This is a genomic window from Novosphingobium mississippiense, from assembly GCF_044029535.1.
GTDB lineage: Bacteria > Pseudomonadota > Alphaproteobacteria > Sphingomonadales > Sphingomonadaceae > Novosphingobium.
On sequence record NZ_CP147001.1, the window covers coordinates 60,172 to 173,225 of the forward strand.

General features: G+C 63.8%; 108 protein-coding genes, 1 tRNA gene and 1 pseudogene (2 of these 110 only partly in view). 62 read left to right on the forward strand and 48 right to left on the reverse strand.

The window, feature by feature from the left end:
- A protein-coding gene (locus WBP06_RS00255) for an amidohydrolase family protein (protein ID WP_395330676.1) crosses the window boundary here: on the forward strand, positions 1-269 show its final stretch. It extends 1,000 nt beyond the left edge of the window; the window shows 269 of its 1,269 coding nt (coding positions 1,001-1,269); its start codon lies off the left edge, out of view; the stop codon is at positions 267-269.
- Between the two features lie 114 nt (positions 270-383).
- Here WBP06_RS00255 and WBP06_RS00260 read toward each other — a convergent pair whose 3' ends face one another.
- The 10 genes from WBP06_RS00260 to WBP06_RS00305 all read right to left on the reverse strand — a co-directional run bounded on the left by WBP06_RS00260 (position 384) and on the right by WBP06_RS00305 (position 9,609).
- Positions 384-2,030, reverse strand: coding sequence for a family 43 glycosylhydrolase (locus WBP06_RS00260; RefSeq protein ID WP_395330678.1), 1,647 nt, complete (start codon positions 2,028-2,030; stop codon positions 384-386).
- Between the two features lie 90 nt (positions 2,031-2,120).
- Positions 2,121-3,026, reverse strand: a complete 906-nt coding sequence (locus tag WBP06_RS00265; protein WP_395330680.1) for a DUF2268 domain-containing putative Zn-dependent protease — start codon at positions 3,024-3,026, stop codon at positions 2,121-2,123.
- Positions 3,027-3,334: 308 nt separating this feature from the next.
- A complete protein-coding gene (locus WBP06_RS00270) occupies positions 3,335-4,171 on the reverse strand; it encodes an alpha/beta fold hydrolase (protein ID WP_395330682.1) in 837 nt (278 codons plus the stop codon).
- A gap of 195 nt (positions 4,172-4,366) precedes the next feature.
- Entirely contained in the window at positions 4,367-4,768 is a 402-nt protein-coding gene (locus WBP06_RS00275; RefSeq protein ID WP_395333960.1) for a DUF1489 family protein, read from the reverse strand.
- A 98-nt stretch (positions 4,769-4,866) separates the two neighbouring features.
- The gene (locus WBP06_RS00280) at positions 4,867-5,889 is read right to left on the reverse strand and encodes a zinc-dependent alcohol dehydrogenase (protein ID WP_395330684.1); all 1,023 of its coding nucleotides are present in this window, start codon (positions 5,887-5,889) and stop codon (positions 4,867-4,869) included.
- 261 nt (positions 5,890-6,150) lie between these two features.
- Entirely contained in the window at positions 6,151-7,113 is a 963-nt protein-coding gene (locus WBP06_RS00285; protein ID WP_395330686.1) for a right-handed parallel beta-helix repeat-containing protein, read from the reverse strand.
- 91 nt (positions 7,114-7,204) lie between these two features.
- Positions 7,205-8,170 carry an alpha/beta hydrolase gene (locus WBP06_RS00290; RefSeq protein ID WP_395330688.1) on the reverse strand — a complete coding sequence of 322 codons (966 nt, stop codon included), beginning with the start codon at positions 8,168-8,170 and terminating at the stop codon, positions 7,205-7,207.
- A gap of 4 nt (positions 8,171-8,174) precedes the next feature.
- On the reverse strand, positions 8,175-8,459 hold the full coding sequence (locus tag WBP06_RS00295; RefSeq protein ID WP_395330690.1) for a hypothetical protein: 285 nt from the start codon (positions 8,457-8,459) through the stop codon (positions 8,175-8,177).
- Positions 8,456-8,665 carry a toxin-antitoxin system HicB family antitoxin gene (locus WBP06_RS00300; RefSeq protein WP_395330692.1) on the reverse strand — a complete coding sequence of 70 codons (210 nt, stop codon included), beginning with the start codon at positions 8,663-8,665 and terminating at the stop codon, positions 8,456-8,458. The genes WBP06_RS00295 and WBP06_RS00300 overlap by 4 nt, the downstream gene beginning before the upstream one ends.
- Positions 8,666-8,697: 32 nt before the next feature.
- Positions 8,698-9,609 carry an SPFH domain-containing protein gene (locus WBP06_RS00305; protein ID WP_395330694.1) on the reverse strand — a complete coding sequence of 304 codons (912 nt, stop codon included), beginning with the start codon at positions 9,607-9,609 and terminating at the stop codon, positions 8,698-8,700.
- A gap of 366 nt (positions 9,610-9,975) precedes the next feature.
- Between WBP06_RS00305 and WBP06_RS00310 the strand changes: the two genes are divergently transcribed.
- The 3 genes from WBP06_RS00310 (at position 9,976) to WBP06_RS00320 (ending at position 11,809) form a co-directional block, all read left to right on the forward strand.
- On the forward strand, positions 9,976-10,152 hold the full coding sequence (locus WBP06_RS00310; RefSeq protein ID WP_395330696.1) for a DUF465 domain-containing protein: 177 nt from the start codon (positions 9,976-9,978) through the stop codon (positions 10,150-10,152).
- Between the two features lie 75 nt (positions 10,153-10,227).
- Positions 10,228-11,214 carry a TerC family protein gene (locus WBP06_RS00315; RefSeq protein ID WP_395330698.1) on the forward strand — a complete coding sequence of 329 codons (987 nt, stop codon included), beginning with the start codon at positions 10,228-10,230 and terminating at the stop codon, positions 11,212-11,214.
- Positions 11,215-11,260: 46 nt separating this feature from the next.
- Positions 11,261-11,809 carry an rRNA large subunit pseudouridine synthase E gene (locus WBP06_RS00320; RefSeq protein ID WP_395330700.1) on the forward strand — a complete coding sequence of 183 codons (549 nt, stop codon included), beginning with the start codon at positions 11,261-11,263 and terminating at the stop codon, positions 11,807-11,809.
- A gap of 226 nt (positions 11,810-12,035) precedes the next feature.
- Here the strand turns inward: WBP06_RS00320 and WBP06_RS00325 are convergent, their stop codons facing one another.
- On the reverse strand, positions 12,036-12,986 hold the full coding sequence (locus WBP06_RS00325) for a zinc-ribbon domain-containing protein (RefSeq protein ID WP_395333962.1): 951 nt from the start codon (positions 12,984-12,986) through the stop codon (positions 12,036-12,038).
- A gap of 194 nt (positions 12,987-13,180) precedes the next feature.
- Here WBP06_RS00325 and ftsE point away from each other — a divergent pair, with 194 nt between their 5' ends.
- The 4 genes and pseudogenes from ftsE to WBP06_RS00345 all read left to right on the forward strand — a co-directional run bounded on the left by ftsE (position 13,181) and on the right by WBP06_RS00345 (position 16,107).
- On the forward strand, positions 13,181-13,894 hold the full coding sequence (gene ftsE, locus WBP06_RS00330) for a cell division ATP-binding protein FtsE (protein ID WP_395330702.1): 714 nt from the start codon (positions 13,181-13,183) through the stop codon (positions 13,892-13,894).
- Positions 13,895-13,929: 35 nt separating this feature from the next.
- Positions 13,930-14,833 (forward strand): annotated as a pseudogene (locus WBP06_RS00335) (cell division protein FtsX).
- A 27-nt stretch (positions 14,834-14,860) separates the two neighbouring features.
- The gene (locus WBP06_RS00340) at positions 14,861-15,412 is read left to right on the forward strand and encodes a YdcF family protein (RefSeq protein WP_395330704.1); all 552 of its coding nucleotides are present in this window, start codon (positions 14,861-14,863) and stop codon (positions 15,410-15,412) included.
- Positions 15,409-16,107, forward strand: coding sequence for a lysophospholipid acyltransferase family protein (locus WBP06_RS00345; protein WP_395330706.1), 699 nt, complete (start codon positions 15,409-15,411; stop codon positions 16,105-16,107). The genes WBP06_RS00340 and WBP06_RS00345 overlap by 4 nt, the downstream gene beginning before the upstream one ends.
- A gap of 195 nt (positions 16,108-16,302) precedes the next feature.
- On the opposite strand, the gene WBP06_RS00350 is transcribed toward WBP06_RS00345, so the two are convergent.
- The 3 genes from WBP06_RS00350 to WBP06_RS00360 all read right to left on the reverse strand — a co-directional run bounded on the left by WBP06_RS00350 (position 16,303) and on the right by WBP06_RS00360 (position 19,329).
- A complete protein-coding gene (locus tag WBP06_RS00350) occupies positions 16,303-17,082 on the reverse strand; it encodes a transglutaminase family protein (RefSeq protein ID WP_395330708.1) in 780 nt (259 codons plus the stop codon).
- Positions 17,083-17,296: 214 nt separating this feature from the next.
- Positions 17,297-18,214 (reverse strand): prephenate/arogenate dehydrogenase family protein, encoded by a 918-nt coding sequence (locus tag WBP06_RS00355; protein ID WP_395330710.1) that lies wholly within the window; start codon positions 18,212-18,214, stop codon positions 17,297-17,299.
- The gene (locus tag WBP06_RS00360) at positions 18,211-19,329 is read right to left on the reverse strand and encodes a pyridoxal phosphate-dependent aminotransferase (protein ID WP_395330712.1); all 1,119 of its coding nucleotides are present in this window, start codon (positions 19,327-19,329) and stop codon (positions 18,211-18,213) included. Before WBP06_RS00360 ends, WBP06_RS00355 begins: the two co-directional genes overlap by 4 nt.
- Positions 19,330-19,783: 454 nt before the next feature.
- Here WBP06_RS00360 and WBP06_RS00365 point away from each other — a divergent pair, with 454 nt between their 5' ends.
- From WBP06_RS00365 to WBP06_RS00385, 5 genes are all read left to right on the forward strand, one after another.
- Complete coding sequence (locus WBP06_RS00365; protein ID WP_395330715.1) at positions 19,784-20,926, forward strand: homoserine O-acetyltransferase; 1,143 nt, start codon at positions 19,784-19,786, stop codon at positions 20,924-20,926.
- Position 20,927: 1 nt separating this feature from the next.
- Positions 20,928-21,368, forward strand: a complete 441-nt coding sequence (locus tag WBP06_RS00370) for a GNAT family N-acetyltransferase (RefSeq protein WP_395330717.1) — start codon at positions 20,928-20,930, stop codon at positions 21,366-21,368.
- Between the two features lie 2 nt (positions 21,369-21,370).
- Positions 21,371-21,955 carry a methionine biosynthesis protein MetW gene (metW, locus tag WBP06_RS00375; RefSeq protein ID WP_395330719.1) on the forward strand — a complete coding sequence of 195 codons (585 nt, stop codon included), beginning with the start codon at positions 21,371-21,373 and terminating at the stop codon, positions 21,953-21,955.
- A 394-nt stretch (positions 21,956-22,349) separates the two neighbouring features.
- Positions 22,350-23,342: a sterol desaturase family protein gene (locus tag WBP06_RS00380; RefSeq protein WP_395330721.1), complete on the forward strand. Its 993-nt coding sequence runs from the start codon at positions 22,350-22,352 to the stop codon at positions 23,340-23,342.
- A gap of 134 nt (positions 23,343-23,476) precedes the next feature.
- The gene (locus WBP06_RS00385) at positions 23,477-24,109 is read left to right on the forward strand and encodes a hypothetical protein (RefSeq protein WP_395330723.1); all 633 of its coding nucleotides are present in this window, start codon (positions 23,477-23,479) and stop codon (positions 24,107-24,109) included.
- A 223-nt stretch (positions 24,110-24,332) separates the two neighbouring features.
- On the opposite strand, the gene WBP06_RS00390 is transcribed toward WBP06_RS00385, so the two are convergent.
- A complete protein-coding gene (locus tag WBP06_RS00390; RefSeq protein WP_395330725.1) occupies positions 24,333-24,719 on the reverse strand; it encodes a VOC family protein in 387 nt (128 codons plus the stop codon).
- 58 nt (positions 24,720-24,777) lie between these two features.
- The gene (locus WBP06_RS00395; protein WP_395330727.1) at positions 24,778-25,161 is read right to left on the reverse strand and encodes a VOC family protein; all 384 of its coding nucleotides are present in this window, start codon (positions 25,159-25,161) and stop codon (positions 24,778-24,780) included.
- A 254-nt stretch (positions 25,162-25,415) separates the two neighbouring features.
- On the opposite strand from WBP06_RS00395, the gene WBP06_RS00400 reads away from it, so the two are divergent.
- Complete coding sequence (locus tag WBP06_RS00400; RefSeq protein WP_395333964.1) at positions 25,416-26,087, forward strand: glutathione S-transferase family protein; 672 nt, start codon at positions 25,416-25,418, stop codon at positions 26,085-26,087.
- Between the two features lie 53 nt (positions 26,088-26,140).
- Here the strand turns inward: WBP06_RS00400 and WBP06_RS00405 are convergent, their stop codons facing one another.
- On the reverse strand, positions 26,141-27,094 hold the full coding sequence (locus tag WBP06_RS00405; protein WP_395330729.1) for a complex I NDUFA9 subunit family protein: 954 nt from the start codon (positions 27,092-27,094) through the stop codon (positions 26,141-26,143).
- 268 nt (positions 27,095-27,362) lie between these two features.
- Between WBP06_RS00405 and WBP06_RS00410 the strand changes: the two genes are divergently transcribed.
- The 3 genes from WBP06_RS00410 to WBP06_RS00420 all read left to right on the forward strand — a co-directional run bounded on the left by WBP06_RS00410 (position 27,363) and on the right by WBP06_RS00420 (position 30,077).
- Positions 27,363-27,449, forward strand: a tRNA-Leu gene (locus WBP06_RS00410).
- A gap of 179 nt (positions 27,450-27,628) precedes the next feature.
- Complete coding sequence (locus tag WBP06_RS00415) at positions 27,629-28,993, forward strand: DUF6538 domain-containing protein (RefSeq protein WP_395333966.1); 1,365 nt, start codon at positions 27,629-27,631, stop codon at positions 28,991-28,993.
- 136 nt (positions 28,994-29,129) lie between these two features.
- Positions 29,130-30,077: a hypothetical protein gene (locus tag WBP06_RS00420; RefSeq protein WP_395330732.1), complete on the forward strand. Its 948-nt coding sequence runs from the start codon at positions 29,130-29,132 to the stop codon at positions 30,075-30,077.
- Here WBP06_RS00420 and WBP06_RS00425 read toward each other — a convergent pair.
- Positions 30,029-30,496, reverse strand: coding sequence for a hypothetical protein (locus tag WBP06_RS00425; protein WP_395330734.1), 468 nt, complete (start codon positions 30,494-30,496; stop codon positions 30,029-30,031). The genes WBP06_RS00420 and WBP06_RS00425 overlap by 49 nt on opposite strands.
- Between WBP06_RS00425 and WBP06_RS00430 the strand changes: the two genes are divergently transcribed.
- Entirely contained in the window at positions 30,480-30,800 is a 321-nt protein-coding gene (locus WBP06_RS00430; protein WP_395330737.1) for a hypothetical protein, read from the forward strand. The genes WBP06_RS00425 and WBP06_RS00430 overlap by 17 nt on opposite strands.
- A gap of 15 nt (positions 30,801-30,815) precedes the next feature.
- On the opposite strand, the gene WBP06_RS00435 is transcribed toward WBP06_RS00430, so the two are convergent.
- The 3 genes from WBP06_RS00435 to WBP06_RS00445 all read right to left on the reverse strand — a co-directional run bounded on the left by WBP06_RS00435 (position 30,816) and on the right by WBP06_RS00445 (position 32,341).
- Positions 30,816-31,208, reverse strand: coding sequence for a hypothetical protein (locus tag WBP06_RS00435; protein WP_395330739.1), 393 nt, complete (start codon positions 31,206-31,208; stop codon positions 30,816-30,818).
- Between the two features lie 59 nt (positions 31,209-31,267).
- Entirely contained in the window at positions 31,268-31,549 is a 282-nt protein-coding gene (locus WBP06_RS00440) for a hypothetical protein (protein WP_395330741.1), read from the reverse strand.
- Positions 31,550-31,726: 177 nt separating this feature from the next.
- The gene (locus WBP06_RS00445; RefSeq protein WP_395330743.1) at positions 31,727-32,341 is read right to left on the reverse strand and encodes a recombinase family protein; all 615 of its coding nucleotides are present in this window, start codon (positions 32,339-32,341) and stop codon (positions 31,727-31,729) included.
- 595 nt (positions 32,342-32,936) lie between these two features.
- Between WBP06_RS00445 and WBP06_RS00450 the strand changes: the two genes are divergently transcribed.
- Positions 32,937-33,641: a hypothetical protein gene (locus tag WBP06_RS00450; RefSeq protein WP_395330745.1), complete on the forward strand. Its 705-nt coding sequence runs from the start codon at positions 32,937-32,939 to the stop codon at positions 33,639-33,641.
- Positions 33,642-33,716: 75 nt separating this feature from the next.
- Here the strand turns inward: WBP06_RS00450 and WBP06_RS00455 are convergent, their stop codons facing one another.
- Entirely contained in the window at positions 33,717-34,679 is a 963-nt protein-coding gene (locus WBP06_RS00455) for a hypothetical protein (protein WP_395330747.1), read from the reverse strand.
- 213 nt (positions 34,680-34,892) lie between these two features.
- On the opposite strand from WBP06_RS00455, the gene WBP06_RS00460 reads away from it, so the two are divergent.
- The 6 genes from WBP06_RS00460 to WBP06_RS00485 are packed head-to-tail and all read left to right on the forward strand — an operon-like array spanning position 34,893 to position 44,348.
- On the forward strand, positions 34,893-36,728 hold the full coding sequence (locus WBP06_RS00460; protein WP_395330749.1) for an N-6 DNA methylase: 1,836 nt from the start codon (positions 34,893-34,895) through the stop codon (positions 36,726-36,728).
- Positions 36,725-38,674 (forward strand): restriction endonuclease subunit S, encoded by a 1,950-nt coding sequence (locus WBP06_RS00465; RefSeq protein WP_395330751.1) that lies wholly within the window; start codon positions 36,725-36,727, stop codon positions 38,672-38,674. Before WBP06_RS00460 ends, WBP06_RS00465 begins: the two co-directional genes overlap by 4 nt.
- Positions 38,671-39,606 (forward strand): GIY-YIG nuclease family protein, encoded by a 936-nt coding sequence (locus WBP06_RS00470; protein WP_395330753.1) that lies wholly within the window; start codon positions 38,671-38,673, stop codon positions 39,604-39,606. The genes WBP06_RS00465 and WBP06_RS00470 overlap by 4 nt, the downstream gene beginning before the upstream one ends.
- Complete coding sequence (locus tag WBP06_RS00475) at positions 39,603-40,136, forward strand: hypothetical protein (RefSeq protein WP_395330755.1); 534 nt, start codon at positions 39,603-39,605, stop codon at positions 40,134-40,136. Before WBP06_RS00470 ends, WBP06_RS00475 begins: the two co-directional genes overlap by 4 nt.
- Positions 40,136-41,221 carry a DUF4268 domain-containing protein gene (locus tag WBP06_RS00480; RefSeq protein WP_086494249.1) on the forward strand — a complete coding sequence of 362 codons (1,086 nt, stop codon included), beginning with the start codon at positions 40,136-40,138 and terminating at the stop codon, positions 41,219-41,221. The genes WBP06_RS00475 and WBP06_RS00480 overlap by 1 nt, the downstream gene beginning before the upstream one ends.
- A gap of 4 nt (positions 41,222-41,225) precedes the next feature.
- A complete protein-coding gene (locus WBP06_RS00485) occupies positions 41,226-44,348 on the forward strand; it encodes a type I restriction endonuclease subunit R (RefSeq protein ID WP_395330758.1) in 3,123 nt (1,040 codons plus the stop codon).
- Positions 44,349-44,410: 62 nt separating this feature from the next.
- Here WBP06_RS00485 and WBP06_RS00490 read toward each other — a convergent pair whose 3' ends face one another.
- Complete coding sequence (locus tag WBP06_RS00490; protein ID WP_395330760.1) at positions 44,411-44,806, reverse strand: hypothetical protein; 396 nt, start codon at positions 44,804-44,806, stop codon at positions 44,411-44,413.
- A 264-nt stretch (positions 44,807-45,070) separates the two neighbouring features.
- Here WBP06_RS00490 and WBP06_RS00495 point away from each other — a divergent pair, with 264 nt between their 5' ends.
- On the forward strand, positions 45,071-45,265 hold the full coding sequence (locus WBP06_RS00495; RefSeq protein ID WP_395330762.1) for a hypothetical protein: 195 nt from the start codon (positions 45,071-45,073) through the stop codon (positions 45,263-45,265).
- 43 nt (positions 45,266-45,308) lie between these two features.
- On the opposite strand, the gene WBP06_RS00500 is transcribed toward WBP06_RS00495, so the two are convergent.
- The 3 genes from WBP06_RS00500 to WBP06_RS00510 form a co-directional block, all read right to left on the reverse strand.
- Positions 45,309-48,119: a hypothetical protein gene (locus WBP06_RS00500; protein ID WP_395330764.1), complete on the reverse strand. Its 2,811-nt coding sequence runs from the start codon at positions 48,117-48,119 to the stop codon at positions 45,309-45,311.
- 153 nt (positions 48,120-48,272) lie between these two features.
- Positions 48,273-49,076, reverse strand: coding sequence for a hypothetical protein (locus tag WBP06_RS00505; protein WP_395330766.1), 804 nt, complete (start codon positions 49,074-49,076; stop codon positions 48,273-48,275).
- On the reverse strand, positions 49,076-49,393 hold the full coding sequence (locus WBP06_RS00510) for a hypothetical protein (protein ID WP_395330768.1): 318 nt from the start codon (positions 49,391-49,393) through the stop codon (positions 49,076-49,078). The genes WBP06_RS00505 and WBP06_RS00510 overlap by 1 nt, the downstream gene beginning before the upstream one ends.
- 1,092 nt (positions 49,394-50,485) lie before the next feature.
- Between WBP06_RS00510 and WBP06_RS00515 the strand changes: the two genes are divergently transcribed.
- From WBP06_RS00515 to WBP06_RS00525, 3 genes are all read left to right on the forward strand, one after another.
- On the forward strand, positions 50,486-51,100 hold the full coding sequence (locus WBP06_RS00515) for a recombinase family protein (protein ID WP_395330743.1): 615 nt from the start codon (positions 50,486-50,488) through the stop codon (positions 51,098-51,100).
- Positions 51,101-51,277: 177 nt separating this feature from the next.
- Positions 51,278-51,559, forward strand: coding sequence for a hypothetical protein (locus WBP06_RS00520; protein WP_395330741.1), 282 nt, complete (start codon positions 51,278-51,280; stop codon positions 51,557-51,559).
- Between the two features lie 59 nt (positions 51,560-51,618).
- Positions 51,619-52,011 carry a hypothetical protein gene (locus WBP06_RS00525; RefSeq protein WP_395330739.1) on the forward strand — a complete coding sequence of 131 codons (393 nt, stop codon included), beginning with the start codon at positions 51,619-51,621 and terminating at the stop codon, positions 52,009-52,011.
- 15 nt (positions 52,012-52,026) lie between these two features.
- Here WBP06_RS00525 and WBP06_RS00530 read toward each other — a convergent pair whose 3' ends face one another.
- On the reverse strand, positions 52,027-52,347 hold the full coding sequence (locus WBP06_RS00530) for a hypothetical protein (RefSeq protein ID WP_395330737.1): 321 nt from the start codon (positions 52,345-52,347) through the stop codon (positions 52,027-52,029).
- Here WBP06_RS00530 and WBP06_RS00535 point away from each other — a divergent pair.
- From WBP06_RS00535 to WBP06_RS00545, 3 genes are all read left to right on the forward strand, one after another.
- Positions 52,331-52,615 (forward strand): hypothetical protein, encoded by a 285-nt coding sequence (locus WBP06_RS00535; protein ID WP_395330772.1) that lies wholly within the window; start codon positions 52,331-52,333, stop codon positions 52,613-52,615. The two genes, WBP06_RS00530 and WBP06_RS00535, sit on opposite strands and share 17 nt — an antisense overlap.
- Positions 52,616-52,737: 122 nt before the next feature.
- The gene (locus tag WBP06_RS00540; RefSeq protein WP_395330774.1) at positions 52,738-53,079 is read left to right on the forward strand and encodes an Arm DNA-binding domain-containing protein; all 342 of its coding nucleotides are present in this window, start codon (positions 52,738-52,740) and stop codon (positions 53,077-53,079) included.
- Positions 53,080-53,109: 30 nt separating this feature from the next.
- The gene (locus WBP06_RS00545; RefSeq protein ID WP_395330776.1) at positions 53,110-53,841 is read left to right on the forward strand and encodes a hypothetical protein; all 732 of its coding nucleotides are present in this window, start codon (positions 53,110-53,112) and stop codon (positions 53,839-53,841) included.
- A gap of 245 nt (positions 53,842-54,086) precedes the next feature.
- Here the strand turns inward: WBP06_RS00545 and WBP06_RS00550 are convergent, their stop codons facing one another.
- Positions 54,087-54,476 carry a hypothetical protein gene (locus WBP06_RS00550; protein ID WP_395330778.1) on the reverse strand — a complete coding sequence of 130 codons (390 nt, stop codon included), beginning with the start codon at positions 54,474-54,476 and terminating at the stop codon, positions 54,087-54,089.
- A 201-nt stretch (positions 54,477-54,677) separates the two neighbouring features.
- Between WBP06_RS00550 and WBP06_RS00555 the strand changes: the two genes are divergently transcribed.
- Together WBP06_RS00555 and WBP06_RS00560 are read left to right on the forward strand one after the other, a co-directional pair.
- Positions 54,678-55,445: a hypothetical protein gene (locus tag WBP06_RS00555; RefSeq protein WP_395330780.1), complete on the forward strand. Its 768-nt coding sequence runs from the start codon at positions 54,678-54,680 to the stop codon at positions 55,443-55,445.
- 62 nt (positions 55,446-55,507) lie between these two features.
- A complete protein-coding gene (locus WBP06_RS00560; RefSeq protein WP_395330782.1) occupies positions 55,508-55,681 on the forward strand; it encodes a hypothetical protein in 174 nt (57 codons plus the stop codon).
- 250 nt (positions 55,682-55,931) lie between these two features.
- On the opposite strand, the gene WBP06_RS00565 is transcribed toward WBP06_RS00560, so the two are convergent.
- Positions 55,932-56,528: a TetR/AcrR family transcriptional regulator gene (locus WBP06_RS00565; protein WP_395330784.1), complete on the reverse strand. Its 597-nt coding sequence runs from the start codon at positions 56,526-56,528 to the stop codon at positions 55,932-55,934.
- A 90-nt stretch (positions 56,529-56,618) separates the two neighbouring features.
- Between WBP06_RS00565 and WBP06_RS00570 the strand changes: the two genes are divergently transcribed.
- Together WBP06_RS00570 and WBP06_RS00575 are read left to right on the forward strand one after the other, a co-directional pair.
- Complete coding sequence (locus WBP06_RS00570; RefSeq protein WP_395330786.1) at positions 56,619-58,946, forward strand: TonB-dependent receptor; 2,328 nt, start codon at positions 56,619-56,621, stop codon at positions 58,944-58,946.
- Between the two features lie 32 nt (positions 58,947-58,978).
- A complete protein-coding gene (locus tag WBP06_RS00575) occupies positions 58,979-60,307 on the forward strand; it encodes a serine/threonine protein phosphatase (RefSeq protein ID WP_395330788.1) in 1,329 nt (442 codons plus the stop codon).
- 54 nt (positions 60,308-60,361) lie between these two features.
- Here WBP06_RS00575 and WBP06_RS00580 read toward each other — a convergent pair whose 3' ends face one another.
- Positions 60,362-61,363 carry an autotransporter domain-containing protein gene (locus WBP06_RS00580; RefSeq protein ID WP_395330790.1) on the reverse strand — a complete coding sequence of 334 codons (1,002 nt, stop codon included), beginning with the start codon at positions 61,361-61,363 and terminating at the stop codon, positions 60,362-60,364.
- Positions 61,363-63,567: an ATP-binding protein gene (locus tag WBP06_RS00585; protein ID WP_395330792.1), complete on the reverse strand. Its 2,205-nt coding sequence runs from the start codon at positions 63,565-63,567 to the stop codon at positions 61,363-61,365. Before WBP06_RS00585 ends, WBP06_RS00580 begins: the two co-directional genes overlap by 1 nt.
- Positions 63,568-64,340: 773 nt before the next feature.
- Here WBP06_RS00585 and WBP06_RS00590 point away from each other — a divergent pair.
- The 3 genes from WBP06_RS00590 (at position 64,341) to WBP06_RS00600 (ending at position 69,503) form a co-directional block, all read left to right on the forward strand.
- On the forward strand, positions 64,341-65,102 hold the full coding sequence (locus WBP06_RS00590) for a response regulator (protein ID WP_395330793.1): 762 nt from the start codon (positions 64,341-64,343) through the stop codon (positions 65,100-65,102).
- Positions 65,103-65,325: 223 nt separating this feature from the next.
- Positions 65,326-66,279: an intradiol ring-cleavage dioxygenase gene (locus WBP06_RS00595; RefSeq protein ID WP_395330795.1), complete on the forward strand. Its 954-nt coding sequence runs from the start codon at positions 65,326-65,328 to the stop codon at positions 66,277-66,279.
- A gap of 47 nt (positions 66,280-66,326) precedes the next feature.
- Positions 66,327-69,503, forward strand: coding sequence for an autotransporter domain-containing protein (locus tag WBP06_RS00600; RefSeq protein WP_395330797.1), 3,177 nt, complete (start codon positions 66,327-66,329; stop codon positions 69,501-69,503).
- A gap of 65 nt (positions 69,504-69,568) precedes the next feature.
- Here the strand turns inward: WBP06_RS00600 and galE are convergent, their stop codons facing one another.
- On the reverse strand, positions 69,569-70,573 hold the full coding sequence (gene galE / locus WBP06_RS00605; RefSeq protein WP_395330799.1) for a UDP-glucose 4-epimerase GalE: 1,005 nt from the start codon (positions 70,571-70,573) through the stop codon (positions 69,569-69,571).
- A gap of 237 nt (positions 70,574-70,810) precedes the next feature.
- Here galE and WBP06_RS00610 point away from each other — a divergent pair, with 237 nt between their 5' ends.
- Positions 70,811-71,824 carry an NAD-dependent epimerase/dehydratase family protein gene (locus WBP06_RS00610; RefSeq protein ID WP_395333968.1) on the forward strand — a complete coding sequence of 338 codons (1,014 nt, stop codon included), beginning with the start codon at positions 70,811-70,813 and terminating at the stop codon, positions 71,822-71,824.
- A gap of 33 nt (positions 71,825-71,857) precedes the next feature.
- Here WBP06_RS00610 and WBP06_RS00615 read toward each other — a convergent pair whose 3' ends face one another.
- Positions 71,858-72,583 carry a polysaccharide biosynthesis/export family protein gene (locus WBP06_RS00615; protein WP_395330801.1) on the reverse strand — a complete coding sequence of 242 codons (726 nt, stop codon included), beginning with the start codon at positions 72,581-72,583 and terminating at the stop codon, positions 71,858-71,860.
- A 145-nt stretch (positions 72,584-72,728) separates the two neighbouring features.
- Positions 72,729-72,977, reverse strand: coding sequence for a hypothetical protein (locus WBP06_RS00620; RefSeq protein ID WP_395330803.1), 249 nt, complete (start codon positions 72,975-72,977; stop codon positions 72,729-72,731).
- Positions 72,978-73,071: 94 nt separating this feature from the next.
- Here WBP06_RS00620 and WBP06_RS00625 point away from each other — a divergent pair, with 94 nt between their 5' ends.
- From WBP06_RS00625 to WBP06_RS00635, 3 genes are all read left to right on the forward strand, one after another.
- The gene (locus tag WBP06_RS00625; RefSeq protein ID WP_395330805.1) at positions 73,072-74,499 is read left to right on the forward strand and encodes an O-antigen ligase family protein; all 1,428 of its coding nucleotides are present in this window, start codon (positions 73,072-73,074) and stop codon (positions 74,497-74,499) included.
- Between the two features lie 161 nt (positions 74,500-74,660).
- On the forward strand, positions 74,661-76,856 hold the full coding sequence (locus WBP06_RS00630; RefSeq protein ID WP_395330807.1) for a GumC family protein: 2,196 nt from the start codon (positions 74,661-74,663) through the stop codon (positions 76,854-76,856).
- Between the two features lie 7 nt (positions 76,857-76,863).
- Complete coding sequence (locus WBP06_RS00635) at positions 76,864-78,051, forward strand: hypothetical protein (protein ID WP_395330809.1); 1,188 nt, start codon at positions 76,864-76,866, stop codon at positions 78,049-78,051.
- A gap of 19 nt (positions 78,052-78,070) precedes the next feature.
- On the opposite strand, the gene WBP06_RS00640 is transcribed toward WBP06_RS00635, so the two are convergent.
- The 4 genes from WBP06_RS00640 to otsB all read right to left on the reverse strand — a co-directional run bounded on the left by WBP06_RS00640 (position 78,071) and on the right by otsB (position 82,767).
- Positions 78,071-78,331 carry a hypothetical protein gene (locus tag WBP06_RS00640; RefSeq protein WP_395330812.1) on the reverse strand — a complete coding sequence of 87 codons (261 nt, stop codon included), beginning with the start codon at positions 78,329-78,331 and terminating at the stop codon, positions 78,071-78,073.
- Positions 78,332-78,546: 215 nt separating this feature from the next.
- A complete protein-coding gene (otsA, locus tag WBP06_RS00645) occupies positions 78,547-79,995 on the reverse strand; it encodes an alpha,alpha-trehalose-phosphate synthase (UDP-forming) (RefSeq protein ID WP_395330815.1) in 1,449 nt (482 codons plus the stop codon).
- A 127-nt stretch (positions 79,996-80,122) separates the two neighbouring features.
- Positions 80,123-81,937: a glycoside hydrolase family 15 protein gene (locus tag WBP06_RS00650; RefSeq protein ID WP_395330817.1), complete on the reverse strand. Its 1,815-nt coding sequence runs from the start codon at positions 81,935-81,937 to the stop codon at positions 80,123-80,125.
- Positions 81,934-82,767 (reverse strand): trehalose-phosphatase, encoded by an 834-nt coding sequence (gene otsB / locus WBP06_RS00655; protein WP_395330820.1) that lies wholly within the window; start codon positions 82,765-82,767, stop codon positions 81,934-81,936. Before otsB ends, WBP06_RS00650 begins: the two co-directional genes overlap by 4 nt.
- A gap of 233 nt (positions 82,768-83,000) precedes the next feature.
- On the opposite strand from otsB, the gene WBP06_RS00660 reads away from it, so the two are divergent.
- From WBP06_RS00660 to WBP06_RS00705, 10 genes are all read left to right on the forward strand, one after another.
- Entirely contained in the window at positions 83,001-84,047 is a 1,047-nt protein-coding gene (locus WBP06_RS00660; protein ID WP_395330822.1) for a mannose-1-phosphate guanylyltransferase, read from the forward strand.
- A gap of 122 nt (positions 84,048-84,169) precedes the next feature.
- Complete coding sequence (locus WBP06_RS00665; RefSeq protein WP_395330825.1) at positions 84,170-84,916, forward strand: HAD-IIB family hydrolase; 747 nt, start codon at positions 84,170-84,172, stop codon at positions 84,914-84,916.
- A gap of 371 nt (positions 84,917-85,287) precedes the next feature.
- Positions 85,288-86,454: a nucleotide sugar dehydrogenase gene (locus tag WBP06_RS00670; protein ID WP_395330828.1), complete on the forward strand. Its 1,167-nt coding sequence runs from the start codon at positions 85,288-85,290 to the stop codon at positions 86,452-86,454.
- 121 nt (positions 86,455-86,575) lie between these two features.
- Positions 86,576-87,913: an O-antigen polymerase gene (locus WBP06_RS00675; RefSeq protein WP_395330830.1), complete on the forward strand. Its 1,338-nt coding sequence runs from the start codon at positions 86,576-86,578 to the stop codon at positions 87,911-87,913.
- A 10-nt stretch (positions 87,914-87,923) separates the two neighbouring features.
- Positions 87,924-89,000, forward strand: a complete 1,077-nt coding sequence (locus tag WBP06_RS00680; RefSeq protein WP_395330833.1) for a glycosyltransferase family 4 protein — start codon at positions 87,924-87,926, stop codon at positions 88,998-89,000.
- The gene (locus WBP06_RS00685; protein WP_395330836.1) at positions 88,997-90,091 is read left to right on the forward strand and encodes a glycosyltransferase; all 1,095 of its coding nucleotides are present in this window, start codon (positions 88,997-88,999) and stop codon (positions 90,089-90,091) included. The genes WBP06_RS00680 and WBP06_RS00685 overlap by 4 nt, the downstream gene beginning before the upstream one ends.
- 46 nt (positions 90,092-90,137) lie before the next feature.
- Complete coding sequence (locus WBP06_RS00690) at positions 90,138-91,298, forward strand: glycosyltransferase (RefSeq protein ID WP_395330838.1); 1,161 nt, start codon at positions 90,138-90,140, stop codon at positions 91,296-91,298.
- Complete coding sequence (locus WBP06_RS00695) at positions 91,295-92,413, forward strand: hypothetical protein (RefSeq protein WP_395330840.1); 1,119 nt, start codon at positions 91,295-91,297, stop codon at positions 92,411-92,413. Before WBP06_RS00690 ends, WBP06_RS00695 begins: the two co-directional genes overlap by 4 nt.
- Entirely contained in the window at positions 92,410-93,672 is a 1,263-nt protein-coding gene (locus WBP06_RS00700; RefSeq protein ID WP_395330843.1) for a hypothetical protein, read from the forward strand. Before WBP06_RS00695 ends, WBP06_RS00700 begins: the two co-directional genes overlap by 4 nt.
- Positions 93,673-93,688: 16 nt before the next feature.
- Positions 93,689-94,831, forward strand: coding sequence for a glycosyl hydrolase family 28 protein (locus WBP06_RS00705; RefSeq protein ID WP_395330845.1), 1,143 nt, complete (start codon positions 93,689-93,691; stop codon positions 94,829-94,831).
- 63 nt (positions 94,832-94,894) lie between these two features.
- Here the strand turns inward: WBP06_RS00705 and WBP06_RS00710 are convergent, their stop codons facing one another.
- On the reverse strand, positions 94,895-95,593 hold the full coding sequence (locus WBP06_RS00710; RefSeq protein WP_395330847.1) for a murein L,D-transpeptidase catalytic domain family protein: 699 nt from the start codon (positions 95,591-95,593) through the stop codon (positions 94,895-94,897).
- Positions 95,594-95,697: 104 nt separating this feature from the next.
- On the opposite strand from WBP06_RS00710, the gene WBP06_RS00715 reads away from it, so the two are divergent.
- From WBP06_RS00715 to WBP06_RS00735, 5 genes are all read left to right on the forward strand, one after another.
- A complete protein-coding gene (locus WBP06_RS00715; RefSeq protein ID WP_395330850.1) occupies positions 95,698-96,153 on the forward strand; it encodes an XRE family transcriptional regulator in 456 nt (151 codons plus the stop codon).
- A 72-nt stretch (positions 96,154-96,225) separates the two neighbouring features.
- Positions 96,226-96,783 carry a hypothetical protein gene (locus WBP06_RS00720; RefSeq protein WP_395330852.1) on the forward strand — a complete coding sequence of 186 codons (558 nt, stop codon included), beginning with the start codon at positions 96,226-96,228 and terminating at the stop codon, positions 96,781-96,783.
- 88 nt (positions 96,784-96,871) lie between these two features.
- Positions 96,872-97,333, forward strand: a complete 462-nt coding sequence (locus tag WBP06_RS00725; RefSeq protein WP_395330855.1) for a Dps family protein — start codon at positions 96,872-96,874, stop codon at positions 97,331-97,333.
- 73 nt (positions 97,334-97,406) lie between these two features.
- Positions 97,407-98,027 carry a 6-phosphogluconolactonase gene (locus WBP06_RS00730; protein ID WP_395330858.1) on the forward strand — a complete coding sequence of 207 codons (621 nt, stop codon included), beginning with the start codon at positions 97,407-97,409 and terminating at the stop codon, positions 98,025-98,027.
- A 56-nt stretch (positions 98,028-98,083) separates the two neighbouring features.
- Entirely contained in the window at positions 98,084-98,497 is a 414-nt protein-coding gene (locus WBP06_RS00735) for an NUDIX domain-containing protein (RefSeq protein WP_395330861.1), read from the forward strand.
- A 94-nt stretch (positions 98,498-98,591) separates the two neighbouring features.
- Here the strand turns inward: WBP06_RS00735 and dinB are convergent, their stop codons facing one another.
- From dinB to WBP06_RS00755, 4 genes are all read right to left on the reverse strand, one after another.
- Positions 98,592-99,707: a DNA polymerase IV gene (gene dinB / locus WBP06_RS00740; protein ID WP_395330863.1), complete on the reverse strand. Its 1,116-nt coding sequence runs from the start codon at positions 99,705-99,707 to the stop codon at positions 98,592-98,594.
- A gap of 239 nt (positions 99,708-99,946) precedes the next feature.
- Positions 99,947-101,491, reverse strand: a complete 1,545-nt coding sequence (locus WBP06_RS00745) for a Do family serine endopeptidase (RefSeq protein ID WP_395333970.1) — start codon at positions 101,489-101,491, stop codon at positions 99,947-99,949.
- A gap of 158 nt (positions 101,492-101,649) precedes the next feature.
- On the reverse strand, positions 101,650-102,489 hold the full coding sequence (gene hflC, locus WBP06_RS00750; protein ID WP_395330865.1) for a protease modulator HflC: 840 nt from the start codon (positions 102,487-102,489) through the stop codon (positions 101,650-101,652).
- Positions 102,486-103,766 (reverse strand): SPFH domain-containing protein, encoded by a 1,281-nt coding sequence (locus tag WBP06_RS00755; RefSeq protein WP_395333972.1) that lies wholly within the window; start codon positions 103,764-103,766, stop codon positions 102,486-102,488. The genes hflC and WBP06_RS00755 overlap by 4 nt, the downstream gene beginning before the upstream one ends.
- 197 nt (positions 103,767-103,963) lie before the next feature.
- On the opposite strand from WBP06_RS00755, the gene WBP06_RS00760 reads away from it, so the two are divergent.
- From WBP06_RS00760 to WBP06_RS00775, 4 genes are all read left to right on the forward strand, one after another.
- Positions 103,964-104,947 carry a P-loop NTPase gene (locus WBP06_RS00760; protein WP_395330867.1) on the forward strand — a complete coding sequence of 328 codons (984 nt, stop codon included), beginning with the start codon at positions 103,964-103,966 and terminating at the stop codon, positions 104,945-104,947.
- On the forward strand, positions 104,947-107,229 hold the full coding sequence (locus WBP06_RS00765; RefSeq protein ID WP_395330869.1) for a molybdopterin cofactor-binding domain-containing protein: 2,283 nt from the start codon (positions 104,947-104,949) through the stop codon (positions 107,227-107,229). Before WBP06_RS00760 ends, WBP06_RS00765 begins: the two co-directional genes overlap by 1 nt.
- On the forward strand, positions 107,229-108,218 hold the full coding sequence (hemH, locus tag WBP06_RS00770) for a ferrochelatase (RefSeq protein ID WP_395330871.1): 990 nt from the start codon (positions 107,229-107,231) through the stop codon (positions 108,216-108,218). Before WBP06_RS00765 ends, hemH begins: the two co-directional genes overlap by 1 nt.
- 103 nt (positions 108,219-108,321) lie before the next feature.
- The gene (locus WBP06_RS00775) at positions 108,322-109,311 is read left to right on the forward strand and encodes a MarR family transcriptional regulator (RefSeq protein ID WP_395330873.1); all 990 of its coding nucleotides are present in this window, start codon (positions 108,322-108,324) and stop codon (positions 109,309-109,311) included.
- A gap of 63 nt (positions 109,312-109,374) precedes the next feature.
- Here the strand turns inward: WBP06_RS00775 and WBP06_RS00780 are convergent, their stop codons facing one another.
- The 5 genes from WBP06_RS00780 to WBP06_RS00800 form a co-directional block, all read right to left on the reverse strand.
- The gene (locus tag WBP06_RS00780; protein ID WP_395330876.1) at positions 109,375-110,526 is read right to left on the reverse strand and encodes a glycosyltransferase family 4 protein; all 1,152 of its coding nucleotides are present in this window, start codon (positions 110,524-110,526) and stop codon (positions 109,375-109,377) included.
- Positions 110,527-110,661: 135 nt separating this feature from the next.
- The gene (locus tag WBP06_RS00785; protein ID WP_395330878.1) at positions 110,662-111,231 is read right to left on the reverse strand and encodes a hypothetical protein; all 570 of its coding nucleotides are present in this window, start codon (positions 111,229-111,231) and stop codon (positions 110,662-110,664) included.
- Between the two features lie 281 nt (positions 111,232-111,512).
- Entirely contained in the window at positions 111,513-111,896 is a 384-nt protein-coding gene (locus WBP06_RS00790; protein ID WP_395330880.1) for a hypothetical protein, read from the reverse strand.
- 166 nt (positions 111,897-112,062) lie between these two features.
- Positions 112,063-112,833, reverse strand: coding sequence for a type I methionyl aminopeptidase (gene map / locus WBP06_RS00795; protein WP_395330882.1), 771 nt, complete (start codon positions 112,831-112,833; stop codon positions 112,063-112,065).
- On the reverse strand, positions 112,830-113,054 hold the 3' portion of the coding sequence (locus tag WBP06_RS00800) for a ParD-like family protein (protein ID WP_395330884.1). Its footprint extends 12 nt past the window's final position; 225 of the gene's 237 nt are visible here — the last part of the coding sequence; its start codon lies beyond the right edge, outside the window; its stop codon occupies positions 112,830-112,832. The genes map and WBP06_RS00800 overlap by 4 nt, the downstream gene beginning before the upstream one ends.

Genomic DNA, 113,054 nt, shown 5'->3' on the forward strand with positions numbered 1-113,054 from the left:
GCAAGCGCAACGTGCTGAAGAAGCAGCCCTGGGACTACTTCCGCGATCACTTCATGTGCACCTTCTGGTTCGAGAAGATCGCGCCCAAGCTGCTGCTGGAAACCATCGGCGTGGAGAACGTGATGTTCGAAACCGACTTCCCGCACCCCACCTCGCTCTATCCGGGCGTGCAGGCGCACATCAAGGACGTGCTGGGCGGCTACGACTTCGCCACCAAGAAGAAGGTGCTGCAGGACAACGCGGTGCGGTTCTACAAGCTGCCGTTCTGATCGGGGCATTCCGGCTCAAGAAGAAAGCCGGAGGCGGGCAACCGCTTCCGGCTTTTTCTTTGGCGAGGGGCCCTGTTTGGGAATGCCTCGTCCGGGCAGTTCCCAAACAACCTCTTACTCCAGCGCGCGATAGCGGAAATTGCGGAAGACCACGCTACCGGCGCCTGTGGCGAACAGGGCGGGGCGCAGGCTCAGCAGGTCGTCCACGGTGTTGGCATTGTAGCCGGCCACGTAGCTGCGCACGCCATGGCGCGTCCAGTTGGTGCCATCGGTGCTGTAGTGGAAGGTCACCACCTGTCGGTCATTGGTGATGCGCATGTGCATCCGCCGCGCGGCCGGGGCGGGTTCCTGCCAGTAAGACGGCTTGCCGCCGCGATAGGTGGTCATGCGTTGGCCGTCGATGCCCATGCCCAGGAACAGGCGGTCATCGAAGAACAGCAGCAATCCGCCCTGCGCCGCGCCAACCAGTTCCAGTTCCACCTCGATCGTGAAGGCGCGGTCGCCCACTTGCTGGGTCAGCGGCGAACCGTTCGCAGGGCCGGTGCCCTTGGCGGCCAGCGTCAGCCGACCGTCCGCCACGGTGACGCGCGTGCTCTCTGCCGGAGGGCTGGCGTGCAGGCTCCACAAGGTGCCGAGGCGGTTGCTGCGAAAATCGTCCGAATGCGCCATGCCATGCGGCACGGCCGGGCCGGTCGGCTTGGCCAGCGGCGTCGATAGATCGCCCCCGGCGCTGCGGAACCAGCCATCGGCGGTCCATTCGATGGGTTCGAGCAAGGTCTGCCGGCCCAGTGTGTGGAAGCCGTTCTCATAGCCGTGATAGACCATGAACCACTGCCCGCCCGGCCCCTCTACGCACGTGGCGTGCCCGCGCGACCACCAGAGTTCCGCTTCCGATCGCGTTCGCTGCACCGGATTGTGCGGGCAATTCTCCCAGGGTCCATGGATGGAGCGGGACCGGGCGACGACGATCATGTGCCCGGTCGCCGGGCCGCTGGTGCCGCCCACTGCGTTGACCAGATAGAAATAGTCGCCGCGGCGGAACAGCTTCGGGCCTTCGGGTGACCACGCTTCGGTGATCCAGTCGTCCGGATAGTGCCAGGCCTGGTAGGCGGTTTCGACCGGGCCGGCGGTCGACAGTCCATCCGGAGACAGGCGAACCCGCTTTCCCTCGTTGAAGAACAGGTAGCGGTGGCCGTCCTCCCCCACCGCATGGCCGGGATCGATCAGCCCGCCGATCTTCAGATCGATCGGATCGCTCCACGGCCCGGCCATGCTCTCGGCATGGATCACGTAGATGTTGGCGAAGCTGGCCAGGCCCTGCGACCAGTCCGCCTTCATGAAGGGGATATAGATGAAGTAGCGTCCGCCATGCTTCACCAGATCGACGGCGAAGCCGGTGCCCAGCGGCTTTTGCAGCGCGGGGCCGATCGGCCGCCAGTTCACCAGATCGCGCGAATGCCAGATCAGCAACCCCGGCGCCGCATCGAACGACGAATGCGTCATGTAGTAATCGTCGCCGTCCTTCAGCACGCTGGGATCGGGATAGTCACCGGGCAGGATCGGATTGAGATAGCGGCCATCGCCCAGATCCGCTTTGCGCTGCCCCTCGATACCGCGCGCCCATTGCGGGGCAGGGGGGCATTGCGGGGTGTCCGTGGAATGCGCCGGCTCGGACGGAGAGGGCGATTGGGCCCTGGCCGCGCCCGATACCGCAAGCGTGCCGCCGATCGCCAACTTCAACGCATTGCGCCGCGATTCCATATCCTGCCCCCTCCCGATAGAATTAGATTGATCATTCTATTTCAGAAGGGACCCGTTTCGGCAAGCCGTCATGGCAGGGGGGCCGGCGGATCAGCCCGGGATCGTCATCCCCGGTTTCCAGCCGCTCTTTGCCAGAAATGCCTTGGGATCGGGCATCGCGTAGATTTCGCGCAGCGCCTGCTGCTTGTCATGCGCGCGGAGGTAATAGGCCTTGATGATGCGATAGCCTACCCAGTAGCCCAGGTCGCCGGGCTGCGCCGCGTCGCCCACGCCATTGTACATCCACGCGGAAAGGTCGGTCTTGTCGGCATCGCGCAGGAAGGCGGTCTCGATCCAGACGGCGTGCTGATAGTTGCCGACGCCGCCGGAGATCAGTTCCGCCGTGAATTCGCCCGCGCCTTCCATCAGCGACATCGTCAGCACCGTCGCCTGCGGGGTATCGGGCTCCAGCGCCTGCTGCGCGGGCGATTGCTGGATGTGGCCATATTCGTGGGCGATGGTGTGGACGAAGCGGTCCTCCACGTTCGGGTCCATGAAGTCCGCCGAACAGAGCGCCTCCAGCCCCATCGTCACCCCGCTGGAATCGGTGATGCCCACCGGCCGCCCACGCCCGATCACGAAAGTGACCGGTGGGTTCTTCGCCTCCGGATAGAGGGCGGAGAGCCTGGCAAAGGCGCTCGCCAGCCGCAGTTTCACGGCGGGCAGCACGGACAGGCAGGTGCGCGCCTTGGCATAGACTTCGAGGTGCGCGGCGATGTTGGCGGCAATCCGCGCGCCGGTGACGCTGCGGAGTTTGGCGATCTCGTGCAGGCCGGCGGTGCCGGGCGCGAGATAGTCGCTGTCCAGTTGTTCGGCGGTGGGATGGCCGCCGGCGTCGTCGTAGAGGCGGAAGAAGCGGTCCACGTCTTCGGTCAGGATCTGCGGCGCAACGGGCGCCCCGGCAGCGGAGAGCGGGGCCGAAAGGCAGAGCGCGAAAGCGGCGAGGCGGCGGATCATGCGCGGATGCTGACCGCTTCGCCGGTTCGCGTCAAATTGCGGTGTGTCCGCTTGTCGGCGGCGCGCTGGATCCGAGCAGCCACTGGCCCACGCCCGCGCTCATCGTCGTCTAGCCACCCCATCTCCCACTCAACCCCGTCATCCCCGCGAAGGCGGGGATCCCGCTTTTCTTGGCGCGCGTGGCGAGAAGGAAGCGGGGCCCCCGCCTTCGCGGGGGCGACGGGGGTTTCGGTTGAGGGGAGAAGCGCGCGAAAACCGGGAGCAGAACGGGAAAGGGGGAGGCCGCACCATGCGGCCTCCCCCTCGGCTCAGCCCTTGATGAACGCCAGCAGTTCGGCGTTGATCGTGTCCGCATGGGTGGTGTGCATGCCATGCGGAAAGCCGGCCAGCACCTTGATCGATCCGTTCGGCAGCAGTTCCACCGACTTGCGCGAGGCATCGTCGATCGGCACGATCTGATCATCATCACCATGCAGGCAGAGCGTGGGCACGGTGATCGCCTTCAGATCCTCGGTCTGGTCGGTTTCGGAGAAGGCCTTGATGCCTTCGTAATGCGCCTTGGCGCTGCCGATCATGCCCTGCCGCCACCAGTTGTTGATCGCGCCCTGGATCACGGTCGCGCCCGGGCGGTTGAAGCCGTAGAACGGGCCGGCCGGCACATCGATGTAGAACTGTGCGCGGTTGGCGGCCAAGGCGGCGCGGAAACCATCGAACACTTCCAGCGGCAAGCCTTCGGGGTTGGCCGGCGTCTTCAGCATCAGCGGCGGCACCGCGCTCATCAGCACGGCCTTGGCCACGCGCCCGGCCGGCTGGCCGTGCCGCGCGACATAGCGGGCCACTTCGCCCCCGCCGGTGGAATGGCCGATGTGGATGGCGTTCTTCAGGTCCAGATGTTCGACGACGGCAAAGGCATCGGCGGCGTAGTGGTCCATCGTATGGCCCTCGCTCACTTGCGAGGAACGGCCATGGCCGCGCCGGTCATGCGCGATCACGCGAAACCCCTGGCCCAGGAAGAACAGCATCTGCGCGTCCCAGTCGTCTGCCGAAAGCGGCCAGCCGTGGTGGAACATGATCGGCTGGGCTTCTTTCGGGCCCCAGTCCTTGAAGAAGATGTCGACGCTGTCCTTGGTGGTGACGAAGCTCATGGCACGGTCCTTTCCATTGGGTGTGGGAGATCGGAAAAACGGCACGGGAGATCGCTTGCTGCCCGGTAAGTACCGGCAGCATATGAACTATTCATGGCTTATGGGGCGACGGCGGGAAGCTAGTGAAGGTGCGGCGCGCTTGCAAGCACAAGCCGTGGGAGGAGGTCCGTCACAAGCGGCAGGGCGAAGCCTGCGTCAGACCAGCCCGAGCTTGGCCAGTTCGCGCGCGAGCGCGGGCGGCATGGCATCGCCGGCGCATTCGCCTTCGCCCAGATCGCGCGGGGCGTCCTTTTCGGCCAGATAGCGCCAGCCCTGATGCGCGCGCTTCGGCTGGGTGACCACCGGGATCAGCGTGGGGGCAAGCCGTATCCACCAGCGCCCGTCCTCGCGCTGTTCGAAGCCCAGGATCGGCGATCGGCCGACCAGCGCATGTTCGTAGATCCAGTAGAGCGATCCGCCGACCATCTCCTCCTGCCGCTTGGGCAGGTAGCGCGTGGTCAGCCGCGCCTCGCCGATGTCGCCGTGGCTTTCCAGCCATGCCCGAAGGCTCGCCGGGCTTTCGGCGGAGAAGGCGATCTTGGTCATGTGCAGCGGCATGACGGCTAGATAGGGTGCGGGGTCGGATGAAGCCAGTGGGGTTCGCACGAAAAGGCCGGGGCGAAGGCATTGCGGCCTCCGCCCCGGTGGCCGAGACCCTAGAGCGTCAGGGCGACGCGGCCGTCGATGCGGCCGTGGCGCAGATCGTCCAGCACCTGATTCACATCCTCCAGCGGCCGCGCGGCCACTTTGGCCTTCACCTTGCCCTGCGCGGCGAAGGCGATCGCCTCGTCCAGATCATGGCGGGTGCCGACGATCGAGCCGCGAATGGTGATGCGCTTCAGCACGACGTCGAAGATCGGCGTCGGGAAGTCGCCCGGCGGCAGGCCGATCAGGCTGACGGTGGAGCGGCGGCGGGCGCAGGCGATGGCTTGCGAGAACGCGGCTGGGGACACGGCGGTGACGATCACGCCATGCGCGCCGCCGCCGGTTTCCCGCTGGACCTTGGCGACAAGTTCGGGGTCGGTGGCGTCGAAGGCCAGTTCTGCGCCGAGGCTCTTTGCCAGCTTCAGCTTGGATTCGCCGATGTCGATGCCGATCACGTTGAGGCCCATGGCCTTGGCGTACTGCACCGCCACGTGGCCCAGCCCGCCGACGCCGGAGACCACCACCCATTGGCCGGGCCGCGCCTCGGTCTCCTTCAGGCCCTTGTAGACCGTCACGCCCGCGCAGAGGATCGGCGCCATCGACACGAAGTCCACATCGGCGGGCAGGCGGCCGACGAAGGGTGCGCTGGCGATCACGTATTCGGCATAGCCGCCGTTCACCGAATAGCCGGTGTTGGCCTGCTTTTCGCACAGCGTTTCCCAGCCGGTCTCGCAATATTCGCATTCGCGGCAGGCATGGTGCAGCCAGGGCACGCCCACCGCATCGCCTTCCTTGAGATCGGTGACGCCGGCGCCCAGCGCAACGACATAGCCCACGCCTTCATGCCCCGGGATCAGCGGCAGCGCCGCCTTGACCGGCCAGTCGCCGTCGATGGCGTGAAGATCGGTATGGCACACGCCGCTGGCCACCACTTTCACCAGCACTTCGCCGGGGCCGGGGGTGGGGATCGGCACGTCCTCGATAGTGAGGGGGGCGCGGTATTCGCGGGCGACGGCGGCGCGCATGGTCTGCATCGGATCTCTCCTCGATCTCATTGCCGCGAAGGGGGAATTCGCGGGTTTCGGATGCCGGGCCGCTTCGTCGTGCCGTGCGAAGATCGGGCCCGGACAGGCTGCGACCCATCCGCAGACAGTCTTAGGCCGCGCCGCAAAATCGAGGCAACAGGGCGCGCCGGTGCTGCGCGCAGTCTACGTCGAAGGGTGTTTCAACCTTGCGACAGTTTGGGATTGCTGGACAATCCGCCTAGGCCGCATCCGGGCCCCGACTGTGCCCCCTCAGCGCTTTTCGTAGCGCGCCAGCCCCGGCCCCAGCACATTGGCGCCGGGCTTCACCGCATCGTCCGACCAGTCGGCCACGAAGGCGCTCTTGCGGTCCAGCCCCGGTGCGAAGCGGGCATTGTTGCCGTCCACCACCAGCCCTTGCGAGCTGTGGTCGCGATGCTCGGCGGCGACGGCGATGAACGTGGAGTAGTTTTCCTTGTCGCGCCCCTGCACGAACCAGTTGTTGACGATGCGCCCGGTGGCGCCATCGGGCAGGTCGATCATGTAATTGGTGCCGCGCCCGGCCGAATCGTCGAAGCTGCAGTCGCTCACTTCGATCCGCGCCGCGCGGCTCTTGAGGTAGTGGCCGCCGGTGCCCGCCTCGAACCGGCTGCGGGTGACGGTGAGGGCGCCATAGTTGCCGACATAGATCGAATGCGCGCAGCCGGAACCTTCGCAGGTGCCCAGCCGGCTGAAGGTGGACTTGTCGATGGTGACGGTGCCGCGCTGGTCCTCGCCGGTCAGCAGGCCCTGCTCGCTGTCGCGGAACCAGGCCTGCGAGATGGTGAGGTTGCCGTGTTCCAGCCGGATGCCGGCGCCGTTCTTGTCGCCCACGCGGATGTTGGCGAAGACCATGCCGTCCACATGCGCACCGCGCCCGCGCAGCACCAGCGCTGCCTTGTCCTCGCACGCCACGCCGTCGAGGATGGACTGGCCGGGGACTGCGGCCTGATAGGTCACCTCGCCCTTGTCCTGCACCGCGCAATCGGCAAAGCGCATCGACGCGAAGCGGATCGTGCCGCGCCCATCGCCGATGGCATCCACCGCCTCCTGCAACCGCGCATAGCTGCGCCCGGTTTCGACCACCGTGTAGGGCGCCGTCGCATTCTGCGCCTGTGAGCCCGTGGCGGGCAGGGCGATCAGCGGAAGAGCGACAAGCGAAAGTGCGGCGGGCGCGATTCGGGCGATGCGGTTCATGGGCGGCAGACTAGCGCCTTGCGCGAAGCTTGGCGCAAGTCACTTTGGCAGCGTCTCTTTGCGGGACAGGAGGCGGGTGCCTGTTCAGGCATCAGCGGGCGGATCGCACGAACGTGGCGATGTCGGCCACGACTTGCGGCGTCAGCGGCAGGCCCGGGTCGGCATAAGTGGCGATATTGGCGGCGCGATCGTCCGAGGTCACGACCTTGAGCACGTGGTTGGTATCGGGCAGCAGCCGCAAGTCGGCCTTGGGCTGGGCTTGCTTGAGCAGGGCGGCGTCTTCCTCGGTCACCTGGATGTCGCGCTGGCCCTGAAGGATCAGGATCGGCCCGCGATAGGATGCGGCGAGCCTTGCGGGATCGAGGGCCATGGCGCTGATCAGGAAGCCCTGCACGTTCGCCCGGAACAGCGGGGCAAGGGCAGGGGAGAGGCCGGCCGCGTCGACATGGCGGCCCGCTTCCAGTTCCGTGATGGCGGCATTGGCCTGGTCGAGCAGCGGGGCATTGGCCGGGTTCGCTTTCAACTGATCGCGCAGCACCGTGCCCAATGGCCGGCCTGGCGCGGAAACGAGAATGAGGCCGCAGATGCCGGACGGGTCTTGGCTGGCGCGCAGGGCGACCAGCCCGCCTTCGCTATGCCCCAGCAGCCACACGCATTTGGCGCCGGTGCGGGCGCGGATGCTGGCGATCCATGCGTGCGCGTCGGCCGCGTAATCGTCCATGGTAACGGCATTGGCGTCCGGCACCGCGGCGGCGCTGGCGAAGAGGCCGCGCTTGTCGATGCGCACGCTGGCGATGCCCTGCGCGGCAAGGCCTTCCGCCAGCAGGCGCAGCGATGCGGCCTTGACGCCCAGCGGGTTGTTGCCGTCCCGGTCGGTGGGGCCGGAGCCGGGGATCATCAGCACCACCGGCGCGCCCTTGCCGGCGGGGGTGGCGGGCGACAGCATCGTGCCCTTCAGCGGCGCATCGGGGCCGGGCGCTTCGACGAAGGTTTCGGTGGCGGGCGGCGATGCGCCGATCAGGGCGGCGGCGGCGAGCAGCAGGGGCGCGGTGCGCATCGGTTCAGCCTTTCCGGCCCCAGCGCCATTTCCAGCCCCCACGCGTGCGGCGGACGACGATGACGAGGAACAGGCCGCTCGCCAGCAGGAACAGCACGAAGGCGGCGATATGGCCGCCGGTGGTGCCGATGCGGTTGAGCAGGCTGGCCCCGGCCACCGCCGCGACATAGCCTGCCACCACCAGCCAGCCCTGCCACGCGATCGGCAGGCCCGCGCCATAGCCGAAGCGCTTGGGGGCGAACCATGCCCCGTCGTTCGCCGGCGCGTCTTCGGTCGACTTGCCCATCATGCCTCATCCTCCTGCTTCGGCGGGCGTCCGCGCTTTGCGGGTTCGCCAGCGGCCACTTTCACGCCGCGCTTGGCCAAAGCCTCTCGCAGCAGCACTTCGACTTGCGCGTTGACCGAGCGGAAATCGGCCACCGCACTGCGTTCGAGCGCGGCGTAGAGCGCCGGATCGATCCGCAGCGGAAAGGCCTTCTTGCCCGGACTAGCCATGGATACGTGCCACGGTCACGCGCCGTTCGCGGTCACTGGTACAGCGTGCCGGTATTCACCACCGGCTGGGTATCGCGTTCGCCGCAGAGCACGACCATCAGGTTGGAGACCATCGCCGCCCGGCGTTCGTCATCCAGTTCGACCACGTTCTTTTCGGACAGTTGCGCCAGCGCCATCTCCACCATGGAAACCGCGCCTTCCACCAGCTTGCGGCGGGCGCCGATCACCGCTTCCGCCTGCTGGCGGCGCAGCATGGCGCCGGCAATTTCGGGGGCATAGGCCAGATGGGTCAGGCCGCATTCGTCGACCGTCAGGCCGGCCACGCGCAGCCGTTCGATCAGTTCGGCACGCAGTTGCGCGTTCACTTCGTCATGGCTGCCGCGCAGCGTGACTTCGGCATCCTCGACATCGTCGTAGGCATAGCGCGACCCGATCGAGCGCACCGCCGCCTCGATCTGCACGTTCACGAAGGCGCGGTAATCGTCCACGTCGTAGAGCGCCTGCGCGGTGTCCGCCACGCGCCACACCACGTTGGTGGCAATCTCGATCGGGTTGCCGCGCAAGTCGTTCACTTTTAGCTTTTCGGAAACGACGTTGTTGGCGCGGACGGAGATCTTGCGCTTGGCCATCCATGGCCAGGTCCAGCGCAGGCCGGGATTGCGGTCCGTTCCGCGGTACGATCCGAACAGCGTGACGGCCACCGCCTGATTCGGCTGGATCATGTAGAAGCCGGAGGCAATCAGCACTTCGCAGGCCACGGCGGGCAGGATGAAGGCCAGGAACGCCAGCACGGTGCCGCCGCCGGGATTGCCGCTGGCCAACGTGATCACGCTGAACAGGATGGCCACCAGCAGCACCAGGAACACGACCAGCATCAGATAGCCACTGGCGCTGCCGGCGGTGGTTTCACGGCTGGAATTGATGGGGAGATGCGACTCGGACATCGGCGGCTTGCTCCATTTAATTTGATATCACTTTAATATCGGTTTCGGACGGATGGTCAAGCGGGTGCTGGCAGGCCAGGAGGAGGGCGTGATGGGACGAACGGTCAAAAGCACACCTAACCGGGGTTGAAATCGGATCGATTCGCTCATATTGGGTGCCCTGCGGGCCGGGCCCCTCTGGCGCGGCGCCTCTTGCAGCAGTTCTTCGGAACGCTGCGCATCCAAGGCGCCACGTGATGTCGGACCGCATCGGGTTGATCCCCGGTGCAGGTTTCCGAGTGCCCTTGCAGGCCCCGTCAGCTCGGCAATCGGAACTGCCGTCGGATCACCCGATCGAACCAACCTTTGTTCGATAGGGATGCTGTTATGACCGACCGTATGTTCCACCTGCTTGAGCGCTTCCAGATGCTCGACGCCCAGTTGCGCCGTGCGCAGGGCTCGACGCGCCGCAATCTGTTTCAGATCGCGGAGCTGGAGCGAAGGAAATTGAGAATAAGGGCCAGGCTGGCCCGGCTGTTCGTCCCCCCGGCGGCCGTAGTGTAAGCCTGTAACCCTCGCGCCGGCGCGCTGCCCCCCATGTACGCGCCGGCGCTTCCTTCCTTCAGCAGGACATGATCCGTGGAACTCCTTTTCGCTGACTGGCTGGGCACTCCGGCCTGGTTCTGGCTGGCGTTTGCCGGCCTCGTACTCGTACTTACCGCCTTCGATCTCGGCTTCCTGCACAAGGATGACCGGGAGATGGGCATTGCCGAATCGCTGAAGCTTTCGGCCTTCTACATCGCCATCGCCGTCGCGTTCGGCGGCTGGGTCTGGTGGGCCAAGGGCTCTGCCGACGGCATCGCCTGGTACACCGGCTATTTCCTGGAGAAGGCGCTTTCGATCGACAACGTCTTCGTCATCTCGATGATCTTCGGCTTCTTCGCGATCGCGCCCAAGTACCAGTATCGCGCGCTGCTCTGGGGCATCATCGCGGTGATCGTGTTGCGCGGACTGATGATCGCCGGCGGTGTGGCGCTGGTCTCGCAGGCGCACTGGGTGATGTATATCTTCGCCGCGTTCCTGGTCTTCACCGGCGTGAAGATGCTGTTTTCCGGCGATCACCAGCCCGATGTGGCGCACAATCCCGTGGTCCGCTGGATTTCCCGCCACATGCGCGTGACCAAGGCGCATCACGGCCACCACTTCTTCGTGCGCGAGCCGAACGACGCCGGCCGCATGGTCTGGGCGGCGACACCGCTGTTCCTGGCGCTGGTGGTGATCAACTTGGCGGATCTTGTGTTCGCGGTGGATTCGGTGCCGGCGATCTTCTCGATCACCACGGACACCTTCATCGTCTACACCTCCAACATCATGGCGATCCTGGGCCTGCGCGCGTTGTACTTCGCGCTGGCGGCGATGGTGCATCGCTTCCACTACCTGAAGTATGCGCTGGCCATGGTGCTGGTGTTCATCGGCGGCAAGATCCTGGTGGCCGAACTGCTGCTGGACGGCGCGAAGTTCCCGCCCTTGCTGAGCCTGGGCGTCACCATTGCACTGATCGGCGGCGGCGTGGGCTGGTCCTTGTGGAAGACGCGCGGGCAGGAGGCGCAAAACGGCCATGCCTGAACCGACCTTGTTTGATTGAGGGAAGCGCGCTGCTAGGGGTAATCCGATGGCGCGCCTTATCCTCTTCAACAAGCCCTTCGACGTCCTGCCGCAGTTCACCGATGCGCGTTCCCCCACGCCGCGCGCGACGCTGTCGGACTATATCGCGGTGCCGGGCGTCTACCCCGCCGGGCGGCTGGACCGCGATAGCGAGGGGCTGATGCTGCTGACCGACGATGGCCGCCTGCAGGCGCGCATTTCGGACCCGCGCTTCAAGACGGCCAAGACCTATCTGGTGCAAGTGGAGGGCGAGCCGGACGAAGCGGCGCTGGCAGCCTTGCGCAAGGGCGTCACCCTGAACGACGGCCCCACCCGCCCGGCCGAGGCGCGGCGGATCGATCCGCCCGAACTCTGGCCGCGCAACCCGCCGGTGCGGTTCCGCAAGACGGTGCCGGATTGCTGGATCGAACTGACCATCCGCGAAGGGCGCAACCGGCAGGTGCGGCGTATGACCGCGGCGGTCGGGCATCCCACGCTGCGGCTGGTGCGCTGGGCGATCGGCGACTGGACGCTGGACGGCATTGCGCAGGGTGAATGGCGCGAGATTTCGGTTTGAGGGGTGGGCGTCAAATTACCGCCAGCTGAGGCTAATCCGTACCGTTACTGACAACCTGTCAACAGCACATCCCGTCATCCCTGCGAAGGCGGGGATCCCGCTTCTTTCACGCGGCGGTTGCGTTGTGGCGCAAGGAAGCGGGGCCCCCGCCTTCGCGGGGGCGACGGGGTGTTTTTTGGCTGACGTTGTTGGTTGTGTAGAGAAGGGGCCGGTCAAGCCCACCCGCTCAATCCGGCTTCCAGCCGATCTCGGCAGCGGAGGCGGACTTGGGGATGTCGGTCAGCGCTTCGTTCACGGTGATCGCCTCGCCCGGCTTCAGCTTGCGCTTGGACGGGACGACTTCCTTTTCGTAGACGATGCGGTCGCGCTTGTCGCGCAGCACCACCAGGAGCGAGGGCACGTAGCGCGTCTCGCTGCCGGTGTTGCTGATCGTGCCGGAAACCGAGAAGAACTCGCTGCCGTCGGGCAGGGGCTTGCGGTCCTGCCGCTTGCGCGGGAAGTCCAGCTGAAGGTCGGGCTGCGCCTGCGAGAAAGTCTGGCGCGGGATCGGCAGCCAGTCGGGCAGGCCGCCCAGGGCCACGGCGCCGGTCAGTGCCAGCGTCGCGCCTGCGAACACGACCGAGGCGATGGTCGCCAGCTTGGCCCAGTTGCGGCGGGGGCGGAACGGCGGCGCGAAATCGAAGCTGGACGGCCCCTCGTCCGCATAGTGCGGCATCGTGGTGTCGTCGTAATAGCCGCCCGCATTGCGGGTGCCCGGCGCCGGCGGAGGCGAAGGGGGCAGGGGATCGCGATCCGCTTCAGGCTCGGGCGACGGCACGCGCACGGCGGGCGTGCGCGGCGGTACGGTGAAGCCCGGCGCGGGTTCGGATGCGGCGGAAGCAGCGCGTGCCACCGGCGCCGGTGCCGGCGCAGGCGGGGCCTGCTCGACCGGGCGTGGCGCGGGAGCAGGGGCCGGTGCACCCTCTTCCGGTGCGGCCTGCGGAACGGGGGCTGGTTGGGGAGGCGGAGCTGAAGCCGGCGCCGAAACCGGCGGCGCGGCTGCCGGATCGGCCAATTCCGGGCCATCCTGGAACCAGCTGTGGCGACACTTGGCGCAACGGACCGTGCGGCCGTCGACGCCGATCGCGCTGTCCGGCACGGCATAACGCGTAGAGCAGGCTGGGCAGGCGATAATCATAGTCACAAAACTATAAGCACGACTGGCTTGCCCGCGACAAGCGCCAGACCTGTGGGCACAGGCCGGAGCGCTCTTTTTTCCACACTGAATGCGGGTTAGGTGATCACAAAATGCGTTCTTGGCGCATTTCCAAACCGACTCTATCAGACGTTCGGTCGCCCGTTCGGTCCGACCTGTCACCAGAACACACGAGCATGACCGCGGACGGCGAAATCATCCACTTCGACAATGTCGGCCTGCGCTACAGCACCGATCGTGAGGTGTTGAGCGATCTGACCTTCACGCTGTTCGCCGGGCGGTTCTACTTCCTCACCGGCACCAGCGGCGCGGGCAAGACGTCGCTGCTGCGCCTGCTGTATCTTGCCCAGCGCCCGTCGCGCGGGGCGATCCGCATGTTCGGCACGGACGCGATCACCCTGCCGCGCGCACGCCTGCCGATGCTGCGGCGGCGGATCGGCGTGGTGTTCCAGGATTTCCGCCTGATCCCGCACTTGTCCGCGTTCGACAACGTGGCGCTGCCGCTGCGCGTGGCCGGCCATCAGGAACGGGACATCTACGGCCCGGTGCGCGACATTCTGGAGTGGGTGGGGCTGGCGGACCGGCTGGACGCGCGCCCCGCCACGCTTTCGGGCGGCGAGCAGCAGCGCGTGGCCATCGCCCGCGCGGTGATCGCGCGCCCGGCGATGCTGGTGGCGGACGAGCCGACCGGCAACGTCGATCCCGAAATGGCGCAAAAGCTGATGCGCCTGTTCGAAATGCTCAACCGGCAGGGCACCACCGTGGTGGTCGCCACCCACGATCTGGACCTGCTGCGCAAGGTGTCCGACAGCCTGATCATGCGGCTCGATCGCGGGCGGCTGTCCGATCCCACCGGCGCGCTGCGCTATCCGCCCCGGAAGCCGGCATGATCTTCGGCAAGCCACCTGAAGAAGGTGCCCCGCGCATGGGCTGGCGGCGGCTGGGCGTGCGCGGTGCCGAACTGGTTCCGCAGGCGCGCATGTCCGGGCCGATGCCCTGGGTGATCGCGATCATGGTGGCGCTGACCGCCATTGCGCTGGCCGCCGGCCTGGCGCTCGGCAATGCCATCACCTCCGCCAAGGCGGAGATCGAGGGCGGCGTGACCGTGCAACTGCTGGAACCGCGTGAAGATGTGCGCACGCGCGAGGCCGGGGCCGCGGCCGATGCGCTGAAGCGCCAGCCGCATGTCGCCGGGCTGCGGCAGGTGCCGCAGGCCGAACTGGACGCGCTGATCGAACCCTGGCTGGGTGCCGACGTGGGGGAGGCGACCAATGCCTCCATCCCCGTGCCCGCGCTGATCGAACGTGCGGCTGGACGGCCCGGCCACCCCGGCCAGGCTGAAGGCGCTGCAGGCAGCGCTGACCAAAGTGGCGCCCTCTGCCCGCGTCGATGCCCAGTCCGGCTGGCTGAAGCCGGTGTTCGACGCGATGATCTCGCTTCAGGTGCTGGCCATCGCGCTGGTCGCGCTGCTGTCCTTCGCATTGGCGGCGGCGGTGCTGCTGGCGGCGCGCTCCGCACTGGGCGCCAATCGCGAGGTGATCGAGATCGTGCACCTGCTGGGCGGCACCGATACGCAAGTGGCCCGCGTGTTCCAGCGCTCGATCGGCTTCGATGCGGCCGGCGGCGGCACCGTGGGGCTGGCGCTGGCGCTGGTGGTGATCCTGTCGATCGGCCGCCGCTTCGGCGGGCTGGGCGCCGGGCTGGTCGATAGCGGCGCGCTGGTGTGGACCGACTGGCTGCTGTTGGCGCTGGTGCCGCTGCTGTCCACCCTGCTTGCCATGCTCACGGCACGTTTCACAGTGCTGCATGCGCTGCGCAAGATGCTATAGTGCGCACAAGGTACTAGATAGTCTGTCATGTTCCGTCGCACTGCCGCCTTTGTCCTGCTGTTCTGGCTGTTCGGCTTCGTCTGGTTCGCGGTCGCGCTTCCGGACGCGCTCGACATGTCGGTGAAGACCGATGCGGTGATCGTGCTCACCGGCAGCCGGGGGCGCATCGAACGCTCGCTGGACGTGCTGAAGGAGCATCGCGCCCCGCGCCTGCTGATCTCCGGCGTCGATCGCGAGGTCCGCCCCGGCGAACTGGCGGCGGAATACCGCATTCCCGATGCGCTGATGAAATGCTGCATCACCCTGGGGTATGAGGCGTTCGACACGCGATCCAACGCGCTGGAGGCGGCGGACTGGGTGAAGCGGCACAATATCCATTCGATCCGGCTGGTGACGGCGGACTGGCACATGCGCCGCGCCGCTTACGAACTGGCGCGCGAATTGCCCAAGGGCGTGACCATCCGCGAGGATGCCGTCCCCTCGCGCCCCAGCCTCAGCACCCTGTTCCTAGAGTTTCACAAGTATTTCGGGCGCATGGCGCTCGATACCTGGAACCGTCCTCCCTGGAAGAAATCTTGAACCGCACCAATCCTCTCGACGTGATCCGCAGCCTGGTTTTCTACCTGGTGTTCTATCCGGGCACGATGGTCTGCGTCCTGCTGGTGTGGCTGGCCGCTTTCGCGGGCGACGGGCCGATGTGCCGCCGGGTGCGGGGCTGGGCGCGGTTTCACCGCTTCTGCTGCCGCTGGCTGCTGGGGATCACGCTGCGGATCGAAGGCGAACTGCCCAATGAGGGCGTGCTGGTCGCGCTGAAGCACGAGAGCTTTTTCGAAGCGATCGACCTTCCCGCGATGATGAACTACCCCGCGCCGTTCCCCAAGGCGGAACTGATGGACCTTCCCGGCTGGGGCTGGGCGGCCAGCCGTTACGGCGCGGTGACAGTGATGCGCGACGAAGGCGCCAAGGCGCTGCGCGCGATGGTCTCCTCCGCCCGCGGCTTCGCGGCGCAGGGCCGCCCGCTGGCGATCTTTCCCGAAGGCACGCGCGTGCCGCATGGCAAAGTGGTGCCGCTGCAATCGGGCTTCGCCGGGCTCTACAAGCTGCTGAACCTGCCGGTGGTGCCGGTGGCGGTGGATTCGGGGCGGTTCTACCACCGCCTTTGGAAGAAGCCGGGCACCGTGGTGATCCGCGTCGGCCAGCGCATCGAACCGGGCCTGCCGCGAGAGCAGGTCGAGGCGGAAGTGCTGCAAGCGATCAATGCGTTGAACGGCTGATCGGCTGATCGGCCCGCAACCTTTCGAACCAAACTCCGTCGCCCCCGCGAAGGCGGGGGCCCCGCTTGTTCTTTCTCGCAACCTTGGCGGAAGGGCAAAAAGGAAGCGGGATCCCCGCCTTCGCGGGGATGACGAAGGTTGTTTGAGAGGTCGCGTAGTTTGCCCGAGCGGGAGAGGTTTTGACAGCCGGTGCAGTCAGTCGACCGCGCTCACCTCCACCGACTGGTTGACCATCTCCACCGGCGCATAGCTGGTCAGGAACGCCACGCCCGCCGCGTCCGGCCCGACGCCGATCTTGGCGGTGCTTTCGGGCCGGCTCATCTCGGTGGCGTCGACCAGATGCCAGGCGCCATCCAGAAACACCTCGGCCACCGCGTGGAAGTCCTGCGGATCGACGCCCAGCGCATAGACGCTGGCGAAGCGCGCCGGGATCGCGGCGGCGCGGCACAGGCTGATGACGAGGTGGGCATAGTCGCGGCAGACACCCTGGCCCGATCGGAAGCTGTCGGCAGCCGTGGTCTGCGGGTCGCTGGCGCCGGGCACGTAGTCCATGTGCCCCGCCACCCAGTCGCGGATCGCCGCCACCTTGCCGCCGCCCGCCAGCGCGCCGAAGCGTTCGAGCACGAAGTCCTGAAACCGGTCGGAAGGGCAGAAGCGCGAAGGCAGCAGGTAGTCCACCGTCTCGGCCGGCAGCAGGTGCGGCGGCAGGGCGGCCAGTTCGCCCAGCGGGGCGATCAGCCGCTGCGGCTCCACCATGGCGCGATATTCGACCGTCAGCGTGCCGGAGAGATGCAGCCAGAGCCGGTCGCCGATATCGTCATGCCCCGGCAACCGCGCAAAGTGGTCCAGCGGGGGCAGGTCGATATGGGCATGGTGCACCACCTGCTCCGGAATCATCGCCGCCTCCAGTTGCAGGAGCACGTCGGTGGGGCCGGGCAGGCTGTATTCGAGCCGGGTGGTAATCGCGAGCTTCATCGGCGGGATGCTCCGGGCGGGTCTTATCCGCTCAAAGCATCAGATCGTGTGAGGCTGCGTTGGTTGTTTGAAAATCCGGCGTGGCCGGATTTTGCGGCACCGGCCCACTCCCCCACCCGACCACCCATCAGGATACACTCGTGGGAGGTCGGGTGGGGGAGTGGGCCGGTGCCGCATGAAAATGCCCCCCAGGGCATTTTCCAAACAGACTCCCTTACTTCCCGTTCTCGTGATCGTTGCGGCCGAAGTCGGGGCGGGAATCGTCCTGTCCTTCGTCGATGATCGAGCGGCGGATCGTGCGGGTGCGCTTGAACTGGTCGAACAGCGCATCGCCATCGCCCACGCGGATCGCGCGTTGCAGCGCGGTCAGATCCTCGGTGAAGCGCTGGAGCATCGTCAGCACCGCGTCCTTGTTGGACAGGAACACGTCGCGCCACATCGTCGGGTCCGACGCGGCGATGCGCGTGAAGTCGCGGAAGCCGCCGGCCGAATACTTGATCACCTCGCTCTGCGTCACATCCTCAAGGTCGGACGCGGTGCCGACGATGGTATAGGCGATCAGGTGCGGCAGGTGGCTGGTGACGGCCAGGACAAGGTCATGATGCTCGGGCGTCATGATCTCCACATTGGCGCCCAGCGCTTCCCAGAAGCAGACCAGCTCGCTCAGCTTCACCATGTCGGTGGTGGCGGGCGGGGTGACGATGCACCAGCGGTTGCGGAACAGGTGCGCGAAGCCGGCATCGGGCCCCGAATTCTCGGTGCCGGCCACCGGGTGCGCGGGGATCACCATGTGATCGGGCAGGGCGGCGCCCAGATCGCGGGCGATGGCCTGCTTGCTGGAGCCGACATCGCTGACCAGGCAATGCGAGGGCAGGGCATCGCGTACTTGCTCGGCGGCCATGCCCATGGCGCCCGGCGGCACGCAGAAGACGACGAGATCGGCATTGCGCACGGCATCGGCGGGGGTGTCGCAGACTTCGTCCACCAGCCCGCGTTCCGCCGCGCGCGTGCGGTGGGCCGTGCTGATGTCGTAGCCGGTGGTGCGGGCGTCCGGCAGGTATTCCTTCACGGCAAGGCCGATGGAGCCGCCCTGCAGGCCAAGGCCGATGATGGCGATGTTGGACAGGCTCATCGTGCCGCTTCCGCCATTTCGCGCAGACCTTCGGCAATCGCGTCCATGTCCTCGGGCTTGCCGATGGTCACGCGCAGCGCCTGCGGCAGGCCCTGTCCCGGCAGCCAGCGGACGATGTAGCCGCGGTCGGCAAGGCCCTCGAACGCGGCCTCCGCCGTCAGCGCGCCTTCGAACAGGACGAGCACGAAGTTGGCCTGCGTCGGCAGTGGGCGCAGCCCGTGATTGCCCAGCGCGGCCAGCTTACCCACGAAGCGCGCGCGCTCGTCACGGTTGTGGATGCGGCTTGCCTCCACGAAGGCATCGTCGGCCAGTGCCGCCAGCGCCATCGCCTGCCCGGTGGCAGAGACGTTGAACGGCCCGCGAATGCGGTTGAGCGTGGCCACCAGCCCCGGCGCGCCGGTGGCCCAGCCGATGCGTTCACCGGCCAGGCCGAAGATCTTGGAGAAGGTGCGCGTCACCAGCACGTTGTCATGCGCGGCGGCCAGCGCCAGCGAACCGTCGTCATCCTCCGGCGCGACATATTCGCCGTAGGCCTGGTCCAGCACCAGCAGCACGTCGGCCGGAAGCCCGGCATGCAGGCGCGCGATCTCGCCGCCCGGCAGGAAGGATCCGGTGGGGTTGTTCGGATTGGCCACGAAGACCACGCGCGTCCGTTCGGTCACCAGCGCCAGCAGCGCGTCGACATCGGTGCCGAAATCGGCATCGGGCGCGACGATCGGCGTCGCACCGCAGCGCCGCGCGGCAATATCGTAGACCGAAAAGCCGTAGCGCACGTAGATCACTTCGTCGCCCAGCCCGGCATAGCCCTGCGCCGCCAGGTTCAGCAGTTCGTCGGAGCCGGTGCCCATCACCACGCGCGCGGCGTCCAGCCCGTGCTTGGCGGCGATGGCGGCGCGCAGCGCGGTGCTGTCCGGATCGGGATAGAGCGCCGGCGCCTGCGCCCGCGCGTCGAGCGCATGGCTGCTGGTGCCCAGCGGGTTTTCATTGGCGGACAGCTTGATCAGCGGCTTGCCGTCCTTGCCCTTGGACTTGCCGGGAACATAGGCATGGATCGCCTCGATCCACGGCTTGGGCTGCGGGGCTTGGCGGGTGCTGATGGTCTGGCTGTCGGTCATGATGGCCCGGCCTTTAACCCAGCGGGACGGCGAAGGACAGGGGGCGATTTTGGCGATAGGGAACGGATCGATCGGGCGCTGGGTTGCCGTTCGTCACAATACTGCGCCGTTCCTGAGTCAAGCTTCCGACATATTACCTCGTCGCCCCCGCGAAGGCGGGGGGCCGCTTATTCTGGTTCTTGTTTGCGGCGTCGCAAAAAGGAAGCGGGATCCCCGCCTTCGCGGGGATGACGGGATTTGGAATCGGCGCGGTTTGTTGAAACTCCGCTCATCCTGAGCTTGTCGAAGGGTGGGAGGTACAGCGCCACGCCTCCAGGGCTTCGACAGGCTCAGCCTGAGCGGGTTCGGGGACGAGTGCATGGTCGGAGTAACGAAAATGCGCACCCGCGCACTTTTCAAACCGGCCAGAACAATTGACAGCGGGAACACCGTCCCCCACTTGGCTCAGTTCATCATGGCAACCACGCAGATCACCGACTCCAGTCAGGTTCTCGAACTGACCCAGCCGCTCCCGCTCGATGGCGGGCAGAGCCTTCCCGGCGCGCGCATCGCTTATGAGACGCACGGCACGCTGAACGCGGCGAAGGACAACGCGATCCTGATCTGCCACGCGCTGACGGGCGACCATCACGTGGTCTCCAACCACCCGAAGACCGGCAAGCCCGGCTGGTGGGTGCGCATGGTCGGCCCGGGCAAGCCGATCGACACGGACCGCTTCTTCGTGATCTGCGCCAATGTCATCGGGTCCTGCATGGGCTCCACCGGCCCCGCCAGCCTGGCCGAAGACGGCAAGCCCTGGGGCATGCGCTTCCCGGTGATCACCGTGCGCGACATGGTGCGTGGCCACGTGGCGCTGCTGGACGCGCTGGGGATCGACAGCCTCTATGCCGTGGTCGGCGGATCGATGGGCGGGATGCAGGCGCTGAGCCTGGCCGCCAACTTCGCGGACCGCACGCGCGCGGCGCTGGTGATCGCCTCCACCGCGCGCCATTCGGCGCAGAACATCGCGTTCCACGAAGTGGGCCGGCAGGCGATCATGGCCGATCCGGAGTGGCGCGAGGGCGCCTATTACGAAGCCAAGGAAAATGGCGGCAAGGGCCCCGAAAAGGGCCTGTCCGTCGCCCGCATGGCCGCGCACATCACCTATCTGTCGGAAGTGGGGCTGACCGAGAAGTTCGGCCGGCGCCTGCAGAATCGCGAGGAAAAGACCTTCGGGTTCGACGCCGATTTCCAGATCGAGAGCTACCTGCGCTATCAGGGGCTGGCCTTCACCGATCGGTTCGACGCCAACTCGTACCTCTACATCACCCGCGCGATGGACTATTTCGATCTGGCAGAGGAACATGGCGGCTTGCTCGCCAATGCCTTCGCCCAGTCCAAGGCGCGCTTCTGCCTCGTCAGCTTCGATACCGACTGGCTCTACCCCACGGCGGATTCGCGCAATGTGGTCCACGCGCTGAACGCCGCCGGCCTGCCGGTGAGCTTCGTGGAACTGTCCGCCCCGTTCGGGCACGACTCGTTCCTGCTCGATGTGCCTGCGCTGGACCGGGTGGTCGAAGGTTTCCTGAGTGAGAGACCCCGGGGAGAAGGCCGCTAAGATGCCCGAGATCGAACTGTCCGACGACGTTTTGCGGCTGGACGTTGCGCGCATTCACGGCTGGCTGGCGTCGAGCTACTGGACGCCGGGCGTCGCGCGCGAACAGGTGGAGCGCCAGATCGCCGGATCGCACTGCCTGGGCGCCTATCTGGCGGACGGCACGCAAGTGGGTTTCGCCCGCGTGATTTCGGACCGTGCCAGCTTCGCCTGGCTGGCCGATGTCTGGGTGGATGAACCTGCGCGCGGGCAGGGGCTGGGCCGCAGGATGGTCGGCTGGTTCCTCGACAATGCGGACTATGCCGATATTCGCCGCTTCATGCTGGCCACGCGCGATGCCCACGGCGTCTACGCCGATCTGGGTTTCAATTCGCTGGCCCGGCCCGACCGGTTGATGGAAAAGCTTTCGGGACCGTTCGCCGCCATTCTGGAAGTGGACGCCTGACCATGTTGCGCCCCGATCTTGCGGTGATCGCCGCCAATGTCGCGCCGGGATCGCGCGTGCTGGACGTCGGCTGCGGCGATGGCACGCTGATGCAGGCCTTGCGCGACGACAAGCGTTGCGATGCGCGCGGCATGGAACTGGATTCGCACGATGTCGGCGTCTGCGTCGGCAAGGGCCTGTCGGTGATCCAGGGCGACGCCGACAAGGATCTGGCTTTCTATCCGGACCAGTCGGTCGATTACGCGATCCTGTCGCAGACGTTGCAGACGACGATGCGGCCCGACATCGTGCTGGAAGAACTGCTGCGCATCGGCCGCCGCGCCTTCGTCAGCTTCCCCAACTTCGCGCATTGGCGCGTGCGCCTCTCGCTGCTGTGGGGCGGGCGGATGCCGGTGACGCGGCTGTTGCCGGTGCCGTGGTACGCCACGCCCAACATCCACCACCTGACCGTGGAGGACTTCCGAGAACTGGTGAAAGAACGCGGGATCAAGGTTGAAGGCGCCTGGTTCCTGTCCGGCGACAAGCAGTGCAGCGCGGCGGCGGCCAACTTCCGCGCCGAACACGCGGTGTTCCTGCTCTCCCGTTGAGAGTCCGTTTGAAAATCCGCTGAAGGCGGATTTTGCGGCACCAGCCCGCTCCCCCACCCGACCTCCCACGAGTGTATCCTGATGGGTGGTCGGCCCCCTCAGCGAAAAGGTCCCCCGGACCTTTTCGTGTTCTTCGGGACGGGAGCGGGCTGGTGCCGCATGAAAATGCCCGAACGGGCATTTTCCAATCCAACAACGATTCGCTGCGACTGCGCAGAGGCTGGCTCCGGCGCGGCCTGCAGATTGGCGTGCGCGCAACAAATATGCGAGAAAGGCGCCGAAACTGCGATTCTTCGCACCTGCAATATGATCTGGACGAACCATTACGTTCGTATTACGATACCTTAAATTAGTATTACTAAGATGGGTAGTCAAGTATTACGGGGTCAGGCGTATGGACGGAGTTCTCGTTGGAAAAAGGCTGATAGGCACCCAATCGCCGGTCACCGTGGGGTGGGAAAACGTCCCCCGGGTGGAAGGCGGTCCGGTAAAGCGGTTCGTCTTTACCTGGTTCCAGCCCACCGTCCTCTTCGCGCTGCTGGCGTTCTGGTACTACGCCCCCAACTCGATCGCCAAGGCATCGACCGCGATCGGCATCGGCATCGGTTTCAAGGTGCTGCTGATGGCGATGGAATGGTTCTTCCCGCGCCATGAAAGCTGGCAGCTGACCTGGAAGGAAGTCACCGTCGATCTGTTCTACGTCGGCCTTGGCTACACCGTGCTGAGCCTGGTGGACAATTACATCGGCGACGGCGTGATGACGGAGGCGATCCAGCACGCGATGAACTGGGAAAAGTTCGCGTGGTTTACCGGTCTTCCCCTGCTGGTGCAGGCCTTCCTGATCCTGTTCATCTTCGATTTCGGCCAGTATTGGATGCATCGTGGCATGCACAACTGGTATCCGCTGTGGCTGAGCCATTCGGTGCACCACTACATCACACAGTTGAACATCAACAAGGGCGCCGTGGGCAACCCGACCGAACTGTTTCTGATCGGCCTTGGTTTCGGCGGCTTCTTCGATTTCCTGCCGCGCGCGGCACTGCTGGCGGGCAGTTTCGGCATGGCCGTGGGCGCCTACCAGCACATCAACGTCCGCTTCAATTCGCCGCGCTGGTGGCGGTTTTTGTTCAACACCACCGAACATCACAGCGTCCACCATTCGCGCGACTATGAAGCCAGCCGCAGCAACTATTCCAACACCTTCATCTTCATCGATCGCATGTTCGGCACCTGCATCGATGGAGAGGCGGAACTGCTGGGCATGGAAGGCGGCCGCCGCATGTCGATCCGCGAACAGATGACCTTCCCCTTCACGGAGGCGTGGCGCACGATCAAGGAGCGCTTCCGCCGGGAGGATCCGTCCTCGGTCGCGGTCCCTGCCGAGTAACGCCTGCCGGGCAGCGGTGTCGGCCTTGCGCCGACCCGCTCATCCAAAATCTATCCGAGATGCCCAGGCCGGCCCCCCATGACCGGTTCGGCCTGAGTGCTGTCGCCAAGAAACGCTCCCAAAAAGGGGATACCATGACCTCGCGCTTCATCGACTGGATCTGGCACATCAGGGGCAGCCTGACGCTCGCCCCCGGGCAATCGAGCGATGACGCTTTCAAACGGCTCGATTCGCTGTTCGATGAATACGGCACCCATCACGAACGCACCGACGACAGGCTGACTTTCCGCAAGAAGGACCAGGCCGCCCAGGACAAGATGGCGGTCTTCGATGGCGGCGTGCTGCAGATCGAACAGGGCGCCGGCGGATCGGTGCTGCACTATCACCTGACCAGCCGCGCGCTGCTGTTCTGCTTTCTGGCGCCGCTGCTGTTCCTGGCCTTCGGGCAATTGACGGTGGTGCTGGGCGCGCTGGAAAAGCCGCCGACGGCCGCGGAAAAGGCGGCGGACGAGAAAGCCGAAAAGGAGAAGGAGAAGGCACAGGCGCCGATGAACCCGATCGACAAGGCCCTCGGCGCGCCCGAACCCGAAAAGCCCGACGCCAGGAAGGACAAGGACGGGAAGGATAAGGATAAGGGCAAGGACAAGAATTCGCCCACCGCCGCCTATGTCTTTGCGGGGATCTTCGCCACGCTCTATGTCGTGGGGCGTATCCTTGAAGACCGTTTGGTCAGGTCGCTGTTCCGCAAGAAACTGGCGGACGCGTAGGATATCGGCGGAACAGATCGACAGGCCCGGGCACTCAGGTGCACCCAGGCTGATCCCCAATCCATCACTGTCGTCGCCCCCGCGAAGGTGGGGGGCAGGGCACTGGTTTCGCGAAATCCGCCCATGGTGGATTCGCTTGGCTTCGGGGGCCGTCTTCGTGCAGTTCAGGTGCGGTTAGGTGCCGTTCGGGTCACGCTCGGCCGAGGTGACCCGAACCGCCCGTTCAGCCCATCTTGAGCCCGGCATACATGCCCAGTTTGTTGCCGTCCGGATCGCGCATATAGGCCCCGAAAGCGCCGCGCGCCTGGGGTTTTTCCTCGGGCTGGCCCTCGCACGAACCGCCGTGGGCGATGCCGGCGGCATGCCAGGCGCGAACGGTATCCGCGTCCGGCGCCTCGAAGATGATGGTGCCGCCATTGGCATGGGTGGCAGGCTGCCCATCGCGCGCGGGGCCCAGCAGAAACTTCAGGCCATCGACATCCCACATCACGATCGGCCATTCCGGCGTCGACTGGCAGGGCGCGACGCCCAGCGTGGCGAACGTCGCGTCGTAGAATTCACGTGCCTTTTCAAGGTCATTGGTGCCGAGGCGCAGGCTCTTCAGGATCATCGTCTCTCTCCCGGAAATCCCGGCCCGCGTCGCTGCACGGGCCGATTCTGAAGGCGGTTCAGCCCACGCGATACATCGCGCAGAGCTTGTTGTTGTCGGGATCGCGCAAGTACGCGAGGTAGAGCGTGCCGAACGGGAATTCGCGCGGCCCCGGCGCATCCTCGCAACTGGCGCCACCGGCGGCACAGCCCGCGGCATGCCAGGCGTCCACCGCGTCGCTGCTGTCCATGGTGAAGCCCACGGTGCCGCCGTTGGCGAAGGTGGCGGCATTGCCGTCCAGCGGGCTGACGACCATGAAGTTGGAACCGTTGTGGCCATAGGCAAGGCGGCCGGCGGCGGGATCCGCCATCAGCGGCGTTGCGCCCATGGTGCCGAATACGGCGTCATAGAAGGTCTTGGCGGTGTTGAGGTCGTTGCTGCCGACGCAGATGTGGCTGAACATTACAGAGTCCCTTGCGGTGGTCCGGTTTTCGGGTGGCGATGGTTTCGCCGCAGCGCGCCGCCGGGTCAATCGACAGCGCGCGCAAGGCGGGGAATATCGCGGCGGTGCTCGCGTCGCCCCTGCAGGCCGCACGGCGCAGCGCGGGGGCGCGTGTCGGCAAGGCGCGCAGTTATCCACGCGTTTCGCCCCCCATGCAGCCACCGGCAAGCGCTTCGGGTGGACGCTGGCGGGCGGGTTTGGCATTCAAAATCGCCATGTGGCACATCTTCCAGTTCCCGCTCTGCCCGTTCAGCCGCAAGGTACGCCTGCTGATGGCCGAAAAGGGCATCGCCTACGAACTCCAGACCGCCCGCCCGTGGGAGGGTGAGGACAGGCTCTTCGCGATGAACCCCGCGGGGCGGACGCCTGTGGTGAAGGAGGCGGAGCGTAACATCGTCCTCTCCGACAGCCGCGCGATCTGCGAGTATTTCGAGGAAACGGTGGAACGGAACCCGCAGATCAGCGGCACCGTGCAGCAGCGCGCCGAAATCCGCCGCCTGATCGCGATGTTCGACGAGAATTTCTTCAACGACGTATCCGGCCCGCTGCTGCACGAACGGATGAAGAAGCGCCTTGTCCTGCGCCAGTCGCCCGATGCGAAGATCCTGCGCGAATCGATGAAACTGGCGCACGATTACCTCGATTACATCGACTATCTGATCGACAACCGCCCCTGGCTGGCAGGCTCGACGATGACGCTGGCGGATCTGGCCGCCGCCGCGCAAATCTCGGTGGCGGACTATCTGGGCGGTCTGGACTGGTCTAGCCACGAACAGGCCCGCGGCTGGTATCTGGTGATGAAGTCGCGCCCCTCGTTCCGCCCGCTGCTCAGTGAGCGCATGGAAGTGATCCAACCGCCCAGCCACTACGCCGAAGTGGACGCCTGAGCGGCTGATCGCGGCGTAAGCAAGGGCCACCCGCAGGGGTGGCCCTTCGCGTTTCAGGCGTTGGCGGCCTTGGCGCCGAAGCGGCCATGGTTGCGGAACTGGGTCATCCAGCGATCCAGGAAGAGTTCCAGCGGGCGCGGCGTAACGCCGATCTCGGCCAGGCCGGGAAATGCGCCGCTGGCCAGATTGCCCGCCTTCAGCAGCTTGAACTGGTCGGTGGAGATCGGCGTGCCGGGCAGGGCGGCGATCAGGCCGCCTACGGCGTCGGAGAAGGGGACAAGCGCGCGCTGGCGGCCCTGCGCGGCCATGATGCGCTTGTTCAAGGCGAGCATCGTGTAGATTTCGGGGCCGGCCAGTTCGAAAGTCTTGCCACCGTGAACCTCGGGCGCGCCAAGGGCGGTCGCGATCGCTGCAGCCACGTCGTCCACGAAGACCGGCTGCAGTTTCGCTTCGGGTGCGAACACCGGCAGCAGCGGTGCACGGGCGATCAGGTCGCCGAACATCATCACGAAATTGTCGTCCGGCCCGAACATGATGGCGGGGCGCACGATCGTGGCGGTGGGGAATTCCGCCAGCACGGCCCGCTCGCCTTCCGCTTTGGTGCGGGCATAGGCGACATCCGAGCCGGCATCGGCGCCAATGGCGGAGACGTGCACCAGCGCTTGCGCACCGGCGGCCTTGGCGGCGGCGGCGATGCGGCCGGCACCCGAACCCTGCACGGCGTCCAGATTGCCTTCAAACGCCCCGACAAGGTTCACCACCGCGTCGGACCCCTCCAATACGCGGGCGAGGGAATCGAGCTTGCTCACGTCCACGCGGGCGAACTGAATCTGCCCCAGATTGCTCAGCGGCTTGATCGACCATGCCTTGTCCGGGTTGCGGCTGGCCACGCGCACGCGGGCGCCGCGCTCGAACAGTTCCTGCACGACATGCCTGCCGAGAAAGCCGGTGCCGCCCAACAGGGTGACGATCTTGCCGGAAAGGGAATCGGTGTTGCCTTGGCTCATGGTCTGATCGCTTCCTTCAGCGTGGCGCAGGCGCGGCGAAGGAACGTGAGGGCCGCCTGCGCCGGTTCTGCGCATGAGCCCTAGGATTGGCACAAGGCGGGTTCGTGGGCAACCGAGGGCAGGAGGCCAGCGGTCTGAAGACGAATTTTTGCCTTTTTTCGAGAGAATTGAAAAAACTTGTTTGAGGGGCGTTGACACGAATCAAGGAGCCCCTTAGAGGCGCCCTCCTACCCGGCGAGGACGGCACCAACGGCCCCCTCGCTTCCGTGCCCAGATGGCGGAATTGGTAGACGCACCAGCTTCAGGTGCTGGCGCTCGCAAGGGCGTGGAGGTTCGAGTCCTCTTCTGGGCACCATCACTTCTCAAGTGATTGAGAATGTTGGGGGATCATCGCAAGATGGTCCCCCAAACTCATTCTGCTACGACAATCTGCTACGGTTTGGTGCCGATAGTCAGCAGGTAAAGCCCAGAAAATCTGCGGGAAATGGTCCGCGCGGCTGTTACGGTTTCAGTCCCGGTTTGCTGCCCAAGGGTATGCGCCTTCGTGGCGGGCGATTCTATGTTCGCCGTCACGTGCCATGCGATCTTCAAGCGCCTCTCAATCGGGTGGAACTGTGGCGTTCGCTGAAGACGGACAGCCTCCAAACGGCACTGCGGAGAATGCCCGCCGTCATGGCCGGAATCGAGGCTGAGTTTGACCGTGTTCGAGCAGGAATCGGCGCGACTGCGGATGACGCGAATTCGCGATTGCCGACCGTAGCTCAGCCCATCGTAGAGAAAGTGCGGGTTGCGGCGGAATGCCCGGCCTCTGTTTCATCCAATGGCCTGACGCTGGCCGAAGCCTATCAGCAATACGTCGATGACCCTACCCATCGCTGGTCCGCCAGTACCCGACAGAGCTATGATACCTGCCGGAAACTTGCGATCTCCGTAATCGGTGGAGACGTTCCAATGGGCTCGTTTGGCCGAACTCACTGCCGGGACTTTCTCGATGTCTTGCGCCATCTGCCCCGAAACGCGAACAAGCGCTTTCCCAAGCTGACGGCCCGTGAAGCCTCACAACGGGCACGAGAGCGTGGCGATGTGGATGTGATCAGCGCAGCGAATGCAAACGTGAACCTCGCCAATCTGTCGAGCTTCCTGAACTGGGCGGTCAATGAAGAGCTTCTGACTCGGAACCCTATGCGTGGCTTACGGCTCCATGATGATGTGGCGAAAAAGGACAAACGCAATCCGTTCAGCGCGGATCAGCTTCGGAAGATTTTTGACGCGCCGCTTTATACCGGCTGCCTTGACGGGGGGCGCGGCTACGCGAAGCCGGGCGTTGAGCGGCCTCGAAATGCGCGGTTCTGGGTGCCTCTCATCGCGCTTCATTCAGGGATGCGGCTCAATGAGATTTGTCAGTTGGACGTTGCGGACATTCGCTTGATTGATGGCATTTGGTGCTTTGTAGTATGCGACAATTCACTGGTCGGCAGTGACGACAAGGCTTTGAAGACCGCTGCGAGCGAGCGGTTCGTGCCAATCCATTCGCGGTTGATCGGATTCGGGCTTATCGCCTACGCGGAGCAACAGCGCCGGGCGCGCGCGTTGAAATTGTTCGGTGAGATTGATCCTGGCCCGAAAGGGAAAAGGGCAGTGGCGTTCTCCAAATGGTTCACGCAATTCTCCCGAGCATGTGGTGCATACGAGGAGCGGACTTGCTTTCACTCGTTTCGGCATAACTTCCGAGATGCTTTGCGGGCTGCAAAGGTCGATCACGACCTTGCATTGGCGTTGGGTGGCTGGAGCAATGCGGCCGGAGTGAAGGGCGTTTCAGAGAATTATGGGAATGGGTATTCAATACCCATGTTGCGAGACGCTATGGAATTGTTAAGTTTTCCTCATGTAAATGTGTAAAATTTGTTATTTCATTTATGTGATATAAAAATGTCATTCGAATTTTTATTATTGCGCGTGCTTCAAGATAAGAAATCTTCTCAAAGTCAAATTAATTGCTAATGTGAACGTCCTGTCGGGGTGATGGTGAGATTTCGTGAGCTTTAAAAAATTTGCGATGAATGTCGTAACGCTTGGCGGGCATGATCAGCTTGAGGCTGCAAAGGCCACTTACGAGGCTGTCTATCAAGAATATGAAGCCAATCGGAATAAGTTGTTTTGGCTGACAAGTACGAGGGATGATCATTTGTCAGACCTTGGAGAACTTGTAATCGCCACATTCAAGGCCGCGAAATCTGCCCGACGTATGTTGCGGAAAGAGGTTTCGTGTAAAATCCCCCCTTCGTCAGAAGTTAAATTAGTCCGCTCAGAGGCACTTCACACGCCTTCCTTGACCAACGTTGACCGAGTTATTGCGGATTATACGTCCTCCGTGGGTATCGCGGGAGGAGCGGGGGCTGGCGCGGCTGCGGCAGCAGGTTCGTGGTCGCTCGTTGCGCTAGTCGGTTCCGCTTCTACGGGGACAGCTATTTCAACACTTTCCGGAGTGGCAGCGACAAACGCAACGCTGGCATGGTTCGGTGGAGGAGCATTAGCTGCTGGTGGGGCTGGTATGGCTGGCGGCACTTTGGTTCTGGGGGGCGTCGCTCTCGTGCCTGTTTTGGCTGTCGCTGCTTGGCATTCCAGATCAAAGGTCAAAGAGATCAATCATGAGGTAGAGAAGGTTCGTCACGCCAATCTGCAGGTCAATTATGCTATCGGGCCAACGCAAAAGGCCATTAAGCTGATCGACGACTGTTTGGACGCGGTTCGACCATCAGCCACGGCACTTCAATGTGAGTTAGAGGCTGCCAAACAAGCCCTTTTTCCCGTTTGGGGATGGTCAATATTTAAGCGATGGATTGCAAGACTGTTCGGAAGTTCTTTCTATTCGGCTTCAGAGGAGCAGGTTATTATGGATTTGGAATCTGCCTTGATTGAATTTGTCACTTGCTTTCAACGTTTGCAGATTAATCCCGGCGATTCTGAGAACCGGCGTACCTGATAGCTTCGAGTAGCGGTTCGACTGAAACCGTAACAGCCGCGCGGACCATTTCCCGCAGATTTTCTGGGCTTTACCTGCTGACTATCGGCACCAAACCGTAGCAGATTGTCGTAGCAGAATGAGTTTGGGGGACCATCTTGCGATGATCCCCCAACATTCTCAATCACTTGAGAAGTGATGGTGCCCAGAAGAGGATTGCGCCGGGGCGCCCGTTTGGTCTCTGATGCGGGCTCCGAGATTTCTCGTGTGATTTCAATTTCTGGGGTTGTTGAAGTTTCGAGTCCCAGAAGAGGCACCGTGCCTTGACCGTTCGATCGGCCCGAAGTGTTGAGCCCTGTTAGGTTCGGCTGAAGCTGGTCGATCGAGGCATCATTCTCGTCGAGAATGCCGGTGGCGTCGCGGGTGTCGGCGGTGTTCATCCGGGCTGTCGTCCTTGTCCTGTGCGGGCATAAATATTCGATGCAGGCATTTTCATTCTCGTCATCGCTGGGCCTTCAGGCCGGTGTCGGCTTCAACGATCCAGATTTTCACCTCGCCGAGTTCCAGGTTGGCGTCGCGGAATGCGTTGAGTGGCTCGGCGATGAACTGGTGTTGCGATGTCACGAGCGAGGCATACGTTGTCGGCGGTTTCATCGTAGCGACCGAAGTCGGGTCTGGATCGGTTTTTCCGATGCCGCGACTGCGGATCGCTTCCGCCAGGCTGCTCGGCGTTTCGGCTTCTGACCGGCGCCTCAGGCGCTATTGCTTCCTTGATCCTCGGCCATTCTTGCGCTGGCTTTTGGCCCGGTCTTTCTCGCTGACGAGATTTTCCTCGGGCGCGGCTTTGGCCAGATAGCTGGGGGGCTGGTAGGGCTTCATCCCGTGGCTAACGCTCCGGACAAGCATCGCCTCGACCGTTGCCGAAGATGCGTCTGGATGGCCATTCTGAAGCTGAGCGCGCTTGCTGCGTTTGACGTTGGCGAGCGATCCGGCACGGGCTTCGCGCTCATTGTCCTTCCGCATCCCGTAGATGGCTTTTTCAATAAATCGCTTTACGGAGCCATGCTTGAGCCATGGCTCGTTTCCGTGTCCTTTCATGCCTTTGAGTATAGCGGAATCCCTGGAATCGGTCACTATCTTTCGGGCGGTCATGCCGGGGCCGACGCCTTGATCGTCGCCGTTGCTCGATATGCCGAACCGATAATCCCGCGTCAGTGCGTGGTAGGGAACTCGATGATGTTGTCGCCATCGGCATCGTCGAGGAAGGTCTGCATGCCTTCCTGCACGACCGTCAGTTGGAAGGCCCGGTAGGCATCTTCGTCGGTCTTGAAGGTCTCCTGCCAGGCTATCGAGGTGCCCCGGTCATTGATGACCTCAAGGGTCCATTCCACGTCTTCTTCCAGGCGGTAGATGCTGACATCCACGGTGATGCCGTCGATCGTGATCATGCGGGACAAGCCGGAGTGGATGATCTCAGGGTCGGGTTCGATCACGTGGTCCTCCTCGGGCGTCAGGTCTTGGGAGCAGTCTGCCATGGATGACGGGCGAGTAAAGACCGGCGGCCCGAGAAGGGCCGCCGATTAGTTAATGGAAGGCATGCCGATTCGCGGCTGCCCCTCGGGTCGCGGGGCGATTATTAGCTAATTTTGCACTGGGGCGACATTAACTTTTCACGTTACCCGGTCGGGTGAACGATCAGCCCTTTCTTGAACATCGCTGTTGGAATTATCTTTCTGCGCCTTGATCGATGCCAGTGCGCGATAGACCGAGGCGCGGCTGATTTTCATGATAGCCGCGATTTCGTCTGGCGTGTTCTTGGCCGACAGTTCGCGCACCCGATCGAGGTTGATGGCGGATTTCCGCTTTCGGTAGGTCCCGCGTTCCTTGGCCGCTGCAATGCCTTCCTTCTGGCGTTCTGCCCGGAGGGCAACTTCGAACTCAGCTACACTGGCCAGAATCGAGATGGTCAGGCGGCCGGTGCTGCTGGTGGTATCAATCGCCTGGTCCAAGCACTTGAAGCCCACGCCCTTCGCGTCGAGTTCGGCAAGGAGATTATGGAGATCACGCGCCGATCGGGCGAAGCGATCCAGCTTGGTCACCAAGATCGTGTCGCCGCTCCTGGCGAAGTTCATGCATCGTTGAAGTTCGGGGCGATCATCTGCCGTCCTGCCGGATACCTTCTCCAGGTAAAGGTTCGCTTCATCGATCCCGGCAGCCATCAGTGCTGTTCGCTGGATGTCGAGGCATTGGTCCGAAGAAGAAACCCTTCCGTATCCGATCAGCATGAAGTTCCTTTGTCTCGTTTGATCTACATCTGTGAGACTATCTCATCTGGGTCGGAATCGCAATGATCTGAGACTGCGTCGGCATCCTGGCGCGGATCGCACCCAAGTATACCCCGTGGACAAGGCAAACGATCAGGATTGGGGGCCCGACATTGGATCGCGCACCCGTCGGAACGACGGTTGCGGGCGAGATGCTCGTCTACCTCACTAGCGTTCGGTCGATCGAGCACCTCGCAGTCTGGATACGCACTGGGTGTAGATGTGGAACGGGAAAGCATTGCCCCCGGAGGGGGGCATAAGCGGGGTTCCTCATATAGATATATGTCTTCCCGCTTATCACCCCCGTCTTCGACGGGATCATGATCCCGCTCCCACCCCTCCCACGTCAGAGCAGAGTGCGTATCTCGCAATTTTAAAAAACGGGCCGAGATTGATCGGGTGTCAGTCCGGCAGATCGACGGGCGGCATCGTGATCGGAAGGCCGATCGAAGACCGGGCTTCGAGCGATTGGGAGCGATCTGTCACCGCCGAGAGCAATACTTTTGCGCACTTGGCTTTAAGCGGGTCTTTCTCCTAGCCCTTACAAGAAAAGCGGATGAGCGAGGTTATCGTGATCAGTGCCCTCCGCACAGAACCGGAAGGCTTTATGAAAATCGAGGACATTGTTGGATTCTGGCGTGACGAGCAGCAAACAAATGCTCGAAACCAATGGGTCCACCGGCTTGATCGGGAATGGTTGGAAAAAGGTCCTCACAGCTTCAACCTCGATCATCCGGTCAGTCCCTATGTAGGCGATGTGATCAATGCTCCGATAATAATTCTCGGAGCGAACGCGGGCTACAATTCCGCGCTAACCCCTAGCGAGTTTCCGGATACAACCTCGACGAGCAATTACATCGCTCGCGTTGGCAACCCATCGGAGTCAGATTGGTCATTTGTATCTCGCTATTATGACCGCACGAACTATGGGCATCTTGTCGCTACTGGCCAAGCAGTTGTGGTAAATGCCTGCGCCTACCGTAGCCCTAAGCTCAGCGAGGAACCTGATAACCGAGCAATGATCAGGCGCCTTCCCTCAGCAGTGTTTGCGCGCCGGTGGCTCCTAGAAGCAGTCCTTCCAATGGCAGCAAATGGCGAGCGGTTGATCGTCGTGAAGCGCGGGCGGCAATGGAAGCTTCCCCCCGCGTTCGCGGCAAATCCTGGCGTTACCGCCGACCCTGCTCCCGTGAGCCCGCAAATTACACGTGCGCCATTCGCCCGCATTGCTAGCTTCCTAGCCTGCCAGAAGGCCTCAAACTAACAACGCCAGGTTTGCTTGACGAATCAAAGCCCGGCTGTTCAAGGGCAGGTGTTCTGCACCACTGCCGGGCTCTGATCACCATTCCGAGTAAGGCTGGAGTAGGCGACCCAGGGCACGCGCGACATCGTTGCCAGTTTGGCTCGAGTCCCAGCGATCTCGAATGTCATGAATGTAGACAAATTCCCTAGCTTGCGCCCCGAGGGAATCTGGTACCGGACGATTTCTCCGGGCGTAAACGCCGTCCAGAGCCCAATCGCCCTCGCTCTTGTCGAAGCAGAGCAGTACGCGGCGGCCATCCTCCGCAATGAATTCTCCAAAAGCGCTTTCTCCCAGCAGGGCCGTCGCTGTATAATTCCTGCCGCAGTTCCGATAGCGGCGGGCGACTTCGTGAAGCGCGAGACCGTCGCGGATTGGCCGATAGGAGGCGGATTCCTCAATCGGGAATTCGGCATATTTGATCTGACGGCACCATCGCCTCACGATCGATTCAATGGGCGCGGGTGAAGCCATGAGTGCCTTCACAAGGCCCTCTCTTCTTCCCGTCCGTTCTTCAAAAAGATCGATCACTGCGATCAGGTCACGCGCGTGCTGGAGATCTTTGATCCGCTCGATGATGCGGCAATCGCAAAGGTCCGCAGGAAGCATGTTGATGATTTCAAGGCGCTCCGGATTGAGCCAGGTTACGTGCATGATGGCCGTGACGACATGCAGATGCCCGAACGCGAGCGCGTCATAAAGGTCGCGGTAATAGGCGGCATCGTGGGGATGGGCCCCGCTCTTGGCCAATGCCCTGCGGAAGCCGTCTGGCACATGCTCGAATGCCTGGGCCAGAATGCTTCGGTGATTGGCGCGGCCGAGATACTCGCCGGTCGCGCCTTCGGCATCGTGGTCGGCGGAGATGTTGGAGAGGAAGGCGGCAATGACCTGCCTACGCTCATTACTTGCGCGCAGGAAACGGCCTGCGAAGCCAGGGCACGCTTCGTCGAGCGCTACGATTGCATCGAGCGCCCAACCAGAGACGGGAGTGATGGTAGCCATGATGATACTCCGGGAAGTTATATCATCAAGGCATCCTTTTTAGCGATTTCATGTGGTTAGGATATGCTACCGCCGCTAAGATGTCGATCTCAAATAGCCGTGTGGCGCAAGCGGCCCCGACAATGCACCGGTCGAAACGGGCTTGTAGGGGGATTTTTCATCTCTACTGACGCATGAAAATCTGCGCTCGGACAGCCAATCCAGGGATAAATCGTGAATCATCAATCGCTCGCCGCTTTCATTTGGTCGATCGCTGACCTCCTGCGCGGGGATTACAAGCAGTCCGAATACGGGCGCGTCATCTTGCCGTTTACAATACTTCGTCGCCTGGATTGCGTGCTGGCGCCTACGAAGGACGCCGTGCTGGCAGAATACAAGGTGAAGTCGGCTATGGGTGTTAACCCTGAGCCTTTCCTGCTCCGCGCCGCGAAATTGAGTTTTTACAACACCGACCCGCTCGACCTTGGTAAGCTGATGGGAGATCAGGACAACATCGCGGCGAACCTGCTTCAATATGTGGACGGATTCTCGCCTGCGGTCCGCGACATCTTCGAGCAGTTTGAGTTTCATGCGAAAGTCGAGAAGCTCGCGAAGACGGGCCTGCTTTATCAGGTCGCCGAACGGTTCTCGCAGGTCGATCTTCACCCGAGCAAGGTGAGCAACTCCGCTATGGGCCTCGCCTTCGAGGAACTGATTCGGAAATTCGCGGAAATCTCAAACGACACCGCAGGTGAGCACTTCACCCCGCGTGAAGTGATCCGGCTCATGGTCGATCTGCTGTTCGTCGAGGACGACGACGCATTGAATCTGCCTGGAATCGTCCGCACGATTTACGATCCAACTGCGGGTACCGGCGGGATGTTGTCGGTGGCTGGCGAATATCTTGCAGAGCATAACCCGCAAGGACACCTCAGCATGTTCGGCCAGGAACTCAATCCAGAGTCCTACGCGATCTGCAAGGCCGACATGCTCATCAAAGGCCAGGCTATCGAAAACATCGCCTTCGGCAACACTCTGTCAGATGATGGCCATCCCTCCCGCACGTTCGACTATATGCTGTCGAATCCTCCGTTTGGTGTCGAGTGGAAGAAGGTCGAGAAGCAGATTCGCACTGAGCACGAGCAGAAGGGCTACGATGGCCGTTTCGGCCCCGGCCTGCCGCGCGTGTCTGACGGTTCGCTGCTGTTCCTCATGCATCTGCTGTCGAAGATGCGTCCGTGGACGGAAGGGGGATGCCGGTTCGGCATCGTCCTCAACGGTTCGCCGCTGTTTACGGGCGGCGCGGGCAGCGGCGAGAGCGAAATCCGGCGCTATGTGTTGGAAAACGATCTCGTGGAGGCGATCGTCGCGCTGCCGACCGACATGTTCTACAATACCGGCATCGCCACCTATGTCTGGGTCATCAGCAACCGGAAGCCGGATGCGCGTCGGGGCAAGGTGCAGTTGATCGACGCCAGTTCCATGTGGCGCAAGATGCGCAAATCCTTGGGTTCGAAGCGCAAGGAGATGTCGGACGAGCAGATCGCTGAGGTGACGAAGCTGTTCGGCAGTTTTACTGAGGCGACGCTTGCCACCGTGTTCGACGCGGACGGTAAGGAAGTCGATCGCATCGTGGTGATGGAAGGAGAGCCGGATCCCGCCGCGCCTGAAGGCGGCAAGGTGAAGCTTGCGCCGCTATCGCGTATCCTTCCGAATATGGCCTTCGGGTATCGCACGATCACCGTCGAGCGCCCGCAGCGCGATGAGGCGGGCAAGATCGTGCTGGGGCAGCGCGGCAAAGCCAAGGGCAAGCCGCAGGCGGACAGTTCATTGCGGGACACCGAGAATGTGCCGCTTAGTGAGGAGATCGAGACCTACTTCGCGCGCGAGGTTCTACCGCACGCCGAGGATGCTTGGATCGACACCACCAAGACCAAGGTCGGCTACGAAATCCCCTTCACGCGCCACTTCTATGTGTTCGAGCCGCCGCGTCCGCTCGCTGAGATCGATGCCGAACTTGGGGAGGTCACGGACCGGATCAAGGCTATGCTGGAAGGGCTCGCAGCGTGAGCTTTCCGGCGTATCCGAGCTATCGAGAAAGTGGCGTCGATTGGTTGGGTGAAGTCCCCAGCCATTGGACCGTCACAGCACTTAAGCGGGCATTCGCAATTTCAGGCGGTTCAACGCCGAAGTCCGATGTAGAGGATTTCTGGGATGGTGAAATCCCGTGGATCACGCCGGGCGATCTCAGCAAGCTTGGGACAAAGTTCCTTACTGGAACCGCTAGAATGATTACCGAAAGTGGGTTGGCGTCTTGCGCCACTTCGCTGAGTCCTGCTGGAAGTGTCGTCATCTCGACGCGCGCCCCCATCGGCTCGCTTGCCGTCACCAAAATTCCAGCCAGCACCAATCAGGGCTGCAAGACGCTGATCCCGGCAAACGGCGTCAATGCGGTATTTGCGTTTTACACCCTGTCTTCCGCCACTGAGCAATTGAATGTTCGAGGAAAGGGATCAACCTTCCTTGAGATTTCGGCAGATGATCTCGGGGCATTCGCATTGCCGTTTCCTCCGTCGGCAGAACAGGATGCCATAGCCGCGTTCCTTGACCGCGAAACCGCCAAGATCGACGCGCTCATTGAGGAGCAGCAGCGCTTGATCGCGCTGCTGAAGGAGAAGCGGCAAGCCGTCATCTCCCACGCCGTCACGAAGGGCCTCGATCCGAACGCACCGATGAAGGACAGCGGTATCGAATGGCTTGGCGAGGTGCCTGCGCATTGGGCAGTGCGCCCGCTCAGATATCTCATCTCACTGCGTAGCGGGGGAACTCCAAGCAAGGCCCGGGAAGACTTCTGGGATGGTTCCATACCGTGGGCATCGGCCAAAGACCTGAAAAGTGAACGCTTGTCAGACACCATCGACCACCTCACGGAATTGGCAATTTCCGAAGGAAGTGTAGAGCTAAACCCTGCTGGTTCGATCTTAATCCTTGTGCGCGGGATGATGCTGGCACGAGCTTTCCCTGTAGTCGAAATACTTGTTCCGATGGCGATCAACCAAGACTTGAAAGCGGTCTTGCCAAAAATCGGAATGTCGAGCCATTTTCTCGCTTGGGCGTTTCGTGGCACAGCGCAGGAATCACTCGATAGGTGTGCGGAGGCAGGTCACGGGACCAAAGCGCTTCGGATGGAAGATTGGCTGTCTCTGCCGCTGCCATGTCCGCCGTTGGATGAACAAGTTGCTCTCGCCAACCTTCTCGACGATAAAACTCAGCAAATTAACGAACTCGTCGCGACCGCTGAGGCTGCAATTGGACTGCTCGCTGAGCGCCGCGCTGCCCTTATTTCCGCCGCCGTCACCGGCAAGATCGATGTTCGCGGGACCGCGAAGGTGCTGCCGTTCCCTGTCGATCGCACCCGAGCGCGCAGCCTTGTCGCCACCGAAATCATTGAACGCTGCGCCAGCCAGCCGACCTTCGGTCGCGTGAAGTTCCAGAAGATCGCCTTCCTTGCTGAGGGGCATGTCGGCATCAGCGAGCTTGAGGGCTCCTACCTCCGAGAGGCCGCTGGCCCGCTCGATCGACTGCTGATCGAGGAAATGGAAAACGGTGCGCAAGCCATCGCGGGGGTCGAGCGTGACCAACCGGGTGGTCCCGGCACGACTGTCACCTACCGGCTCGGTCGGTCGCGCGGCGCGCATCGCCAAGAGCTTGCCGATTGGCTGGGGGAGGAACGCACCACCAAGCTCGACAAGCTGATCGCCGACTTCGCTGACCTCACCACCAAAGGCGCCGAGGCCGTGGCAACCCTCTATGGCGTGTGGAACGATGCGCTCATCGACGGCCAGTCGCCCAGCGATGACGAGATCATCGCCGGTTTCCTCAATGATTGGCACTCCGAAAAGCCGAAGAAGTTCCGTGCCGCCGAGCTTCCGACATGGCTCGACTGGATGCGTCGCCACGGCATCGTGCCCACCGGCTCCGGCCCCAAGGCCACGACGGGGAGGCTGTTCGCATGAGCCCAGCGGTTGGTTGGAGTCTCGAACTCTACTACATCGACGGTCGCCCGGACGGCATGGTAACGGCGGAACTATTCAACTGGACCGGTCATGTCCTCATGTTCCCGCGCACCCAGTTGAGCGCGGCGCTTGCGCGCGGGGAAGCGAGCTACGCGGGCGTATACCTGCTGCTCGGCGACCAGAACGGCGAGCCCTTTGCCTATATCGGTGAGGGCGAGGACATCGGCGCGCGCATCCGTCAGCACGATGTCCGCAAGGAATGGTGGACCAACGCAGTCCTGGTTACCGCTTCGGCCAACAAGCTCAACAAGGCCCATGTCCGCTACCTTGAAGCGCGGATGATCGCGCTCGCCAAGGGGATCGGCCATACCCCGCTGGACAACCTAACAGCACCGGTCCTCCCGACTCTCAGCGAAGCCGACATCTCGAAGATGGAGGCTTTTCTCGAGAACCTGCTGATCGTGCTCCCCGCCGTGCGCGTGGACATGTTCATTCAGCGCGCACGCTCCTCGCGGCCATCCGCACCGGCTGCGTCGATTCCGTCGCTTGCGCAGCCCCAGCAGACCGACGAGGGCGGAACGCGGTTCGTGATGGAATCACGCAAGCATGGCCTGCGCGCCTCCGCCGTCCTGACGGATGGGGAGTTCGTGGTGGGAGCGGGATCGACGGCCAAGTGCGAGTGGACCGGCCTCGACCACCACACTTACGCCTCGCTATACGCCGAACTGCGCCGGTCGGGCGTCCTCGCGGAACAGGGCACGCACTGCGTCTTCACGCAGGACTACGCCTTCCGCAGCCCAAGCGCCGCCGCTGCCGTCGTCAACGGCAGAGCCTCGAACGGCCAGATCGACTGGCGCACCGCCGACAGCGGCTTGACCTATAAAGACTGGGAAGCCCGACAGGTCGAGGCCCCGGAAGGAGCAAGCGCGTGAGCCTCAATATCGATAGGCAGTTGGCCTCGATTGCCACTGCGACCCCTGACAACCGAAAGAAAACGCGCGCCAACGCTGAGCAATGGCTTACCAGCGGTTCCCCCGACCAACGGGAGGCGGCTCAGCGGATGATTGATGCCTTGGAGCGACAGGCGAAGGATGAGCATGATGCGCTCATCGGGGAACTCAGCGGCCTCGGCATAGCCGAGCGTGTGATCCGCGCATTTACCGTGAAGTCCATGACGGAAACTGAGGAGAAACTGATACAGGTTTTGCTCGACCACCCGGGCTCCACCTCAACGGAACTGACGCAGGCGCTGGGATGGAAGGCGCAAAGCTGGCACATGCATTTCGGCACAATGTGCGCCGATCGCGCGATCTATTTGTGGCCCGCGCCCGACGCGGAAACTCGTAACGGGAAGTTTTATTCGGGCATCCTTGCGGACCTCAAGGAGCCGGAAAACCTCTTCACGATGAAACCGGATGTTGCCGCCGCGTTTGGGGGTCTGGGCCTGAGAAAGCGCACCTGATGCCGGTCTACGAGGTCAATGAGGGCAAACTGACCGCCGCGAACCCGACCCGCTTCTATGTGGAGGGCCTGCGCGAGCGTCAGGATATCCAGCGCATGTTGCGCGATCAGATTGCTGTCCTCGGCGAAGACTTGTTTGTGCTGTCCGACGAATATGGCGGATGGATCGATAGCAATCGCCGCATCGACCTGCTCTGCCTCGACCCCGAGGCCAACCTTGTGGTGGTCGAACTCAAGCGCGACGACGCAGGCCACATGGAGCTTCAGGCGATCCGCTATGCTGCGATGATTGCACGGATGACTTTCGCTGAGGCGGTGGATGCACATACCCAATACCTGCGACGCTGCGGTCAGTCGGGTGAGGACGCCGAGGCCCAATTGCTCGCCTACCTCAATTGGCAGGAAGCGGAGCAGGAAGAGTTTGGCGGCAGCGTTCGCATCATCCTCGCTTCGGCGGCGTTCAGCAAGGAACTGACGACCACGGTCCTGTGGTTGCGCGAGCAAGGGCTCGACATTAGCTGTATCCGCCTGAGCCCCTATAAGCTGGCTGACGGTCGCCTCCTGCTCGATGTCCAGCCGATTATTCCTCTCCCTGAGGCGACCCAGTTCCAGACCCAGATCGGCCTCAAGCGGCAGGCCGAGCAGAAGGCCAAGGTGGAGCGTCACGAGGTTCGCTACGAGTTCTGGCAGGGCTTGCTCGCGCTCGCGGCGGAACGGACGCCGCTGCATGCGGGGCGCAGCCCTTCGAAAGACAACTGGATTTCGGCCTCAGCGGGCGTCGCCGGGTTCACTTTCGTCTACACGATCCGGCAACGGGATTCTCAGGTCCATCTGTGGATCGAGGACAATCAGAGCTTCTTCCTCAAGCTCGAAGCCGATCATGCCGCCATTGAAAGTGAGTTTGGCGGGAATCTCGTGTGGAAGCGCGAAGAGGGTCAGCGGGGCACGCTGATCGGAGCGCTGGTCGAGGGTGGATATCGCTCCGATCGAAACGACTGGCCGAAGGTGCAGCAGGCATTGGTTGACGCGATGCTGCGTCTTGAGCGCGTGCTGAAACCGCGCCTCAGCCAAATGAAGCAGGGGTAAGGTTTTGAGCATCCATAAGGAAATCCGCTTCGAGGACGAAATTTGCGGGCACCTCAGCGCCAACGGATGGCTCTACGACACCGGCAGTGCAGCCCTCTATGATCGCAAGCGCGCCCTGTTCCCAGCGGACCTCATCGCATGGGTGCAGGAAACTCAGCCCAAGGTCTGGGAGTCGCTGACCCGCAGCAACGGCGCAGCCGCTGAAAGGGCGCTGCTCGATCGCGTGCGCAAGCAGATCGACGATCGTGGCACGCTTGATGTTATCCGCCACGGTGTCGAGATCGCGGGCATTCGGGGAACGATCTCGCTGGCTCAGTTCAAGCCCGCCATGGGCATGAACCCCGAGATCAACGCCGCCTATCAGGCGAACCGCCTGCGCGTGGTGCGCCAGCTTCGATACTCGACGGCGAATGAGAATTGCCTCGACCTGGCCCTTTTCCTCAACGGCATCCCCGTCGCGACGGTGGAACTGAAGACAGACTTCACCCAATCGATCGCTGACGCCATCGACCAGTATCGCTTCGACCGTCTGCCCCGGCCCAAGGGGCAGAACCCGGAGCCGCTGCTCAGTTTTCCCACTGGCGCTCTGGTTCATTTCGCAGTGAGCAACAGCGAAGTGCATATGGCGACGAAACTGGCGGGGCCAGCTACGCGCTTCCTCCCGTTCAACAAGGGTGATGCGGGCGGCGCGGGAAATCCGATCAATGAACACGGGCATCGCACCGCATACCTTTGGGAAGAAATCTGGGAGAGGGAAAGCTGGCTCGAAATCATCGGGCGGTATCTGGTGGCACAGCGGGACACGAAGCGGGCCATCAGCGGCGTCATCTTTCCCCGGTATCACCAGCTTGATGCCACCCGGAGGTTGCGCGCTGCCGTGCGCACCGAGGGGGCGGGCGGCAAATATTTGATTCAGCACTCGGCGGGGAGCGGCAAGACCAACTCGATCGCATGGGCCGCGCACTTCCTTGCCGATCTTCATACCGAAGCCGACGAGAAGCTGTTCTCGACCGTGATCGTCGTGTCGGATCGCAATGTCATTGATGCCCAGCTTCAGGACGCTCTGTTCGGGTTCGAACGCACCACAGGCGTCGTCGCCACGATACGCAGTGAGGGCGGGGCGAAGAGCAGCCAGCTTGCTGATGCTTTGGCGCAGGGCAAGAAGATCATCGTCTGCACGATCCAGACATTTCCGTTTGCGCTCGAAGCCGTCCGTGACCTTGCCGCCACTGAGGGTAAGAGGTTCGCGGTCATCGCTGACGAAGCCCATAGCTCACAAACTGGCGAAGCCGCAAAGAAGCTGAAGCAGCTACTATCCCCTGAGGAAATTGCCGACCTTCAGGACGGCGGTGAGGCCAGCGCCGAGGACATCCTTACTGCGCAGATGACGGCTCGTGCAGGCGACAGCGGCGTCACCTATGTGGCGTTCACTGCGACCCCCAAAGGCAAGACACTCGAATTGTTTGGGCGCAAGCCTCAGCCGGATCAGCCGTCTGGCCCGGGTAACCTTCCTAGCGCTTTCCATGTCTATTCAATGAGGCAAGCGATCGAGGAAGGCTTCATTCTCGATGTCCTCAAGAACTACACCCCATATCGGCTGGCCTTCCGCCTCGCCAATGACGGTCAAGAATGGGACGACAAAGAGGTCGAGCGCAGCACCGCGCTGAAGGGGATCATGCGCTGGGTGCGCCTGCATCCCTACAATATCGCGCAAAAGGTTCAGATCGTCGTCGAACACTTCCGGGAAAATGTTCAGCCCCTACTCGATGGCAAGGCCAAGGCAATGGTCGTGCTGGGGAGCCGCGTCGAGGCCGTTCGCTGGAAAATGGCAATTGACGGATACATTCGTTCGCAGCGCTACGACCTTGGAACCTTGGTCGCCTTTTCTGGCGAGGTGAATGACCCAGACTCAGCGGATGAGCCCGTCACGGAGAGTACAGCCGCTCTCAATCCCGGCCTCAAGGGCCGGGATATCCGCGACGCTTTCACGGGCGAGGATTTCCACCTCCTTCTCGTTGCGAACAAGTTCCAGACCGGGTTCGATCAGCCGCTCCTTTGCGGCATGTATGTTGATCGGCGGCTTGCGGGCATTCAAGCGGTGCAGACACTCTCACGCCTCAATCGCGCGCATCCCGGCAAAGACACCACCTATGTCCTCGACTTCGTGAACTCGTCCGAGGAAATCCTTACTGCGTTCCGCACCTACTACGATACCGCTGAGCTTGAGGCCGCTACCGATCCGAACCTGGTGCTCGATCTCAAGGCGAAACTGGACGCCAGCGGCCACTATGATGAGTTTGAAGTAGAGCGCGTCGCTATCGTTGAGATGAACCCCCGCGCCAAGCAGGGCGATCTGATTGCCGCCATCGAACCGGTCGCCGACCGCTTGCTCAAGCGTTACAAGGCCGCACAGGATGCGCTTCTCGGTGCGCGTGAGCGTAATGACGCCAATGGCCTCGCGGATGCGCAGGACGAGATCAATGCGCTGGTATTGTTCAAGAATGATATGGCGGCATTTCAGCGGGCCTACAGCTTCCTCTCGCAGATTTTCGATTACGCCAGCACTGCGATCGAGAAGCGGTTTCTGTTCTACAAACGGCTAACGCCGTTGTTGGAGTTCGGTCGTGAGCGTGAGGGCGTGGACCTGTCCAAAGTGGTCCTCACACACCACAACCTGAAAAACGAGGGGCCGCGCCGCCTCGATGTCGCGGGCCGTGACGAAACGAAGCTTCAGCCGATGACCGGGGTTGGTTCCGGCTCCGTCCAAGAGAAGGAGAAGGCGCGGCTCGCCGAGATCATCGAACGGGTCAACGATCTGTTCGGCGCAGACACCACCGATGGCGATCAACTGAGCTACGTCAACGTCTTACGAGACAAAATGCTTGAATCGGACTTGCTGGTAACGCAAGCGACCAACAACACTAAGGCGCAGTTCGACAATTCACCGACATTGCGGGACGAATTAATGAACGCGATCATCGACGCATTCGAAGCTCATGCATCGCTGAGCAAACAGGCTCTCGGTTCGCAAACGGTTCGGGATGGCCTCAAAGAGGTGCTGCTCGGCCCAGGCCAGCTTTATGAAGCACTTCGTTCTCGTGCTGAGATCGCCAACGTCCGGATATGATGTAGAAGCTAGCCCGTAGGTGGGGGATCACCAATCGACGTGTTGCCCATAGCGCGCAGGTTTCACAGAAAATTGTTAAGCGCGGTAGTTTGGAATGCGGCTTCTCCCGCTTCGGACGGAAATCCAACCTCCAAGACTCGGCACTCTGCGACCTCACATTCGTCCGAAAGGCCGCAGTCAGCGACGATCTCATGCGCCAATTGACATTCGGCTTCGATGTCCTGGCATGGCTCCAGAGCCTCGAGGAAAAGCCAAAGGTCCTGATCCCAGCGCCAGCCAGGCCGATCCGCCATTCTGGCCGCGATCTGATCGGCCGCCATGGCCGAGACGCATTCGATCGCGACAACGCGGCTCTGCACATCGATGGTCGAGGCCTGGTCGGTGGAGCATCGTTCCTCCATCCATGCAATGACAGCCCCAAGTCGCTCCGCTGGGACAATGAAAGCGCGGGTCAGCACGCCCGATTTTCGGCCAACGTTTCTCGCGCCGGTTGCGCAGCGAGTGCCGATGGTGCTGTCAAGCGCTGGAACGCCTGCCAAGAAGCGGGGTCAGAAAATTCAATAAAACGCATGCGGATGTCTCTCGGTGACTGGGTTCACCGATATTTATGCGGCTTATCGGAGAGACGCGGGTTTCGTCCTGTGCTTTAACATTATTTTTCAATCTCGTGCGAAACACTGCCACAAGGTCATATTGGAGAATGACCTACAACGGAGTGCGACATGAAAGACCTGTTCAAGCAACGCCTGGGCTTCATCGATAGCGCGATCGAGCGCGCCGGAAAATTCGATGAGCGCGCCAATCGCGCGGCCGATCGCGGCGACAATGCAACGGCTGCCCGCATGAGGGGGCGTGCAGACGCGCAGGCGCGCCGTGCAGAGAAGTCTATTGAGAACGCGCTAAAAGACCTCGATTGACGCGGCGAGAAGCTCGGGCGCCACGATCGTGGCGCCCGAACAATCACGAACGGCGCGCTTCCCGCCTTTCCTCCGTGTCGAGGTGCAATTCGAAATCGTAACGCATCCCCGCAAACGCCCCACGAGCTTCGAGCGTGGCGTACAACCTTCGATTTATCAGTAGGATGTGCCGCTCTGCGCCGGTTCGGCGGAATCCGAGGTTTCTCCCGCAAGTTTGGTTTATTTCATCCACGTGCGATGCCACCACCAGATCGTCCCGGCCCGTCCAAGCGTTAATGGCCTGCACCTGCTCGTACTGGGCAGGCGACATGAACGTGCAAGTTTGGATAATATTCTTACTCAGCAGTGCGTTTGATCCTCGGGCTGCAGCGTGCGACATCACTTCGACCTTCCACACGGGATCAAATGTGCCTTTCCGGTTAGAGATTACGGTCCATTCGGCGGACGCGCATTTCCCCAAGCCCTCCCACTCCGCCTGAGCAACCGAGCCGATTTTTTCGGCAACAACCTTGCGGTTCGGTCTCACCTCGACCTTGTCGCGGGTGATGGACGGCGTTTCGAAATCCACCTCGTAGAGCCGGGGCATGGCGCGCTTGGCGACCGTAGCAGGCACCAGTTCAGTGGTGAGAAAGACGATCCGCTCAGCAATGGGATTCCCTACGTGCGACCACCAATTCCGATTTCGCACATACCATCCGCGACCATGACTCCGCGCATACACGTCCTTTGCAGGATCATCACATGTGCGCGTTACATACTCCTCCGTGTCTTTGGTCGTGACGCGCGCCCAATCTCCCGGACCGAGGAGGCGGCGGATTTCGTGATCATCAGCCTCGATCGCCGCCGGTTTCGGCGCAGCGGCATTATGTTCGGCAATGGTTTCGCGCTGGACAGCATAGTGAGCGCCGTCCCAAATGGCGGGGTTTCGCGCCTTCAGCGCTTGCAGCCAGTCATAGGCTTCAGCCGGTATCGCATCGACAAATGTGCTGATTTTGATCTCGTCATGGACTAGCATAGCCAAGTCTGTTTCGGATATCTGCTGTCCGTCGTCGGCGGCCTCCTCCCAAAACGAGCGCGTCCACAAGCGCCGTGTCCGCCCGTAATCTCGCCACCCATAGGCCACATCATGAACCGTAAAAAGGACGGGTTCGCGGTCGCCGATTGCTGCCCACATGTTCGCGTGCCGCTGCTTGAGGGCATGTAAGACCTTCGGCTGTTTACGTTCGACCATCGACCAGCGAGACTGATTTCCAGCCTTGATGGCATCATCATAGCTGATCTCACCCAGCCCAAGCTCCTTGCAGATTTCGGCGTAGGTCCGGGAAAAGCTTTTCCAGACAACGCCATGCACGCCGGGGTGTGACAGCGAATTGAATGCATCGCATTTCTCTTCGGCATTAGCGTAATCGCCGAAGGCGTACAGTGCGAGACCCGGACGATCTATCTCCTGCATGATCTGGGGGTGACGCCTCATGATCGAACTGGTCTTCGCAGAGCCTTCCGGCCCGCGAAGCAGCGTCATCTGTTCCAGACGGATCAAAGAAGGGAGACCTTTCTCCAGCGCCGTGCGCACCGCATCGGCATCGGCGGCCCCATTGATCGCAGAAATCATCTGCGAACCGGGGTGTCGTGCATGAAGGTCATCGTCATTGGCCGCCACGGACTGAGCCTCCGGCCTTCGTTCTTTCCGAAAGCGGGCCAGCCAGAGCTTGATCATTTCGCCGAGGGGATGCTCCAACTTGCGGGCGGTTCCCGCAGACGGATTTCCGTTGATCTGGACCGTGCAGTGCGTTTCCAGCATCACGCTTGACGGATTACGATCGGCAGCAGAATTGCGAAAATGGGCGATCCACAACCGACGCGTGTCGTCGAATTGCAGTCGGTCCAGTTGCGGATAGCCGGTATAGATTTCGCGAAGACGGTCTTCACAGTAGTCGATCTCCGCTCGTTGGAGGACATTGCCGAACGATATGGAATTGGCCGCCACGCCCTGCGGGCGCGCAATCCTGCTTGCCTTCGCGAATTTCGTCGGCTGGAAAAAGAGCATGGATGCTTTGGGATGCGCACGGTCCCGGAAGCGCTCCCACAGCACGACCTGAGGCACTTCCATGCCAGTGGGCATGCCCAGCAGATTGTCTTTTTCCAACAGACGGGTTCCACCGGGCAAGCGACGAAAGGCCCCCGGCACTTTCAGGCTGGGATCAGGCTTAATCGGCACCCCGTCGGAATTGGCGGACGGCTTCAGGATTGCCTGCACTTCCTTGGCGAGCATCTCCCAGTGGGCCATCAACCCCGCATGGGCCGATCCGACTACGGGATGAAGGCTTTGATAGGTCTTGCATTCAAAGGTGATATGGATGTGCAGGCTTTTGCCTCCGCTCCAGGCGACCGTGATCCCGACAAAATCCGCCCATTGCTCAGAGCAGAGATAGAAGAGCTTGCCGATCTTAGATTTTTCCCAGGCCTTCTTCGGGAGAAGCCATTCAAGCTGCTCCTGGAAAAACGGCAACTCGTCGCGGTCGTACTCGTACGTGAAGACTACGTGTTTTCCGAGGATCGTACGATCCTTCGGCGCGAGGTCGCGCCCTCTATCCAGTTCCAGCGAATTGGTGAAAAACGCGTACGGATACCAAGCTTCTTGAAGCTCGCGACGCAGCCGAACGGCATGTACGTGGGTGCGCGACGCCTTAGCCTTTTTCGATATCGATCGATAGGAGCCGTCCCAACACGCTGAGGGGATGATAACGTCGCTGAGGAGCTTTGACGCGCGTGAACTGTTGGCGAAGAGCCTGAAATAGTTTTCGCCGAGGGGGCGAATGTATTGGTTCCAGAGGGGGAGATAGTCGGCGGACAATGCTATGTACCGGTGTTGGAGGCTGTGGTTCGTGCCCATCATGCAGGCATGGGGCGGCGCTCTCTGGACCAAAGTTGGCCAAAGGCACCTTGCGGGGGATTGACGGTGGGAGAGTGGATTAATGGGCGCGGGGGACCGCGCCCTTGAAGACAGCTACGCGGCCGCGCATTCCTTGTGGCGAACTACGCGGATCGTTTTTGCCAGAATTGCTGCCGCCCTCTCGCTCAGGAAGAGATCGCGGCCGCTCCAGCCATGCGAACGCGGCATTTTCGAAACGACGGATTCAACCTGCCGAAGATCATCAAGTTTTACCGTAGCGCGAAACGGATAGCGTCCCGCAAGTCTGCTTCTGGCAGCCGTCATATCCCGCTGCTCCGCCTCGTTTTCAGCACCAATTCGGTCCCAATGCCGCCTGCCGACAGGAATGACGGATTCAACGCAATCAAGAATGTGAGTGGGCGCGTACCGATTGCGGGGCCCTGCAGTCGCCGAAATCAACTTCTTGAGAGCCTTATCTTTGGGGGGCTGGCGGAAGGCGATCGCGGCAATTGTCTCGCCCAAACCCATCACGAAGGCGGCGTTTTTGGGAGACATGTGTTTGACGCGTTCGAGCAGCGCCGCGCTCGGGTTGCGAATGTAGCAATTCCAATCGTCGGAAGGTTCTACAACCCGAGAGGCCGCCACCTGACGTGCTCGTTCCAAGGCGCTAAGGCGATAGATATACATGTGGCAGCCGACGATCGAAGAGACGCATCCATATCGATTTGCTGCGGCCTCAATGATGGCCTTCGCGTTGTTGCGGGTCCGAGCATAACTGCCCACCCAATCCTTTGCCTTGCCTTGAAGGTCGTTCAAGCGCCAGGATGCATAGCCTCGGATGTAGGCGTTGTCGAAGCGCTCATCCTTTGCGCGAGCCAAGGCGAAAGCGGCAGTTTCTCCGTATGCGAAGGTCCCCATTACGCTTCCTCCGGCTCGCCGAAACAGCGGACATAGTCATCGGAATCGCCGTGAAGTTCGACAAGCTGCCGCGCCTCGTCTTCGTCCAGGGCAACAATGGTGTCGGTATCTCGACCGCACTGACCGCCGCTATCCAAAACAACGGCAAAGCGGCTCAGGGCGCCGCCGCATCCGCAAAGAAAATAGCGGCCATTCTTGGTACGATAGAGCCTGCTGTCTTCATGTTTGAAGTCGCTGTAGGGCAGGTCATTCCCCGCGTCGCAGATAAATTCTGCGGTTTCGGTATTATAAGTAAGGTTGTTGATGATCTTCTTCATTATGACAATATGATCCTTGTTCCACGAGGCAGGCACCGCGCAGAAAATTGGTAAAGCTTCGCCATCGCTTGAAACCAAGCATGACTATGATGTTATGAGGACGCACGTCTCCCATGGCCTGGAACCCAGGCGAATGATCTGAGATTGTGCGGTGAGGTTGGGGTTAGCCGGTATCGACTGACATGACGCATTCTCCACCCCGACGGGTGAGCGTCAGGCAATCCTAGGTTGAAACTTTCCGCTGGCGCATATCGCGACAACAGGTGCCAGCAATCGATGGCACAAACAACCAATAGGCCAGAAGCCCGCATCTATCAATAATAAAATTATCCCCACACCTTATATACCTCTTTCGATTCCAGAAACAAGCGCAAATTTAAAATTTGGTCGAAAGCAGAACGGCGCTTTCCTGCCGTTCTTGTCGAACGATTTGAAAAAATTGGAAAATCGCTCGGGAAATCCGGGGCTGCGTCGAAGGGCTGTCAATATGTAGTTTAAGCTGGGCTGAATTTTTCGCGGGTGAGCGGCCGCATGAAAAATGAAATATGATTCAGCATCGCAATGATCTCGGCGGACATGATGTTCGCGCTCTGAGTTCAGCTTTCGACCTTCCTTCCGATCACGATGCCGCCCGTCGATCTGCCGGACTGACACCCGATCAATCTCGGCCCGTTTTTTAAAATTGCGAGATACGCACTCTGCTCTGACGTGGGAGGGGTGGGAGCGGGATCATGATCCCGTCGAAGACGGGGGTGATAAGCGGGAAGACATATATCTATATGAGGAACCCCGCTTATGCCCCCCTCCGGGGGCAATGCTTTCCCGTTCCACATCTACACCCAGTGCGTATCCAGACTGCGAGGTGCTCGATCGACCGAACGCTAGTGAGGTAGACGAGCATCTCGCCCGCAACCGTCGTTCCGACGGGTGCGCGATCCAATGTCGGGCCCCCAATCCTGATCGTTTGCCTTGTCCACGGGGTATACTTGGGTGCGATCCGCGCCAGGATGCCGACGCAGTCTCAGATCATTGCGATTCCGACCCAGATGAGATAGTCTCACAGATGTAGATCAAACGAGACAAAGGAACTTCATGCTGATCGGATACGGAAGGGTTTCTTCTTCGGACCAATGCCTCGACATCCAGCGAACAGCACTGATGGCTGCCGGGATCGATGAAGCGAACCTTTACCTGGAGAAGGTATCCGGCAGGACGGCAGATGATCGCCCCGAACTTCAACGATGCATGAACTTCGCCAGGAGCGGCGACACGATCTTGGTGACCAAGCTGGATCGCTTCGCCCGATCGGCGCGTGATCTCCATAATCTCCTTGCCGAACTCGACGCGAAGGGCGTGGGCTTCAAGTGCTTGGACCAGGCGATTGATACCACCAGCAGCACCGGCCGCCTGACCATCTCGATTCTGGCCAGTGTAGCTGAGTTCGAAGTTGCCCTCCGGGCAGAACGCCAGAAGGAAGGCATTGCAGCGGCCAAGGAACGCGGGACCTACCGAAAGCGGAAATCCGCCATCAACCTCGATCGGGTGCGCGAACTGTCGGCCAAGAACACGCCAGACGAAATCGCGGCTATCATGAAAATCAGCCGCGCCTCGGTCTATCGCGCACTGGCATCGATCAAGGCGCAGAAAGATAATTCCAACAGCGATGTTCAAGAAAGGGCTGATCGTTCACCCGACCGGGTAACGTGAAAAGTTAATGTCGCCCCAGTGCAAAATTAGCTAATAATCGCCCCGCGACCCGAGGGGCAGCCGCGAATCGGCATGCCTTCCATTAACTAATCGGCGGCCCTTCTCGGGCCGCCGGTCTTTACTCGCCCGTCATCCATGGCAGACTGCTCCCAAGACCTGACGCCCGAGGAGGACCACGTGATCGAACCCGACCCTGAGATCATCCACTCCGGCTTGTCCCGCATGATCACGATCGACGGCATCACCGTGGATGTCAGCATCTACCGCCTGGAAGAAGACGTGGAATGGACCCTTGAGGTCATCAATGACCGGGGCACCTCGATAGCCTGGCAGGAGACCTTCAAGACCGACGAAGATGCCTACCGGGCCTTCCAACTGACGGTCGTGCAGGAAGGCATGCAGACCTTCCTCGACGATGCCGATGGCGACAACATCATCGAGTTCCCTACCACGCACTGACGCGGGATTATCGGTTCGGCATATCGAGCAACGGCGACGATCAAGGCGTCGGCCCCGGCATGACCGCCCGAAAGATAGTGACCGATTCCAGGGATTCCGCTATACTCAAAGGCATGAAAGGACACGGAAACGAGCCATGGCTCAAGCATGGCTCCGTAAAGCGATTTATTGAAAAAGCCATCTACGGGATGCGGAAGGACAATGAGCGCGAAGCCCGTGCCGGATCGCTCGCCAACGTCAAACGCAGCAAGCGCGCTCAGCTTCAGAATGGCCATCCAGACGCATCTTCGGCAACGGTCGAGGCGATGCTTGTCCGGAGCGTTAGCCACGGGATGAAGCCCTACCAGCCCCCCAGCTATCTGGCCAAAGCCGCGCCCGAGGAAAATCTCGTCAGCGAGAAAGACCGGGCCAAAAGCCAGCGCAAGAATGGCCGAGGATCAAGGAAGCAATAGCGCCTGAGGCGCCGGTCAGAAGCCGAAACGCCGAGCAGCCTGGCGGAAGCGATCCGCAGTCGCGGCATCGGAAAAACCGATCCAGACCCGACTTCGGTCGCTACGATGAAACCGCCGACAACGTATGCCTCGCTCGTGACATCGCAACACCAGTTCATCGCCGAGCCACTCAACGCATTCCGCGACGCCAACCTGGAACTCGGCGAGGTGAAAATCTGGATCGTTGAAGCCGACACCGGCCTGAAGGCCCAGCGATGACGAGAATGAAAATGCCTGCATCGAATATTTATGCCCGCACAGGACAAGGACGACAGCCCGGATGAACACCGCCGACACCCGCGACGCCACCGGCATTCTCGACGAGAATGATGCCTCGATCGACCAGCTTCAGCCGAACCTAACAGGGCTCAACACTTCGGGCCGATCGAACGGTCAAGGCACGGTGCCTCTTCTGGGACTCGAAACTTCAACAACCCCAGAAATTGAAATCACACGAGAAATCTCGGAGCCCGCATCAGAGACCAAACGGGCGCCCCGGCGCAATCCTCTTCTGGGCACCAAGCTCTCATCCGCGGACGTCTACCGACGTCCGCGGAGAGGCTGAAAAACCTCACTTTTTCCGCTATAATCGTCCGCTCACAATCGGGCGGATCTGGCGCCAATCGGGAACAAACTTGGTATCCCGCAAGGTATCGAAATCCGTCCTGCAGAAAGGACGGTTCCCCCGTGGCCACACTCTTCGCCACGGCAGTCGCCAGCGCAAAATCTCGCGACAAGGATTACAAGCTGTCCGATTGCGGCGGGCTCTATCTGCTGGTCCGGCCAAACGGCTCGAAGCTCTGGCGTCTCAACTACACCTATTTGGGCAAGCAGCGTACGCTGGCCTTTGGTCCATGGCCGGAGATCAGTCTCGCCGACGCGCGAGTTCGGCGGGAGGAGGCTAAACGGTTCCTTGCTAGCGGTGTCGACCCATTGCACCAAAAGAAGGTCGATGCGGCCCGGGCGCGCGTGGAGGAGAGGGAGGCCTTCAGGGGGGGGCAGATCAATATCCTGAGCTCAGATTTATAAGAGACCATGGTGTCCTCTATGAAGGTCTTAATGAAGACGATTTCCCACCTCCTCGTCAGCTTGGTTATGACCTTTGCTTGGTCCAGCTCGCTCAGCACTCCAGCGAGAGGCGCTGAAAGATCCTTGGAAGCCGAAGCTCATAGGGCGATCTGTACTGAGATTGCTGAAGTCGCAGAGCCTACGGCCGTTATCGTACAAAATGGCCTTAGCGATGGCGCCGCAGCTATCACGAGCCTTTTCCAAATTAATTCTGGTCTGCATGACTTGGCGGTTAGATACCCTGGCATGGAGGAATTCGTTATTGAAATGCTTCATGCGCAAGAGGAGCGGTATTTCACCACCAGTCTTGCGCCACGGATGCATGAGATGATCGCCTCCTATTATGCGGATCACTTGGCGCCGAAAGAGGCTCGCATATTCCTCACGTTCCTCAGGACCCCTGCGATGCAGGCGGTGGTCAATCGTCCTCGGCGATACAATGAGAATCCAACGGCCCTAGGTATGGATCTGCGCTCGATTCCAGAGAAGGACCAACGAGAGTTGGCGCGATTTTTCCATTCGCCGCTCGGCCGCAAAATCCAAACTCTCATGAAGGACAAAGTTCTGATTGATGCAAAGCTTGCGAACGAGATTACACCGGACCGAAGGCTGGCAATCACACGTACAGTCCAACGGGCGATTGTCGCGCATATTGGAAAGACCGACAAGGTTGAGGCTGCACGGCTAGGCGCGGTTTACGCTCGACAAAGCCAGCCGAATTAACCGATCTCGGACTGAAAGCTATCGGTATCTTCACGGCCAGAGGATGTCGAATTGTTGTTGGTCAGCGCGTGCGGAATGCCGACCATTCTCGACGTCAAAGCAACTCGCCCTGCCGTTGATCTTTGTAACGGGCCTCCTCGACCGCTGCGATGGTAATCCCGCCCTAAACGGCTGCGCTGAGGTTGTCGGCAGCCGTGGCGGTTGGGCACCTCTGGGCATGTACCGCGCCGGGACTGCCCCACGGCTTAGCTCTTTTTTCGGTGTCCGAGTACTCGCGACCAGAAACTGGGAGGGGTTTGAGTAACGGCGTCATAGTCCCAGGGACCTTGCGTATATTCTCTTCGACCTTCTCGATATTCAGCAACCCAGGTATCACGAAATTCCTCGCCAAGCCCCCGAGCATCGAAATTAACTTCAGGAAACAGTGGTGCTATTTTATCAAGAAAATCCATCAGATAAGCTGAGTGCAGCCGGAATTGACCGCGACCATCGGTGAATGAGGTGACGATATCCTGAAAGACGTCATGGCTAATGCCATCTTCGTCCAATTGTTTAATGATATTGTTCTTCAATTTTTCGAAGTGAGGAATTTCTAAACCTATTATAGCGATGTGAAGGTCTGAATCAAAAGACAAATTCGTTTCCTCAGGTTTTATCGTGGGGATCAAGTTTTACAACGCAACAGAATTGACTGCTTCTCCGCAAATTCTGGCGCAGATGGATCATGCGGATGAAGCAGGACAAAATTATACGCTTGTCGTAGCTCCAGAAACTAGAGTGTCCCAAGACCTGTTCGACCCTGTTGGGAATAAATTCTCGCTAAGGTGATGTTGAAAATGAATGATATCCGACTTTCTGTCGCCACCTTGGTTGACATCAGTCCTCTGGAATTTGGTGAGAATTTCTTTCGAAAAATAATTGATAAAGATTGTCGCTTCGCTCCAAAGACATTGAGCATCGATCCGATGAAATATCAGTACGATGGCGTAAAGTCGATCGAACGTGAATGGCTTAGGGAGAGCGAAATCCCTGACGACGCGGATCCTGGGAAAACACGGAAAATCCGATCCAGCTTTCACTGGCAGGGTAATGAGGATCCCGTGAAGTTTGGGTCTGTGAATTTTCCCAAAAAAAATGACTACGGAGAAGTTGGAAACGGTCTAATAAGTATCAGGGCTAATTACGCTGAATCAGAATTGTGGGTTTCCTTATTTAAAAAAATTTGCTCTTTGTCGTCTCCGTTTTGGGGGTTTGTGCATGTTATTGCGGACGAGGAGACGTATATCGATACCGCTGGATCTCGGGTAGATCGCTACTGCAAGCCAGTGACGACTAAGGCTTATCGCACTCGTGAGTTTCCTAACTTGGCCAGCCTTAACTTCATTCGTGATGATATGGTGGATCCTGCGATCTGGCCGCAGATCCAGGCTGCAGGTTTCCCGGTTGAGCGTTTCCTTGACGGTTATCTGCTTCGGGTGAGCTCCGGATTTGCCGATATCCTTGATGATTTCCCGGTTTTTTCACGCAGGCGAGCGGAGTTGAAAGCGTTCTTTCCGGTTGATCTCTTTCGGATTAAGGAAGAACCTCCCGCTATCCGTCGATGATGCCAACAGAATAATCATCCTTTACTTTCTGATTTGAGTAGATTGTGAGACGAGTGTATTTTGTGATTGAGAATGGCGTTCTGAATAATATCGGCGTTCTCGGTTGCCATGCCTTGATTATGGTTACGTCCAAAAATCCTGCTATTAACGCAGGCGGTCCGGTTTCGATGGGGGCGATGGCTGAAAACGTCACGCTGAGCCAGACAGTCAACGCCAAGAAGTCCGGCGCCACTTGATAGTGGAGGTCTGTTCGTCGGCGTTGGCAGGATCAAAACAACGCTCGGTACAACTGCACCACCAATGTGAGTTCGCTCATCTGGGCGGCCAGTGTCGATCTCTCGATTGTCTCCAACTACAAACTCTCAATTGCCTACAGTCAGGTCGCCGCTGGCTCGACGTACCGCTTGTCGGTCCCCGCCAACGGATAGCCCAGAATGGCATTGTGGCACTTACCCGGCATGAACGGGCTACTGTGGGCCCGACCGGTCAGCCCGGTTCCATCTCCAGTATCGCCAAGGCATCATCGACGATGCGGTCGATTTGCCGGTCCGTGAGCGACGCCCGCAGCACGGCAACCTGAAAGATCACCGCGCCGATCAGCGAGTTGAACGCAAAGTTTCGCACCTGTTCCGCCGTGCCCGGCCGGGCACGGTCCAGTTCGCGCAGGTAGAAGGCCTGCTCGTTGGCGCCGTGCCTAGCAAGCGCCGCTGCGAGATCGACGTGATACTCGGCACTTACCGACAGTCTCAGCATGGCCGGGCCGCGCGGGCCGGCCATGTAACTGCACAGCGCATGGGCATGGGCCAGCAGCACCGCGCGCGGGGGCATCGACCCGTCCGTCTTCGGCTCGACCCGGCGCGAGGTCTGGCCGAGGATCGCCTCGACCAGTTCGGCCTTGTTGGCAAAGCGCCGGTACAGCGTCGAGCGGCTGCACCCGGCGAGTTCCGCCACGCCTTCGAACGTCAGCCCTTCGTAGCCCTTTTCCGCGAGGATCCGCCATGTCGCCTCGGCAATGGCCACGTCCTTTTCCTCGTTGCGTGGGCGGCCGCGGCCGCGCGGCGGAGCTTCGATTTCTTCGTTCATGCCAATCGTCCCCTCGATCTCACAAATCTGTCACAGAATAACGATACACGACCGTCTCGTAAATCGAAACCGTGAATGGGGATTCGGGTCGTGATCAAGAAACTTGCCTTGTTTTCCAGTGTTCTGGCGCTCAGCGTCGGGCAGGCTTACGCGGAGGAGGCCTCGGCGCAGCCTCTTTCTTCGGATGAGGGCTCGTCGGGAGACATTGTCGTAACGGCGCGCAAGGTGAAGGAAAAAATCGGTGATGTGCCGTTGGCGATCACCGCGATCAGCGGCGATGATCTGCGCCGCAACGACCATATCCGCCTGGAGGACATCAACCAGCTGGTCCCCAGCACCAATGTCGTCGTCACCAATGGCCATCAGACCAGTATCTCGATCCGCGGCATCGGCAACAACCCGGGCAGCGACGGGCTTGAGAACAGCGCCGGCGTCTTCGTGGACGGCGTCTACCTCGGTCGTCCGGGCATGGCGGCCAGCGACCTGATCGACATTGCGCAGATGGAAGTGCTGCGCGGGCCGCAGGGTACGCTGTTCGGCAAGAACACCACTGCCGGCGCCGTGAATATCACCACCGAGCTGCCGCAGTTCGACTGGGGCGGCCGTGCGGCGGTCACTTACGGCCGTTTCAACTACCAGCAGTATCAGGGCACCGTCACCGGGCCGATCAGTGACAAGCTGGCCTTCCGCCTGACCGGTTACGACACCACGCGCGACGGCATCGTGACCGACATCACAAATGGCAAGAAAGTCAGCGACCTTGGCCGCCGTGGTGCGCGTCTGCAGTTGCTCTACAAGCCTTCCAGCGACCTCAGCATCCGCCTGATCGGCGAATATGCGCGCGAGCAGCAAAGCTCCGGCGCGGTTACCGTGATCCCCAGTTGGGGCCTTACCCCCGCCGCGATCCAGACCAAGCTGAAGGCCACCGGCGCGACGCTGGCCGTCGATCCCGATGGCATGACCACCGCCGCCGGTGGGCCCTACAGCACAGGTACGCGCCAGGGCGCCGGTTCGGCCGAGGTGAACTGGAATTTCGGCAGCGGCTTCACGCTGACCTCGCTGTCCGCCTATCGCTACTGGCAGTACGATTCCGCGTCGGACACCGAGGGCAGCAGCGCCGATGTCATGTACGGCGGCTATCACATCAAGGATCACCAGTTCACGCAGGAAGTGCGCCTGGCCTTCCCGCGCATGGGCAATTTCGATGCGGTGGCGGGGCTCTACTACTTCTACCAGAAGGTCGATACCACGCAGTACGTTTCTTACGGCGATCAGGCGGCGGCCTGGCTGGCCGGAATGCCCACCGCGACGATCAAGGCCTATGCGCCTTATTCGCCCGCGTTGGCTACGCTGCTGGCCTATAACGGCACTCGCTGGGATACCAAGGCCGCGCCGGAGACGAACAGCATCGCCGGTTTCGGGCAGGTCAACTGGCACGTCACCCCGCAATGGAACATCACCGGCGGCCTGCGCGTGACGTACGAGACCAAGCAGGAAGACGTGACCCGCCCGGTTCCGGTCAGCAACGATACCGGGCTGCCGGTCGCCGCACTGGCATCGCAGGCGGCTGGGCCGATCCACGCGCGCATATCCAACACCGCGCCTTCGTTTCTGATCAGCACCGACTACCGCTTCAGTCCCGAAGTCATGGTCTACGCCCTCGTCTCGCGCGGGCAGAAGGCGGGCGGCCTGAACACCACGCTGCCGCCGACCGGCCTTGGCGCCGATGCGCTGAAGGTCGATCCGGAAACGGCCACCAACTACGAAGCCGGCATCAAGGGCGATTTCCTGAACCATGCGCTGACGGTGAACCTGGACGTGTTCCGCACCGACATCCGCAACTATCAGGCGAACGTGCTGATGGAAGTGGGCGGGCAGGTCGTCCAGTTGCTGACCAACGCCGGCAGCGCGCGCACCCAGGGCGCCGAGGCGGAAGCCACCCTGCGCCCGCTCCGCGGCCTTTCGCTGCACGGTTTCGTGGCCTACAACGATGCCAAGTACCGCGAATATACCGAAGGCCCCTGCGCCGTGGAGAAGACCGGGCAGGCGACTTGCGACCTTTCGGGCCGCCCGATCGCCGGCGCGCCGCGCTGGACCACCGGGATCAACGGATCCTACGAGCATGAGCTGGGCGGCAACGTGACCGGCTATGCCAGCGCCGAATATTCCTACCGCTCCACCTACTATGGCTCGCTGGACGATTCGGAACTGACCAAGACTGGCGGCTACGGCTTGCTGAACTTGCGTGCGGGTCTGCGCATTGGCGATCGCTGGGACTTCTCGGTCTGGGGCCGCAACGTCACCGACAAGAAGTACGCCACCAACTACTTCAACTACGGCTCGGTCCTGCCGGGCACTTACGTCGCCTTCTTCGGCGATCCGGCGACTTACGGCGCGACGCTGCGCCTTCAGTTCTGACCCTTCTTTCCAGACATAACGGAGCCAGCATCATGAAAACGCTTTCCCGCCTGCTTGTCGCCTGCACCTGCCTGACCGGCGTGGCGCTTGCTGCCCCTTCGGCCTTCGCCGCCGACAAGGCTGCTGATCAGAGCTTCACCATCGCGGTGATCCCGGACACGCAGAACTACGTCGATTACACCCACCAGAAAGACGAAGGCTTTGCGTTCGATGCCAGCCAGCTGTTCCTCGACCAGATGGCCTTCGTGGCGGCCAACCTGAAGAGTGCGGGCGGCGACATCGCCCTGAAGAGTGCGGGCGGCGACATCGCCTTCGTCGACGGGTTGGGGGACAATTGGCAGCACCAGTCGCTGCAGATCGATCCCGCCCACGCCGCGCGCGGCTTCAAGCGGGCGCCGAACCCGATCATGGACGGCCACTTTGCGCCCACCGAAAAGGTCCACACCGTGGAAATGCCCAAGGTGGGTGAGGGTTGGGACAAGCTGATCGGCAAGGTGCCGTTCTCGGTCGTGCCGGGCAATCACGACTATGACGCGATGTGGACCGATTCCAACCATCCGCCGGCCGCGCAGTTCAAGGACATGTCCAGCATCGGCGTCATGCACTCGGGCGGGCTGACGAACTGGAAGAAGGTGTTCTCCGACCAGTCGAAGTACTTCAAGGGCCAGCCCTGGTACGTCGCCAGCCATGACGACGGTGCGGACAGCGCGCAGATCTTCACGGCCGGTGGCTACCGCTTCCTGCACATCGGCCTGCAGTTCGATGCGCCCAATTCCTCGCTCCAGTGGGCGGCCGAAGTCATCAAGCGCTATCCTGGCGTGCCGACCATCGTTTCGATGCACGACTTCCTGGACACCGCCGGCAACCGCCTGCCCAACCCGATCATCGATAACGCGGCGGTCGATCCCGAAGACAACAGCCCGCAGATGATCTGGGACAAGTTCATCAGCCAGAACGACCAGATCTTCATGGTGCTTTGCGGCCACGAGCATGCGCAGGCGTTCCGCATGGATGCCAACAAGGCCGGCCACCCGGTCTATCAGGTTCTGGCCGACTATCAGGATCGCGCGCAGACCGCCAAGGACGCAGGGGCGAAGATGCAGCCCGGCATGGGCATCGGCGATGGCTGGCTGCGCCTGATGACTTTCGACATGGGCGCCAAGGTGCCGCAGGTGAAGGTCCGCACGTATTCGACGCATTACAAGGTCAACAGCGTCGACGCGCCGGACTACGTCAAGTGGTACAAGGCCGAGGAGAAGCCCAAGCTGACCGACGCCGAATACATGAAGGCGGACGATTTCACGATCGACCTGACCGACTTCCGCGCGCGCTTCGGCAAGCCGAAGGTCGCTGCGAAGTAAGCATTGCTAAAGCGGGCGCGCTCAAAAGGGTGCGCCCGTGGCGTTTTCGGGCTCTCAGAACGAACGGCGCAGCGAGATGCCGGCCGAGGTCGTATTGCCGGCCAGCGCGTTGAAGCTGCGGGTGGCGTAGAGGTCCAGCCCCAGCTTGTCGGTGATCCGCATGTTGGCGGTGGCGCCGATTTCCCACCAGCCATCCTCGATATGCCGGGCAGGCATGATGCCGGTCATCGCCGCTTCTATCGCTTCCTCGCGGCTGCGGACGAGCGGTTCGGAAACCGCATTGCTGGTCCACGCACGGGCGATGGAAACGCCGACGTACTGCTTGCCCTCGCGGCCGAAGGCATGATCGATCCGCAGGGTGGCGGCCGAACTCCAGGTGGGTTCCTCGGTTTCGAGGTCAATCACGTTGGCTTCCTCGGGCGCGGGATGGAGCAGGCGGCCGTGCGCGTAGGACAGGGTCATCGTCGGCGTGGCGAACAGGCGGCTGCCCAGGGGGATGACGCGGCCGAAATCACCGCCGACCGAATAGTAGGGGCTGCCCTTGGCGCCGGTGCTGTCACGCTTGCCGGCGTCGGTGCTGATGCGGCCATAGTCCTGCCAGCCATAGCTGGCCCAGCCGTCCACCACCCAGTTGTCGAAATTGCCGCCCGCGCCGATGGTGCCGACCAGATAGTCGGACGGCAGCGCCGTGTCGGCCTGCAACAGCGTGCCGTGGTAGCGCATCAGCGAACCGCGCACATAGCCGCGCCCGATCTGCCGCGTCAGCGCCAGCGACTGCCACGAACCATTGGGGCCATCGTCGCGGTTGCTGATGCCGGCGGCCGCCGCCAGGCTCCAAGGGGTTGGCGTATCGGCGGCGGCTTTTGTCGTCGTCGTCGTCGTCGTGGCTGCGTCTGGGGATTCCTGCGCCGTTTCGCCAGCCGTCGCCGTTATCACGGGAGCGGTGCCGTTGGCCTGCCGAGAGGTTTCCTGCGCGAAGGCGCCGATCGGCGCCGAGATCGCGAATGCCGCAGCCATGCCCGCCAGCAGCGGGCGCGTACCGATGGTCAGGTGCATCAGGCTACGGCCTTGAGGCTCTGGTCGAAGGCGGCGGGAACGGCAAGGCGCACGATGAAACCGTCGCGCGTGTGGGCGAAGCTGACGTCGCCGCCATGCGCGCGCGCGATCGAGCGGCAGACGGCAAGGCCGAGGCCCGAACCCTTCTGCCCCGATTTGCGCGCCGAATCGGTGCGATAGAACGGTTCGAAAGCGCGATCGTATTCTTCCTCGGGAATGCCGGGGCCGATATCGACGATCTCGGCCACTGCCTCGCCCTCGTTCAGGCTGACGCGCACCTTGGCGCATTCGCCGTACTTGATGGCGTTTTCCAGCAGGTTGTCGAGCAGGCGGCGGATGCCCACCGGATCGACGTCCACCGGGATATGCGTGTTGCGCTCTATCGTGACGTCGCCGCCCACCAGTCGCGCGTTGGCCACGCTGCTGGCGATCAGTTCGGCAAAGTCGGTACGCTGGCGCGGGCCGGGCGTGGAAGCATCGCGGATGAAGCCGATGACCTGGCTGATCATCGCCTCCATCTCGGTCACTTCCTTCAGCAGGCCGTCGCGCTGTTCGTCGGGCACATCCTCGATCCGGAAGCGCAGGCGGGTCAGCGGCGTGCGCAAGTCATGGCTGATCGCGCCGACCATGGCGGTGCGATCGTCCACGAAGGCGCGCAGGCGGTTGCGCATCTGGTTGAAGGCATTGGCGGCGCGGCCGATTTCGGCCGGGCCGGACAGCGGCAGGATCGTGGCCGAAGGATCGCGGCCAAGCTGCTCTGCCGCGTGGGCGAATTCGCGCAGCGGCAGCACGATGCGGCGCGCGAACAGCCACGCGAAGGGGCTGATGATCGCAAGGCTGAGTGCGAACCACAGCATCACGCGCTTTTGCCAGGCATTGGGGAAGGGCTCTGCACGCGGGGCGACGGCGATCCACTGGCCATCGCTGCGGCGCAGGGCCGCCACGAAATCACCCTCGATGAACGGGGGGGATGTCAGCGCGAAGACGTTGCCCGTGGCATGGCGGAACGGGATCGGCTGCGGCGTGCCGGGCACGGCGGGCAGCGGCGCGGCTTGCGTGGCGATGGGGGCAGGCGGCGCGATCCGCACTTCCGGTGTGGCCGTGGGGATCGAGACTGCAAGGGGCACCGGGGCCTGCGTCGGCGCAGCACGGGCAGGCGTGGCGGTGGCGACGGGTATCGGCGTCGATGCCGGCACCGACGTCGCCTGCGAGGGCAGCGTCACGCGGGGCAGGTCGTTCATGGCGGGGAACAGCGGCATTTGCCCGGAGCGGCCGAACGCGCCGCCGCTGAATCCACCGTTGCCACCGGGACGAATCCCTTCGAAGCCACCGGGTTGCCCGGTTCCGATACCGCTGCCGGCGCCTTGGCCGGGAAGCGAGCCTTGCGCGCCATTGCCCCAATTGCCACCCGTTCCCGGGGTCGAGGTTCCGGAGCCCGCGCCGGATCCGCCGGGCGTCGTTCCGCCGGTACCGGCGCCGGGATTGCTGGGCTGGCCGTTGCCGGGATTACCGGGTTGGCCACCGGGATGCGGGTTGCCGGGTTGGCCTCCTGGGCTTTGACCTCCCGGATTTTGGCCGCCGGGCATGTGACCGCCGGGCATCCGGCCACCCGGAATGTGGCCGCCGGGCATCTGTCCGCCGGGGCGTCCACCGGGGAACTGCCCGCCCGGGAAATGGCCGCCGGGCATGCCGGACGGCCCCGGCATCCCGCCGGGGGGCGGGCCACCGGGGATCGACTGGGCATCGGCCTTGCCGACCAGCATCGTCGAAAGGGCGGAAGGGGCAGCCGGATTGTCGCGCAGCGCCAGCGGCGATCGCGATCCGCTGGGCACGGCGACGCCGCCGACGGGAAGCTGCGTATAAAATGCCAGCACCACGTCCGTGCGGGCGCGGCCAAGCCGGTTTGCCAACGCTTCGCGTGAGGATTCGGATACCAGCCAGCCCTGTCCGGTAACGTCCGGCGGGCCGATCATGGTCTTGCGTTCCAGCCGCTCAGTCGGATTGGCGCCTTCGCTGCCGTCCGCCCCGCCGTTCAGCGCGGCGGCAACTTCATCGATATTCCAGCGCGCGGCCGGACTGGGCGGCAGCACCACGGTCAGCGCCAGCGTCACCAACTGGGCACCGATCAGCGCGCAGACAAGGATGGCGATCATCTGGATCGCCAGAGGCATGCCGATTCGGTTGGTAAGGCGGGGCGGCGTCATGATCGGGCCCTTGCCACGATTCCACGGCGAATTCGAGCTATGGCGAAATGGCGGGAGGCGCGCAAAACGCGGACCGAATATTGCGGAGCGGGCTCGAAAGAGAGGGACACTGCTCTTCCGAACCCGCTCCGCGTCTCCACCGCGCGGCACGAAGCCGATCGGCGGAGACGGTCACCCCGGGTCCTGTCCAGCAACCGTGTCCCCTGATCCGGGGCTGGAAGGAAATATCTGAGTCGTCTTCGGTCAGTGTACTCCGATGAAGCGGAGCGCCCAAACGAAGTTGAATCGTCTTGCGGTGCCGCGTAGCAGCCGCGTGTTACACTTCGCGGACCATTCGGCGGGTCATCGCACTGGTGCAGGTGCGAAGCTGAACGCCCTGTGAGCGGCATCTGCTGAATCGGTCCGCTATCGGATGATCCGGGACCATCGGCGGGCAGGGCGGGTGCGACTACGTGACCTGCGGCGCCGATGGCCCCGGCACCGTCCGGCGCCTTGGCGGTAGCGTGACGGACGGCGTTGCCGGCCACCAAGGGCACAGGGAATCGACGTGCGGACCTGGCGGGGGATGCCATCTGGCCGCAGTCGCCTGTCGCCGTTGGCAGAACCTGGCGAACTCGACTGTTCATGAACGGCTAGGTCGGGTCTGGACTTTGCCGGGCGATTTCGCCGAGTTTGCGGCCATGTTGCAATAAATCGGAAATGAGGCGCCTTGCTGAAATGTGCGCGGAACACGGGCTTTCTATCGGGCGTCAATGATCCTAGAACATCCCGCGATGGACCTGCAGACCCGCATTCTCATCGTCGACGACGACGAGGGTATTCGTTCGCTGATCGGCGAATTCCTTGGCAAGCACGGTTATGCCACCGAAACGGCTGCCGATCCGGATGCCATGCGCGCCCTGCTGGCGCAGCAGCGGTTCGACCTGATCGTGCTGGACGTGATGATGCCGCGTGAGGACGGGCTGACGGCGCTGCGCCAGCTTGGTCCGGATGCACCGCCGGTGATCATGCTTTCGGCGGTGGGCAGCGATGTCGACCGCATCGTCGGGCTGGAAATGGGCGCGGACGATTATCTCGCCAAGCCCTGCAACCCGCGCGAATTGCTGGCCCGCATCCGCACCGTTCTGCGCCGCCGTGCCGCGGTGACGGCGATTCCGGGGGCGTCCGTGCCTGCGCTGCCGGCGGAGCAGCCGTTGCCCGAAGGCGACGTGCAATCGGGCGAAGTTCTGCGCTTCGCCGGCTGGCGCATGGATCTGGGGCTGCGCCTGCTGTTCGATCCGCAGAACCGGCTGATATCGCTGTCCGACGGCGAATTCCGCCTGCTGCGCGCCTTTGCGGAACATCCGCGCCGCGTGCTCACGCGCGACCAGTTGCTCGATTGGTCGCGCGGAGAGGACAGCGAACTCTACGACCGCGCGATAGACGTCCAGCTCTCTCGCCTGCGTCGCAAGCTGTCCGATGGCGACGGGGGTGGCGATATCATTCGCACGGTTCGCAACGAAGGCTATCTTTTCGTGCCATCGGTTATCGCCTGAGAGATTGTTTGGAAAATGCGCAGAGCGGGCTGGTGCCGCGAAATTCGCCGTCAGCGAATTTCCAAATGGACCATGAAGCGCTGCGATCTTCTGCAACATTTGGCTACAACGCTGAAATCGATCTGAAATCCCGCTGCAAACGCGGGCTTCCAGTCCTGCAGCCCTGCACTCCCGTACCCGCCGCAAAAACGGCCGGGGCGCTGCGAGTGCGAGGGAGACTGCAATGGACCTTCATCACCGGGATGACGATGATCACGATCGTGGGTTGAACCATGATCTGGGCGTGATCGCCGAACGGCTGATGGGGCGTCGCCGTGCGCTGGCCTTCCTGGCCAGCGCCGGAACCGCGGTGACCGTGGCGGCGTGCGGGGGCGATGATTCCTCGACCGGTTCGACCTCCACCACATCGTCGAGCAGCACGAGTTCGACTTCGGGTGGGACCACGTCCACCACGTCGTCCTCCACCTCATCCTCAACTACCAGCTCGACATCGGGCGGATCGTCCAGCGCCAGCTGCATCGCCGATCCCACCGAAACCAACGGGCCCTATCCGGCGGATGGCACCAACAGTGCCAGCGGATCGACATCCAACGTGCTGAACGTCAGCGGTGTGGTTCGATCCGACATCACGGCCAGCTTCATCGGTTCCACCACCACGGCGACCGGGGTTCCGCTGGAAATCACGCTGCAACTGGTGGACGTCAACAACGGCTGCGCGGCGATCGCGGGCGCGGCGATCTATGTGTGGCACTGCGATGCCTATGGCCGCTACTCGCTCTATTCCAGCGGCGTTACCACCGAAAGCTACCTGCGCGGCGTGCAGGTGACCGACAGCGAGGGCAAGGTCACCTTCAAGACCATCTATCCCGCCTGCTATTCGGGACGCTGGCCGCATATCCATTTCGAGGTGTTCGTGGACGGACTTACCTCCGCCAGCACCGGACGCACCGCCAGCCTGATCTCCCAGCTGGCGATGCCGGCGGCCACCAACACCGCCGTGTTCACCGGCGACAGCCGCTACACCGCCAGCATCGCGAACTACAACGCGATCACCCTCTCGTCCGACAATGTGTTCGGCGACAACACGTCCGCGCAGATCGCGCAGATGACCCCCAGCCTCACCGGCACGGTTTCCTCTGGCTACACCGGCTCTGCCCTGATCGGCATCGCTCGCTGACGCCGGGGCTTCCGGCCCCCGTTTTCCTCAAAAGAGTGCGATAACTCATGAAATCCTTGCATTCGTCGACCAGCGTCGGTGCGCTGGTCCTGGCGCTGTCTGCCAGCCCCGTCCTTGCGGCGACCACCGTGTCCACTTCCAGCACGACGCCACTGGTCACCTCCACCGCAGGCGACACCACCGTGACGAGTGCCGGGACCATCACCCTGTCCAGCGGGAAGGCCGTGACGGTCGACAGCAACAACGCGGTCGATGTCGAGGGCGCGATCGCCGTGGGCGGGGCCAACGATGCGGCCGGCATTGCCGTCAACGCGGGCACCAGTTCGACCGTGACGGTGGGCGAAGACGCGACGATTGCGGTCACCGAAAGCTACGTGCCGACCGATGCGGACGGCAACGGCATCGCCGATGGCGCCATCGCTTCGGCCAGCAACCGTTACGGCATCCACGTGCTGTCGGGCGCCAACACCAGCGGTTCGATCTCGAACGCGGGCACGATCACGGTGGAAGGGCTCAATTCGGGCGGCATCGTCGTCGATTCGAACTACACCGGCAACATCACCAACACCGGCACGATCAAGGTGATCGGCGACGGTTCGGTCGGCGTGAAGACCCAGGCGGTGGATGGCGACGTCACCGTGAACGGCACCGTCACCGTCGTGGGCGCGGGCGCGCAGGGGCTGGTCGTCAATGGCGATGTATCGGGCACGGTCACCATCCAGGGCACCGTGGCGCAGGCCGCGTCCTACACCGATGACGACAGTGCCACCATCGTGCTGTCGCGTGCGGCGCTGCGCACCGGCAAGGCGGCGGTGGAGATCACCGGCAATGTTGCGGGCGGCATCTACATCGCGGCGCCGCCGGTGGACGAGGACAGCTCCAATAACGACGAGGATGGCGACGGCGTCACGGATTCGGAGGAAGGCACCGGCGTCGTCACCGCCTATGGCAATTCGCCGGCCATCCAGATCGGCGGCGCCAGCGACATCACCGTGGGCGGCGTTTCCAGCAATTCGGGCACTTACTCGCTCGCCATCGACGGCACCGTCACGTCCAGCGCCTATTATTCGAACACCAATGCCTATGGCGTGGTGATCGGCGGGCAGGGCGGCAATGTGACGCTGACCGATGGCATCGGCGTGACCGGCACGCTGCGTGCGACGACTTATGACAGCGCCGCCTACGGCCTTGTCATCAACGCGGGCAGCACGGTCACCAGCCTTTACAACTCGGGCGCGATTGCAGCCGCGATTTCGTCTCCGGGCGAAGGGACTGCCGTGGCGATCCAGGATCTGTCGGGCACGCTGACGACGATCAACAACACCGGTTACATCAGCGCATCGGGTTCGAGCACGGATACGCTGACCGCCATCGACCTTTCGGCGAACACCACCGGCGTCACCATCAACCAGTACCTCAATTCGGATGACGCCAAGACCAGCGCCACCTACCTGGAGGATAACGACACCACCACCGATCCCACCGTCTATGCCAGCATCACCGGCAATATCCTGCTGGGATCGGGCAACGATACGGTGAACGCGTCCACCGGCAAGATCACCGGCAACACGCTGTTCGGCGCGGGTGACGATACGCTCGCCCTGTCGGGAAACGCGATCTACACGGGCGACGTCTACTTCGGCACCGGCACGGCCACCGCCTCCCTGGCGGACACGGCGGCCTTCACCGGCACGATGGACTTTGCGGGTGAGAACGGCACGCTGACGCTGTCGGGATCGTCGGTCTACACCGGCAACTTCTCCAACGCGGACAACCTCTCGGTCACCGTCAACAGCGGTTCGAAGCTGACGGCACAGAAGGCGGAAACGATCGACTTCGGTTCGCTCACCGTGAAGTCGGGCGGTTCGCTGGGCGTCTATGTCGATACGTCCGCGGGCACCAGTTCGCTGTTCAATGTGGCCAATGCCACGCTGGAATCGGGCGCGAAGATCACCGCATCGGTCACGGCGCTGGGCGATGCGGAAGGCACGTATACGGTGCTGACCGCCGCCAATCTGAACGTCGAAGGGACGCTGGATTCCAGCGATACCGACCTGCCGTTCATCTACAATGGCGACGTTTCGGCCGATGCCAACAACGTCTACCTGACGATCGCGCGCAAGACGACCGACGAACTGGGGCTGACCCGCAGCCAGGCATCGGCCTGGGATGCGATCTACGCCACCGCGCAGAACGACACCTCGCTGACCGAAAGCCTGCTGCAGGTTACCGATTCCTCCACGCTGAAGTCGCAAGTGTCGGGCCTGCTGCCCGATCACGCCGGCGGTGTGTTCGATGCGGTGACCACGGCGGATCGTCTGGCCTCCCAGCACCTGTCGGACGAAACGACGATGTTCGACATTTCCGACGTCGGCGGCTGGTTCGAACCGATCTACTGGCGCACCAGCAAGGATGCCGGCAGCACCGCCAGCTACAAGACCAGCGGCTGGGGGCTTTCGGCCGGGTTCGAGCGGCACACCGGCCTTGGCTACTTCGGCGTGTCCTACGCGTGGCTCAAGGGCAGCGTGGACGACAATGGCGGCACCGGGAAGCTGGACGTTGGCCAGCATGACTTCGGCGCGTTCTGGCGCACGGCGAAAGGCCCGTTCATGGCCTGGGCGCGGATCGGCGCCTCGCGCATCTCGGTCGATTCGAAGCGCACGTTCACCGGCACGGTGGACGATACCGACTTCACCTACACCGCCAGCGGCAAGTGGGACGGCTGGCTGCTTTCGGGCCTGGCTGGCGCATCGTACAAGTACCAGGCATCGCGCCGCTTCAGCCTGAAGCCGAAGGTCGAACTGCAGCAGTACTGGCTGAAGGAAGACGGCTACAGCGAAACCGGCACCAGCGAAGCCATCGCGCTGACCGTCGCCAGCCGCACCAGCAAGGAGACCACCGTCACGCCAACGCTGACGGCGGCCTATTCGCTGGGCACGATCTCGCCCGACTGGCGCCCGCTGACCTTCCAGGTCGAAGCCGGCCGCCGCGAAGTGATCTCTGGGCAGTTGGGCGACACGACCGCCTACTTCAACGGCGGAGACAGCTACGACGCCGGCTCCAGCTTCACGATCGCGCCGGAAAGCCTGAAGGGCGCGTGGATCGGCGAAGTCTCGATGCTGGCGGGTGGATACGACTTCACCTGGAAGATCTCGGCCCGCGCCGAACAGACCACCTGGTCCACCGATCTGTCGGCCCGCGCCTCGCTCAGCGTCGCGTTCTAAGCCGTCAGCCAAAATTCGCAGGGTTACGGGCGTGGTCGGACTTCGGTCCGGCCACGCCTTTTTCGTTACGCGCCGCGAATGTCGCCCAGCTTGCGCTCCCAGGCCAGGGCGTGTTCGACGATGGTCGGCAGGTCCGCGTATTTCGGCTGCCACGGCAGCGTCGCCTTGATGCGGCTGTTGTCGGAGATCAGCGAATCCGGATCGCCCGCGCGGCGGCCTTCCAGGCGGCGCTCGATCGTCCGGTTGGTCACGCGGTCCACCGCATCCAGCACGTCGAGCACGGAGAAGCCCTGGCCATAGCCGCAGTTCATCGTCAGCGATCGGGCGGGATCGGCGATCAGCGCCTCCAGTGCCAGAACGTGCGCGGCGGCAAGGTCGGACACATGGATGTAATCGCGCACGCCGGTGCCGTCAGGCGTGTCGAAATCGGTGCCGAACACGCCGACATGGCCACGTTTGCCCAGCGCTGCCTCCACCGCGACCTTGATCAGATGCGTCGCCCCCGCCGTCGACTGGCCGGTGCGCGCCTGCGGATCGGCGCCGGCCACGTTGAAATAACGCAGCGCGCAGAAGTTCAGCGGATGCGCCTTGGCCACATCGCCCAGCATGATCTCGGTCATCAGCTTCGACATGCCGTAGGGGTTGATCGGCAGCTTGGGGCTGTCCTCGGTCACCGGGGAGACTTCGGGAATGCCGTAAGTCGCTGCCGTGGAACTGAAGATGAAGTGCGAGACGCCGGCCGTGACCGCCGCTTCGATCAGGGCGCGGCTCTTGGCGGTATTGTTGTGATAGTATTTCAGCGGATTTTCCACCGATTCCGGCACGATGATCGACCCGGCGAAATGCATCACCGCGCGAATGCCTTGGTCGGCGAAGATGCGCGCGAGCAGGGCGGAATCCTCGATATCGCCTTCGTACAGCGGCACGCCGTCGGGAATTGCGAAGCGGAAGCCGGTGGTCAGGTTGTCGATCACGGCGACCGGCCAGCCGGCATCCTTCAGCGCGAGGACGGCGTGGCTGCCGATGTAACCGGCACCGCCGGTGACGAGGACGGGAAGCTTGGTGGTCATGGGTCTCCGCTCGTTCGTGCCGGTCTTCGCGGCCGGTCGTCAGGCGATTTGCGATATGGGCCTTGCTGCATCGCGTCAAACGCTTCCGCCGCCATAAAAAGGCAACCGATCGCAAGCATTTGCCGCTAACCCCTGTTGTTGCAAAGCTAAGTCTTGCTGCACCATGATGGCTGGCGCAAAGGCTGTCACGCCCACAATGGCACCAGACCGGAGATATCTAGCGTGCCCCAAAGTCCGATGACGCATTCGACGACGCTTCCCGTTCTCGTGACTGGTGCTGCAGGCTTCATCGGTGCTGCCGTGGCAGAGGCGCTGATGGCGCGCGGAACGCCGGTGATCGGCATCGACAACATGAACGACTATTACGCCGTCGCGCTCAAGCAGGCGCGGCTGGATGGGCTCACCGCACGATACGGCAACCTGTTCACGTTCCATCGGCTGGATTTCGCGGACATGGCCGCGCTGACCACGGCGCTGGAGCCGCATCGCTTCGACACGATCGTCCACCTCGGCGCGCAGGCCGGGGTGCGCTATTCGCTGGAGAACCCGCAGGCCTATGTCGGCGCCAATCTGGCGGGTCATGTCAACATGCTGGAAATCGCCCGCGCGCGGCAGGTGGCGCACATGGTCTACGCCAGTTCCAGTTCGGTCTACGGCGGTAACGAGAAGCTGCCCTTCGCCGTGGAGGACCGCGTAGATCACCCCGTCTCGCTCTATGCCGCCACCAAGAAGGCGGACGAACTGATGAGCGAGACTTACGCGCATCTGTTCCGCATTCCGCTGACGGGGCTGCGGTTCTTCACGGTCTATGGCCCCTGGGGCCGCCCGGATATGGCGCTTTGGAAGTTTACCGAGCGGATGCTCTCGGGCCGCCCGATCGAGGTCTACAACCACGGCGATATGTACCGGGACTTCACGTATATCGACGATATCGTCGCCGGCGTGCTGGCCTGCCTGGATCGGCCGCCGGCCGATGACGGGCAGGCCAAGGCCGGCGGCAGCGTGAAGCCGCATGCGCTCTACAACATCGGCAACAACCGCAGCGAACGCCTGCTGCGCATGATCGAGGTGCTGGAAGAGGCCTGCGGCGTGAAGGCGCAGCTCTCCCTGCTGCCCATGCAGCCGGGCGACGTTCCGGCGACCTATGCGGACATTACCGCGCTCACGCGCGATACCGGCTACGCGCCCAGCACGCCCATCGAAGTGGGCATACCGCGCTTCGTGGCGTGGTATCGCGGCTATCACGGGTGATGTCGGAAATGCGCCTTTGCGCATTTTCCCAACTCAACTGTTCGTGCTGATCACCGCGAAGATGTTGAAGATCGGCGCCATCTTCAGGAAGTCCTGCCACAGGCCCCTGATCCGCGAATAGCCGACCATGACGATATCGCCGTCCATGATCACGGGATCGGGGCTGATGCCGGTGCGGATATCCTTCAGGTTGAAGCGCGCGGCCATGCGTTTGCCGTCGATCGTGCGGAAGATCACGATCTCGTCCAGCTTGGCGGTCACGGACGGGCTCTGCGCCTTGGCCAGCGCGCCCATCAGCGTCATGTTGGAATTCAGTTCGTAGACGCCCGGCATCTTCACTTCGCCTTCGACCGAGACGTAGCGTGGCGCCGGAACGTCCACCGAAACCGCCACTTGCGGGTCGCGCAGGTATTTGCTGCCCAGCAGCGTGGTGACCTGCCGGGTCGCTTCCGCGGCGCTGAGGCCGGCCACCTTGACCGGGCCCGCCATCGGCAGCTGGACGAATCCGGCATCGTCCACCATCGCCTTCTCCACGGAAAGGTCGGGCTCGCCATAGACGCGCACCTGCAGGACATCGCGCGGGGTGATGGCGTAGACGCTGGGGGCGGGCACGGTGGCCGGGGCCACCTGATATGCTGCAGCGCCCACCGGCAGGTTCGGATTATGCGTGCTGGACGTGCAGCCGGCCAGCGTGGTTCCGGCCAGCAAGGTGCCGGTAATCAGACGGAAAAAGGCAGGGGTCTGTTTCGTTCTGGGCACCTTGAAGTGTCTCCCTGGCCTGAAAGATAAAGTGGAACTGTTTGATAATCCAAGGGCGTAATCGGGCCTATTGGCCTGTGCAAGGCTCTGAAATTCGGTTCCAAGCTTGCTGCTCTCGGTTGATCTCATTTGCATGACGATGCGTTTAGGGGCTTTCCCTTGGTCGAACAGAGGGCCTTGCTGCATCGCAACAACCGCAACCGATCGGTACAAAAAGGTATTGCGCCAGGCAGCGCAGGAATTGCGACGAGAAGCCGGAGGTTTCGGCAAGCCGGGTTGCGCTGCGGAAAGATCGCGCTAACCATCGGAAAAATACAGAAATACGAATGCCGTGCATTTTACGGTCGTTTTCCATCCCGCCGCGCCAAGTCTTCAACTGTTCGGGTGCGGACATGAATCCAAAGGGTGTAAACGTCCGCGTTGCTGCAGCAGGCGTCATATAAAGGTCGTGCCCGTGATTGGATCTTCTGTAACTGGATTGCCTTATATTGCGGGCTGAGGCTCTGGCCCGGCGCCAGGGGCCGCGTGGCACGCGGTCCGCTGCCGTCTCGATGCCGCGCGGCCGCGCGGCCGTTGCCGCATTCCTGCTGCTGGTGGCGCTCGTCTTCGGTGGCGGGGGCTCCGGTGCGGGGCTGGCCAACATGGCCGTGCAACTGGCGGGGCTGGCCGTGCTGGCATTCCATCGCGACGCCGTGCTGGGCTTCTTCGCAAGGGCGCCGCGCCTGCCGGTCGTGCTGGTGGCGGCCACGCTCGCATTGCCGCTGCTGCAACTGGTACCGCTGCCTCCGGCGATCTGGCAGGCCTTGCCCGGTCGCGATCTGGTCACCCAGTCGTTCGACCTGATCGGAGTGAAAGGCGCCTGGCAGCCGTTTTCGCTCAGCCCCGCGCGCACCGCGATCGCCTTCTTCTCGCTCTTGCCGGCGTTCGCCATTCTGGCCCTTTCGTGGAACCTTGCGGAGCGTGACCGGCGGATGCTGCTGCTGGCCGTGGCGGTTGGCGGGGTGATCGTGACGGCGCTGGGCGCGCAGCAACTGGCCAGCGGCAATCACCTTTTCGTGTTCTATGACGAGGTGGTCGGTTCGGCCGACTTGCAGGGAACCTTCTCCAACCGCAACAGCGGCGCGCTGATGCTGGACATCGCGCTGGTCGCGCTTGTCGGCGCGGTGCCGTGGCGCCGGGTTTCGCCCGCGTGGAAGCTGGGCACCGTCGCGATGGCGATCCTGCTGGTGACGGGCGTGGTGTTGACGGGTTCGCGGTCGGGCATGATGCTGCTGGCCGTGCCGGGCTTGCTTGCCGTGGGGATGGGGTGGAGCGCGCATGGTTTTGGCCGTGATCGCCGGAAAGCTGCGTTGATCCTGGCGGGTGCCGTGCTGGCGCTTGCGGCGGGCGGCTTACTGCTCAGCGGCAACCATCGTATCCAGCAGCGCATGGCGCGGTTCCATTCCGTGGAGGACGAACAGCGTCCGATCATCTGGAAGGACACTGTGGAGGCCGCCGGTCGGTATTGGCCGGTGGGCAGCGGCGTGGGTTCTTTCGACGAGGTGTTCCAGGTGGACGAGGCGCTGGAGAACCTCAGCTATGGCCGGGCCGGCCGCGTACATAACGATTTTCTGGAGATCGCACTCGAATCCGGCATCGTCGGGATCGCGTTGGTCGCCGGCTGGGCAGTGGCGGTGGCCATGCTGGGCCTGCGTACCATGCAGGCCGCCCGCCACCAGGGGCGGCACGGCGCAATCGGCCTTGCGGCGCTGGGCGTCTTTGCGCTGATCGCGCTCCAGTCGATCACCGACTATCCCTTGCGGAACCAGACCTTGCTGTGCGTTGCGGCACTGATGCTGGCGCTGCTGATCGGAACGGGAAAGGCAGAACAAGAACGTAACAGGGCGCAACACGACAGCGGGTCGCATCGCGATTGATATTCGAAAACCTGCCCCGATGCGGACCGGACGGTCCACGTCGCCGGCAGGCACTGCGCAAGGCTCGGGAGGCGGGGCGTTGCGCGTGATCGACCTGCTGACGGGAACAATGGCTGCGGCCCGGATTTCGACCGGGTCGGACAACATGGCGGGATGAAACCTTGAACGACGCATTTTTGGAACGGGACGATCAGGACGGGTACGCCGCCGTGGAGGAGAGCGGTCCCGATCTTTCCGCCATGGTCAGGGCCGTGGTGGGGGCCGTGCGCCGCAACTGGGCACTGATCGCGGGAACCGTCGGCGGGATCGTCCTGCTGGGCGTGGCCATGACTCTGCTGGTTGCGCCGAAGTACCGGGCGCAAGTGCGCGTTCTGATCGAGGATCAGGCGGACCAGATCATCGAGGGCACGGACCTGCAGAAGGTCAACAACGTGCAGGATACCGACCGTTTCCTGCAGACGCAGGTGGGTATCATCCAGAGCCGGTCGCTGGCGCAGAGCGTGGTGGAAAGCGGCAAGCTGGATCGCGATGCGGCCTTCTTCGAGGCGATGGGGCAGGACATGCCCACGGCAGACACCGTTGCCGAACTGGGCGGAGGCAAGACGCTGGACCAGGTGCGCAAGGATGCCGCGATCGAGGCGCTGCTGGACAATGTCAGCGTGGACCTGCCGCCGGACAGCCGTATCGTTTCCATCAGCGTTTCCAGCCGTAGCCCCACCTATTCGGCAAAGCTGGCCCAACTCTACGGCGAACGTTTCATCGATCGCAATCTGGACCAGAAGTACAACAGTTCGTCCTACGCGCGCCGATTCCTTTCCGATCAGCTTGACGAAGCGCGCGACAAGGTCACCCAGTCGGAGCGGGACCTGAACCAGTATGCCCGCGCCGCCGGGCTGATCCGCGTGACCAGCCAGAGCGAGAACGGCGATTCGGAATCGGTGCTGTCCGTCACCAACAGCACGCTGGTCCAGCTGACCGACGCGGCCTCCAAGGCGACCGCCACGCGCATCGCGGCGGAAGACCGCTGGCGCACGCTGGCGAAGCAGGATCCGCTCTCGATTCCCGAAGTCAACGGCAACCCGGCGATCTCCACGCTGCTGAGCGAAAAGGCCAAGGTGGAGGCCGACCTCGCCGAAGAACAGTCCCGCCATCTGGACGATTTCGTCACCGTGAAGTCGAAGAAGGCCGAAGTCGCGGAGTACGACCGCCGCATCGATACGATCGCACAATCGCTGAAGAAGACGGCCTATCTGGAATATCAGGCTGCGCTGGAGCAGGAAAAGTCGCTGACCGCACGGGTCGGCGGGCTGCGCGGCGATGCGCTGAAGGAACAGGACCGGGGCGTCCAGTACGCCGTGCTGAAGCGCGTGGCCGATACCAATCGCACGCTCTACGATACCCTGCTCTCACGCTATAACCAGCTCAATGCCGCGGCCGGCGCCTCGTCCAACAACCTGACGCTGGTGGACCGGGCCGAAGTGCCGACCAAGCCCTATTCGCCGCGCCTGGTGCTCAACATCATCATCGCGCTGGTGATCGGCCTGATCGTCGCCGCCGGCGTGGTGTTCCTGCGCGAACTGTTCGATGACACGATCCGGTCGCCCGATGATGTCGAGCGCAAGCTGGGAATGCCGCTGCTGGGGCTGATCCCGCTGGAGAAGGACGGTGACGTCCAGAACCACTTCAGCGACCATCGCTCGAAAGTCAGCGAGGCGTTCCGATCGCTGGTCACCAACTTGCGCTATTCCACCGCGTCGGGCCTGCCGCACGTGCTGCTGGTCACCAGTTCGCGTGAATCCGAAGGCAAGTCGACCACCGCGCGGGCCGTCGCCAACGATATCGCGCTGCTGGGCAAGCGCGTGCTGCTGGTCGATGCCGACTTGCGCCGCCCGACCTTGCACCGCCTGATGACCAACCAGAAGGCGACCGGCCTGACCGACGTGCTGACCGGGCAGAAGGCGTTCGACGAGGCGGTCCACGGCAGCGGCATGGAAACGCTCAGCTACATGTCTGCGCTGCCGGTGCCGCCCGATCCCGCGCTGATCCTGGCGGGCGAGGGGCTGGCCACTTTCGTGGAGCAGGCGCGCCAGCGGTTCGATACCGTGGTGATCGATTGCCCGCCGTTGCTGGGCCTGTCGGACGCGGCGCTGCTGGCGAACCATGCGGATGGCGTGCTGTTCGTGATCGATGCGTCCGAATTCCATCGCGGCGCGGTGAAATCGGCGCTGCGCCGTCTGGCGCTGATCAAGGCGAACGTCCTTGGCGTGGTGCTGAACCGGTTCGATCCGCGCGTCGGCGCGGAGGACTACAGCTACTACACCAACGATTACTACAGCTACGGCAGCAAGCAGGATTGAGGCCGGGATGCTGTCGGTAATCGGAAAGACCGCCTGGTTCGCCCTCGCCGCCGTGATCGCGGTGCCGGTGGTGGGCGTGGAGATGGACCGGCAGGCGCGGCGCGACGATGCCGTGGCCGCGCACGTGCCGGCGCCGTTCCGATACTTCGCGTTGGAGCCGCTGATCGACCAGGCCTACACCCGGCAGGACATAGGGCAGGGCGTGGCCCTGTCGCGCGACTATGTCCGCCGCCGCCCGATTCCTTCGGACGGGCTGGCGTTGCTGGCTTACGGTCAGGTGCAGCGGGGGGACGAGGATGCGGCCGTCCATGCGCTGTTGCTGGCCGGGCAGCGCGGCTGGCGCAATCGCTTCACGCAGGACATGCTGGTGGTCATGGCGTTCCAGGCCCAGGACTGGAACGTGGCGGCGCAGCGGCTCCTCGCGCTCTGGCGCGTGGGGGTGAGCGATGACCGGCTGAAGGCGATGACCGCCGACCTGCTGGCACATCCCGATGGAACCGCTGCCTTCGCCGGGCAACTGGGCCAGGAAAAGGACTGGTCCGGCGGGTTCATCGCCTGGGCCGGGGCGACGCTGGATCAGGATGCGCTGCGGCGCACGGTGGGCGCCATGGCTCGCCATGGCGCGCGGGTGGACTGCGCCACGCTGGCGACGCGGCTGCCGGCGCTGGTCCGCGCCGGCCGTCCGGCTGCGGCGGGCGTGCTTTGGGGCGAACTCTGCGCGGGCGGGCGGATGACCGCGGCGGACGATTTCCGATTCCAGCCGGCGGCCGATGGCAAGCTGCCCGGCCCGTTCGACTGGCAATTTCCGGAAGTGGAGGGGATCGAACGGACGTTCGACAAAGGCGGCACCGTGGTGGTCTATTCCAACCGCACGGCGGTGCGCAGCCCGATCGCCCGGCGCAGCGCGGTGCTGGCGCCCGGCCGCTATACCGCAGGCGCCGATGCCGAGACCGAAGGCGAGGCAGGCGTCAGGCCGCTACTGCTGCGGATCACCTGCTATTCCGCGCGTGGGGAAGAGCACCGGCTGGCCGATATCGCGATCGGAACGGGCGCGCGCAGCGCTGCCGGAACAGACGAGCCGGCGGAGGCTGGCGCATTCACCATCCCCGCCGAGGCGTGCCAGACCCAGGATCTGGCCCTGCTGACCGGGCGCGGCGAAGGCCGCATTCGCCGGGTGAGCATCGTTCCGCAATAAAGGGCGATGACGCGGCCGGTCAGGCCCCGTCAGGCGCGAAATGATGGACGATCTGATCGTCCAGCGGTTGTGCGAAAAGCAGCGCATGGTGTCTGTCGTCGCTGCGCGTCGCCGTGGCGGCAAACGGCCCCATGGCGCCGATCCACACCGTCAACTCACCTTCCAGATCCATGGCACAGGCATCCGTTTCGACCGCGCAGCCAATGCGTGCGAGATCCAGAATGCGCACGGCCATGGCTTCGCCGGAGCGAACGCATTCGCCGTAAAGAACTTGGCCCATCAACTCACCCTGACGCCCGGTTCCCGGGCTTTCCAGTGTACTATTATAGGACGGTACGGGTGCCTCTGCCGCGAAGGGCGAGTCCCGCCGTCCACATCCTCTGAATACCTGCCTTAGAGGTCAGATTGGTTGCAGGCGAGTGACGATTTGAGAACGGCCCGGATTTTCCGGATGAATACCCGTCCTTGCCGGACGGGCTGCATATGCCGTTTTCGTCATGCCGGCTCATCCGCCGGAGCATTCGCCGAATTGCCGGGGCCGGTCGCATCCCCGCTCTGCCCGCCCTTGTCGGGGCCGAACAGGGCGGTGACGAAATCGTGCCGCCAGCGCCGCACGTCGTGATCGCGGACGGAGGCCAGCAGCTTGCCGTGGCGTTCGCGCCGTTCGTCCAGCGGCATTTCCAGCGCACGTTTGATCGCCTCGCTCACATGTTCGATGGAGTGCGGGTTCACCAGCAGCGCATCCTGCATCTGGCCCGCCGCGCCGGCGAACTGCGAAAGGATCAACACGCCGGGATCGTCCGGATCCTGCGCCGCGACATATTCCTTGGCCACCAGGTTCATCCCGTCGCGCAGCGGGGTGACGAGGCCGATGTCCGCCGCGCGGTAGAAGCCGGCAAGCTGCGCGCGCGGATAGCCGCGGTTGACGTAGCGGATCGGCACGAAGGCGACATCGGCGTGGGCGCCGTTGATGTGTCCGGTCTTGCGTTCCAGATCCTCGCGAATCATCTGGTAGCTGGAAACGTCCTCGCGCGATGGCGGGGCGATCTGCAGCAGCACTGCCCTGGCCGCATGTTCGGGATTGTCCGCCAGAAAGCGGCTATACGCCTCGAACCGCTCGCCAAGTCCCTTGGAATAGTCCAGCCGGTCCACCCCGATCAGGATCTTGCGCCCGCGCACGCTCTGCTTCAGCCGATCATGCGCCGCGCGCGCTTCGGCCCCGGCGGCGGCCTCGGTGAATTCCTCGTAGTCGATGCCGATGGGGAAGGCGCGGGCAACGACGCGGCGGCCTTCGTAGTCGATCGAATTGTCCGGATTGACCTTCAGGCCCATTTCCTTCTGCACGTAATGCAGAAAGCTCTCCAGCCATTCGGCGTTCTGGAAGCCGAGCACGTCGTATTCCAGCATGGAGGCGACCAGCCGCTCGTGCAGCGGCAGTGAAACCAGCAGGCGTGTGGGCGGCCAAGGCGTGTGCAGGAACAGCCCCATGCGGTTCTTCACGCCCTTTTGCCGCAGCATCGAACCCAGCGGCAGCAGGTGATAATCGTGGACCCAGACAAGGTCGTCCCGCTCGATCAGCGGCAGCACCGAATCGGCGAAGCGCTCGTTCACGCGTTCGTACCCCTCGCCGAAATTGCGGTCGTACTCGGTCAGGTCGATGCGATAGTGGAACAGCGGCCAGAGCGTGCGGTTGGCATAGCCGTTGTAGTATTCCTCGATATCCTGGGGCTCCAGGTCGATGGTCGCGGTGGTGACACCTTCGTTGCGCTGCATGTCCAGATGGCCGGTGAACTCTTCGGTTTCCTGGCCGGACCAGCCGAACCAGATGCCGCCGTGTTCGCGCAGTGCGGCATTGAGCGCCACCGCCAGCCCTCCTTGCGCCCCTGCGGCACCTGCCGCCTTGGGCACCGAGACCCGGTTCGAGATGACGATCAATCTACCCATTTCAATTCCCCTGTCGCGCGCCTCCTGACGCGCCTTTTCGCGAGGCTGGCCGGTTGTCTGTTCCCCAGGATTTGGGGTTCGACCGGTGCCGCGGGAATGCGCATCGTGCGCATTCCCAGACGGACTCTCAGCGCCAGTCCCGCCACGACCGGGACAGCTGCCCGGCACAGTTGATGATACCCACCAGCGAATAGGTCTGCGGAAAGTTCCCCCACAGTTCGCCGGTCTCGAAATCCATGTCTTCGGACAACAGCCCGGACTGCGTGCGATGGCCCAGCATCGCCGTGAACAGGCGGCGCGCTTCCTCATCCTGTCCGGAACGGTGCAGCGCTTCGATCAGCCAGAACGTGCAGATGTTGAACGCGGTTTCGGGCAGGCCGAAATCGTCCTCGCTGTCGTAGCGGAGCATGTGTTCGCCCCGGCGCAGCGCCTTCTGCACGGCGGCCAGCGTCGCCTTGAAGCGCGGGTCTTCGGCCTCGACATAACGCAGTTCCACCATCTGCAGCAGGCTGGCGTCCAGCTGGTTGCCACCGAACGCGGCCGCATAGTGGCCACCCGCGCCGCCATCGTCGAAGTCGGCGCCTTCGATCGTGTGCCATGCCTGGGCATCGATGGTCTGGCGCACCGTATCGGCCCGATCCCGCCACAGTGCGGCGCGGTCGTGCAGGCCCAGATGCTCCGCCGCATTGGCCAGTCGGTCGCAGGCGGCCCAGCTCATCACGCTGGAATAGGTATGCACCGCCGTGCGGGTGCGCAGTTCCCACAGGCCGGCGTCCGGCTGGTCGTGCGTCTTCCACGCCAGCTCGCCCACCTGCTCCAGCGCGGCAAAGTCCTCGGCAGAGGCCATGCGCAGCAGGCGCTGGTCGGAAAAGGCCTGGATTGCCGGCAGGACGATCTGGCCATAGCAGTCGTTCTGCACCTGATAATAGGCGGCATTGCCGATGCGCACCGGCCCCATGCCGCGATAGCCGGGCAGGTCGGGCGCTTCCCATTCGATGATTTCGCGCCCGCCGCTGACGGCATAGAGCGGCTGGATCGCACCGCCTTCCGCATCGTCCACGATGTTGCGCAGATAGGCGAGGTACTTTTCCAGCACGTCCAGCGCGCCCAGATGGTTCAGCGCCTGCACCGTGTAATAGGCGTCGCGGATCCAGCAGTAGCGATAGTCCCAATTGCGCTGGCTGCCCGGCGCCTCGGGGATGGAGGTGGTGAGCGCGGCGACGATCGCGCCGGTTTCCTCATGCTGGCACAGCTTCAGGGTGATTGCCGCGCGGATCACGGCGTCCTGCCAGTCCAGCGGCGTGGCAAGGCCGCGCACCCACAGGCGCCAGTATTCGCAGGTATGGCGCAACATGGCTTCCAGGCGGTGCTCCACTTCGCCGTCGAACGGCTCGTCCGGGCCGAGGAAGAAGTGCAGCGCGGTTTCGAGGCGGAAGAACCGCTCGTCGAACACATAGCCGATCGGGGCATTGGTGGTGAGGCGCAGGGTGTTGCGCTCGACAAGGTAGCGGATGTGGTTGGAACCGCGCGTGGTGGCCGCAAGCTGGGCGCCATAGCCGCTCATCGGCGTGAGCACGCAGCGGATGCGCGGCGATCCCGCCACCGGGCGGACGATGCGCGCATAGGCGACGGGGCGGTACATCCGGCCCAGCCGTTCGTGGCGCGGGCAGAAATCGTAGATCTCCACCGCGCCGCCGGTCGCATCCTCCAGCCGGGTGACCAGGATCGGCGTGTTGCGCATGTAGGACTGGTGGACGGTGGTCTGGTTCTCCAGCTCGAAGCGCCAGGTGCCGGCATCCTGCCCATCCTCCCCGCGCAGCAGCGCGCAGAAGGTGGGATCGCCGTCGACGCGTGGCACGCAGCCCCAGACGAGCGCGCCGGAACGGTCGATCAACCCGGAAACCTGACAATTGCCGATGGGCCAGAGTTCAAGCGTGCTCATGCCGGACGGGACTCCTCGATAAGGGCGGCTTCCAACCAGTGATGGACTTGCGCCACGCCGCCCAGCCGCCAGCGGGCGCGGGTTTCGCGCAGGGGGCCGACCAGCACGCCGCCGCCGCCCAGCCGTGCGGCTGCAGCGAAAGCGTCCTCGTCGGTCACATCGTCGCCGACGAAGATCGGGCGGGAACCGGCGAACAGCGGCATTTCCATGAATTGCGTGACGGCGCTGCCCTTGTCCGAACCGGGCATGGCCAGTTCGATCACCTGCTTGCCGTGCTTGAGGGTCAGGCCCAGTTCCCGCCCCACCGTTTCCGCGCGGGCGATCAGGCCGGCCAATGCCTCGGGATGCCGGCGATAGTGCACGGCGATGCTGAAAGGCTTGGGTTCGACCAGCAGGCCGCCGTTGTCCTGCGCGAAGGCCGTCAGTTCGGCGATGACGCGCGCGGGCAGCGGGGCGGCAAGGGCTTCGGCCATGGCATGGCCGGCGGGGCGGAATTCGCCGCCATGCGATCCCGCCACGGCCACCGAAAGCGGGCCGAGATGACTTTCCAGCGCTGCGATCGAGCGGCCGGTGATCAGCGCGAGGCGGCCGTCCAGGCAATCGGACAGGCGCGTAAGCAGGCCGGGCAGCACGTCCGGCACGATCACCGCGTCCGGGTGATCGGCGATCTCCACCAGCGTCCCGTCGAAATCGAGGAAGAGCGCAGGCGGCGGTTCGCCGGTGCGGGCCTGTTCACCGAAGCGGGCAGGGCGCAAGGGCGGGGGCGGCGGCAGATCGCGCAAACGCGCGCCATGTTCCGCCGGAGGAATGCGTTCGCTCGGGCCGGTCATTACGGTCAGTCTTGCACTTTGCAGCAGCGAAGACCAGCCCCGACCGGGGAGGGGGAGAAGCGGGAAGGCATGGGGGAGGCCATGCAGGGGCAACGCGCTGAAGAGGAATAGGTTCCACCTACATCCACGTGCGACAAGCGGCGTGCTGGGCGGCAATTCGCAGTTGCAACAGGCAAGGCAGCAACTATCACCATCGCCCATATCCGAACAATTCGACGAGTTCATTGCTTCCCATGCCCACGATAGTTCCGGTCATCCTGTGCGGCGGCAGCGGCACGCGGCTGTGGCCGCGCAGCCGCGCAGCCAAGCCCAAGCCGTTCCTGCCGCTGGTGGGTGACAGTACCTTGTTCGAGGCAAGCCTTGCCCGCTGCCCGGCGCATCTGGGCTTTGCCGCCCCGGTGGTGGTGACCGGCACGAAGCATCTCGATCATGTCGAGGCGCAACTGGCCGGCGCTCCCGGCGCCAGCGTCATCGTCGAGCCTGCCGCGCGCAACACGGCGGCTGCCATCGCGCTCGCCGCCTGCCGCCTGCCCGAGGATGCGGTGATGCTGGTCTGCCCGAGCGACCACCACATCGGCCGCCCGGACGTCTTTGCGAAGGCGGCCTGCGCCGCTGCCGCGCTGGCGAACGATGGCTGGTTGGTCTCGTTCGGGATCGAGGCGACCGCGCCCGAGACCGGCTTTGGCTATCTGAAGCGGGGCGAGGCGATCGCGGGCACCCCCGGCTATCGCACCGCGCAGTTCGTCGAGAAGCCGGACCTCGATCGCGCCAAGGCGTTCCTCGAACACGGCGGCTATGCCTGGAACGGCGGCATCTTCGCCTTCCGCGTCGGTGATTTCATGGCCGAACTTTCCGCCCACCGTCCCGAGATCGCCGCCAAAGTGCGTGAGGCAGTGGCGAAGGGCGCCGAGGATGGCCACCGCTTCCATCCCGATGCCGCCACGTTCGGCGACGTGCCCAGCGATTCGGTGGACTATGCGGTGATGGAAAACACCACGCGCGCGGCGATGGTGCCGGTGGACATGGACTGGTCCGACATCGGCAACTGGCAGGCGCTGCACGACGCGTTGGCGCGCGACGAAGGCGGCAATGCGGTGCGCGGGCCCGGCGCGGCGGAACTGGTCGACTGCACCAATGTGCTGGTCGACAGCGACGGGCCGCGCGTCTCGGTAATCGGGCTTTCCAACGTCATAGTTGTGGTCGACGGGAACGAGGTGCTGGTCACTACGGTTGAAGGTGTGCAGAAGGTCGGAAAGCTGCACGGCGCCGTAAATCAGTAACGGCACCCAGGTCCTTGTCCCCGGATTGCCATGAAATTGGCGGCAGCAGGGGATTTCAAAGTTACGCGCCCGGTGGCAGGGGCGCGCACCATATCGCTCCGAATTGCAGGGACAGACCGGACATGAAGAAACTCGTTGCCTTCGATCTCGACGGTACGCTGGCCAAGAGCAAGCAGCCGATGACCGAAGAGATGGCAGAGGCCATTGCCCGGCTGCTGACGGTGGCCGACGTGGCGGTGATCTCCGGCGGGGATTGGCCGCAGTTCGACAAGCAGGTGGCCAGCCGCCTGCCGGCCCATGCCGACCGTTCGCGCCTGTGGCTGATGCCCACCAGCGGCGCCAAGCTTTACGTCCATCACGATGGCGCGTGGAACGCGGTCTATGCCGAACTCTTCACCGATGCGCAGAAGCGCGAGATCCTTGACGCGTTCGACGCGGCGCTGGCCGCCACGGGCTTCACGCCGGAGGAAACCTGGGGGGAGCGGATCGAGGATCGCGGCAGCCAGATCACTTTCTCCGCACTCGGCCAGGAAGCCCCGCTGGAAGCCAAGGAAGTGTGGGATCCGGACTTCGCCAAGCGCAAGGTGATCCAGGCCGATCTGATGGCGCGCCTGCCGGGCGTTTCGGTCAACCTGGGCGGCGCCACCTCGGTCGACGTGACGCAGCCGGGGGTCGACAAGGCCTGGGGCCTGCAGCGCCTGTCCGAACGCGGCAATTTCGCCCATGGCGAGATGCTGTTCATCGGCGACGCCATCTTCCCGGGCGGCAACGACTATCCGGCCAAGGCCATGGGGCTGGACACGATCTGCGTGCGCGACCCGGCGGATACCCTGAATGTGATCGACGCTATCGTCGCCTGTCAGAAGTAAGCGAGCGTCGCCGTGGGTTGGCCCCGCCTATTAGGCGGGGGTTACCCGGTTGATGAACGCCTTATTAATATTGGCATTTCGGATTCGGCGGTTTGGCAGAAAGGACATTTTTACTGCCAAGCCGGTTCGAAAGCCTTCGCTCAGCCGTTTTATACGAATCTGAAATTCGTTTCGGCGGCTGAAATCATTCAGTTTATCCCGTTATGTGCAGTTGCAGCACGATCTCGTTTGACGGCGTCGCTCGGGCCCTCAATAGACTTAGTCATCGGGTAGCCGAATGGGCCCCCTCGTCGCCTTCGGAGTAGATTGCGGCTGTCGTGAAAAGCCGCTTATTTACGGCTGCATACATCGATTATCGTGAGAGCGAGTTTATGAAGATCGCCGTTTTCGGTCTTGGTTACGTTGGCCTTTCCAACGCGGTGCTTCTGGCGCAGCACAACACGGTCTTCGCCGTCGACATTTCGGCGGATCGCGTCGCGATGCTGACGGCGCGCAAGTCTCCGATCGTCGACGCGGAGCTGGAAACCTTCCTGGCCACGCGCGATCTCGACCTTACGGCCACGCTGGACCCGGCCCAGGCGCTGGAGGGGGCGGACTACGTGATCGTGGCCACGCCCACGAACTACGACGTGAACACCGACAAGTTCGACACATCCTCGGTCGAGACGGTGATCCAGCTGACGACGCAGCTGAACCCGGCCGCGACGATCGTGGTGAAATCCACCATTCCGGTCGGCTTCGTGGACGACGTCCGTATGCGCTATCGCACGGATAACGTGATCTTCAGCCCCGAATTCCTGCGCGAAGGCCGGGCGCTTTACGACAATCTTCACCCCTCGCGCATCATCGTGGGCGAACGGTCTGAACGCGCGCGCGTGTTTGCGGACCTGCTGCTGGGCGGCGCGGAGAAGAAGGATGTCGAAATCCTCTTCACCGACACGCGCGAGGCGGAGGCGATCAAGCTTTTCGCGAACACCTATCTTGCGATGCGCGTCGCCTTCTTCAACGAGTTGGACAGCTACGCGATCGCCGGTGGCATGGATACGCGCCAGATCATCCAGGGCGTGGGCCTCGATCCCCGGATCGGCACGCACTACAACAATCCCAGCTTCGGCTACGGCGGCTATTGCCTGCCCAAGGACACCAAGCAGCTGCTGGCGAACTATTCCGAGGTTCCGCAGAACCTGATCCGCGCGATCGTGGATGCGAACCGCACGCGCAAGGACTTCCTGGCGGACCAGATCATTGCCCGTCGCCCGCACAAGGTGGGCGTGTTCCGTCTGGTGATGAAGGCCGGGTCGGACAATTTCCGCCAGTCTTCGATCCAGGGCATCATGAAGCGGATCAAGGCCAAGGGTATCGAGGTGGTGATCTACGAACCGGCGATGGTCGAGAACGAATTCTACAACTCCCGCGTGGTGCGCGATCTCGATGCCTTCAAGCAGGAGGCGGACGTGATCATCGCCAACCGCATGACGGCAGAGATCGAGGATGTGGTGGAAAAGGTATTTACCCGCGATCTGTTCGGGTCTGACTGATTTTTGATTTCATGGATTGGCACGGGTCGGTTTCAATGCGGCCAATCCACGAAATATTTTGAATATTGTCGCGTATTCAAAAAGCGCTGTTCATAACAATGAATATTGGCGAGGCGCGGTAATGATGGCGAATTCCCTGGCAAGGCTCAAAGGGATCAGGTGGTGGCATTCGCCCGCTGCGCTGACCGCCTTCTTTGTCATGCCCTTCTTCATCCTGCTGGCAATGGTGACGCCGGCCGTGATCCGCACCGCGCCTGTCCTGCAGTCGCACCGGGTCTACGTCACGTTCGAGAACGTGGTGCAGGGCGTTTCGCTGCTGCTGGCGCTGATGGTGGGCGCGTTCCTGACGGAGCGCTTTCCCTTCCGGCGCAAGCTGGTGATCCGCAACCGCGCGCTGGACTTCCTGTTCTACATGACGTTGGCCGCCTACCTGATCTGGTTCGGGCCGCTCATCGTCCTGCACCCCAACGTGATCATGGCGACGATGTCGGCCTCTCGCGGGGCGATGTACGAAGTGCGCGAGGCCGCGCCGAATATTTCGGGCATCACCACGGCGACGCAGTTCGGCATCGCCTACGCCATCATCTACGGGATGAAGGTGTTCCAGGACGGGCAGAAGATCCCGCGCCGCTACCATCGGATGCTGTGGGGCATCATTGCCCTGGCGGTGTTCCGGGCCGTGGTGTTTTCGGAACGCATCGCCATCGTCGAAGTGGTGGTGCCGCTGTTCGCCGTCTATGCCACGTCCAAGGCGCCACGCGCGCGGATCACCGATCTGGGATTCCGGTTCTTTCCCTATCTTCTCTATGCCGGTGCGCCGATATTCTTCGCCATCTTCGAATATCCCCGGTCGTGGATCAATCACTACATCAATATATACGACAACTTCTGGCACTTCATCGCCGACCGCTTCACGCTCTATTACGCAACCTCGATCAACAATATCTGTGCGTTGCTGCGCTATTCGCCCAATCCCACCTTTCGCGGGGAATGGACGCTCAACTGGCTCTACAAATTCCCGGTGATCGGGCAACTGCTGCCCACGCGGCCCGCGACCAAGGATGGTTCGTGGTTCCTCAGCTTCCTGTCGGTCTACGCGACGCCGGAATACAATAATACCACCGGTATTCTGACCGTGATCTACGACTGGGGATGGCTGATCGGGATATTCCTGATGATCATCTACGGTGCGATTGCCGGAATATCCTATTCGTCCCTGAAAAGCGGATTGGGTCCGATGCGTTATATCTATCCGGTGTTTCTCTATTCGATGCTCGAAATGACGCGCATTGGCTACATCTATGACGGGCGCGCGGTTTCGGTGCTGATCGGCATCCTTGTCTGCGCCGTGGTCTGGGGCAAGTGGATGCCCGCCAATCCGAAACTTCCGCGCAAGGCGAAAGCGAGTGGCCCGATGCCGCCGCGCGCCGTGGCGCTGAATGCGGCGTCGCAAGTCTAAGGGGCCGGCCATGCGTGTAGTCATCAACGGCCGCTTCCTCGACAAGGCCACCACCGGGGTCGAGCGCTATGCGCGCGAGATCGTGCGGGCCATCGACGGGCTGGTCGCGGCGAACGATCCGCAAGTGCGCGGAATGGACTTCGTCGTCGCCCGTCCGCCCTCCGGCGCTGCCGCCTTTACCAGCGCCATCGCCGAAGTGCGGGCCGGCCCTTCGCGCGGGGTGGTCTGGGAACAGACGACCTTGCCGCGCATCGCCGGGCGCGCCGCGATCCTGAACTTGTGCAACATGGCGCCCTTGCTGGGCCGCGCGCAGGTGACTTGCGTGCATGATGCGCATCCCTGGCTGATGCCGGAGAACTTTTCCGCCGCGTTCCGGCGCTGGTACGACGTGATGATCCCGCTGGTGCTGCGCCGCAGTGCCCGCTGGACCACGGTGTCCGAATTCTCTGCGCAGAAGCTGCAGGACCTGAACATTGCGCGGCGCCCGCCCGATGCCATCACCTATAACGCGGCGGACAATTTCGCGACCATCGCGCCCGAAAGTCTGGACGGGTTGCCCGATGCGGTGCGTGGGCCCTTCGTGCTGTGCCTGGGCAGCCAGTCCGCCAACAAGAACATCGGCCTGATCGCGGGGCTGGCGGACGAGTTGCGCGCGCACGGCATCGCGGTGGTCGTCGCCGGCGGCGGCATCAGCAGCATCTTCGGTGCGCGCCATGGCTATGGCAGCGGCGTGATCGATCTGGGCCGCGTGTCGGACGGGCAATTGAAGGCGCTTTATGCGCAGGCGCTGGCCTTCGTATTCCCCTCGTTCTTCGAAGGGTTCGGCGTGCCGGCGGTGGAGGCGATGCAGATGGCCTGCCCGGCGATTGTTTCCAACACTTCGGCGCTGCCCGAAGTGGTGGGCGATGCGGCGATCCTGGCCGATCCCACCGATGCCCGGCAATGGCTGGAGGCGATCCTGCGCATCCGGGACGAACCCGGCCTGCGCGAAGAGCTTGTGCGCAAGGGCCATGAACGTGCGGCCCGCTACAGCTGGGAACGGTCTGCCCGCACCATGGTGGCTCTCCTGAAGGATGCAGCGGCATGACCGATCTGGATATCAAGGTGCTGCATGTGTGCGAATGCCTGCCCGGCGGGCCCGGCAGCTATCTGCAGGAAGTTCTGCCGGCGCAGATTGGCCAGTTGGGCAAGCGCAAGGTGGCCATCCTGGCGCCGCAGAGCCAGATCCACCTGCTGCCCGACAGTCCCGGGCTGCTGGCCTTCTCCTATGAGCAGGAACGGCGCACCTTGCGCGCGACGATGCGGCTGGCCAGCGCGGTGCGGCGGATCGTCCAGCGCTATCGGCCCGATGTCGTGCATCTGCACAGCACCTTGGCCGGCGCGATCGGGCGGCTGGCGGTGATCGGTACGCGTCCGCGACCCAAGACGGTTTACTGCGCGCACGGCTGGATGATCGACCCGGACAAGCCGCTGGCGGGCCGGTCGGTGGTCGCCGCGGTCGAACGCTCGCTCAGCCATGTGACCGATCGTATCGTCAACATCTCCCCGCATGAGGCCGATTTCCTGCGCAATTGCGGCTTTTCCGAGGACAAGTTGGGCCTTGTGGTCTCCGGCATCGGCGATTTGCCGGCCGCACCGCCGCTCCCCCCGCGTGAGGGGCCGGTGCACTTGTTGTTCATCGGCCGGCTGGACCACCAGAAGGGGTTCGACCTGCTGCTGGACGCCTGCGCGCGTCTGCCGAAGGGCAAGGCCAGGCTGACGGTGGTGGGCGATGTCGTTCGCGGCGACCGGCGGCCGAGTGCCGATGGCCTGCCGGTCGAGTTCAGGGGCTGGCTGCCGCGCGAAAGCGTGGCGCAGGCGATCGTGGAGGCGGATGCCGTGGTCATGCCCAGCCGCTGGGAAGGCCTGCCGCTGGTGGCGCTGGAAACGATGCGCGCCGGCCGCGCGCTGATCGCCACCAATGGCGGCGCCTTTCCGCATCTGGTGACCGATGGCGTGACCGGCGTGCTGGTGGACAGTGCGGACCCCGGATTCCTGGCCAAGGTGCTGGAACGCTACGGCGCGGCCGAGTTCCAGCGCATGGGCATCGCCGCGCGGAACCATTTCGAAACGCGGTTCCGGGCGGAGCGGATGAACGAGGAACTGCTGGGGCTCTATCGCGATCTGGCGGTGGCGTGATCGCCGCGTCGGGATGCCAGCCCGAACATACCAAGGAAAATTCGGCATGAACGACCACCAGAGGCACATCACGGACAATGCGGCGGCCCGTCCGCTTCGCGTTCTCTACGTGGTGCCGCCATCGAAGCAGTTTGCCGGCATCGAACGCGTGACGGACGAGATCGCCTCCGCACTGGCGGAGTTTGAAAATCCGCGCTTCGCCGTCAGCGTGCTCTATTTTCGCGATTACCCGGAAGTCGTCGATCCCGCCTATTCGGTTATTCGCGGAGAGGCTGAGCGCACGCGGCACATTCCCGGCGCGGTCCAGCGCGTGCTGGACGGACAAGGCTTCGATATCGTGGTGGTGCCGCAGTTCGAGATCGCCTTCCTCTGCCTGCTGCAGGACCGGCTGCGCGGCCGGCGAACCAACATCGTGCTCCACCTGCACGGCAATCCGGAGATCGAGCGCGCCGTCTCTCTCAAATCGCGCGTGCTGTTCGCGTTTCTGAAGCCGGCGGCGCCGCGGTTTGCCGGGGTGATCGCGGTCTCTCCCGGGCTGGCCCGCCATGCCTCGGCCATGATGGGCGGCGGGGTGGAAGTGGCGCACATGCCCAACCCGGTCCGCCAGTTGGGCGATCACGTGCAAGTGGGCGAGGGCGCGCTGGGCGGCCGCAATTTCGTGACGGTGGCGCGGCTGGCCTACCAGAAGGGCCACGATATCGCGATCACCGCGTTCCGCCGCGTGGTTGACGAGTTTCCCGATGCCCGGCTGACGATCGTGGGCGAGGGGCCGGAACGTCCCAAGCTGGAGGCGCTGATCGAACGGCTGGGGCTGGGGGATAACGTGCGCCTGGCCGGCATGGTGGCCGATCCCTCCGCCGAACTCTCCGCCGCGCGGGCCTTCGTCACCGCGTCCCGCTGGGAAGGCTTCGGCGTCGCCATTGTGGAGGCGATGAGCGTGGGCCTGCCGGTGGTCGCCGCCAAGTGCGATTTCGGGCCGGAGGACCTGATCGTCGCCCCGGAGCTGGGCGTGCTGGCCGAACCCGGCGATCCCGATGCCCTGGCGCAGGCGATGATCCGGCAACTGCAGCAGGAGCCGCATCCCGAACATGTCGGCATCCGCCGCCGTCACGCCGCCGCCAGTGCCAAGGCCGCCGTCGTCGCCCGCCATGCCGCCTACCTTGCGGGGCTGAGGCTGGGCAACCTCAAGGAAGGCGCGCGGGCATGAGCGCCTTTCCGGCCCCCTATCTGGTGATCAGTTCCGCGCACGATTATCGTTCGAAGAAGCGGGCGAATATCCATTTCATTACCGACGCGCTCGCCACCCGTGGGGAGACGATGTTCCTCAGCACCCATTCCAGCGCGCTGTCGCGGTTGAAGGGGCGCGATACCCGGCGCCAGCAGTTTTCGGACATGGGTCTGACCGCGAATGGCGTGTCGTGCTACCTCTGGCATTCGCTGCTGCATCCGGTGAACGTGGCGGCGGCGGCGGGGCGGCTGTGGAATCCGGCGGCCAGCGCGATCTATCGCCGGCGGATGCCGCCGATCGTGCGTGCCATGATCCGCAAGGCGGCCACCATCGTGGTCGAATCTGGCAGCGCGGTGGCCCTTCTTTCCGAGATTCGCCGCCTGAATCCGGCGGCGAAGGTGATCTACAATGCGTCGGACACGCTGGGGACCATCGGCCTGGATCGCTATTACGAGGATCAACTGGCGCAGGCGGCGCCCGGCATTGCCTATGCCCGGTTGCCGTCGGCGCTGATGATCCCGGACCATCGCAGCATCGCCGAACATCGCGTGATCGCCCACGGGCTGGACGATGCGTTCTTCGCCGGATCGCTGCCCGATCCCTATGACGGCGCGCGCGCGGCGGTTTCGGTGGGATCGATGCTGTTCGATCCGCATGTGTTCGAGGTTGCGGCGCAGGCCTTTCCCGATCTGCAGTTCTACATCATCGGATCGGGGCATGACGGCGTGTCAACCGCCAACCTGCACTGGCTGCCGGAAATGCCGTTCCGGGACACGATCCCGTATATCCGCCATGCCACGATCGGCATTGCGCCCTATCGCAGCGCGCTGGCGTCCGACTATCTGATCGACACATCGATGAAGCTGCTGCAGTTCGAGGCGGCGGGGCTGCCGGCGGTCTGTCCGGACTTCGTGCAGGGCGGCAAGCCCATGCGGCATGGCTATCGGGTGGGTGACGCCGCCTCCATCGTGGCCGCCATGCACGCCGCGCTGGACGCGCCGAAGACTGCGCTGGCGCCACCGCGCACCTGGGATCGCGTGGTGGACGAGATGCTGGCCCCTTCACCCCCATCGGCTGCAGGAGCGCCGGCATGAAGCTGTCGTGGCTGCTGCTGGCGCGCCTGCTGGCGGGTGGGGTGGGCTTCCTGCCGCCGCTGGTGGCGGCATCGCTGCTGGACGGGATGCAATACGGGTTGGGCGCCAGCTCGTTCGCGGTGGGTATGCTGGTGATCGGCCCGGTCGCCCAATATGCCAAGCAGGGCTATCTGCGATCGATCCTGCTGCCCGATCGGCCGGACATTTCGGCCTGGCACATCCTGATCGTGTTCCTGGCGCTGGTGCTGGCGGGGATGGCGGTAAGCCATGTTGCCGTGGGCGTGCCGTTCGCGGCGCTGGCGGCGATCTTCGTGGCCGTCGCCTCGCTGGCGATCGCCCGGATCGAGGAAGTGCGGCAGGTCGCGCTGGATCGGCAGTTGCTGGCGGTATGCCTGTTCTACGTCGTGCCGCCGGTCATGCTGACGGCCATGTTCGCCGCATCGTGGTTCTTCGCGCTGCGGCCGGACTGGATGGCGATCTCGCTGGCGATGTCGGCAGCCTATCTGGTGCCGTCGCTGCTTTCGGTGGCACTGCGCCGGGGGCTGGCGGCGCTGGCCGTGCAGCCGATGGGCATGGCGCATGTGCGCCTGCTGTGGAGTGAGAGCCGCACTTTCCTGGTCAGCGGCGTGGTCATGTCCGCCACCGAAAGCCTGCCGACTCTGGCGCTGACCGCGCTGGGCGTGCCGCAGGCGGTGGCGACTTTCGAACTCGTCCGCAAGCTGTCCTCGGCGGTTTCGGTGTTCCTCCACGGCCTGTCGATCGCTTTCGCGCCGCGCCTGATCAAGGCCGCGGCGGAACAGGACTGGACCACCGTGCGCGGCACCATCTGGCGCAACACGCAGCTTTCTGTGGCTTTCGCGGCGGTCTACCTACCGCTGGCGGTGGCGGCTGTGCTGGTGCTGGGCCGGCTGGGATGGATCCATGCCAGCGTCTCTTTCGACCTGGCCCTGCCGCTGTTCGCCAGTGCTTTCGTCACTTGTGTCGCCGCGCCCTTCGGCATGGCGGTGGCGGCGCTCAACAGCGAGAAGTGGTGGGTGATCGGCGGCTTCCTGGGGGTGGCCAGTTTCGCCGCCACGCTGGTGTTCGCCCCGCTGCTGGGCGCGGCGCAGACCGTGGCGGTGGCCGTGCTGCTCCAGAACCTGGTGCTGAGCGTCACGATCGGCCTCGTCGTCTCGAAGCTGGTGTTCCAGCACCTGCGCGAGGATGCCGGCCGCGCGTCCACACGCGACAGGCGCACCCTTGCGCTGGAGCCGGAGTGATCCCGGGAGTGATTCGATGACATCGCCTTACCTCTCCCGCCGCGCCATGGTCGCCGCGCTGGCCCTGTTGCCGGTGGCCGGGCGCGCCGTTGCCGCAGCCCCTTCGCGCGACATTCGCGATTTCGGTGCAGTGTCCGATCCGGGGCGGGACCAGCAGGCGGCGCTCCAGCGGGCGCTGGCCTGGTGTTCGCAAACCAAGGGCTTGCTGCGGCTGGAAAAGGGCGGCGTCTACTGCCATTCGGACATGCTGGACCTGGATGGCGGTGCGATCGCCGGCATGGGCGCCACGCTGAAGGCGCTGGATCCGAACAAGGGCCGCCTGCGCGTGACCGGCAGTGGGGCGCGGATCAGCGACCTGACGCTGGCCTCCCCGGCGACCAGGCGCATCCAGGCCTATTCGGGCTTCGGCCTGCTGGTGCAGGCGGCCAGCGATTTCACCCTTGCCAACGTCACCGTGCGCGGCGCGGCGACGGCGGGGATCGCGCTGGACGATGCCCACGGCGGCACGTTGCAGCGCATTCTGGTGCGGGACACGATGGCCGACGGATTGCACATCACCAATGGTTCGTCCGACATCTCGGTAAGCGACTATCAGGCGATCAATACCGGCGACGATGGCTTTGCGGTGGTCAGCTATGACCGGCCCAACCAGAAAGGTCGGCGGGTTTCGAACGTGCGGGCCACCCGCCTGACGATCACCGATGGCCACGCGCGCGGCGTGGCGGTGGTGGGCGGCGCGGACGTCACGGTTTCGGACGTGCGCGTGGTGCGCTCGGCCTGCGCCGGGCTCTACCTCAATTCGGAACGGAGTTACGGCACCTTCGGCAATGCCCGCATTACCGCGCGCCGGGTGCAACTGGTGGACTGCGTGACCCGCAAGGGGATCAATCAGGGCGCGGTCCATATCCAGGGGCGGCCCGATTGCAGCGTGCAGCGCGCAGGCGCCGACGCCATCGCCTGCTCGACGCAGAGCGTCACCGTATCGGAACTGGAGATCGACGGGCTGGGCCCCGGCGCCCGGGCAGGCGTCGTGGCGGCGGGATCGGTGCGCGACGTGCGGGTCACCGGCCGGCGCGGCGCGGGCAAGTGGGCCCGCCCGGCGGCGGTGGTCGATCCGGGCGTTCGCGATCCCGGTGCCGTCTCGCTCAAGATTTCGTGAGCGGGCGGGCCGGCGGTCTTGTCAGGCGTTTTCGCAGGCTACTTTTTCTCAGGCCACTTTTTCTCAGGCCACCTTGGCGGCGTAGATCATCCGGCCCGAACCGAGGTGGTCGAACGCCCGGTTCAGCAGGCTGTCGCCCACGGCCAGGCAGCCCTGGCTGCGGCCCAGCTTGCCGTGCACCGCGATCATCGAAGGCTCCGCATACCAGGCGCCGTGGATGACGATCGCGCGTTCCAGCGCGTTGCTGTTGCTGGCGTCCAGCCCGATCAACCGCTGCGAACGTCCATGACGGCCGAAGTAGTAGTCCGAAGTCAGATAGGCGCCTTCGCTGGTCGCGTTGGAACCGGGGCTGTTGGAGAAGCGTTGCAACCATCCGGTGTGGTTCGGATCCGAACCACTGCCATGGGCGACATGCAGCGTCGAAGTGGAGCCGCCGACAAGGTCTACCAGATGGAGGCGCGGATCGGACGAGGACGAGGAAAAGTCGACGATGCCGATGCGATCGCGCATCACCCGTCCACCGTGGCGGTCCAGCGCGGCCATCGCGGCGTCGAACAGCGCGGGGTTTACCCCGGCGCGGACGGCGGGCAACGCGGCCGCAGCGGTGGGTGCCACGCCGGGGCCGGGCAAGGGCGCGCGGGGCAGTTCGGGCAGCACCCCGCCCACGCCGAAGGGCGAGGAGGAAATGGCGCTGGCCGCAGTCGAGGAACTCGCCGCAAATGCCGTCGCGGCGACAATGAAGTTACGTCGGCTGAAATTCATATCGTCGCCCCATTAGGGCAGATTCGTCGACAAGGTCTTGGAGTGATTCTCATAAATCGTCACAACGTGCTGTATTCGCGTTCATCGTCAGGAAAGCGTTCCGCATGACTGCAACCCGCTCCGGCGCACCCACCAGCGATGAATATCGCCAGGCGGTTTCGGCGATTATCCGACAGATCCAGAAGAGCGAAGTCCTCAACGATCGCCAGCTTGCCGAACGGCTGGGATGTTCGCCGGGAACGATTCGCAATGCGAAGTCCGAAGCGACCAGCCTCGACCCCATGATGCTGCTGGGCATCGAGAAGAGCTTTGGCCCGGGGGCCATAGACCGATGCCTTGGGCTGGCGCAAGTGCGCGCGGTGGCGCTGCCGGAACGGATGGTCGGCGTCGATCCCATTCTGGCGCTGGTGGAAGCGCTGCACCGTCTGGTGGAAGCGCAGGCGGTGGACAGCGAAGGCGGCAAGCGGATCACCCGCCACGAACTGGGCAAGATCCTGCCCGAACTGCGGCAGGGCCGCGCCGCGCTGGACGCCCTGATCGCCCGCGCCGACACCCGATAAGGATCGGGGGCGACAGTCGCGCGAATTTCGTCTAAGTGGCCGGCATATCGTGGGAAATTCCAAGCAGGGCCGATGTCCGCCTTTTACCTGACATGGATCGTGGTGCTGCTGGCGGGGTTCGGCGCGCGCGATCAGACGACCGTGGCCGGGCTGGTCCGCCGGCAGGGCGCGCGGCCGGGCGTGCTGCTGGTCGCGCTGGCCTGCGCGGTGGCGACGGCGGCGCTGGCGGGCTGGGCGGGAAGCCTTGTGCTGGCCGACTTGCCTCCACCGGCGCGGGCGATCTTCGCCGGAATCGCGCTGGCCATTTCCGGTGCGGAACTGATGATCTTCGTGCCGCGCCGCGATCCGAAGGAGCCGACCAATTCGCTGGGGGCGCTGGCGATCGTGCTGTTCGCGCAGGAATTGACCGATGCGGCGCGGTTCCTGGTGCTGGGGCTGGGCGTCGGCCTTGCCGCGCCTTACGCGGCCGGGGCCGGCGGCGCACTGGGCGGCGCGGTTCTGGCGGGCGCGGCATGGGCCATGCCCTCGGCGCTGGAATGGCGCGGGCTACGCTGGACCAGACGAGCGATCGGCGCGGCGCTGCTGCTTGCCGCCATCGTTCTGTTCCTTCGGGAATTCTCACTAGTCTGATCGAAAAATCGCATTCGAACCAGGCTTCAATTCATCCGTTCACCACTCTACATTCCCCCCGAGACGGACCAATCGAAGGAACCAAGGCATGACTTCCAAGGACGATAATTCGAAGGCCGCGCTGATCGACAGCCTGAACGGGCTGCTGGCCGATACCTTTGCGCTCTACGTGAAGACCAAGAACTTCCACTGGCACGTCAAGGGTCCGCAGTTTCATGACCTGCACCTGCTGTTCGACACGCAGGCGACCGAAATTTTCGGCCTGACCGACCTGATCGCCGAACGCGTGCGCAAGCTGGGCGGCACCACGCTGACCTCGATCGGTGCGATCGGCGCCAAGACCTCGATCGCGGACCAGGACAAGACCTCGCTGGACGCGATGGCGATGGTCAAGGAACTGTTCGAGGATAATTCGTCTTACGTCGCCTCGCTGAAGGCGACCAAGGAACTGGCCGGCGACGCGGGCGACAATGCCACCGACGGCATCATCGACGACTGGACCGACCAGGCCGAACAGCGCGCGTGGTTCCTGCGCGAAATTCTCGCCTGATCCATTTGATACCTGCGCGAAAATCTCGCGCGATCCATTCCTTGAGCATGGAGGGAGTGCTAATGCTTCCTTCATGCCCAAGCTGGAAATCATCGAAAACGCCGACAATGCGATCATCGCCCGATGGTTCGCCGCGCGCCTGAAGGCCGCGCTCGCCACCAGTCCGGACGATATCGCGATCACCGTTCCCGGCGGATCCACCCCGTTCCCGATCTTCGACCTGCTGGCCAAGGAAGACCTGCCCTGGCACCGCATCGCGGTATGGCCGGGGGACGACCGCATCGTTGACGAGGATCATCCCGCCAGCAACGTGGGCAAGATCCGCGCCCGGCTGGAGCCCGTGGGCGCCCGGATCGTGCCGCTGACCGAGGATGCGCAACCGCCCCACTTCGCCATCGCCTGGATGGGCATGGGCGGCGACGGGCACATCGCCTCGCTGTTTCCGAATACCGATCCGAAGGCGGACGATCCGTACGCGGTCCGCCGCCTGACGCCCGATCCCCTGCCGCCCGAAGCGCCGTTCGACCGCCTGAGCCTGACGATCCCGGCGCTGGTCGACAGTGATGAGATCGCCTTCGTCATCCGCGGCGACGACAAGCGCGCCGTGTTCGATGCCGCGGTGAAGGGGGAAAGCGACCTGCCGATCGCCCGCCTGCTGCGTGCCGCCCGCCACAAGGTGACCTGCTTCTGCTGAACCTTCTGCCCGCCAGCCTCCACCGGGCCCTCTACCGCATCGCCCACCGCGTGCGCATGGCGGTCTGGCGGGTGCGGCGCCCGCGCCTTGAAGGCGTGCGGGTGCTGGCCTTCGATCCGGCGGGGCGGCTGCTGTTGCTGCGCCACTCCTATGGATCGGGCAAGTGGATGCCGCCGGGCGGGGGCATGAACCGGGACGAGGACGCGCTGGCCGCCGGCAAGCGCGAATTCGAGGAGGAGACTGGCCGCCCGCTGCTCGATGGCCGCGAACTGCTGGCCGTGGACGAGGATTTGCAGGGCGCCAGCAACCGCGTGCACATGGTGGTCGGCCGGGTGGAGGGCACGCCCCGGTGGGACGGGCGCGAGATCGTGGAGATCGCGCTGTTTCCGCTCGATGCCCTGCCGGAAGCCATGCCGGCGGGCCTTGCCCGCAAGATCGGTGAGTGGGTGGAGCGTATGAACGCGGGTTAGGACAGTTTCCGATCCGATTGCATCGAACTAACTGCTCTAAGATTTTGATTTGGCGCGTTTTCGGAGTCATCGGGGCGTGCCACCTGAACACGCTCTAAAGCAGCGTGAGTTGGCCGTCTTTCGTCGGACGCGATTCTTCCTCGCCCCGTTCCAGCGCCGAAAGCGTCAGCCCCATCAGCCGGATGGGCTGGGGCAGGGGCATCAGATCGTCCAGCAGGGCATGGCCGATGGCCGAGAATTCCGCCTTGTCCGCCACGAAGTGGTGTAGCGAGCGGGCGCGGGTCAAGGTGGTGAAATCGGCATAGCGCAGCTTCAGCGTCACCGTGCGCCCGCGCGTATCGGCGCGTTCGATGCGGGCCCAGACGATCTCCACGATATCGTCCATCGTCGCGCGCAGGGTGTCGGCCCCGGCAATGTTCTCGAAGAACGTGCGCTCTCCGCCGACCGATTTTCGCGGCCGGTCGGCGCGCACCTGCCGCAGATCCACCCCCCGTGCGGCGCGAAACAGGTATTCGGCGAAGCTGCCGAAGTTGGCGCGCAGGAAGGCCAGATCCCTGGCGACGAGGTCCGCGCCGGTTTCGATCCCCAGCTGCGCCATCTTCTCCGCCCCGCGCGGCCCCACGCCGTGAAAGCGCCGGACCGGCAGCCCGGCCACGAACTGCGCACCTTCGCCGGGCCGGATCACGCAGAGGCCATCGGGCTTGTTCTGGTCGCTCGCCAGCTTCGCCAGGAACTTGTTGTAGGAGACGCCGGCGCTGGCGGTCAGCCCCGTTTCCGCCTTGATGCGGCGGCGGATTTCCTCGGCAATGCGCGTGGCCGAGCCGATTCCCTTGAGGTCCGCCGTGACGTCCAGATAGGCTTCGTCCAGCGAGAGCGGTTCGACGTGGGGGGTATAATCCAGGAAGATTGCGCGGATCTGGTCGCTCACCTGTCGGTAGACGTCGAAGCGGGGCTTGCGGAAGATCAGGTCCGGGCAGAGCCGTATCGCCCGGGCCGACGGCATCGCGGATCGCACGCCGAACTTGCGCGCCTCATAGCTGGCGGCGGCCACCACGCCGCGCTGGGATGATCCGCCGACCGCCACCGGCTTGCCTTTCAGCGAAGGCTCATCGCGCTGTTCGACGCTGGCGTAGAAGGCATCCATGTCGACATGGATCACCTTGCGCAGGCCGTCGGCTTCCTCCTCGCGTTCATGATCGGCCGATGACATGCGGGTCTTATAGCGAGGGGAGGGCGCGCTCCATAGGGGGCATCATGACGGGCGATCGCCAAGGTGCGCTGCCCGATTTCCCGGTCATGAGTGCCCCAAAATCTTGCCGTCCCACTCCGTCATCCCCGCGAAGGCGGGGCTGGCGAAGGAGTGGTGAGGGGAGGGCGGAAAGCGGCCCGCCAACGAAAACGCCCGCCGGTTTCCCGGCGGGCGTTTCGATTTCGTCGTGCGAGTGCGGATCAGCGCAGGCGCACCGGCACGAAGGCGGCCGGTTGGCCGCGCGGCTGGACGCGCAGCAGGATCGCGGGGCGGTTATCCGCCTTGGCGGCCTTGATCACGTTTTCCAGATCGACCTTCGACGTGACCGGCTGGTTGTTCGCCGAAAGGATGATGAAGCCACGGGCAAAGCCCTTCTGGCCGGCATCCGAACTGGGATCGACCGAGATGATGACAAGGCCCTTGGTCCCTTCCGCAGCGCCCAACTGGCGGGCGATCGTCGGGGTCAGCGGCGTCACCGAAAGGCCGGTGGCCTTTTCGATCACGCCCTGGCCCTGCTGCGCCGGGGGATTGTTGAAGGCGTCGCTGTCCTGATCGTCGCCGTTGCTGCTGTCGAACGACTGGGCCAGATCGTCCTCGCTCGGGCGCTGGGCCACCGTGGCCGTCACCGTCATGCGGCGGCCGTTGCGGATCAGTTCGACCGGAACCTTGGTGCCCGGCGTCGTGTTGGCGACGATGAACGAGAGGCTCTGGTCGCGCGTCACTTCCTTGCCGCCGACCTTCACCACCACGTCGCCGGCCTGGATGCCGGCCTTGGCAGCGGCGCCATCGGCGACCACGCTCTGGATGAATTCACCCTTGTTGTGCTCAAGGCCCAGTGAATCCGCCAGGTCTTCGTTCAGCGCCTGGATCTGCACGCCCAGATAGCCGCGCTGGATCTTCTCGCCCTTGATCAGTTTGTCGACGATGGGCGAGGCGATTTCGGAGGGAATCGCAAAGCCGATGCCGACGCTGCCGCCGGTGGGGGAGAAGATGGCGTTGTTGATGCCGATCACCTGGCCGTTCATGTCGAACATCGGGCCGCCGGAGTTGCCGCGGTTGATCGAGGCGTCGGTCTGGAGATAGCGGTCGTAGGCGCCGCCGGCACCGGTGTTGCGGTACACGGCTGAAACGATGCCCGCGGTGACGGTGCCGCCCAGGCCGAACGGATTGCCGATGGCGACCACCCAGTCACCCACGCGCGCCTTCGAGCTATCGCCGAACTTCACGAAGGGCAGCGCCTTCGGGGCGGTGATCTTCAGCACGGCCAGGTCCGATGCGGCGTCCTTGCCGATCAGCTTGGCCGGATACTCGGTACCGTCGGGCATGATGACGGTGATCGATTCGACCTCGCCCTTGCCCTCTGCGGTGATCACGTGGTTGTTGGTGACGATGTAGCCGTCGGCCGAGACGATGAAGCCCGAGCCGAGCGACTGCGCTTCACGCGTCTGCGGGCCGGAGCCGCCGCCACCGCCGCCGAACAGGCCTTCGAAAGGCGTGCCCGCGAAGGGGTTGGCGCCGCCGCCCTGCACTTGCACGCGCTGGCGGGTGGAGATGTTCACCACGGAGGGCGCCAACTGTTCGGTCAGGTCCGCGAAGCTCGCCGGAGCGCCGGCCCGAGGGGCCACGCGGGCCATCTGGCTGGCTTCGTTCTGGGCGACCTGGGCGCCAGCCGGATAGCCGGTGACCAGGGTGAGCGTCGCGCCTCCCAGCAGGAGCGCTGTGGTCAATCCATAAGCGTATCGCACGGGCTTCACGTCCTTTGATTCCTCCGTCCTGGCAGTGCAGGGTCACATCCTGTCGTCACCGTCCCGGTTGACGCTCCGCGAGCTTAACCGGGTTTGAATGGCGTTCTTGCGCTGGACCGGTGCACGCGCGCGCCGATCCGTTGATCGTTCGGAAAGCCTTATGGTTCCCGGAAATGCTGAAGATAGGCGTTATCGGGTGAAAGCAGTATGGTCTTGCCGGCATCACCCTTGGCGAACGAGATCGAATAGCTCTTCATCGCGCGGTAGAAGTCATAGAACTTCGGATCCTTGCCATAGGCATTGGCATAGATGCGCGCGGCCTGCGCTTCGGCATCCGCGCGGATGATCTGTACGTCCTTATAGCCTTGCGCGGCGATCGTCTTGGCCTCTTCCTCGCGCGTGGCCTGCATCCGGGCGAAAGCGCTTTCCAGGGCGCCTTCGGGCAGGTCCGCCCGCTTGATCTGCACGTCCACCACTTGCGCGCCATATTCGCGCGCCTCGCGGTCCAGCCCGTCGCGGATATGGGCCATGGCCTCACCCCGCTCCGCGGTCAGCAGCGATTCGAACGTGCGCTTGCCCAGTTCCTGCCGGACGACGGAGGAGAGAATGGGCTGAAGCTGCTCGGTCACGCGCTCGGTGGTCTGCGCCGTCTCCACCATCTTGACCGGATCGATGATCCGGTAGCGCGCGAACGCATCCACGTTCAGGCGGAACTGGTCGGTGGAGAGCACCTGCTCCTGCTGCATGTCCACCGAAAGCAGGCGCTTGTCGATGCGCACCGCGCGCTCAAGGCCGGGGATGCGCCAGTGGATGCCGGCATCGGTCGCGCCGAACGGCGCGCCGGGCACATAGGCGTTGTAGACGCGGTCTGGGCGGCCGGTGCGCACCACCACCACCTGTTCCGTCTCGGGCACGACGATCACGCTCATCAGCACGCCGACGGCAACTGCGCCCGCGGCGATCCAGGCGACTTTGTAATCCTGCCAGAGGTTCATCACTGGCCTCCCTGCGTGGCGGCGGGGGCCGCAGTCACGGTGATATCGCCGGGCGCGGATTCGGCGCGGCGCTTCATTTCGGGAAGGGGCAGATAGCTCGTCATGTTCTTGGGTTCGGCGACGACGGTGTCGTTCTGGGAAATCACCCGCTCCATCGTTTCGTAATACATGCGCCGCTTGGTCACCTCGGGGGCCAGCTTGTATTCCTCATAGACCTTGTCGAACGCGGCAGCCTCACCTTCTGCGGCGGCCAGCGTCTGCTGTGCGCCGGCGCGTGCGTTGGAACGGTCGCGGTCGGCGTTCTGCTGGGCGACGTTGACCTGATCGAACGCGGCGCGGGTCTTCGACGGCGGATCGGCCTTCTTGATCTCGATGCCCTGGATCGCCACGCCGGAGCGATAGAAATCGAGTATGCGCTGCGTCCGCTCGCGCACGTCCTGCTCCACGCGTGCGCGCCCGGCGCCCGACATGGCATCTTTCAGCGTCACTTGCGCGATGGAGGCGCGCATCGCCGCCTCCGCCACTTCGCGCACGGTGTCCTTGGGATCGATCAGGCGGTAGGAATAATTTTCCAGGTTCTTGATGTTCCAACGGACCAGGTAGCTGAGGTCGACAAGATTCTTGTCGCTGGTCAGCATCAGCTTTTCGGCCTCTCCATCGGGGATCGTATCCACCGCGAAGGAACGCACGTCGGTCTTGTCCACCTGCTCGATCGGCCAGGGCATGGTCAGCGAGACGCCGGAATCGATCACGCGGGAGAAATGGCCGAAGCGGGTGACGACACCCTGCTCCTGCGGGCTCAGCGAGTGGACGCAGGACATGCCCAGCATCACCAAAACCGCCGCGCCGATGCCCAGTGGCAACCACGAAGTGCCGTCCGCGCGGCGCGGCAGGTTCGGGAACCCGCCGCCAAGGCCGCCACCGCCGCCATTGCCGGTGCGGCGTGGATCGCGGGGGCGGAAGATGTCCTCTATGCTGGCGGAGCGGCGTGGCGGGGTGCCGCCGCTGGGCAGCCACGGGTTGCGCGGGCCGCGCGGTTCGTTGGCGCCGGGCTTGCCGTCAGGTTTGTCGCCACCCTTGCCGATGGGGGCCGATCCGCCCGGCTTCGCGCCTTCGCTACCGCCCGGAGCATGACCATCGGGCCCATCGGATCCGGCGCCTTCGGGGCCGGATGTTTCAGGGCCGCCTTCCGGGCCGGGGTTTTCGGAACCGTGTCCATCGTTCCCGCCCTGACCGTCTCCATCGCTGCCGGAACCCCAGGGGCTCTTGCGGCCGGTCATGGCAAGTGGCTCGCCAGAGCCGGTGTCTTGTGCGGCGCCAAGGCCGGCGCGTGAGATGGCGTCACCGAATGCTGTCATGTCCCCATCTATAGGAAGCCTTTTTCATCAAAAACAGTGCCTCTCTTGCCCTTTTTACTCGACTGCGCCACCTGAACGCTGTTCATGCCCCATTCTCCCCACATTCTTTGCAGGACTTCATGACTACCCCCGATACTGCCGGATCCGATGCTGATCGCCTGAAATCGTTGATTTCGCCGGACCTGGCGCCACGCGTGCGATCGCTGCGACTGGCCGATGGACGGGCGGTGGTGGTGATCGACGGCAGCGGCCTTTCCGTGCAGGAGCAGGCCGCGATCGAACCCGCCGTTACCGCCGCGCTGACAGGGGCGGAGGGCGTGGAGGAAGTCCACGTCGCGGTCATGGCGGACAAGCCGCGCCAGCACATCCTGGCGGTCGGATCGGGCAAGGGCGGCGTCGGCAAATCCACGCTGGCGGCCAATCTGGCGGTGGCGCTGGCCCGATTGGGCCGCCGTGTCGGCCTGGTGGATGCGGATATCTCCGGCCCGTCGCAGGCGCGGCTGCTCGGCACCGAGGGGCAGCGCCCGGTTGCGCATGAAAGCCGGCTGGTGCCGGTGGCCAGCCAGTGGGGCGTGCCGGTGCTGTCGATGGCGCAACTGTCCGAACCGGGCCAGGCGATCGCCTGGCGCGGATCGATGGTGGCCGGCGCGCTGACGCAGTTTCTGGAAGCACATTGGGAAAACGCGGAAATCATCGTGGTGGACCTGCCGCCCGGCACCGGTGACGTGCAACTGACGATGCTGCAGAAGTTCAAGCCCGCCGGTGCGGTGATCGTCTCCACCCCGCAGGATCTGGCACTGATGGACGCGGCCCGCGCGGTGACCCTGTTCGAGAAGAGCGGCGTGCCGATCGTCGGGGTGGTGGAGAACATGGCCGGCTATGCCTGCCCGCATTGCGGTGAGGTGAGCGATCCCTTCGGCGTGGGCGGTGCGGAGGCGGCGGCGCGGACGATGGGGCTGGACTTCCTGGGCCGCATTCCGCTGGACATCGCGATCCGGCGAGACAGCGATGCCGGAAATCCGCCGGCGGCCGGAACCGGCCCGCAGGCGGAAGCCTTCGTGGCGCTGGGCCGCCGCGTATCGGATTGGCTGGACCAGATCTGATGCAGGTTTCGCGGCGCGGCGTCCTGATCGGTGCGCTGGCGGGCGGCGGGCTGGCCGTCGGCTACCTGCTGCGGCCGCATCGCTTTCCGCTGCCGCTGGAACCCGGGCCGGACGAATATGCGTTCGGCGCCTGGATCAAGATCGGTGCGGACGGCGTGGTCAGCGTCGCGGTGCCGCAAGTGGAAATGGGGCAGGGGGTGACGACGCTGCTGCCGCAGGTCGTTGCTTGGGAAATGGGCGCGGACTGGCGGCAGATCGCCGTGGAGCCTGCCCCGGTCAGCGCGCTTTACGCCAATACCGTGCTGGCGGCGAAGTGGTCGTCGCTGTGGTCGTCGCCGTGGATGCCGATGGCGTCCTCTCTGGCGGAAAACCCGGATGGCTTCGTTACCCGCCGCTGGGCTCAGGACCATCGCTTCAACGTGACGGCGGACGGCACCGCGCTGGCGGCCTACGAAGGGCCGGCGCGGGCGGCGGCGGCTTCGGCGCGGGCACTGCTGGCGCAGGCGGCGGCGGCGCGCTGGGGCGTTGCGGTGGAGGAGTGCGAGGTGGGCGGCGGTCTGGTCCACCATGCCGGCAAAGTGCTGCCCTTCGGCGTGATCGCGGCGGAGGCGGCGGCCTTCTCGCCCCCCGATCCACCGCCGCTGCGGCCCGATTTTCCCACCGAAAAGCCCGGCGAATTCCCGCCCGGCGCAAAGTTGCGCTATCCGCGGCTGGACTTGCCCTCCAAGGTGGACGGGTCGTGGATCTTCGCCGGTGACGTCCGCCTGCCGGACATGTTGCGCGCCTCCATCCGCCATGCGCCGCTGGTCGGCGGCAAGGGGGCGATGGCCGAAGTCTCCGCGCTGGACGAACAGGCGGGCAAGTCCCTGCGCGGCTTCCATCGCTTCGTGCAAGGCCCCGGCTGGGTCGCCGCCGTCGCCGACGACTGGTGGAGCGCGGAGGCGGCGCTGGTCCGCGCCCGGCCGCGCTACCGCGTGATCGGCGCGCTGGACAGCGACGTGATGGATAATGCGCTGGATGAGGCAATGCGTACCGGGGCGGGCGAACGTATCCACCTGACCGGCGATGGTGCTGCCGTGGATGGACTGCTGCCGTTCCAGGTCCGCTATGAAGTCGCGCCCGCCACCCATGCCACGATAGAGACTGCCAGTGCCACGGCCCGCTTTGCCGATGGCCGGCTGGAACTGTGGATCGGCACGCAGGCGCCCGAGGCGGTGCGCGCCGCGGCGGCAGAGGCGGTCGGCGTGGGCGCGCATGCGGTGGTGCTCTATCCCGTGGCGCTGGGCGGCAGCTTCGACTTGCGGCTGGAATGCCGGCACGCGGCGCAAGTGGCGCTGCTGGCGAAGACGATGGAGCGCCCGGTGCAACTGACCTGGCCGCGCGGAGAGGAATTCCGCGCCGCTTTCCCGCGCACGCCGGCCGTGGCGGTGATGGCCGCGCGTGCCAATGCCGAAGGCGGCATCGCCGGATGGCGCGCGCGCATCGCCGCGCCGGCCAGCGCGCGCGAATTCGGCCGCCGCTTCTTCGCTGGAGACGGCCCGGCGGAGGCGATTTCCGCGGTGGCGGGCAAGGCCGATCCGATGGCGCTGGAAGGCGCGGTTCCCGCCTATGCGATCCCTGCCATCGCCGTAGACCACATCCCCGCGACCATCGATCTGCCGACGGCGCGAATGCGCGGCAATGCGCATGGCTACACCGCGTTCTTCAACGAAAGCTTCGTGGACGAACTGGCCCATCGCGCCGGGCGGGAGCCGCTGTCCTACCGCATGGCGATGCTGGGCGGCGATCCGCGTCTGGCCGAATGCCTGCAGCGGGTGTCGGCGCTGGCCGAATGGGGCGGCGGGGGAGACAACAGCGGGCAAGGCATTGCCTGTCACGTCATCGGCGGGGGGCGCATCGCGGTGATCGCCAGCGCCCGGCGGGACGAGAACGGGGTGCGGGTGGACCGGCTGAGTGCCGTCGCCGACATCGGCCGGATCGTCAATTACGACATCGCCCGCCAGCAGATCGAGGGCGGGTTGGTGTTCGGGCTGGGGCTGACCCTGGGCTGCGCGCCGCGCTACGTCGGCGGGCGGCCGGACAGCGACCGGCTGGGCGACATGGCACTGCCCGCGCTGGCCGATTGCCCGCGCATCGAAGTGGACTTCATCGAGAGCAAGGCCGATCCGGCCGATCCCGGCGAACTGGGCACTGCCGCCGTCGCGCCTGCCGTCGCCAATGCGCTTTACTCGGCGACGGGGCTCCGCTTCCGTCGTCTTCCCCTGTTTGCCGAGGAGTTCTGATGCCCGCTTCCGATTCGCGCGTGGGCGTGCTGCTGGTGAACCTGGGCACCCCCGATGCACCCACCGCGCCGGCGGTGCGTCGTTATCTGGCGGAGTTCCTGTCGGACCCGCGCGTGGTGGAAATCCCGGCGATCGCATGGAAGCCGATCCTCCACGGGGTGATCCTGCGCACGCGGCCGGCCAAGTCCGCCCATGCCTATGGCCAGGTCTGGACCGACAAGGGATCGCCACTGGCGGCGATCACCGCCGCACAGGCCACCGCGCTGCAGCAGCGGATGGGAGAGGGCATCACCGTCGACTGGGCGATGCGTTACGGCAACCCCGCCATCCCCGCGCGGCTGTCCGCGATGAAGGCGGCGGGTTGCGACCGCATTCTGATCGCCCCGCTCTATCCGCAATATTCCGGTGCGACCACGGCATCGGTGGCGGACAAGGTGGGGCAGGCGATGGCGGCCATGCGCGCGCAGCCGACGCTGCGCACGCTGCCGCCCTACTACGCCGACCCCGTGCATATCGATGCGCTGGAAACCGACCTTTCGCGGCAGCTGGCCGCGCTGGCCTTCGTGCCCGAAGTGCTGGTGCTGTCGTTCCACGGGATGCCGCAGCGCACGACGGACCTTGGCGACCCCTATTACTGGCACTGCCGCGAAACGTCGCACCTGCTGGTCGAACGGCTGCATCGGCGCTTCCCGGCGCTGCGCATCGAGACCAGCTTCCAGTCCCGCTTCGGCCGCGCCAAGTGGCTGGAGCCGTCCACCGAGCACCTGCTCGAAACCGAGGCCAAGGCAGGCACCCGGCGCATTGCCGTCGCCGCGCCGGGCTTCTCGGCCGATTGCGTGGAAACGCTGGAGGAACTGGCGATCCGCGCGCGCGAGGTGTTCGAAGCGGCGGGCGGCACCGATTTCGCCGTGCTCTCCTGCCTGAACGACACGCCCGCCGGGATCGACATGCTGGAGGCGCTGGTTCGGCGCGAATTGTCGGGCTGGTGAGTATCGGCAGCCGAGTGCCCTCGTAACAAGGATTTAACGCCTGGTTTCCGGGTTAACTATGTTCTTTTCCCATGCATCTACGTGAATGCACGGAATGGAGCACATGGACGACATGGATTTCAGCTACGGCGCGGACTGCGCGGCGGCGGGGTGGGGTGGCAACGGGATGGTTCGGCAGGGCCCGTCCCCGTTGCTCACGATCTTCGCGGACCGTCCGCACGTGCGCGCGGCGATGCGCGAGGATGCGGTGGCGGCGGGGATGCGCGTCACCATCGGATCGCTGGCCCAGGTGCTGGCCGAACCCGATGACCGGCAGATGCGCGATGTCATGCTGGGCGATGTCGTGCTGGTCGATTGCCCGCTGACCGATGCCGAAACCCTGGCCGCATTGGCACGGCTGGACCTGCTGGTCGCCGGATCGGGCATCCGGTTGATCGTTTCGACCAGCTCGGCGGCGCTGGAGGACGTCTTCGCCTGCATGGACTGTTCGGATTCGCTGCTGCTGGTGGATCCCACCCCGGCGGAGCGGTTGGTGGCGCTGGGCCGGGTGCTGGCGGGGTTGCCGCAGGGCCGCGTGCGCGAACTGTCGGAGGATGACCGGCTGATGATCCTGCGGCTGACCGAACAGGTGGGCCAGATCGCCGGCCGGATCGAGCGGCTGGCGCCGTCCAGCGCGGGAGAGGTGGAGCCGCGCGAACGGAGCGTCGAGCCGGTCGTTTCAGCCGCGCGGCCGGCGTCGGCAAATCTTCCCGAGCCCCGGCTGGTGCGCAAGATCCTGCGTCAGCGCCAGCTACGCGCGCGTTATATCGAGGGCGATCTGTTCGCAGATCCGGCGTGGGACATGTTGCTGGACCTTGCCGCCGCGCGGGAAGAGGGCAAGCAGGTCTCGGTAACCTCGCTCTGCATCGCCGCGGCCGTGCCGCCGACGACGGCGCTGCGCTGGATCGGCCAGATGGTCACCGGTGGACTGTTCCGCCGCGTCTGCGACGACAACGACCGCCGCCGCGCCTTCATCGAGCTGACCGACAAGGCCGTCGATGCGCTGGGGCGCTATTTCGACGAGATCGACCTGGCCCTTCCGGCGCCCGTCTGACCGGCTTTCGGCCATAGGGCAGGCCCCTCCGGCAGAAGGCCACGTCGGCAAGGCTCTCTAGGGTCAGCCGCGGGTCTTCTGGCGGATCAGGCGGATATAGGTGTCTGCCACTTCCTGATTGATGCGATCCCAGCTGAATTCCAGCGCGCGTTCCTCTCCCGCGCGGCCATGTGCGTCGCGCAGGGCGGGATCCTCGATATAGGCCTTCAGCGCTTCGGCGAACTGGTGGATCGCGCCCGGCGGCAACAGACGGCCGGACTGGCGATCGTCGACCAGGCTCTGGCTGCCGGTGGCGGCGGCGGCGACCACCGGCAGGCGACAGGCCATCGCTTCCAGCGTGACGTTGCCGAACGTCTCGGTGACGGAAGGGTTGAACAGCATGTCCATGCTGGCGACGGCGCGGGCAAGATCGGCGCCCTGCTGGAAGCCGACGAAGACGGCCTGCGGCAGGCGCGCCTCGAACCATTCGCGGGCCGGGCCTTCGCCCACCACCAGCACGCGGTGGGCAACCCCGCGCCGCGTCAGTTCATCCAGCGTGTCCGAAAAGACGTCCAGCCCCTTTTCCATCACCAGGCGGCCCAGGAAGCCGATGGTCAATTCGTTGTCGCCGATGCCGTGGGCGCGGCGCCAGTCCAGATCGCGCCGATCGGGATGGAAGATGTCCCGGTCGACACCGCGCGACCAGATCGACACGTCGTAGTTCATGCGCTGTTCGCGCAGCAGCTGGGCCATCGATTCGGACGGCGCCACCAGCGCATCGCAACGGCGGTAGAAACGGCGCAGGATCGCCTCGATCACCGGTTCGCCCCAGGCCATGTTGTAATAGCGCAGATAGGTTTCGAAGCGGGTGTGAACCGATGACAGCACCGGCAGCTTGCGGTTGCGCGCCCACTTCAGCGCCTGGTGACCCACCGGATCGGGGGAGGAGAGGTGGATGACGTTGGGGGCGAACGCCCTGAGATCGCGCAGCGCCTTGCCGCCGATGGCAAGCGGCATGCGATATTCCGAACGGGTGGGGATCGCCACTGCGCGCACGCCTACCAGATCGCCGGTGGGCGCGAAGGCGGGCTTGGCGACGACGGGCGCATAGACGCGCACTTGCGCGCCTTGCTTCAGAAGGTAGCCGACCAGGCGATTCAGGGCCTGATTGGCACCGTCGCGCACGTAATTGTAGTTGCCCGAAAACAGGGCGATGCGAAGGTCGGCGATATCCATATCGGGCGCCCCATAGCCGCCCGCGCGGGGCTTGGCGAGTGCGGATGACGGAACGGGACGTGCAGAGGGCGGCGATCGGGGTTCGACCGCCGCCCTGCCTTGGGTGCGATATCCTACGGCGCGATGGACGGCCGCTTAGCGGCGCCAGCCACGCCCGTGATCATCGTGGCGTCCATTGTCGTGCCGTCCATTGTCGTGATGGCCGCGATCGTCATGACGGCCATAGTCGCGGTGTCCGTAGTCGCGGCCATAATCGCGCCGGTTGTCCCTGTGGTCCCAGCCGCGATGGTCGTTCCAGCGGTTGGGGCCCGGCGCCCAGCCGGGGCGACCATAGACCGGACGGCCGTAGGCAGGACGGCCCCAGCCGGGACGACCATAATGCTCGCGGTAATAGGGCGCGTAATAGCGGTCGTAATAGCGGTCCTGATAGTACCGGTTGGGATAGCCGTCGTAGTAGTAATAGTATCCCGGCCGCCCGCGCACGGTAACGTAGCGACGCCCGCCGTAATAATCGCGGTTGTAGTAGTAGCGATCGCCCCGGTCGGCGATCGCCGCGCCCAGGGCAAGCCCGATGACGCCGGCGCCGATGGCCACGGCCGCCGTGTCGTCGCCATAGCCGCCGCGCGCCATCGCCGGCGACGAAGCGGTCACGGCGCAGGCCGCCAGCGCTGCGCCCAGGGCGAAATTCCTGATCCTGATATTCATCTCGATTGAACTCCCTTTCCGGGCCAACCAGTCAACGGCGGTTCCAGCGGGCACGTGCAACATTTCTGCAATGTTTCCACTGAACCGGTCGTGAACTTCCTGTTGTGATCCGTTTGGAAACGCTGCGTTTGCGGCGATCCGAAGCGATGCGGCGACGATGTGAGGCGGTCATCGCCGCACCTGCATCGCACCAACGAAAGACGCCCGGCCAAGGAGGAGAGGCCGGGCGTCTCGTTGTGGCGGGAGAGGGGTTTGCCCCGCCACTCGGTGGTTCGATGGTGTCAGTAACCGCGGCGGAAATCATCCCGGCTGCGGTCGTAACCGCGGCGGTAATCTACGCGGTAGTCGCCGCGATTATCCCGGTGATAGCGGGCATATTCGTCGCGGCTGTGGCGGCCGCCGTCACGGTCCCAGTACCAGCCGTCGCGATATTCCCAGCCGCTGTTGTAATAGGCCGGATAGTCATCGCGGTAACGGTGGTCGTTGTTCGAAGCGATGATCGCGCCAAGGGCCAGACCCACCACGCCGGCGCCGATGGCGACGGCTGCGGTGTTGTCCCCGCCACGGTGATAGCCCCGATAGTCCTGAGCCATGGCCGGCGTCGCGGCGGCGAGGGCCGTCGCAGCGAGCGCGCCGGTAAGGCCGATCTTGCGCAGGATGGTCATGGTACTTGCTCCTTTCGGCGGCGGAAGCACCCGGTCATCCGGAGCATTTCCGCCTTGTTGATGCCGTTCTAGCGGAGCGTGGCTGAACCGGATCGGAGCGGGATTGGCAGATTTGGTTCAGGTTTGTACAAGTTTGTATGAACATAAATGCGCGTTCGGAACGCAATCACGCGCGGTGCCGCACCTCGTCCGGCCGCAGGGTCAGCACCCGAACGCCGTTTCCGGTGACCGCCACGGTATGTTCGAACTGGGCGGAAAGCTTGCCGTCCACGGTGACGACGGTCCAGCCGTCATCCTCGGTCTCCACCGTGCGCCGTCCCTGGTTCACCATCGGTTCGATGGTGAAGACCATGCCTTCCTTCAGTGTCAGCCCGGTGCCCGGTTTGCCGAAATGCAGCACTTCGGGTGCCTCGTGCATCTCGCGGCCGATGCCGTGGCCGCAATAGTCGCGCACGATCGAATAGCCGGCGCGCTTGGCATGGCTTTCGATGGCATGGCCCACGTCGCCCAGACGCGCGCCGGGGCGCACGGTGCGGATGCCCTTCCACATCGCCTCGTACGTCGTCTGCACCAGCCGCCGCGCGGCGGGCGCCACGTCGCCGATCATGTAGGTCTTGCTGGAATCGGCGATGAACCCGTTCTTCTCCAGCGTGATGTCGAAATTGACGATGTCGCCATCGCGCAGGATCGCATCGGCAGAGGGCACGCCGTGACACACGACCTGATTGGGCGAACAGTTCAGCACGAAGCCATAGCCGTACTGCCCCTTGCTGGCCGGGCGCGCGTGCAACTGGCGGATGATCAGGTCTTCCACCAGATCGTTGATCTCCATCGTCGACCGGCCGGCCAGCGACAGGCCATCGAGATGGGTGAACACGGAGGCGAGGAGACGGCCGGATTCGGCCATCAGTTCCACTTCTTCGGGACTCTTGATCATTTCGCCGCGGTGCCCAAAGCGTGCGGTTCGGCGGGTTCGATCCCGCCCGGATCCACTCCGGCCTCGCGCAATTCGCGGATCACGATCTCCTGAAAGGTCAGCCCGGGATTCAGCTCGCAAAGCATGCCCACCCTGATCCAGAACGCGGCTTGCGCATTGATCGATCGATAGGACGCCTTGCTGGCCTTGCGCAGCTGCTCGTGCAGCTCGTCCTCGATATT

What these genes read in the sequence shown, in the direction of transcription:
- WBP06_RS00650 (WP_395330817.1), bottom strand. Translation starts at nt 81,937, where the DNA reads ATGAGCACGCTTGAACTCTGGCCCATCGGCAATTGTCAGGTTTCCGGG.
- WBP06_RS00595 (WP_395330795.1), top strand. Translation starts at nt 65,326, where the DNA reads ATGGACCTTCATCACCGGGATGACGATGATCACGATCGTGGGTTGAAC.
- WBP06_RS00275 (WP_395333960.1), bottom strand. Translation starts at nt 4,768, where the DNA reads ATGCCGCTGCACATGACCAAGATCGCCTTCTCCGCCGAAAGCCCGGCG.
- WBP06_RS00355 (WP_395330710.1), bottom strand. Translation starts at nt 18,214, where the DNA reads ATGAGCCTGTCCAACATCGCCATCATCGGCCTTGGCCTGCAGGGCGGC.
- WBP06_RS00665 (WP_395330825.1), top strand. Translation starts at nt 84,170, where the DNA reads ATGAAGAAACTCGTTGCCTTCGATCTCGACGGTACGCTGGCCAAGAGC.
- WBP06_RS00535 (WP_395330772.1), top strand. Translation starts at nt 52,331, where the DNA reads ATGAACACCGCCGACACCCGCGACGCCACCGGCATTCTCGACGAGAAT.
- WBP06_RS00400 (WP_395333964.1), top strand. Translation starts at nt 25,416, where the DNA reads ATGTGGCACATCTTCCAGTTCCCGCTCTGCCCGTTCAGCCGCAAGGTA.
- WBP06_RS00285 (WP_395330686.1), bottom strand. Translation starts at nt 7,113, where the DNA reads ATGAACCGCATCGCCCGAATCGCGCCCGCCGCACTTTCGCTTGTCGCT.
- WBP06_RS00780 (WP_395330876.1), bottom strand. Translation starts at nt 110,526, where the DNA reads ATGGATATCGCCGACCTTCGCATCGCCCTGTTTTCGGGCAACTACAAT.
- WBP06_RS00370 (WP_395330717.1), top strand. Translation starts at nt 20,928, where the DNA reads ATGCCCGAGATCGAACTGTCCGACGACGTTTTGCGGCTGGACGTTGCG.
- WBP06_RS00300 (WP_395330692.1), bottom strand. Translation starts at nt 8,665, where the DNA reads ATGGCTAGTCCGGGCAAGAAGGCCTTTCCGCTGCGGATCGATCCGGCG.
- WBP06_RS00510 (WP_395330768.1), bottom strand. Translation starts at nt 49,393, where the DNA reads ATGAAGAAGATCATCAACAACCTTACTTATAATACCGAAACCGCAGAA.
- WBP06_RS00365 (WP_395330715.1), top strand. Translation starts at nt 19,784, where the DNA reads ATGGCAACCACGCAGATCACCGACTCCAGTCAGGTTCTCGAACTGACC.
- WBP06_RS00755 (WP_395333972.1), bottom strand. Translation starts at nt 103,766, where the DNA reads ATGACCGGCCGCAAGAGCCCCTGGGGTTCCGGCAGCGATGGAGACGGT.
- WBP06_RS00260 (WP_395330678.1), bottom strand. Translation starts at nt 2,030, where the DNA reads ATGGAATCGCGGCGCAATGCGTTGAAGTTGGCGATCGGCGGCACGCTT.
- dinB (WP_395330863.1), bottom strand. Translation starts at nt 99,707, where the DNA reads ATGTCATCGGCCGATCATGAACGCGAGGAGGAAGCCGACGGCCTGCGC.
- metW (WP_395330719.1), top strand. Translation starts at nt 21,371, where the DNA reads ATGTTGCGCCCCGATCTTGCGGTGATCGCCGCCAATGTCGCGCCGGGA.
- WBP06_RS00590 (WP_395330793.1), top strand. Translation starts at nt 64,341, where the DNA reads ATGGACCTGCAGACCCGCATTCTCATCGTCGACGACGACGAGGGTATT.
- WBP06_RS00685 (WP_395330836.1), top strand. Translation starts at nt 88,997, where the DNA reads ATGACCGATCTGGATATCAAGGTGCTGCATGTGTGCGAATGCCTGCCC.
- map (WP_395330882.1), bottom strand. Translation starts at nt 112,833, where the DNA reads ATGATCAAGAGTCCCGAAGAAGTGGAACTGATGGCCGAATCCGGCCGT.
- WBP06_RS00785 (WP_395330878.1), bottom strand. Translation starts at nt 111,231, where the DNA reads ATGAATATCAGGATCAGGAATTTCGCCCTGGGCGCAGCGCTGGCGGCC.
- WBP06_RS00470 (WP_395330753.1), top strand. Translation starts at nt 38,671, where the DNA reads ATGAGCCCAGCGGTTGGTTGGAGTCTCGAACTCTACTACATCGACGGT.
- WBP06_RS00455 (WP_395330747.1), bottom strand. Translation starts at nt 34,679, where the DNA reads ATGGCTACCATCACTCCCGTCTCTGGTTGGGCGCTCGATGCAATCGTA.
- WBP06_RS00320 (WP_395330700.1), top strand. Translation starts at nt 11,261, where the DNA reads ATGGCGCGCCTTATCCTCTTCAACAAGCCCTTCGACGTCCTGCCGCAG.
- WBP06_RS00585 (WP_395330792.1), bottom strand. Translation starts at nt 63,567, where the DNA reads ATGACGCCGCCCCGCCTTACCAACCGAATCGGCATGCCTCTGGCGATC.
- WBP06_RS00310 (WP_395330696.1), top strand. Translation starts at nt 9,976, where the DNA reads ATGACCGACCGTATGTTCCACCTGCTTGAGCGCTTCCAGATGCTCGAC.
- WBP06_RS00640 (WP_395330812.1), bottom strand. Translation starts at nt 78,331, where the DNA reads ATGGGCCAAGTTCTTTACGGCGAATGCGTTCGCTCCGGCGAAGCCATG.
- WBP06_RS00505 (WP_395330766.1), bottom strand. Translation starts at nt 49,076, where the DNA reads ATGGGGACCTTCGCATACGGAGAAACTGCCGCTTTCGCCTTGGCTCGC.
- WBP06_RS00675 (WP_395330830.1), top strand. Translation starts at nt 86,576, where the DNA reads ATGATGGCGAATTCCCTGGCAAGGCTCAAAGGGATCAGGTGGTGGCAT.
- WBP06_RS00280 (WP_395330684.1), bottom strand. Translation starts at nt 5,889, where the DNA reads ATGCAGACCATGCGCGCCGCCGTCGCCCGCGAATACCGCGCCCCCCTC.
- WBP06_RS00670 (WP_395330828.1), top strand. Translation starts at nt 85,288, where the DNA reads ATGAAGATCGCCGTTTTCGGTCTTGGTTACGTTGGCCTTTCCAACGCG.
- WBP06_RS00445 (WP_395330743.1), bottom strand. Translation starts at nt 32,341, where the DNA reads ATGCTGATCGGATACGGAAGGGTTTCTTCTTCGGACCAATGCCTCGAC.
- WBP06_RS00360 (WP_395330712.1), bottom strand. Translation starts at nt 19,329, where the DNA reads ATGACCGACAGCCAGACCATCAGCACCCGCCAAGCCCCGCAGCCCAAG.
- WBP06_RS00380 (WP_395330721.1), top strand. Translation starts at nt 22,350, where the DNA reads ATGGACGGAGTTCTCGTTGGAAAAAGGCTGATAGGCACCCAATCGCCG.
- hemH (WP_395330871.1), top strand. Translation starts at nt 107,229, where the DNA reads ATGCCCGCTTCCGATTCGCGCGTGGGCGTGCTGCTGGTGAACCTGGGC.
- WBP06_RS00705 (WP_395330845.1), top strand. Translation starts at nt 93,689, where the DNA reads ATGACATCGCCTTACCTCTCCCGCCGCGCCATGGTCGCCGCGCTGGCC.
- WBP06_RS00660 (WP_395330822.1), top strand. Translation starts at nt 83,001, where the DNA reads ATGCCCACGATAGTTCCGGTCATCCTGTGCGGCGGCAGCGGCACGCGG.
- WBP06_RS00415 (WP_395333966.1), top strand. Translation starts at nt 27,629, where the DNA reads ATGCGCCTTCGTGGCGGGCGATTCTATGTTCGCCGTCACGTGCCATGC.
- WBP06_RS00525 (WP_395330739.1), top strand. Translation starts at nt 51,619, where the DNA reads ATGACCGCCCGAAAGATAGTGACCGATTCCAGGGATTCCGCTATACTC.
- WBP06_RS00495 (WP_395330762.1), top strand. Translation starts at nt 45,071, where the DNA reads ATGAAAGACCTGTTCAAGCAACGCCTGGGCTTCATCGATAGCGCGATC.
- WBP06_RS00565 (WP_395330784.1), bottom strand. Translation starts at nt 56,528, where the DNA reads ATGAACGAAGAAATCGAAGCTCCGCCGCGCGGCCGCGGCCGCCCACGC.
- WBP06_RS00385 (WP_395330723.1), top strand. Translation starts at nt 23,477, where the DNA reads ATGACCTCGCGCTTCATCGACTGGATCTGGCACATCAGGGGCAGCCTG.
- WBP06_RS00405 (WP_395330729.1), bottom strand. Translation starts at nt 27,094, where the DNA reads ATGAGCCAAGGCAACACCGATTCCCTTTCCGGCAAGATCGTCACCCTG.
- WBP06_RS00690 (WP_395330838.1), top strand. Translation starts at nt 90,138, where the DNA reads ATGAACGACCACCAGAGGCACATCACGGACAATGCGGCGGCCCGTCCG.
- WBP06_RS00680 (WP_395330833.1), top strand. Translation starts at nt 87,924, where the DNA reads ATGCGTGTAGTCATCAACGGCCGCTTCCTCGACAAGGCCACCACCGGG.
- WBP06_RS00265 (WP_395330680.1), bottom strand. Translation starts at nt 3,026, where the DNA reads ATGATCCGCCGCCTCGCCGCTTTCGCGCTCTGCCTTTCGGCCCCGCTC.
- WBP06_RS00765 (WP_395330869.1), top strand. Translation starts at nt 104,947, where the DNA reads ATGCAGGTTTCGCGGCGCGGCGTCCTGATCGGTGCGCTGGCGGGCGGC.
- WBP06_RS00390 (WP_395330725.1), bottom strand. Translation starts at nt 24,719, where the DNA reads ATGATCCTGAAGAGCCTGCGCCTCGGCACCAATGACCTTGAAAAGGCA.
- WBP06_RS00545 (WP_395330776.1), top strand. Translation starts at nt 53,110, where the DNA reads ATGAAGACGATTTCCCACCTCCTCGTCAGCTTGGTTATGACCTTTGCT.
- WBP06_RS00720 (WP_395330852.1), top strand. Translation starts at nt 96,226, where the DNA reads ATGTCCGCCTTTTACCTGACATGGATCGTGGTGCTGCTGGCGGGGTTC.
- WBP06_RS00515 (WP_395330743.1), top strand. Translation starts at nt 50,486, where the DNA reads ATGCTGATCGGATACGGAAGGGTTTCTTCTTCGGACCAATGCCTCGAC.
- WBP06_RS00435 (WP_395330739.1), bottom strand. Translation starts at nt 31,208, where the DNA reads ATGACCGCCCGAAAGATAGTGACCGATTCCAGGGATTCCGCTATACTC.
- WBP06_RS00450 (WP_395330745.1), top strand. Translation starts at nt 32,937, where the DNA reads ATGAGCGAGGTTATCGTGATCAGTGCCCTCCGCACAGAACCGGAAGGC.
- WBP06_RS00610 (WP_395333968.1), top strand. Translation starts at nt 70,811, where the DNA reads ATGACGCATTCGACGACGCTTCCCGTTCTCGTGACTGGTGCTGCAGGC.
- galE (WP_395330799.1), bottom strand. Translation starts at nt 70,573, where the DNA reads ATGACCACCAAGCTTCCCGTCCTCGTCACCGGCGGTGCCGGTTACATC.
- WBP06_RS00715 (WP_395330850.1), top strand. Translation starts at nt 95,698, where the DNA reads ATGACTGCAACCCGCTCCGGCGCACCCACCAGCGATGAATATCGCCAG.
- WBP06_RS00480 (WP_086494249.1), top strand. Translation starts at nt 40,136, where the DNA reads ATGCCGGTCTACGAGGTCAATGAGGGCAAACTGACCGCCGCGAACCCG.
- WBP06_RS00290 (WP_395330688.1), bottom strand. Translation starts at nt 8,170, where the DNA reads ATGCGCACCGCGCCCCTGCTGCTCGCCGCCGCCGCCCTGATCGGCGCA.
- WBP06_RS00555 (WP_395330780.1), top strand. Translation starts at nt 54,678, where the DNA reads ATGAATGATATCCGACTTTCTGTCGCCACCTTGGTTGACATCAGTCCT.
- WBP06_RS00790 (WP_395330880.1), bottom strand. Translation starts at nt 111,896, where the DNA reads ATGACCATCCTGCGCAAGATCGGCCTTACCGGCGCGCTCGCTGCGACG.
- WBP06_RS00575 (WP_395330788.1), top strand. Translation starts at nt 58,979, where the DNA reads ATGAAAACGCTTTCCCGCCTGCTTGTCGCCTGCACCTGCCTGACCGGC.
- WBP06_RS00600 (WP_395330797.1), top strand. Translation starts at nt 66,327, where the DNA reads ATGAAATCCTTGCATTCGTCGACCAGCGTCGGTGCGCTGGTCCTGGCG.
- WBP06_RS00340 (WP_395330704.1), top strand. Translation starts at nt 14,861, where the DNA reads ATGTTCCGTCGCACTGCCGCCTTTGTCCTGCTGTTCTGGCTGTTCGGC.
- WBP06_RS00270 (WP_395330682.1), bottom strand. Translation starts at nt 4,171, where the DNA reads ATGAGCTTCGTCACCACCAAGGACAGCGTCGACATCTTCTTCAAGGAC.
- WBP06_RS00580 (WP_395330790.1), bottom strand. Translation starts at nt 61,363, where the DNA reads ATGCACCTGACCATCGGTACGCGCCCGCTGCTGGCGGGCATGGCTGCG.
- WBP06_RS00395 (WP_395330727.1), bottom strand. Translation starts at nt 25,161, where the DNA reads ATGTTCAGCCACATCTGCGTCGGCAGCAACGACCTCAACACCGCCAAG.
- WBP06_RS00735 (WP_395330861.1), top strand. Translation starts at nt 98,084, where the DNA reads ATGGCGGTCTGGCGGGTGCGGCGCCCGCGCCTTGAAGGCGTGCGGGTG.
- ftsE (WP_395330702.1), top strand. Translation starts at nt 13,181, where the DNA reads ATGACCGCGGACGGCGAAATCATCCACTTCGACAATGTCGGCCTGCGC.
- WBP06_RS00305 (WP_395330694.1), bottom strand. Translation starts at nt 9,609, where the DNA reads ATGTCCGAGTCGCATCTCCCCATCAATTCCAGCCGTGAAACCACCGCC.
- otsA (WP_395330815.1), bottom strand. Translation starts at nt 79,995, where the DNA reads ATGGGTAGATTGATCGTCATCTCGAACCGGGTCTCGGTGCCCAAGGCG.
- WBP06_RS00325 (WP_395333962.1), bottom strand. Translation starts at nt 12,986, where the DNA reads ATGATTATCGCCTGCCCAGCCTGCTCTACGCGTTATGCCGTGCCGGAC.
- WBP06_RS00730 (WP_395330858.1), top strand. Translation starts at nt 97,407, where the DNA reads ATGCCCAAGCTGGAAATCATCGAAAACGCCGACAATGCGATCATCGCC.
- WBP06_RS00695 (WP_395330840.1), top strand. Translation starts at nt 91,295, where the DNA reads ATGAGCGCCTTTCCGGCCCCCTATCTGGTGATCAGTTCCGCGCACGAT.
- WBP06_RS00775 (WP_395330873.1), top strand. Translation starts at nt 108,322, where the DNA reads ATGGACGACATGGATTTCAGCTACGGCGCGGACTGCGCGGCGGCGGGG.
- WBP06_RS00425 (WP_395330734.1), bottom strand. Translation starts at nt 30,496, where the DNA reads ATGAACACCGCCGACACCCGCGACGCCACCGGCATTCTCGACGAGAAT.
- WBP06_RS00760 (WP_395330867.1), top strand. Translation starts at nt 103,964, where the DNA reads ATGACTACCCCCGATACTGCCGGATCCGATGCTGATCGCCTGAAATCG.
- WBP06_RS00725 (WP_395330855.1), top strand. Translation starts at nt 96,872, where the DNA reads ATGACTTCCAAGGACGATAATTCGAAGGCCGCGCTGATCGACAGCCTG.
- WBP06_RS00350 (WP_395330708.1), bottom strand. Translation starts at nt 17,082, where the DNA reads ATGAAGCTCGCGATTACCACCCGGCTCGAATACAGCCTGCCCGGCCCC.
- WBP06_RS00620 (WP_395330803.1), bottom strand. Translation starts at nt 72,977, where the DNA reads ATGTCCGCACCCGAACAGTTGAAGACTTGGCGCGGCGGGATGGAAAAC.
- WBP06_RS00710 (WP_395330847.1), bottom strand. Translation starts at nt 95,593, where the DNA reads ATGAATTTCAGCCGACGTAACTTCATTGTCGCCGCGACGGCATTTGCG.
- WBP06_RS00635 (WP_395330809.1), top strand. Translation starts at nt 76,864, where the DNA reads ATGCTGTCGGTAATCGGAAAGACCGCCTGGTTCGCCCTCGCCGCCGTG.
- WBP06_RS00295 (WP_395330690.1), bottom strand. Translation starts at nt 8,459, where the DNA reads ATGATGGGCAAGTCGACCGAAGACGCGCCGGCGAACGACGGGGCATGG.
- WBP06_RS00700 (WP_395330843.1), top strand. Translation starts at nt 92,410, where the DNA reads ATGAAGCTGTCGTGGCTGCTGCTGGCGCGCCTGCTGGCGGGTGGGGTG.
- otsB (WP_395330820.1), bottom strand. Translation starts at nt 82,767, where the DNA reads ATGACCGGCCCGAGCGAACGCATTCCTCCGGCGGAACATGGCGCGCGT.